The organism is Photorhabdus kleinii, from assembly GCF_025384885.1.
GTDB classification, from domain to species: domain Bacteria; phylum Pseudomonadota; class Gammaproteobacteria; order Enterobacterales; family Enterobacteriaceae; genus Photorhabdus; species Photorhabdus kayaii.
The window spans coordinates 1-84,519 of record NZ_JAJAFY010000016.1; the positions used below are offsets into that span (position 1 = coordinate 1).

General features: G+C 41.3%; 70 protein-coding genes, 6 tRNA genes and 1 riboswitch. Of the genes, 60 read left to right on the plus strand and 16 right to left on the minus strand.

Annotation, left to right across the window (positions count from 1 at the left end; translation table 11 throughout):
- From rtxA to rtxH, 3 genes are all read right to left on the minus strand, one after another.
- Positions 1–3,056 (minus strand): MARTX multifunctional-autoprocessing repeats-in-toxin holotoxin RtxA (rtxA, locus tag LG003_RS10030; RefSeq protein ID WP_262980657.1); only part of this gene is annotated, 3,056 nt, incomplete at its 3' end.
- A gap of 38 nt (positions 3,057–3,094) precedes the next feature.
- Positions 3,095–3,556: an RTX toxin-activating lysine-acyltransferase RtxC gene (gene rtxC / locus LG003_RS10035; RefSeq protein WP_112878106.1), complete on the minus strand. Its 462-nt coding sequence runs from the start codon at positions 3,554–3,556 to the stop codon at positions 3,095–3,097.
- 21 nt (positions 3,557–3,577) lie between these two features.
- Positions 3,578–3,928 (minus strand): protein RtxH, encoded by a 351-nt coding sequence (rtxH, locus tag LG003_RS10040; RefSeq protein WP_112878105.1) that lies wholly within the window; start codon positions 3,926–3,928, stop codon positions 3,578–3,580.
- A gap of 322 nt (positions 3,929–4,250) precedes the next feature.
- On the opposite strand from rtxH, the gene LG003_RS10045 reads away from it, so the two are divergent.
- From LG003_RS10045 to fur, 7 genes are all read left to right on the plus strand, one after another.
- The gene (locus tag LG003_RS10045) at positions 4,251–6,356 is read left to right on the plus strand and encodes a peptidase domain-containing ABC transporter (RefSeq protein WP_112878104.1); all 2,106 of its coding nucleotides are present in this window, start codon (positions 4,251–4,253) and stop codon (positions 6,354–6,356) included.
- A complete protein-coding gene (locus tag LG003_RS10050) occupies positions 6,349–7,704 on the plus strand; it encodes an HlyD family type I secretion periplasmic adaptor subunit (protein WP_112878103.1) in 1,356 nt (451 codons plus the stop codon). Before LG003_RS10045 ends, LG003_RS10050 begins: the two co-directional genes overlap by 8 nt.
- A 2-nt stretch (positions 7,705–7,706) precedes the next feature.
- Positions 7,707–9,851 carry a type I secretion system permease/ATPase gene (locus LG003_RS10055; protein ID WP_262980658.1) on the plus strand — a complete coding sequence of 715 codons (2,145 nt, stop codon included), beginning with the start codon at positions 7,707–7,709 and terminating at the stop codon, positions 9,849–9,851.
- Between the two features lie 187 nt (positions 9,852–10,038).
- Positions 10,039–11,007: a GlxA family transcriptional regulator gene (locus LG003_RS10060; protein ID WP_112878101.1), complete on the plus strand. Its 969-nt coding sequence runs from the start codon at positions 10,039–10,041 to the stop codon at positions 11,005–11,007.
- 138 nt (positions 11,008–11,145) lie between these two features.
- Positions 11,146–11,433 carry a LexA regulated protein gene (gene ybfE / locus LG003_RS10065; RefSeq protein WP_049583800.1) on the plus strand — a complete coding sequence of 96 codons (288 nt, stop codon included), beginning with the start codon at positions 11,146–11,148 and terminating at the stop codon, positions 11,431–11,433.
- Between the two features lie 174 nt (positions 11,434–11,607).
- Positions 11,608–12,138, plus strand: a complete 531-nt coding sequence (fldA, locus tag LG003_RS10070; protein WP_112878100.1) for a flavodoxin FldA — start codon at positions 11,608–11,610, stop codon at positions 12,136–12,138.
- A gap of 366 nt (positions 12,139–12,504) precedes the next feature.
- The gene (fur, locus tag LG003_RS10075) at positions 12,505–12,951 is read left to right on the plus strand and encodes a ferric iron uptake transcriptional regulator (RefSeq protein WP_112878099.1); all 447 of its coding nucleotides are present in this window, start codon (positions 12,505–12,507) and stop codon (positions 12,949–12,951) included.
- Between the two features lie 76 nt (positions 12,952–13,027).
- On the opposite strand, the gene LG003_RS10080 is transcribed toward fur, so the two are convergent.
- The 5 genes from LG003_RS10080 to LG003_RS10100 all read right to left on the minus strand — a co-directional run bounded on the left by LG003_RS10080 (position 13,028) and on the right by LG003_RS10100 (position 21,179).
- Positions 13,028–15,703, minus strand: a complete 2,676-nt coding sequence (locus LG003_RS10080; RefSeq protein ID WP_262980659.1) for a beta-N-acetylhexosaminidase — start codon at positions 15,701–15,703, stop codon at positions 13,028–13,030.
- A gap of 696 nt (positions 15,704–16,399) precedes the next feature.
- A complete protein-coding gene (locus LG003_RS10085) occupies positions 16,400–16,849 on the minus strand; it encodes a cupin domain-containing protein (protein WP_112878097.1) in 450 nt (149 codons plus the stop codon).
- A gap of 566 nt (positions 16,850–17,415) precedes the next feature.
- Entirely contained in the window at positions 17,416–19,083 is a 1,668-nt protein-coding gene (locus LG003_RS10090; protein ID WP_262980660.1) for an FAD-dependent oxidoreductase, read from the minus strand.
- 644 nt (positions 19,084–19,727) lie between these two features.
- Positions 19,728–19,916 (minus strand): hypothetical protein, encoded by a 189-nt coding sequence (locus LG003_RS10095; RefSeq protein ID WP_112878095.1) that lies wholly within the window; start codon positions 19,914–19,916, stop codon positions 19,728–19,730.
- A 495-nt stretch (positions 19,917–20,411) separates the two neighbouring features.
- Positions 20,412–21,179 carry a TenA family transcriptional regulator gene (locus LG003_RS10100; RefSeq protein WP_158537776.1) on the minus strand — a complete coding sequence of 256 codons (768 nt, stop codon included), beginning with the start codon at positions 21,177–21,179 and terminating at the stop codon, positions 20,412–20,414.
- Positions 21,180–21,623: 444 nt separating this feature from the next.
- Here LG003_RS10100 and LG003_RS10105 point away from each other — a divergent pair, with 444 nt between their 5' ends.
- Positions 21,624–22,517 carry a LysR family transcriptional regulator gene (locus tag LG003_RS10105; RefSeq protein ID WP_112878093.1) on the plus strand — a complete coding sequence of 298 codons (894 nt, stop codon included), beginning with the start codon at positions 21,624–21,626 and terminating at the stop codon, positions 22,515–22,517.
- A 211-nt stretch (positions 22,518–22,728) separates the two neighbouring features.
- Here the strand turns inward: LG003_RS10105 and glnS are convergent, their stop codons facing one another.
- Positions 22,729–24,396, minus strand: a complete 1,668-nt coding sequence (gene glnS / locus LG003_RS10110) for a glutamine--tRNA ligase (protein ID WP_262980661.1) — start codon at positions 24,394–24,396, stop codon at positions 22,729–22,731.
- A 1,105-nt stretch (positions 24,397–25,501) separates the two neighbouring features.
- On the opposite strand from glnS, the gene LG003_RS10115 reads away from it, so the two are divergent.
- From LG003_RS10115 to LG003_RS10170, 13 genes are all read left to right on the plus strand, one after another.
- Positions 25,502–25,723 carry a hypothetical protein gene (locus LG003_RS10115; RefSeq protein WP_192881022.1) on the plus strand — a complete coding sequence of 74 codons (222 nt, stop codon included), beginning with the start codon at positions 25,502–25,504 and terminating at the stop codon, positions 25,721–25,723.
- A 413-nt stretch (positions 25,724–26,136) separates the two neighbouring features.
- Positions 26,137–26,580: a hypothetical protein gene (locus tag LG003_RS10120; protein WP_262980662.1), complete on the plus strand. Its 444-nt coding sequence runs from the start codon at positions 26,137–26,139 to the stop codon at positions 26,578–26,580.
- On the plus strand, positions 26,577–26,924 hold the full coding sequence (locus tag LG003_RS23430; protein ID WP_387689716.1) for a glycosyltransferase: 348 nt from the start codon (positions 26,577–26,579) through the stop codon (positions 26,922–26,924). The genes LG003_RS10120 and LG003_RS23430 overlap by 4 nt, the downstream gene beginning before the upstream one ends.
- A gap of 286 nt (positions 26,925–27,210) precedes the next feature.
- A complete protein-coding gene (gene nagE / locus LG003_RS10125; RefSeq protein ID WP_162119966.1) occupies positions 27,211–28,740 on the plus strand; it encodes an N-acetylglucosamine-specific PTS transporter subunit IIBC in 1,530 nt (509 codons plus the stop codon).
- 277 nt (positions 28,741–29,017) lie between these two features.
- Positions 29,018–29,830: a glucosamine-6-phosphate deaminase gene (gene nagB / locus LG003_RS10130; protein WP_262980663.1), complete on the plus strand. Its 813-nt coding sequence runs from the start codon at positions 29,018–29,020 to the stop codon at positions 29,828–29,830.
- An 84-nt stretch (positions 29,831–29,914) separates the two neighbouring features.
- Entirely contained in the window at positions 29,915–31,075 is a 1,161-nt protein-coding gene (gene nagA / locus LG003_RS10135) for an N-acetylglucosamine-6-phosphate deacetylase (protein ID WP_112878088.1), read from the plus strand.
- Positions 31,076–31,090: 15 nt separating this feature from the next.
- The gene (nagC, locus tag LG003_RS10140) at positions 31,091–32,314 is read left to right on the plus strand and encodes a DNA-binding transcriptional regulator NagC (protein ID WP_262980664.1); all 1,224 of its coding nucleotides are present in this window, start codon (positions 31,091–31,093) and stop codon (positions 32,312–32,314) included.
- A gap of 151 nt (positions 32,315–32,465) precedes the next feature.
- Positions 32,466–32,542: transfer RNA gene (locus tag LG003_RS10145), tRNA-Met, on the plus strand.
- A gap of 5 nt (positions 32,543–32,547) precedes the next feature.
- Positions 32,548–32,632, plus strand: a tRNA-Leu gene (locus LG003_RS10150).
- Positions 32,633–32,660: 28 nt separating this feature from the next.
- Positions 32,661–32,735: transfer RNA gene (locus LG003_RS10155), tRNA-Gln, on the plus strand.
- A gap of 52 nt (positions 32,736–32,787) precedes the next feature.
- Positions 32,788–32,862, plus strand: a tRNA-Gln gene (locus LG003_RS10160).
- A 53-nt stretch (positions 32,863–32,915) separates the two neighbouring features.
- A tRNA-Met gene (locus LG003_RS10165) sits at positions 32,916–32,992 on the plus strand.
- A 5-nt stretch (positions 32,993–32,997) separates the two neighbouring features.
- Positions 32,998–33,072: transfer RNA gene (locus tag LG003_RS10170), tRNA-Gln, on the plus strand.
- A 228-nt stretch (positions 33,073–33,300) separates the two neighbouring features.
- On the opposite strand, the gene ubiF is transcribed toward LG003_RS10170, so the two are convergent.
- Positions 33,301–34,482 carry a 3-demethoxyubiquinol 3-hydroxylase gene (ubiF, locus tag LG003_RS10175; RefSeq protein WP_262980678.1) on the minus strand — a complete coding sequence of 394 codons (1,182 nt, stop codon included), beginning with the start codon at positions 34,480–34,482 and terminating at the stop codon, positions 33,301–33,303.
- A gap of 198 nt (positions 34,483–34,680) precedes the next feature.
- On the opposite strand from ubiF, the gene miaB reads away from it, so the two are divergent.
- The 23 genes from miaB to crcB all read left to right on the plus strand — a co-directional run bounded on the left by miaB (position 34,681) and on the right by crcB (position 58,046).
- On the plus strand, positions 34,681–36,111 hold the full coding sequence (gene miaB / locus LG003_RS10180) for a tRNA (N6-isopentenyl adenosine(37)-C2)-methylthiotransferase MiaB (protein WP_262980679.1): 1,431 nt from the start codon (positions 34,681–34,683) through the stop codon (positions 36,109–36,111).
- Positions 36,112–36,198: 87 nt separating this feature from the next.
- Positions 36,199–37,176, plus strand: coding sequence for a PhoH family protein (locus LG003_RS10185; RefSeq protein ID WP_192881024.1), 978 nt, complete (start codon positions 36,199–36,201; stop codon positions 37,174–37,176).
- Complete coding sequence (ybeY, locus tag LG003_RS10190; protein ID WP_112878085.1) at positions 37,173–37,640, plus strand: rRNA maturation RNase YbeY; 468 nt, start codon at positions 37,173–37,175, stop codon at positions 37,638–37,640. Before LG003_RS10185 ends, ybeY begins: the two co-directional genes overlap by 4 nt.
- Before the next feature lie 72 nt (positions 37,641–37,712).
- Positions 37,713–38,594, plus strand: coding sequence for a CNNM family magnesium/cobalt transport protein CorC (gene corC / locus LG003_RS10195; protein ID WP_036776710.1), 882 nt, complete (start codon positions 37,713–37,715; stop codon positions 38,592–38,594).
- Between the two features lie 7 nt (positions 38,595–38,601).
- Complete coding sequence (gene lnt, locus LG003_RS10200; RefSeq protein WP_262980665.1) at positions 38,602–40,131, plus strand: apolipoprotein N-acyltransferase; 1,530 nt, start codon at positions 38,602–38,604, stop codon at positions 40,129–40,131.
- Between the two features lie 598 nt (positions 40,132–40,729).
- Positions 40,730–41,623, plus strand: a complete 894-nt coding sequence (locus LG003_RS10205; RefSeq protein WP_112878083.1) for an amino acid ABC transporter substrate-binding protein — start codon at positions 40,730–40,732, stop codon at positions 41,621–41,623.
- 131 nt (positions 41,624–41,754) lie between these two features.
- A complete protein-coding gene (locus LG003_RS10210; protein WP_112878082.1) occupies positions 41,755–42,495 on the plus strand; it encodes an amino acid ABC transporter permease in 741 nt (246 codons plus the stop codon).
- Positions 42,496–43,170: a glutamate/aspartate ABC transporter permease GltK gene (gltK, locus tag LG003_RS10215; RefSeq protein WP_112878081.1), complete on the plus strand. Its 675-nt coding sequence runs from the start codon at positions 42,496–42,498 to the stop codon at positions 43,168–43,170.
- Complete coding sequence (locus LG003_RS10220; RefSeq protein WP_112878080.1) at positions 43,170–43,895, plus strand: amino acid ABC transporter ATP-binding protein; 726 nt, start codon at positions 43,170–43,172, stop codon at positions 43,893–43,895. Before gltK ends, LG003_RS10220 begins: the two co-directional genes overlap by 1 nt.
- 162 nt (positions 43,896–44,057) lie before the next feature.
- Positions 44,058–46,640, plus strand: a complete 2,583-nt coding sequence (gene leuS, locus LG003_RS10225; RefSeq protein ID WP_262980666.1) for a leucine--tRNA ligase — start codon at positions 44,058–44,060, stop codon at positions 46,638–46,640.
- Between the two features lie 13 nt (positions 46,641–46,653).
- Positions 46,654–47,202: an LPS assembly lipoprotein LptE gene (gene lptE, locus LG003_RS10230; RefSeq protein WP_112878078.1), complete on the plus strand. Its 549-nt coding sequence runs from the start codon at positions 46,654–46,656 to the stop codon at positions 47,200–47,202.
- Positions 47,199–48,239, plus strand: a complete 1,041-nt coding sequence (gene holA, locus LG003_RS10235) for a DNA polymerase III subunit delta (RefSeq protein ID WP_262980667.1) — start codon at positions 47,199–47,201, stop codon at positions 48,237–48,239. The genes lptE and holA overlap by 4 nt, the downstream gene beginning before the upstream one ends.
- Positions 48,223–48,900 carry a nicotinate-nucleotide adenylyltransferase gene (gene nadD, locus LG003_RS10240; RefSeq protein WP_112878076.1) on the plus strand — a complete coding sequence of 226 codons (678 nt, stop codon included), beginning with the start codon at positions 48,223–48,225 and terminating at the stop codon, positions 48,898–48,900. Before holA ends, nadD begins: the two co-directional genes overlap by 17 nt.
- 98 nt (positions 48,901–48,998) lie before the next feature.
- Positions 48,999–49,325: a ribosome silencing factor gene (rsfS, locus tag LG003_RS10245; RefSeq protein WP_191214694.1), complete on the plus strand. Its 327-nt coding sequence runs from the start codon at positions 48,999–49,001 to the stop codon at positions 49,323–49,325.
- A 2-nt stretch (positions 49,326–49,327) separates the two neighbouring features.
- Positions 49,328–49,798: a 23S rRNA (pseudouridine(1915)-N(3))-methyltransferase RlmH gene (gene rlmH, locus LG003_RS10250; RefSeq protein ID WP_112878074.1), complete on the plus strand. Its 471-nt coding sequence runs from the start codon at positions 49,328–49,330 to the stop codon at positions 49,796–49,798.
- A gap of 40 nt (positions 49,799–49,838) precedes the next feature.
- The gene (gene mrdA / locus LG003_RS10255; protein ID WP_262980668.1) at positions 49,839–51,734 is read left to right on the plus strand and encodes a peptidoglycan DD-transpeptidase MrdA; all 1,896 of its coding nucleotides are present in this window, start codon (positions 49,839–49,841) and stop codon (positions 51,732–51,734) included.
- A gap of 8 nt (positions 51,735–51,742) precedes the next feature.
- Positions 51,743–52,855: a peptidoglycan glycosyltransferase MrdB gene (gene mrdB / locus LG003_RS10260; protein WP_112878072.1), complete on the plus strand. Its 1,113-nt coding sequence runs from the start codon at positions 51,743–51,745 to the stop codon at positions 52,853–52,855.
- 13 nt (positions 52,856–52,868) lie between these two features.
- Positions 52,869–53,867, plus strand: coding sequence for an endolytic peptidoglycan transglycosylase RlpA (gene rlpA, locus LG003_RS10265; protein WP_262980669.1), 999 nt, complete (start codon positions 52,869–52,871; stop codon positions 53,865–53,867).
- 161 nt (positions 53,868–54,028) lie between these two features.
- The gene (gene dacA / locus LG003_RS10270) at positions 54,029–55,240 is read left to right on the plus strand and encodes a D-alanyl-D-alanine carboxypeptidase DacA (RefSeq protein WP_112878110.1); all 1,212 of its coding nucleotides are present in this window, start codon (positions 54,029–54,031) and stop codon (positions 55,238–55,240) included.
- A gap of 157 nt (positions 55,241–55,397) precedes the next feature.
- Positions 55,398–55,661 (plus strand): DUF493 family protein YbeD, encoded by a 264-nt coding sequence (gene ybeD, locus LG003_RS10275; protein WP_112878070.1) that lies wholly within the window; start codon positions 55,398–55,400, stop codon positions 55,659–55,661.
- Between the two features lie 131 nt (positions 55,662–55,792).
- The gene (gene lipB / locus LG003_RS10280; protein WP_112878069.1) at positions 55,793–56,434 is read left to right on the plus strand and encodes a lipoyl(octanoyl) transferase LipB; all 642 of its coding nucleotides are present in this window, start codon (positions 55,793–55,795) and stop codon (positions 56,432–56,434) included.
- Positions 56,435–56,544: 110 nt separating this feature from the next.
- Entirely contained in the window at positions 56,545–57,510 is a 966-nt protein-coding gene (gene lipA / locus LG003_RS10285) for a lipoyl synthase (protein ID WP_011145615.1), read from the plus strand.
- A 161-nt stretch (positions 57,511–57,671) separates the two neighbouring features.
- Entirely contained in the window at positions 57,672–58,046 is a 375-nt protein-coding gene (gene crcB, locus LG003_RS10290; protein WP_262980670.1) for a fluoride efflux transporter CrcB, read from the plus strand.
- Positions 58,047–58,133: 87 nt separating this feature from the next.
- Here crcB and cspE read toward each other — a convergent pair whose 3' ends face one another.
- Positions 58,134–58,343 carry a transcription antiterminator/RNA stability regulator CspE gene (gene cspE / locus LG003_RS10295; RefSeq protein WP_146747419.1) on the minus strand — a complete coding sequence of 70 codons (210 nt, stop codon included), beginning with the start codon at positions 58,341–58,343 and terminating at the stop codon, positions 58,134–58,136.
- A 343-nt stretch (positions 58,344–58,686) separates the two neighbouring features.
- A complete protein-coding gene (locus tag LG003_RS10300) occupies positions 58,687–59,148 on the minus strand; it encodes a methylated-DNA--[protein]-cysteine S-methyltransferase (protein WP_011145612.1) in 462 nt (153 codons plus the stop codon).
- A 331-nt stretch (positions 59,149–59,479) separates the two neighbouring features.
- Between LG003_RS10300 and nrdH the strand changes: the two genes are divergently transcribed.
- The 13 genes from nrdH (at position 59,480) to emrB (ending at position 73,612) form a co-directional block, all read left to right on the plus strand.
- Complete coding sequence (gene nrdH, locus LG003_RS10305) at positions 59,480–59,710, plus strand: glutaredoxin-like protein NrdH (RefSeq protein ID WP_262980671.1); 231 nt, start codon at positions 59,480–59,482, stop codon at positions 59,708–59,710.
- A gap of 13 nt (positions 59,711–59,723) precedes the next feature.
- Positions 59,724–60,140 carry a class Ib ribonucleoside-diphosphate reductase assembly flavoprotein NrdI gene (gene nrdI / locus LG003_RS10310; protein WP_162107608.1) on the plus strand — a complete coding sequence of 139 codons (417 nt, stop codon included), beginning with the start codon at positions 59,724–59,726 and terminating at the stop codon, positions 60,138–60,140.
- 2 nt (positions 60,141–60,142) lie between these two features.
- The gene (gene nrdE / locus LG003_RS10315; protein ID WP_262980672.1) at positions 60,143–62,272 is read left to right on the plus strand and encodes a class 1b ribonucleoside-diphosphate reductase subunit alpha; all 2,130 of its coding nucleotides are present in this window, start codon (positions 60,143–60,145) and stop codon (positions 62,270–62,272) included.
- Positions 62,273–62,292: 20 nt separating this feature from the next.
- Complete coding sequence (gene nrdF, locus LG003_RS10320) at positions 62,293–63,252, plus strand: class 1b ribonucleoside-diphosphate reductase subunit beta (protein WP_112878065.1); 960 nt, start codon at positions 62,293–62,295, stop codon at positions 63,250–63,252.
- 593 nt (positions 63,253–63,845) lie between these two features.
- Positions 63,846–65,045, plus strand: coding sequence for a glycine betaine/L-proline ABC transporter ATP-binding protein ProV (gene proV / locus LG003_RS10325; protein WP_262980673.1), 1,200 nt, complete (start codon positions 63,846–63,848; stop codon positions 65,043–65,045).
- Positions 65,038–66,123, plus strand: coding sequence for a glycine betaine/L-proline ABC transporter permease ProW (gene proW / locus LG003_RS10330; RefSeq protein WP_112878063.1), 1,086 nt, complete (start codon positions 65,038–65,040; stop codon positions 66,121–66,123). The genes proV and proW overlap by 8 nt, the downstream gene beginning before the upstream one ends.
- A gap of 69 nt (positions 66,124–66,192) precedes the next feature.
- Positions 66,193–67,191, plus strand: coding sequence for a glycine betaine/L-proline ABC transporter substrate-binding protein ProX (proX, locus tag LG003_RS10335; protein ID WP_112878062.1), 999 nt, complete (start codon positions 66,193–66,195; stop codon positions 67,189–67,191).
- A gap of 378 nt (positions 67,192–67,569) precedes the next feature.
- Entirely contained in the window at positions 67,570–68,760 is a 1,191-nt protein-coding gene (locus LG003_RS10340) for an MFS transporter (RefSeq protein ID WP_262980674.1), read from the plus strand.
- Between the two features lie 125 nt (positions 68,761–68,885).
- On the plus strand, positions 68,886–69,644 hold the full coding sequence (locus LG003_RS10345) for an AzlC family ABC transporter permease (protein WP_112878060.1): 759 nt from the start codon (positions 68,886–68,888) through the stop codon (positions 69,642–69,644).
- Positions 69,641–69,979 carry an L-valine transporter subunit YgaH gene (gene ygaH, locus LG003_RS10350; RefSeq protein WP_112878059.1) on the plus strand — a complete coding sequence of 113 codons (339 nt, stop codon included), beginning with the start codon at positions 69,641–69,643 and terminating at the stop codon, positions 69,977–69,979. Before LG003_RS10345 ends, ygaH begins: the two co-directional genes overlap by 4 nt.
- Before the next feature lie 129 nt (positions 69,980–70,108).
- The gene (gene mprA, locus LG003_RS10355) at positions 70,109–70,636 is read left to right on the plus strand and encodes a transcriptional repressor MprA (RefSeq protein WP_112878058.1); all 528 of its coding nucleotides are present in this window, start codon (positions 70,109–70,111) and stop codon (positions 70,634–70,636) included.
- Between the two features lie 232 nt (positions 70,637–70,868).
- The gene (gene emrA / locus LG003_RS10360; protein ID WP_112878057.1) at positions 70,869–72,053 is read left to right on the plus strand and encodes a multidrug efflux MFS transporter periplasmic adaptor subunit EmrA; all 1,185 of its coding nucleotides are present in this window, start codon (positions 70,869–70,871) and stop codon (positions 72,051–72,053) included.
- A 14-nt stretch (positions 72,054–72,067) separates the two neighbouring features.
- Positions 72,068–73,612, plus strand: a complete 1,545-nt coding sequence (emrB, locus tag LG003_RS10365) for a multidrug efflux MFS transporter permease subunit EmrB (RefSeq protein ID WP_262980675.1) — start codon at positions 72,068–72,070, stop codon at positions 73,610–73,612.
- A gap of 47 nt (positions 73,613–73,659) precedes the next feature.
- Here emrB and LG003_RS10370 read toward each other — a convergent pair whose 3' ends face one another.
- A complete protein-coding gene (locus LG003_RS10370; RefSeq protein ID WP_262980676.1) occupies positions 73,660–74,673 on the minus strand; it encodes a tRNA/rRNA methyltransferase in 1,014 nt (337 codons plus the stop codon).
- Between the two features lie 320 nt (positions 74,674–74,993).
- On the opposite strand from LG003_RS10370, the gene LG003_RS10375 reads away from it, so the two are divergent.
- The 3 genes from LG003_RS10375 (at position 74,994) to LG003_RS10385 (ending at position 81,064) form a co-directional block, all read left to right on the plus strand.
- Positions 74,994–77,636, plus strand: coding sequence for a bifunctional acetate--CoA ligase family protein/GNAT family N-acetyltransferase (locus LG003_RS10375; protein WP_262980677.1), 2,643 nt, complete (start codon positions 74,994–74,996; stop codon positions 77,634–77,636).
- A gap of 154 nt (positions 77,637–77,790) precedes the next feature.
- Entirely contained in the window at positions 77,791–79,146 is a 1,356-nt protein-coding gene (gene pssA / locus LG003_RS10380; RefSeq protein ID WP_167405287.1) for a CDP-diacylglycerol--serine O-phosphatidyltransferase, read from the plus strand.
- A gap of 1,252 nt (positions 79,147–80,398) precedes the next feature.
- Entirely contained in the window at positions 80,399–81,064 is a 666-nt protein-coding gene (locus LG003_RS10385) for a PAS domain-containing protein (RefSeq protein ID WP_112878053.1), read from the plus strand.
- 629 nt (positions 81,065–81,693) lie between these two features.
- On the opposite strand, the gene LG003_RS10390 is transcribed toward LG003_RS10385, so the two are convergent.
- The 3 genes from LG003_RS10390 to LG003_RS10400 form a co-directional block, all read right to left on the minus strand.
- A complete protein-coding gene (locus LG003_RS10390; protein WP_112879064.1) occupies positions 81,694–82,764 on the minus strand; it encodes a magnesium transporter in 1,071 nt (356 codons plus the stop codon).
- 74 nt (positions 82,765–82,838) lie between these two features.
- Positions 82,839–83,010: riboswitch (M-box (ykoK) riboswitch) on the minus strand.
- A 164-nt stretch (positions 83,011–83,174) separates the two neighbouring features.
- Positions 83,175–83,507, minus strand: coding sequence for a DUF6694 family lipoprotein (locus LG003_RS10395; protein ID WP_112879063.1), 333 nt, complete (start codon positions 83,505–83,507; stop codon positions 83,175–83,177).
- Between the two features lie 273 nt (positions 83,508–83,780).
- Positions 83,781–84,071 (minus strand): hypothetical protein, encoded by a 291-nt coding sequence (locus LG003_RS10400; protein ID WP_158537794.1) that lies wholly within the window; start codon positions 84,069–84,071, stop codon positions 83,781–83,783.
- Positions 84,072–84,519: the final 448 nt, after the last annotated feature.

The window sequence follows — 84,519 nt, forward strand, 5'->3', positions numbered from 1 at the left end:
CCCGTTAAACCATCCCCCACATGGGTCATCATATTGGCTTTACCAAACATGGCCGCCAGCGTTGTGCCATTACCGACTTTGGTCATCACGTTCAGTTCGCCGGCAAACAAACCGATACTGGCGCCATCACCCACATGCGAATAGATATTGGCTTTCCCTATCATTAAAGCGGCGGTCAGGTCATTACCGACTTTGGTCAGCACATTGGCCCCGCCAATCAGGGCTGCAAAGGTATTGCCATCCCCGATATGGGTAAAGATATTGGCTTTGCCAATCACCGCCGCCAGGGTCATGCCATTACCCACTTTCGTGGCGATATTGCCCTTTGCCAGCATCAGCGCAACACTGGTGCCATCCCCGATATGAGTGAACACATTGCCTGCGGCTACCATCAAGGCCAGCGCATTACCGTCACCCACTTTGGTAAAGACGTTCACTGCGCCGCCCATTAATGCCCATGCATCTCCTTTGCCGACATGGGTAAACAGGTTGCCCGCGCCAATCATGGCCGCAATTGATGTCCCCTCCCCAACTTTGGTGAAGATGTTCCCTGCCGCAGCCATCACGCCCAGTGTCAAACCGTCACCAACATGAGTCAACACGTTGCCAACGCCAAACAGGATGCCGGTCGTGTCACCCTTTCCGACTTTGGTCAAGATATTCGCGCCACCCAGCATCACGCCCGTGGTATTGCCGTCACCGATATGCGCAAGGACGTTCGCACCACCGCCCATGACCGCCAGCGCATTGCCTTTCCCTTTTTTGGTGAGAATATTGGCGCCGCCCAACGCAATGGCGGTGGTGTTGGCGGTTTCAGTCTCATCACTGAGATGGGTGATAATATTGGCGCCACCGAACATACCGGTAACCAGATCTCCCGCACCGAGCTTAGTTAGTACGTTAGCGCCACCTAAAAGTACAGAAGAGATATCCCCTGCTCCGGCCTGAGTGATGACGTTAAAACCGCCCGCTCCAGACCAGTTCCCATTGCCATTACCTATTTGGGTATGAGTGTTGTACCCGCCCAACATCAACACCCGGCTGTTACCGTTGCCTTTGTGGATCGAGATATTGCCATAAGCCAGAAGATGTGCCAGATATCGCCCATCCCCGACCCGCACAAGAACATTTACCGCACCACCAGCGTAAACATCCATTTTTCCGCTCTGGCCTTGGTGAACCAGAACATTGGCTAAACCCGCACCATGAAATGTCAGGTCGCCCTTTTCACCACTTTTCACAATGACGTTGGCTGCACCCGCACCATCAAAATTCGTATCACCGAATTTTGAACCATGCAAAATGACGTTTGCCACCCCTGCGCCTTTAAAATTAACATTTCCCCGAGTAACATTAGATTTAATAATGTTTCCACCACCCGCACCGTTAAAATTCACGTAACCACTGCTTGTGGATGACTCAACAAGGTCTTGCTGACTATATTCTTCGCTATGTACTAATCGATGAGAAGCATGGTGCACTGTATTGGCACTATATTGAAGCTGGCTTAACGTGTAGCCGGCACCAATGGAGGTATATCCATTATCATAGGAAAACTCTTCATTGGCTAAATTACCCATATGATCGCCTGTTTTGTACCATGCTGTTGCTTTGTATTTCAGTTGCCCTGTATCAGGATCATTGGTCAACTGAACTTCAACCACTTTGGTATATGGCTCCATCACTTTAGCATACACATAAGTATTGGATCGACGATTTGACTTGACTGCGGAAACATCAATTTTGCTACCATCAGAGGAGATCGCATACCCTCCCATTTTGGCATCACCTAGCGAGATATCCTCTGCTTTAACCACCATGCCACCCGCATAGGTTACCCACTGATCTATCAACAGGTTGTCCTCAATAGCACGAATCGCGACGGGTTGATGATGCTCAAAAACCAAACTGGAGAGGCGGTAAGCGCCATTAGCATTTACCGCAACAAATCCATTGCCTGACGAAATGTCTTTCGCAGCAAGATTTTCAAGGTGATTGCCCGCTTTATACCAAGAAGTGGCATGATAACTGAGTCTACCCGTGGTGGGATTATTTTGAAGCTGGACTTTGCTGATTTTAGTGTACATTTCATCAGCAAATGCAAAAAGATAGGTATCCGGTTCGATAGTTGATTTAATACCTATGACCTGTTGAGACTCCTGGATCCAGCTTCCTCCCATCGTTGCCGTCGTCAATACGATTTCTTCGGCTTTAGCAAATTCCAGTGTCTTACCATAGAAATTGCTATTCATGCCTATTCTGGTGATTTCATTGTAAGCACCAGCACCGGAGAAATTAATATTGCCATGCGCGACATCAGAATAGAGTTTGTTATAACCACCCGCACCTTCAAAAGTAATATCACCACGCGTCTGTTCATACCCATCTTTATTTTGGCGTACACGCTCAATTCGATTCGATACCCCCGCACCTCGTAAGATAATATTACCTTCTTTACCTTTACGTATGATGTGATTATCAGCACCTGCTCCATTGAATGTAACGTTACCGCTTTCTACTCGTGAATTGATACTATTTGCAGCGCCTGCGCCATTAAAAGTGACATTTCCCTGTGAATCTTGATAACGGTTAAACCAAGTATGGTCAATGTCATTGTATGCCCCTGCACCGGCAAAATCTAAATTTCCCCGGTTAGTTTCATGCCATAACTTATTGTATCCACCGGCCCCTTTAAAATTTGTATCACCAGACAAACCTTTACGAACCAGTTTATTATAGCCGGCAGCACCTGAATAATTTAAATTTCCCGTTTCACCTGTGTGATTAATAAAAGCCACACCGGCTGCACCCGCAAACGACAGACCACCATCTCCCGTTTTACTAATGCCGGTGTAACCTGAAGCTCCTTTTACCGAAAGGTCGCCATCTGTATGGTATACATCGACTTTAAATGAACCAACAGTAACATCATCATTTCCGCCATAAGCATAAACTTCACCCCCAACACCAATAGCAGTAATACTATTACCATCATTATCGTCGTAGTATTTTCCAGTAAAGAAATACTCTGTACTTCTATTTGATGATTTCCCCATCAAAAATCCCTTTAAGTCATACAAAAATTAAATAAAAATTAAACAAAAAACCACTGCACCTGACGAATACAATGGTTGTTTTGGACATCAAGTTTCCCGCGGACAGTACAAGCTTTCTGACCTTTCCACGGCAAAAAGACACGGCGACGCAAATCCCTGGCAACTTCACGCCCGTGACCAAAAGGAGCAATCATTTCGGGAAAAAATATATGTGGGCCTGAACGCCAATCCGTGTGGGTAAGCTCTCTTTCTCCCGAAAGAATCTCATCTCGATTCTGCTCAGATAAAAAAGCCCAATTACAAAAGGCAATTGGGCGCCCGTGTTCATCTTCGTAATAGCAAAACTGATTCAGCTCAAATGCAGGCAAGATACGCTGTTGCCACTCGGACACTAGGTATCTCCGATGCAGAGGAGAATGCTGACTCAGCAGCATTACTCCTCCAATCATTGCTTGAATTTCTGCGTTATTCAGTTTCACTGGTTGATGTATAATCGCCATCCGCTAATCAACCATGAGATCTTATTTTGTATTTTTAGATAGGCGTTTTTTAGCGTTAGCAGGCTCTTCCGCTATAGATTCCGATACAATTTGCTCTTCAGACACTTGTGGAGCAGGTAAAAACCCTGCTGCAACCAATTTGTCAAATTCAGCCGCCATTCGTGGATCTTCCAACATATTTTTAACCATCGAAACCATATACATAAATCCCGATGCTGGCATATGGATAACTTGCTTTAATTCAAGTTCATTATCATTTTCTGCCATTATCCCATTCGCCATACGATTAGGTTCTTGACCAACGAAATAAAGAGAAAAAATCCCTTTATTATAATTAACACTAGAGATGGTTTGTACGAATTTTTCAGACATATTTTTATTTACCAAAAATAAACAACTTATTAATGAAGTTATACAATGTATACAACAAAGAATACATTTGATTCACGGGTATCTTGAATTTTTATATCTATAAATACATTAAGAGTAAAAAAACCAATGAAATAATATAGAGAAAAAACTCAAAATCAACATTTACACACAAAAAGTCCTTTTACCCCACATATATAGTCCCATTTACCCACATCGATAATAACAATAAATATAAGATAATAAGTAACACTTAAATGCTACACAAAATTAATATAACCATTTGTTTTAATTCTTATTTTGTGAATTTTAAAGATATTTTTTCATGAATAAAATTGAGAGATTAACCATAGCATCATTAAAATTAATATTGATGATATATAATAGAAAAGAAAACATCACTGACATTGATAACTTAAAAAAACCTAATTGTTATTATTCATCTATAAGTAATATAGAGGAAAAATTTAATTTATCGATTTCAAGTAAAAATTCCGTAAGCAAAAAGCACCATAATATACTTCTACCCGCAATCTTGTTTGATAATAATGGCCTACCCTTTGTTTTAGCCAAATCGAATAAAGAGAGCTCACTAATACAGAGGGTTGATAAAGAAAATCCTGAAATATGGTCCGAAGAAAGGCTGATAAAAGAGTGGAATGGAAAATGGATTAAAATAAAACAGAAACAAGCTAAATTTAACATCCGTTGGTTTATTCCAGAATTTCTGGCACAAAAGAAAAATCTATGTGAGATACTGTTATTTTCCTTTGTATTACAAATTCTTGCGTTAATTTCTCCCTTAGTTATTCAAGTGGTAATGGATAAGGTCTTAATCCATCAAGCGCTATCAACACTTGATGTATTAGTCTTTGGCTTAATCATCGCCGGCATCATCGAGGTGATTTTGCGTGGATTACGAGAATACCAATACGCTCACACCGCAAACCGCATTGATATCAAACTGGGATTAAAACTAGTCCGGCATCTGTTCGGGCTACCTTTACTCTTTTTTAAATCCCGCCAAGTGGGAGCTATTGTTACTCGGGTGCGTGAACTGGATACCGTTAGAGAGTTCCTGACCGGCTCAATGTTCACCTTATCTGTCGATGTTCTATTTATGTTTATTTTCATCTACGTGATGAGCCTGTTATCCGGCCTACTAACTTGGGTTTTTCTCGCAACCTTCCCTTGTTATGCCATTTTGGCATGGTGGGTGACGCCTCGTATGGAAAAAGCGGTTGAACAACAATTCACCCATGCAGCAATAAATACCTCTTTTCTGACTGAAACGGTTTCTGGTGCTGAAACCCTGAAAAGTCTGGCGGTAGAGCCTAAATTCGTTCGCCGTTGGGATAGCCAGACTGAGAAGATGGTCGATACTAGTTATGCAGTACAGCAACTGGGTAATCGTTCAAACCATATTGTTATGCTACTGCAAAAAGTTACCATTGTGGCAATTCTCTGGTTAGGTGCATCAGAGGTTTTATCACTGCAAATGACCATCGGTCAGTTGATCGCCTTCAATATGATGGTAAATCACACGGCCCAACCATTAGCCAGATTAGTGGAACTATGGGGACAATTTATCAGAACGCGGGTGGCCGTCGATAAGTTAGGAGATATGTTAAACCTGCCAACCGAGCAACAATCCGGCCAGCAGCAAATCACACTGCAAGGAGCAGTCTCATTTAACCATGTTGTTTTTCGCTATCAACCTGATATTCCACCAACGATTAAAGGATTGACTCTCGATATCAGAGCCGGAGAAACCATTGGTATTATCGGTGCCTCTGGTTCCGGAAAAAGTACATTGGCTCGTTTATTACTCCGCCTTTATACCCCAGAAATAGGCGCAATTACCTTAGATGGAATCCCATTACAAAATATAAATATTGAAACACTCAGACAGCAAGTCGGTGTGGTTCTACAAGAAAATTTCTTATTTAACAAAACGGTATATGAAAATATTGCCCAGTCAAAACCTGACGCCAACCTGGAAGCCGTGATTAAAGCCGCTAAGCTGGCAGGTGCTCATGAATTTATTCTCAAGCTGCCGATGGGATATGACACAACTATCGCAGAAGGCGGACAATCTTTATCCGGCGGTCAACGTCAGCGGCTGGCGATTGCCCGAACTCTCCTGACTAACCCCAAAATTCTCATTCTTGATGAAGCAACCAGTGCGCTTGATGATGAATCACAATCACTCATTCAATCCAATATGGCAGAAATTGCCCAAGGCAGAACGGTTATCACAATCGCACACCGCCTTTCAACTGTACGTCATTGTGATCGCATCATTGTTCTTAAACAGGGGGAAATTCTCGAACAAGGCTCTCATGAACAGCTACTTAACCACGGTAGACAATACCGGAAGCTCTGGCAGTTACAACAAGAATTAAAACAGGAGATGCCTTGTCATGATTAAAGCTTTTAAGAATAAAATTAAAACCTGGTTGCGCCCTTGCCCGCGGCATTATGACTTTTTACCGACACATTTAGCGTTGTCACAACGACCACCGTCGCCTTTTGCCCGCTACACTGCAATAACGCTCAGTATCGGTATTATCATAGCCTTACTCTGGGCCTATCTGGGTAAGTTGGATGTTCAGGCAACCGCAACCGGTCGCCTGATTGTCTCTGGCCGTTCTCAGATAATTCAGGCATACGAACAGAGCCGAGTGACCGCTATCCATGTTCAGAATGGGCAGCGGGTAAAGAAAGACGCCCCACTTCTGACACTCAATACACTCGGTGTTAACCAGGATATCACCCGGTTATTAAAGCAGATCGAATATCAAGCCCACGAAAAAATTCGTTATCAGGCTTTGACAGAAGAGCAGGAACCGACAGAACAGGAACTGTTTCAGGCTTTGCCGGCATCTCAACAAACACAAGTTGCTGACAACTATTCCCGGGAGAAAAGAGAATACGAAGCTGTTGTAACAAATCTGAAAGCAGAGATGAACGTCAATCTCTCTTCTCAACAATCACGAAAAAGCGATATCAATGCGCTCACTAAGCTCCGGCAAAATATCAGCCAGCGTTTAAAAGCACGTCAAACCTTAAGTCAAAAACAAGTGATCAGTAAAGTTGAATATCTTGAACAGGAAAAAGAGTTTCTGGAAACAGAACGCCTGATTGCCCAACAAAATGCGGAGCTTCATGTTCTGCAATCGCAATATATTAGCCTGGAAGAACGCTTAAACAGCCTGAAAACACAAAAAGAACGCGAATGGTTTGATAAAAGAAAACAGGCCGAAGTTCAATTGGTCGTTTTAGAGCAAGAGCTGGCAAAAGCTCAGATACGGGAACAACTTGAAGTCATTCGCTCCCCCGTCACAGGAACAGTTCAACAACTCAGCGTCCATACATTAGGCGCGGTACTGCAACCGGCACAAAACTTAATGGTGATCGTCCCTGATGACAACGTGCAGTTGGCGGAAGTGCAAATTTTAAACAAAGACGCCGGATTTGTTTATCCAGGCCAACTAGTCACCGTTAAGGTAGATGCTTTCCCTTATACACGTTATGGCACGATTGACGGCGAACTGCTGAGTATATCCAGAGATTCAACCACCGATGAACGGTTAGGATTGGTCTTTCCCGCTCAAGTGAGCCTTAAAAGTAATAGCATTGCCATAGACGATACCCAGGTTGAAATTACCCCAGGTATGTCAATCGTCGCTGAAATCAAAACCGACCAACGCCGCGTTATCGATTATCTCTTGAGTCCTATCAGAGAGTATCAATCTGAAGCATTAAGGGAGAAATAATCGTGGACCTATTACCTTCTTCTGCCACTGATTCCAGTAACTACACTCATAATCAGGCGCTAAATTGTATCGTCTATGTGGGGAAACAATTTCATAAGTCAGCTACTGTTGATCAACTTCAGCACAGACTGGGTTTTGATTCTTTATATCTGAATGAGTTACAACTACGCGAAGCCGCAGACGCTATTGGGCTACACAGTAAAATTGAGCAATTAACTGTCAATACTGGGCCAACATTACCCTTACCGGCCTTGATTGAACTGGAACAGCAATGGTGGGTACTGATTGAAGTCAGTAACACCCATATTATTGTTCTCGATCCGGCTACTGAACAAACGAGGTCACTCTCTTTATTTGCTGATAATAAAGAAAATACCTATAAGATCCTGCTAATCGCCGATCAGGAATTAACTAAAAAACATGTCAAATTCGGCCTGAACTGGTTTTATCCCTCCATTTTCCGGCAGAAAAGTCAGATAAGAGATCTGTTTTTGTTTGCCATAGTTCTCCAGTTATTTGCACTGGTCAGTCCGATCTTGTTTGAAAACATCATCGATAAGGTATTAGTAGGACGAAGTTTATCTAGCCTGCATGTATTAGGTATGGCTATGCTCGCTATCGCCCTTGCCGAACCCTTGTATAGCTTTATGCGCAACACCGTGTTTGGGCACATGGCAAGCCAGATAAATTCTGAGCTCTCCGGGCGACTGTATCGTCATCTGGCAGGATTGCCGCTGCAATATTTTAAGCAACGGCAAACAGGGCAGATCATTGCCAGAGTCAGAGAGATGTCTCAAATCCGCCAGTTTCTGACAGGTTCTACCCTGATGCTGTTGCTGGATTTAATTTTCGTCATCATGTTTATTGGCATCATGTTTTATTACGCCTGGATACTAACCTGGATTGTTATTGGCTCACTTTTTGTTTACTTCGTATTCTGGGTAGTCGCCGGGCCGGTTATTCGCCGCAAAGTAGAAGCAGAATATGAAACCGATGCAAATGCAACAAGCTTTCTGACTGAAGCCGTCACTGGGATTGAAACCATCAAAACCACCGCGACTGAAAACCGTTTCTTGCATCAGTGGCAACGTATTCTCAGCCAGCAGTTGACTAAAAGCTTCGCGGCACAGAAAAGCGGTTTAATCGCAGGACAGGGAATCGATTTTGTCCAGAAATTTACCGCCGCGATCCTCCTATGGTGGGGGGTGACAGAAGTCTTACGCGGTGAACTGACTCCGGGGCAACTTATTGCCTTCAATATGCTGGCCGGACACGTCACGCAACCGATCCTCCGGCTCGCACAGGTTTGGCAAGATTTTCAGCATACGTTAATCGCCTTGAAACGTGTGGGGGATATTCTTGATGAGCCAATGGAAAACAGTAAACAGGGATTGGCTTCTGTACCTGAGCTGGAAGGCCAAATTGAATTCAAAAATATTCGCTTCCGCTACCATGACGACACACCAGAAGTTCTGGCGAACCTGTCGTTATTGATAAAATCGGGTCAATTTATTGGTATAACTGGACCGTCCGGTTCAGGTAAAAGTACTCTCACCCGTTTGCTACAAAGGTTGTACGTACCTCAACATGGACAAGTTTTGATTGATGGCATGGATTTGGCTATTGCTGATCCCGTCTCTTTACGCCGTAATATGAGTGTTGTGCTCCAGGAAAGTATCCTGTTTTCTGGCAGTATCACCGATAACATTCGGCTGTGTAAGCCCAACGCAACAGATGCAGAAGTCTATCGTGCCGCTGAGTTAGCCGGGGCCATTGAATTTATTCAATCCTTTCCCCACGGTTTTGCGCATCCAGTTGGGGAAAAAGGAGTAAATCTTTCAGGTGGTCAAAGACAGAGAATCGCATTAGCAAGAGCGCTCCTGGTCAACCCAACTATTCTGATCCTTGATGAAGCCACCTCAGCATTGGACTATGAATCCGAAGCGGCAATCATGGCAAATATGGACGAAATATGCCGTAACAGAACAGTGATCAGTATTGCTCATAGGCTCAATACAATTCGCCACGCGGATAAAATCTGTGTGTTAGATCAGGGGCAAATTATCGAATTTGACTCGCATGACCAATTGCTCCAGCAAGATGGCTTATACGCGCATCTGTGGCATCAACAAGTTGGCGAAAATTAAATGACAATTCAGCCAACTCTTAACAAAGACGGAATAAGTTTTGGCTGAAATTATTTTTTATTTTACTTGTTTGTTCAAAAAAAATAATTCAATGTAATTAACTTATTTAAATTGTTACAATAAGTTATTAAGATGTTAGACAATGAAATATCTTGATACATCTTAATTTTTAAGTTGGAGAATTCTTATGGACAGGAATCCAGTTTCTTTAAGCGTGTTAGTATTTTCAGGAGGATCTCTGACTTCTATTACTGGCCCAATAGAAATTTTAACCACTGCTGCTCGTTTAGCCGGAGCGCCGGAGCCAGAAATCAATATTGTCACACAGGATAATCAGGATGCTGTCGGGATGGGGGGTATTCGGCTAAAACCCAATAAACTCATAGGAGAAATAAAACAAACAGATATTGTCCTGGTGGGTTCAATTGGGGCCCCTTATTACGATTTCGATTTTTGTACTCAAGAAACCTTAGATTGGCTCCAAATGATGGAAGAAAAAAATGTTCCTATCGTCTCCGTTTGTACAGGTTCTTTTGTATTGGCTAAAGCTAATTTACTCAATAACCGCAAAGCCACCACACACTGGCTATTTACCAAATTATTCAAGGACATGTTTCCGCAAGTACAATTACATTCAGAAATAAAAGTCACCAGCGATAACAATATTTTTTGTACTTCTGGCACCTATGAATACAACGATGTCATGATGCATATTATTGAACAGATATATGGTCAAAATACTAGGGAAACCTGTAGTCAGCTCATATTTGGTAATATGGAAGGTCTCCCCTCTCATACTCTCGCAAGTTTTGTACCCTATCGCCAACATTCAGATACATTAATCCACAAACTACAAGACTGGATGCATTCTGCCCCATCAGACAGATTATCAGTTGGCAATTTGGCCGATAAAATTCATCTGTGTGAAAGACAGATGAAGCGGCGCTTTAAGACTGCAACCGGCCAGACACCTATTCAATATATCCAACAGATTCGACTATCTCTGGCGAAATGCCGGTTAGAAAAATCGAATAAGACCATAGAAGAAATCAGCCATGAAGTTGGCTATGAAGATACTCGCTATTTCAGAGAGTTATTCAAGAAACTTAATGGGTTAACACCAATAGAGTACCGTAGAAAATACCAACACCGCTAAAACGGAAACTCAACCACAATCCTTTACAGATAAGCAATGACGCCGCTTTTATCTTTGTCAGGCAGTAGCGATACACTAGAAGCTGGGGTATCATGGCGTGCTATATTTTATGGTATACGCCCTTTACTAATTGAATTTATGGCAAAAGAACAAATGGATCGCACCACTCTGGATTTGTTCGCAAATGAACGCAGACCGGGGCGCCCAAAAACCAACCCACTTTCCAGGGATGAACAACTCAGAGTCAACAAGCGTAACCAACTTCGCCGTGATAAGGTGCGCGGTCTGCGTCGTGTGGAGCTGAAAATAAATGCTGATGCAGTAGATGCGCTTAACTTTCTTGCACAGCAACGCAACATCAGCCGCAGTGAACTCATCGAGCAAATTTTGCTGGCCCAGTTAGCAGAAAGTAACATCACGACTTGATAGCATTGAAGGCACGAAATCACACAAATTTGACAGAATTGTCCTGACTGTTTAGTCAGAATAGGATTTTGTTTTTTTATTAATACAATCAGAGCCTTTTCTACTGATTTTTAACATTTTATACGTATATCTCATACAGAAATACACAAATAAAACAAGAGGTTATATTATCCTATGGCAATTATAGGTATATTTTTTGGCAGCGATACCGGCAACACAGAAAATATTGCCAAAAAGATCCAAAAAATTCTGGGTTCCGACATTGCAGAAGTTCATGATATTGCCAAGAGCAGCAAAGAAGATATCGAACAGTTCGATATTCTGCTGCTCGGCATCCCTACCTGGTACTACGGTGAAGCACAGTGTGACTGGGATGATTTCTTTCCTACTCTGGAAGAGATCGATTTTGAAGGGAAGTTGGTCGCCCTTTTTGGTTGTGGTGATCAAGAAGATTACGCGGAATATTTCTGCGATGCTATGGGAACTATCCGTGACATTATTGAACCCCGCGGCGCCATTATTGTTGGTCATTGGTCAACCGAGGGCTATCACTTCGAAGAATCAAAAGGTCTGGCTGATGATAGCCATTTTATTGGGCTTGCTATTGATGAAGACCGCCAACCAGAATTAACAGAAGAGCGTGTTAATGCCTGGACTAAACAGATCTACGAAGAGCTGAGTTTGTCAGAAATTCTTGCAGGATAGCGGCCTATCCCAGTAAGCGTAATTGGTGCAGGCCATTTCTTATCAATAGTGAACCCACGGTAGGTGAGAAGTGACTCGCTTCACTCGCACCTGTGGGATCGCATTCAAAGGCTATTACTTTTGTCAGAACACTGCTTAAATCCGCTTTTCACTACGAAGAATGGCAAAAAACAGCCTAAGTATGATAAATAGTAAGGTTATTCCTGCGTTTTATAAACGATTATTCTGGCAAAATGTATAATGAAAGTTAAGGTTAACGTGGTTTTCATTTTCATTAGCCATGCCTATAATCATAATCTGATAACTAACTGGTACTTTTTGAAGTATCACTAAGTTCACTTTACTGAGTAACAGGACTGAATCCGCATGACCGACAACAATAAGGCATTAAAAGATGCTGGACTTAAAGTTACACTTCCTCGTCTGAAAATATTGGAAGTGTTACAGGAGCCTGAATACCACCATGTCAGTGCGGAAGATCTCTACAAAAAACTGATTGATAACGGTGAAGAGATTGGACTTGCTACTGTCTACCGCGTGTTGAATCAGTTTGATGATGCCGGTATTGTCACCCGTCATAACTTTGAGGGTGGCAAATCGGTTTTTGAACTCACTCAACAACAACACCACGACCATTTAATCTGCCTGGACTGTGGTAAAGTCATTGAATTCAGTGACAAATATATCGAAAGACGCCAGAAGAACATTGCTGAGCGTTATGGGATTAAGCTTTCAAACCACAGTCTTTATTTATATGGTCACTGCTCTGCCGGTAATTGCCGCGAAGATAGTAGTGCACATGATGAGAAATAATTCACGCCTGAACCGCTAATTTTTTATCTACCTAGAGAGGGGAACCCATCAGGGTTCCCCTCTTACTACAACATTATCATGCCTTTACGTTATCAATTCGACTATAACGTTTACCATCCGGGCTGACAGAACGGATCAACACATCACCCCTCACTCTTGGGCGTTTATGGTTGTTATAAACTTCCCAGTTACGACCGCCATCAGTCGAATACTGGATTACCAATCCAGGCAGAGCAACATTAGCCCGCAAGATACCCCGTTTTACCTTAGCCCCCGGAACCGGCAGACGATAAGCAATACCTGCTTTATCCAGTTTACTAAGTTCACGTTGCCCTATCAGGTTAGCGAATCGAGTCCAGTCGCGATTAAGCGCATCTATATCGACTTTATACGTTTCTCCACGCTTATATACCTGGCCCGGAACATAATCCAGCTCCCAACCGGCCCGGTGCCATGCCCGTTCTGCCAGCGGTAACAAGCGCGGATAAATCATATATTCCATCTGTTCATCAGTCCGAACCGTTTCACTCCATCCTTGACCTGAAAGCCCATAAGCGCCCGGCCACGGTTTATCACTTTTCGCACGGAATGCATTACCATCACGGTCAATGGAAGTTTCAGCATTTTGAGGTATGTTATTGGGTGCAAAACTAAAGATCTTAGCTTCATCGTTAAAACGAGCCGCCCAATAATAGCCACGCTCCTGTGGATGAACTTCATATGGCATATCCAGATAAATATAATCTGGGCTAGATATCACCACTTCATAGCCCTTATTTGCCCAATCATTGACTGAATCAAAGCCGCCATCGTAGAGAGCGTCCCAGAAATTCACCCCAACGCGTTTGGTGGCAAAATCTTTAGCGCTGCCAACATGTTTAAAACCATCCTGCCACGCCTGCATCCTTTCAATGCCATTAGCATTCACAATTTTGCTCACTTCAATTGCGAAGTCGCTGGCAAGATAATCAATGTCTTTCACAACACCCTGTTCTATCAACTTCTGACAAATCTGAGATTTAGCCCACGGTTTATCTTCCGCATTTTTATCAATAATGCCCTTACCCGGTACGATAGGACCATTTTTATCCTGGAATCCGTCTCCCAAACGGATATTCTTCGCTTCATCTCCCCCGAAATGCCAAGTCTCCAATGGTGAGCCCGCTGCTTTATGCATAGCGGCAATTTCACCAATGACTTTCTCAACAAACCGTTTTGAAGAATCCATACATGGGTTCAAATAACTGCGACGATCATAGAGCTGAACCGATGTTGCTCTGGTGGTATCCGTTGGATCGAGCAAACGATATTCATTCGCCCCTTTCACATTCCCCTGAGCGATTAATTTCTTATAGCGGGCTTCCATAGAAACAACGGCGGCCCGAGCATGGGCTGGCATATCAATTTCAGGAATAACGTCGATATAACGGGCTTTGGCATATTTCAAAATATCAATGTAATCTTGACGGCTGAAATATCCGCTACCCATGTTGTTGTTATCGGGGCCTGAACCCAGTTGTGGTAACAAACATTTAGTTTCACTTAAATCATGACACCGCTGGCTGCCAACTTCCGTCAACTCAGGTAATCCAGGAATTTCCAAACGCCAACCTTCATCATCAGACAGATGAATATGGAATTTATTCAGCTTGTAACTTGCCATTTGGTCAAGCAAACGCAGAACAGCCTGTTTACTGTGGAAATTACGCCCTACATCAAGGAGAACCCCGCGATACTCAAAGCGGGGCGCATCTTTTGCCGTCAAAGTAGCAATCTTCCTATCGCCATCAACAGGAATTAATGACAACAGAGATTGAAGACCGTAAAACACTCCTGATTGGTCAAAAGCAACAATTTGTGCCCCATGTTGGGTAACATTTAGACGGTAAGCCCCTTTAACCTGCAAATCACCAGTAAAATCTGAAGAGACAATCTGGGTCGCAACGAGATAGCCACTATTCTCTAATTTAATGCCTTGATCAGTAAAACGTTTTCTGACAAGAATAACTGCCTCGTCATTTAAACCACCTAATTCCAGTCTCACCCCACCAGATAAATCAGCATCCCCGGTAAAAATCTGAACCTCTTTTGGTGTCGGGATAATTTGCCCACGCAACTTTTTTGATCCAACCTTTTTGACCTGCAAATTCTTCATATAACGATTTTCAGGTGTCATCAAAATATTATTATCTGTCTGTGTGCGTTTCCATTGATCACCGGTGAAAGCAGATAAGAATTGACTTAGATCTTCTGTATCTGTACTAACAAGCACTTTAGGTTTCGCATCACCCGACGTTGCATACCAGCGAGGTAGAAAATCAGTGCTGTAAATCTGCCAGTATTCTCCAATAAACGGCAGTTTTACCTGCTCATTAGCTTTAATACCGGTGAATTTTTCGGTCGGTTCCAGTCTATGTAAATCGCCCGTGATACGCGTGACTTTGAACTGTTCATTATCTACGCTCAGGACTTGGCGAATACTGTGGAAATAAATCGCCCAGTCAACAGAGTCAATCGCCTGATTACCATTGGTTAAAGTAATATCCACTCGATTACATTTAGCCCAGTCAGCCCCCAGCATTGCACAGTTAACGCCGTGATCTCCCGCCTGATTATCAACGACCTTATAATTAACTTTTAATTGACTCAGTGCATCAACCACTTGCTGCGCTGTTTGGTAAGCATACACAGAACCCATAAGTCCAACTGTTGCAGTCAGTGCTGCTAATGTATGCAATTTAAATTTCTTCATTATTACCTCTTTCAAACACAAACGTTATGTAAGGTAAGCCGCTGCTCAGAAGCACTAAGAACAGCAGCAACGAGCCATGAGAAGACAATAAACGGCATGATGACGTTGAATTTAATCGCTTTCTCGTTTTGGAAAAAAATACCAATCTTTACGCCATATGTAACCATAAAATTACTGCCAAAAATGTAAATCGATTTATAAAATAAAAAACATTACATTAAGAAATAAAATTAAAATCATCTAATCAACATCTATGAAGATTATTTTTCGCACCACAAATTATCAATAGTGAAAAAAGGATTTTTTGTAAAACATGACAGAGAACACATTAAAAAGGAACGAGATAAAAGTTATATACCTCATTGATATAAAAATATAAAATAATACAAAAACGAAAGAGTAACAATATAAAAAACATACTGAAAAATAGATTGATTAATACAAATACTTTCCAACTAAAATAGATGTAAAACTATTTACCAATGATAATATTTAAAAAAATAAACTACCAATTGTGATTTGTTTTTCTATTATAGAAAACAGTTAAATAACACGAGTTTAACTGAATAAAAAAATATGATGATTGAGATATAATTAATATATAGAAAATACCGGGATATTACTAATACGATTTTATCCCGGTGAAATCATTATCTGTTTTTAAATACAATCTATAAAACCTACACTTACTTAAATTCAAAGCTCTTCACGAACAGCAAGACCTAAGTTTTGCAACATTGGCGCATTCTCACATGCAATATAGAATACTTCATCAATAGCACCACTATTAACATGTTGATGCCATGCCCATACAGGAACATATATCGCATCACCGGCTTTCCATGAAATATGTTGTTCACCAATGAGTGAATACCCCTCCCCATTAACGATATATATTATGGTTTCATAACTATGTCTGTGTTTACGGGTCGATTGTCCAGGTTGTAACCCTCCCAGAGTCATACTGAGAACTTTACTGGGTAAATTAACCATAGCCACTTTATGGCGCCTTTCATTTGAGAAATTCAAATCTTGACTCACTTCAGAGTTCAATACATTTTCATGAATCAATTGAGTAGGCTTATCTTCAATTAATTCTCCGGGAACTTTACCAAAGTCTCCAGATGAGAAAAACGTTTTTTTCACTATAATTACCTCTAATATTGTAGTTTATTGTAAAATTTGTATTTTCTAACTATCTTGAAATAATACTCAACATATTTTATCTTAGTTATCATTTCTGCCTATCTTCTCTAATTATCCTAGCAATACCATGTCATATGTCCGTGATTTCTGACAAACGCACAAGAAGTGCCATCAAAATTACCGATAAGTTTTTTTTATAATATTAACTGCATCATTCTGCGTAATAACAGTGGTGGTTGAACTATATTATCGTTCTATACACCCAACCACCCTTTCCACAAGCACGCTTTTCTTAATGTGCTAACACCAAACCCCGATAATATTTCGATTGTTCGCTGATTTTTTATATGCGCAACAAATGTATTAGTCAACCATCAATGCTTTGTGATGACCATTATATTAGTCCTATATACCCGTTATCTTTCAAGTTGCCTCTTGAAATCCATAGGGTATAGATATTACCAAAAGGGCTGTTACCTGCCATAAAAACATCCGCCTTAACCATCATATTGTGATCCCTGTTTCATTAGCGTTAATATCTTCATCCCAGAAAATCATCCCTTTACTTACCTACCGATAATTTTATCCAATATTGAACCTATGTTGTCAGGAACCCTATCACCTCTCCAGGCAATATATTGGTCAGGACGCACTAAAAGGAGCCTGGTTTGATATAATTGCCAAGCATCATGACCGGGAAGATCAACAATCTTGACCGGAATTTTACGTTGATATGCCTGAGCTAATAATTCAGATATATCTGGAAAATGAGATCCTACCCGAAGCAAACTAAACCCGGAGCCTAAAATATCGAACAGAGATACCCTAGTGCCAGGAATAGGTGTGAGCCATAAGTGCGGCAATCTCCCTCCGGGTACACTACTTGGTTTATAATTAAGCCAATCATCATCCGGTACCGGATCGCTATTAATAATATGAGGAGAACTATCATATCGGGCACCAAGTTCCACTCCGATAGAAGTAAATTGACAGCGAAAATGACTTAGCTCAGTATTAATCTTTTCACGCGCCAGCTCACCCGCATAATCCGCATCTTCCAAATTTGCAGGCACATATAGTGATGCTGTCTGCCGGGTATAAGAACGAGCAACGGCAGTATTTCTCCATGCAATTGGACGACGCTCGCTTTCATAAGAATCCATTAACGCATCACCTGCCCAACCATTTATAGACGCAACAATTTTCCAAGCTAAATTGCTAGCATCGTCGATCCCCGTATGCATGCCAAAACCACCGGTGGGAGCAAATAAGTGAATAGAATCTCCTGCTAAATATACCCTACCCTCAGAATATTTATCAGCAACGAGAGCAACACCGCCTTTCCATATCGTATTGCCAAGGACTAATACCTCAACATCTGTACCTATTCCTGCCTGCGCTATGCGAACGACTTCCAAATCATCAATAACTTTCCCATCCTTACTCTGGGTCACAAATAAAAAATCATCTTCACCGTCCAGGCAGATAAATAACATATTTTCCCTAGGTGAGACAATATTGTACATCCAGGATTTTTTGTCTCGTAATAATCCTCGGTGAATTCCAGGAACACGGATATAACTGGAAACCATTCCACCCGTTAGAAAACCTGCCTTAGCTTCAACGGTTCCTTCGTAAACTATACCAAGTTTAGATCGTACAAAGCTCTGTCCACCATCACACCCAACCATATATGCCGCTTGCCAGACTTCATCAGCATACTTTCCATCAATATGCTCCGCATAAAGTTTTACTTCGTCTTTATATTGGACAAAATCTTTAACGCGCCAGCCATATCTCATTGTGATATTTGGACGACTCTTTGCATGTTGTAGCAGGAACCTTTCAACATACATTTGATTTACACGTATTATTGGTTCTGGAACGGGATCTGTCGAAGCCGCATTTTCGCGCATAGACATTTTCTCCATTTCCGACGGTAACGTAATCCGTGCAAGCTCCCATCCATTAAACTTGGTAAAATATGATACGTCCAAAGGAAACTCTTTTGGCACGCCTAATGACCGAATAGGCTGAGATATACCTACACGACGAAAATGCTCCATAATACGGGCACTATGGGTACTGCCTTTAGGCTGCCACCGGGTCTCTTCCTCCAAATTAAAAATAACCGAACGAACACCATATAAATCCAAGAATAAAGCTAACATTAGGCCAACAGGTCCACCACCAACAATAGCAACGGGTGATACAGAAATATTTTCTGAAGTCAAAATATACTCTCCTTAATAATGATTAATAGCAATAAATATTTCAGACAAAATATATCAATTAAAAAATTTATATATTTGTGAATTATCTCCTTTTCCGCTCTCCTCATATATACCCTATGGATTTCAAGATGCATCGCGACGGCAAGGGAGTGAATCCCCGGGAGCATAGATAACTATGTGACCGGGGTGAGTGAGTGCAGCCAACAAAGAGGCAACTTGAAAGATAACGGGTATAAAACAAAATAGTTATAGCCATGCTCTATACGTCATTCACTAAACACCGTTTCATTTCTCTGGCGGTTAAGCTCCATAACTCTTTTTCCTGAGTAATTGTGATACTTTCTCACTTCTTTAAGGAAGCGCTTATATGTTATATATTTTGGACCGTCAAACCCATGATAAGTTTCCCTTTTAAAAAAGTCACTTTAAAGAATAAATAAACATTAGAGCTCAAAAAAACAACATCAAAAATTTCAATATTTTTTAATATTTCAAATAAATCTCCATATCCAATAGAAATGAATTCATTTACCTTATATCACACTATACTAAACAAGGTATTTTTTATCGTTTAATTAATATAATAATCTGATAATACCCCTATCATGCTGTCATACAATAATAACTCTTACGCCGTAGCCTAATTACAAAAAAGAGGTATCTAAATTCTTAGTAAAAATACCGGTGGACTGAAAGTGAGTTGGTGGGAACACATCTTTGTAAATGTTAAAGAACCACTCCATACGTTCAAACTCAGAGACATCGGGAGATTCAGCAAGAATCAATCTTTTTACAGCTTCGATAACAATATTTTCATAAAAACCTCCATTCACAATATTTTACCTTCGCCATAATCAACTCTAATTACTGAATATATAATTAACAATTTTTAAAATCCCATCTGGAAGTTCTTTATTTCTTTCATATTTATCGAGAATTTTAGGAGAAATATCCCTTAACTTAGGTTTCAGAACCTTACCTATTGCCCTTGAGGAAATTTGACCAAAGCTATTCACAACAACGACATATTCTCTAATATAGTATTTCTTCTCGGCCTTTTCCAATATTAGCTGAATAATTTGTTGTCCAACAATATTTACATCTATATTTAATTATCCATTCAATAGAATCGATAATTACTAATTTCGTTTTTTATTTTTTACATTATACGAATTCAATCCAATAATTATTACATAATATATGATTACGATAGTTTGTATTACTTATTTTACCCAAAATATATCCATCAACACTTTATGCTGATATCTCATCACCAGAAACCATATCAAGTACTTTTACTGTACATGCCATTATGTACGCAAAGTATCTCAATCACACTCGGATAAAAGCATCGTTACATCTGTATTTATCCTGATATTGTTTTGATATAGCTCATTAAGCATTGCAATGCGAAAACGCACCATTTCTTCACCAACCGCAATAACATCCCCCCTTCGGTAAGGTTTCTCTTCAATCATTCGATCAATAATTTTTCTCATCGCAATCGCATGATCTTCATCCTCTTCAACATGGATTCTAAAGAAATGTAATGCATCATTAGGCGCCTTTATTAATTGCAAAGCGTCTAAAATTGGGCCATAAACCAGAGGTACGATCGCTTCAGCACCTAAACACAGTGCCGCAAGCCCTCTCAGAGAATCATCACTGCGGCAGTGGCGAAACATGGCATCAATCAGTTGTTGAGTACTGTTAAGAATTGGGTCACTTTTAGGAACAGCATTAATAGCCGCCATCGCTTTTTTATATAACTCTGCATGAGATATCTTTGCTGCATCGGTTCCTGTTAGCTCTTCCAACAGATTATGAGAAAGCAGCATAAAATCTTTTTGATCTGCTAAACCTCCCATCAATGAACACAGATAACGGGTGAAATATTGTGAATAGTAATGGTGCTGGATCATAAACTTTCTTAATAAATTCTGCTCCACCTGACCAGAGCGGCAAGCGACCAAAAATACATTCGAATTGAGCTCCTCCAATAACACCTTAGAGAAAACGTCTTCCCATAGTGGAGATAAAAAGTAACCGGTTTCTTCTTTTTTAAGCTCATTTTGAGTATTGATAGTGAGTTCCATAATAAACCCTTTTAGTAACATTCAACCGATGAAATAGATGATATACAAGCTCTTCTCAAGCCAAAAATATTAGTTCTATGTTTATGCAATCCTATCAATCTCTTAACAGAAATTGCTGTAAAGCCGTAGATAAGTTAGTGACCCAACTCAATTCTACTGTGCTGACATTATGTACTGTATTCAAAGGGATAAACGCAGCAACAAGACAAGTAGTCAGGACAAGTGAAATTTTATTTACACTCGATCCCGTATCTATTTTGGTTCTCATGACCATTTCAATTTTCAGCCTTGAATCTGTGTGGTTTCCCGCTATATAGCAGCTAAAGCAAGATAAATTTTATTTCATACTACAGATTCGCTAATAGTGGATAAATAGACCTACAATCACTTCTGAAGTGACTTTCTTGTCACCAATAGCAACTTAAAAAAGCCCAGGAGGCCCAAGTGAATAATCTGAGTGGATTCATAATCTTCATTCATGTCGCCAAAGCTCGTAGCTTTGCAACCGCAGCCAGACAACTCGGACTCTCTCCTTCGTCCGTTAGCAAAAGCATATCCCGGTTAGAAGAGAAATTAGGTGTACGTCTGCTCCAACGCAGCACCCGAAGTGTCAGTTTGACGACTGAAGGCACACTGTTCCTTGAGCGCTGCAAACGTATCCTGGACGAGATTTCCACTGCGGAAAATGAACTATTAAGCTCCATCTCTGCCCCTCAAGGACGCCTGCGAGTGAGTTTGCCATTGCTCAGTAACCTGATGTTACCCGTATTATCTGCTTTTGCGACTTGTTACCCACAGATAGAACTAGAGCTGGATTTTAGTGATCGATTAGTTGATGTTATCGATGAAGGCTTCGATGCCGTGGTTCGCACTGGGGAACTCAACGATTCACGACTGATGAATAAACGTATAGGGTCTAGCCGTTTCGTCTATGTTGGTGCTCCAAGCTACTTTGCACAACATGGCAAGCCAGCACACCCCGGAGAGTTATTACACCACGCCTGCTTGATACATCGTTTTCCCACTACCGGCCTTTTAGAGAAATGGCCGCTGTGCTCAGGAAGATCCGAAATAGACATACATCTTCAGGCAAAGATAACCAGCAATCATGTCGAAACACTGCTACACATGGCGATTCAAGGCCACGGCATAGCCTGTTTGCCTGATTTTACCGTTAAACAAGCATTAGCTAGCGGTACATTGTTAACAATCTTGGATAAGTGGGCGGGTACTTCAAGCACCTTCCGTGTTCTCTGGCCATCTAACCGTTGGGTACTACCTAAAGTCAGAGCTTTTGTCGATTTCATGGCAGATAATTTATTCCCAAAAGAAAAATAAAATATTTATCAATAAATTGATTACATAAGTACTTAAACATGAAAATGCCCATAAATGACGTAATTAATCTCTTTGACTTTATTCTGTAATTCTGACATCTCGTTTATCTATGACTCAATCTTCTCCAGGAATGACAAATTCAGCCATAAAAAAACTGCACCTCAATGCTGGATTAAGTGTCCAACTTGTGAGGTACAGTTTATTATTTCAATTAATCCTGAGAAATTTTTTCCCAGGTATCACGCAGGCCAACGGTACGGTTAAATACCAACTTTTCTGCACTGGAATGACAACTATCAGCACAGAAATAACCTTCACGCTCAAACTGATAAGTTTGCTCTGAATTAGCATCAGCTAAACTTGGCTCAACAAAGCCCTGACGGATCACCAATGACTCTGAGTTAATTGTCGCCAGAAAATCATCCTCTACACCTGGATTCGGCACGCTGAACAGACGATCATACAGACGGAATTCAGCAGAAACCGCATGAACCGCACTGACCCAATGAATAACACCTTTCACTTTCCGGCCATCCGCTGGATCTTTATTCAACGTTTGCTCATCGTAGCTGCAATAGATTGTCGTGATATTATCGTCAGCATCTTTCTCAACGCGCTCCGCTTTAATGATATAAGCGTTACGCAGACGAACTTCTTTACCCAATACCAAACGCTTATATTGACGGTTCGCTTCTTCACGAAAATCTGCCCGGTCAATATAGATCTCACGACTAAATGGCACTTCACGGCTACCCATCTCCGGTTTGTTCGGATGATTAGGCATACTCAAAATCTGCTCCCCTTCTGGCATGTTTTCGATCACTAATCTAACCGGATCAAGAACAGCCATTGCGCGAGGGGCATTTTCATTCAGATCATCACGGATACAAGATTCCAATGCTGCCATTTCCACATTATTAACCTGCTTGGTGACACCAATACGACGACAGAATTCACGAATAGACGCGGCAGTATAACCACGACGACGCAAGCCTGAGATCGTTGGCATGCGTGGGTCATCCCAACCTTCAACAATCTTATCTGCCACCAGCAGATTCAGCTTACGCTTAGACATAACCGTATATTCAAGGTTCAAGCGCGAGAATTCATATTGGCGTGGACGACAGTCAATGGTGATGTTTTCCAGTACCCAGTCGTACAGGCGGCGGTTATCCTGGAACTCCAGCGTGCACAGCGAATGTGTAATACCTTCAAGCGCATCAGAAATACAGTGAGTAAAATCGTACATTGGGTAGATGCACCATTTGTTACCACACTGATGATGTTCTGCAAATTTAATCCGGTACAAAACCGGATCACGCATCACAATAAAAGGGGATGCCATATCAATTTTAGCACGCAGACAAGCTTTACCTTCGTCAAATTCACCGGCACGCATTTTTTCGAACAACACCAAGTTTTCTTCAATATTGCGGTCACGATATGGGCTATTTTTACCCGGTTCTTTTAACGTGCCACGATATTCACGGATCTCTTCCGGACTCAATTCATCAACATAAGCCAGACCTTTGTTGATCAATTCAATAGCATACTGATACAGCGTATCGAAATAATTAGAAGAGTAGCGAATATCGCCGCTCCACTCAAAACCTAACCACTGAACATCATTTTTAATAGAATCGACGTATTCAACATCTTCCTTAACTGGGTTGGTATCATCAAAACGCAGATTACACTGCCCCTGATAGTCCTTTGCAACACCGAAGTTCAAACAGATAGATTTTGCATGACCAATATGCAGATAACCATTGGGTTCAGGCGGGAAACGAGTATGTACCGATGTATGTTTACCAGTTGCCAAATCTTCGTCAATTATCTGACGAATAAAGTTTGTCGGGCGGGCGTCTGCCTCACTCATTGTTTTATACCTCAATAATGCCAAAAACGCGTCACGTAACCGCCTATAATCCAACAAGCAGTGCCGAGAAACAACCGTTTGTTCATGTAAAATGGCGATTCAGTGCAAAGTTGGAGCGAAAAAACGATGACGAGTTTTTAAAAGGGACTGTTTTAATAATTTTTTACTAGAAAATAAGACTGATACCTAGCAACCAGCTAATGGGTCTATGTTTCAACAATATTATATATATCCGTCATCTTTCAAGTTGCCTCTTTGTTGGCTGCGCTCACTCACCCCGGTCACATAGTTATCTATGCTCCCGGGGACTCGCTCCCTTGCCGTCGCGATGCATCTTGAAATCTATAGGGTATATAACAATGAATTACAAAAAATCACTCTTCTATCGAAAAAACACTCAACAGTGACGCATATCGACAATACAGCAAACTTTATTATGAAATAATCAATGAAACTATCACCAATCAATATTTCATTCAACCATAACAAATATTACTGAATAATAACCATCCAATTTTAAAGAATAAATAATTGGCACTATACCTATTAATAATAACTGTTTGATAAAATCAAAATAAGTCTATAATTTAAATTTCTAAATTATCTATTAATTGATGCTTTTACTCTGTAAATATAAAAAAATAATTATATATATCAAATTTATTATCGAAAGACTATTAATGACGCTCTAAATTTAAATTTTACAAAAAAAATAAAAAATAACAATGAGTTAATTTCAAAATCAATTCGATAATTCAGGAATTTCACTACCGGACTTTATCTAAATCACACTGCTATTCTAGTGGGTATTTATTTAAACATAAATTTACAATCAGACCAATAAAATAAACTAAAGCATAATAAAGGGTTACGTCACATACACGCATTTTAATGTTTAAACCACCGTAAATAAACAATAAAATACTTTGCAATTTATTATTAAGGTAATAATATTATTAAGCATCTTAGTAATAAAATTATCCGGGTACAATACGATACACTTAATCAATTCTAATCATTCTAAATATTAAATTAAAAAATTAACATGTAAAAATAACACCAAATAATTTCACGCACTTAATAAAATATCCCAAGGGAAATAAAAATGACGAATATAACATCAGGCAACAAAATAACCCCAGCAGTAATAGTCATTAATGGCAACTACATATCAAATGATTATCGTTCTGGTTTTAAAGTTGGAGCGACATCATTCACACTAAAAGTTGCTGATTATTTTATAAAAAGGGACTTACTTTCTGGCTTTATACCCTATGGATTTCAAGATGCATCGCGACGGCAAGGGAGTGAATCCCCGGGAGCATAGGTAACTATGTGACTGGGGTGAGCGAGTGCAGCCAACAAAGAGGCAACTTGAAAGATAACGGGTATATATTCTACAAAAGAGATGAATCATTAATTTTACCTAAAATAACTGAAGATATAATTGAAGGTATAAAATGTATAAATATCTTTTTTAATTTCTCTATGAAAAGCAAAGATGTAAAAAACATGCTATAAAAATGTATTTCAATATTATCAATTAAAAATGATCAAATAATCCCTGCAATAGTTTATTATCAAACAGATACATTATTATCTTATCATCCTCCCCATATACCTTGTTGTATAACACATCATGGCCCTTTTGTAGAAGACTTTCAACAACACTATTCTCTGGAAGAGACATATGATGCTTTTGAAAATAAAGCTAAAGCCCAACACCTTAATATTCAACAAATGAAAGGCATTGAAACATTAATTAATAAAAAATATTTTATTTTCCAACATTCAAAATTACAAGGCAATTTCTTACTCAAAAAAGGAATAAACCCAGACAATATTAAAAATATTATTCCACCTATTTCCATAGAAGAAATCACTGAATTAAAAATAGAAAATAAATATATTAATGATTTTATCAAAACCAATAAAAATGAATTATTGTTGTTTACTGCGGTCGCCAGATTAGATTATTTTAAAAATATAGATCTATTAATCAATTCAGCAATTATTTTACTAAACAAAGGTATTCCCGTTAAAATTTTCATTGCAGGTGATGAAGAGAGCAAAAATATCAGAAGGAATAAATTAATATCGAGGGTCCCCCCAGATATCAGGAACAATTTTTTATATCACATAAATTATCCCAAACAGAACTATTCAGTATTTTTAATAAAATAAAAAATAAATCTATTTTTGTATGCACATCACGCTATGAAACCCTTGGCATTACACCATTAGAAGCTGCATTAAATGGCGTATGCACAATCGTACCCAACTTAAACTTAATTGAAGCAGCTTCTTATTTTCCTTCAGAATACAAATTTACATATAATATCGATTCTCTTAATGAAAAGATAATATCAATATACGAAAAAGATCTATTTACCTCTAATCAGCAGTTACAATATATAAGCTCTTTAATTTCAAAAGCATGTTTTGAAGATAGTATGGGCAAAGCCTGGGAAGAAGTTTCAATAAGTTATATGGCAAACAAAAACCCCGTTTCTGAGTGTCTCTCATAACGCTTCAACTATTTACCAAATCAATGGGCACATACAGGTGCCCATTTACAAAACTCCTGACAACATCTTCCCGCAATTAAATCATTAAGTTAATTCAGTTAAAAATTTGAACCCGTTTACTACAGATGACTCAATTTATGCAATTTTAAACAATATCGCTACAGTGATCACAATTACTCACTTATGTGTAGCTTTTTATTATTTTTCGACTAAAAATAAGTTGTATTGCTGTTGTTAATAGCGAGCTATTTTTTCAATAAAATTTCCTACAACTAAGGTAAGCATTATGGGTATATTCAATTATTTGCAGCGATTGGGAAAAGCATTAATGCTTCCCATTGCCACGCTTCCCGTAGCCGCGCTTTTGCTACGTTTCGGCCAACCCGACGTATTTAATATTCCTTTCATCGCCAGCGCTGGCGGTGGTATTTTTGAAAACCTCCCTCTGCTATTTGCATTAGGTATCGCGATAGGCTTAGCAAAAGATAATGCTGGCGCTGCCGCGCTGGCCGGTGTCGTCGGTTTTTTAGTACTCACTAAAGCCACGTCAGTCATAGACTCGACTATCAATATGTCTTTTTTCGCAGGTATTATCGCAGGTATTGTTGCCGGTCATTGTTATAACCGTTTTTCAAATACACGTCTGCCAGAGTTTCTTGCTTTCTTCGCAGGTAAGCGATTAGTCCCTATCATGACCGGCATTATTTGTCTGTTCATTGCATGGATATGTGGCTATGTATGGCCATATGTCCAGCACGGTATTGATACTTTCAGCCTTTTAGTATCAAAGAGCGGCATGGCCGGATGGTTTACTTATGGTGTGCTTAACCGCTCTCTCATTCCATTTGGTTTGCACTATATCCTGCATTCTGTTTTCTGGTTTAGTCTGGGTGACTGTCTGAAAATTACTTATGACTTAGCCAGTTCTGTACATAATATCTGCCTGGCTCCAGATGTTGTCCGTTCTCTGACCATCGGCGCAGCGGTTCCAGGTATTGATGGCTCTACTATTACCCAAATAGCCACCGATATGAGCCGCGGCGACTTGAACCGTTTCTTCGCCGGTGATCCACATGCCGGAATCTATATGGCCTGGGCTTATCCCATCTTTATGGGCGGTTTGCCCGGTGCTGCGCTGGCAATGTATCTTGCAGCACCAAAGGAACGTCGTCCTCAGATTGGCGGGATGCTATTATCCGTCGCTTTGACAACATTCTTAACCGGTATCACTGAACCAATAGAATTCTCATTCCTATTCTTGGCTCCAGCTTTATATGTTCTGCATGCAATATTGGCTGGTGTTAGCATGGTTATCGTCAATTCATTGGGTATTCTGCATGGCTTTGGATTCTCTGCCGGATTAATTGACCTTGTATTGAGCTGGGGTCTGGCAACCAAGCCGTGGTTGTTAATCCCATTAATCGCCTTGTTCTTTATGCTGTATTTTGTTTGCTTCACCCTCATGATTCGTATTTTCAACTTACGTACGCCAGGCCGCGAAATTGGAGAAACAACTCAAGCGACTTCCGCCTCCCAAGACAACGAAACAATTCAACATTACATTACCGCTCTTGGTGGTGCACAAAATATTCATACCGTAGATGCCTGTATTACCCGTCTTCGCTTGACCGTTGAAGACAACACACAATTGGATGAACACCGGTTAAAACAATTAGGTGCAAAAGGCGTCCTGAAAATAGGTAAACAGAGTGTTCAAGTGGTATTGGGACCCCAGGCAGAAAGTATTGCCGGGCAGATACGTACTCAACTACCCTCAGATAGACCAGACAAAAGGTCGCCAAATAAAAGATCGTAGTTAAAGACACCTCGAACTTAAAAGGGAACTCATCTCTCGTTCCCTTTTATTTTTCTTGCAAAAATAAGATGACTTAATAAGTGACAAAAACAGTAAAATCTATCATTTCTTCTATTAATTTTCTGGCTATTTTTTGCATCTTATTTTAAGATGAAAAATATCTTTGAAGTACAGCATATCTCTGCTTATAAAAATGATTTAATATTCACGCGATAAAAAGATTAGTTAATCAACTAATTTATCCAACTGCTATAATTTCTTGTTTTAAGAGGCAATTATGAGGCTGATCCCCCTAGCGAATGCAAGTGACGTTGGTAAATGGTCCGCACACTATATCGTTAGCAAAATCAATACATTTAACCCCACCGCCGAGCACCCTTTTATTTTGGGGTTGCCAACTGGCAGTACACCACTGGCAACTTATAACGAATTAATTGCTCTACATAAAGCAGGGAAAGTCAGCTTTAGACATGTCGTGACATTCAATATGGATGAATATGTCGGTATCGCCGAAAATCATCCACAAAGCTATCACCATTTTATGCACCAAAATTTCCTTGATCATATTGATATTCCAAAGGAAAATATCAACCTGCTCAATGGTAATGCTTCTGATGTCGAAACAGAATGTCAACGTTATGAAGACAAAATTAAATCTTACGGTCAGATTCATCTATTTATGGGGGGAGTCGGTAATGACGGTCATATTGCTTTCAATGAACCCGCATCATCCCTGACTTCCCGTACACGCATTAAAACACTTACCGTAGAAACCCGCACGGCTAACTCCCGCTTCTTCGATAATGATATTAATCAGGTGCCTAAATACGCCCTGACCGTAGGTGTAGGCACGTTAATGGATGCAGAAGAAATTATGATCCTTGCAACGGGTCTAAATAAGGCCCAAGCCATTCAGGCGGCAATTGAAGGCAATGTTAACCATATGTGGACAATAAGCTGTCTGCAAATGCATCCTAAATCCATCATTGTCTGTGACGAACCGGCAACAATGGAATTGAAGGTAAAAACAGTCAAATACTTCCATCAACTGGAAGCAGATATTATCAACGAATTCGCCAGCAAAAAATAAGAATCTACGCAGCCTGATGCCTCTCTCAGGCTGATTACCGTCATTATCTTCAATCATCATCTCCCGATCCCATAGGAGGCTAAGATGTATGCTTTAACCAACTGCATTATATATACCGGTCACAACAGACTAGATGAGCATGCCGTTATAATTGCAGACGGCTTAATCAACAGTGTTTGCTCAATACAAAATTTGCCAAAAGATATTGTCACACGCGATATGAATGGTGCAATACTTTGCCCCGGCTTTATTGATTTGCAAGTTAATGGCTGTGGTGGTGTTCAGTTCAACGATCAGTTGGAAAACATCTCAGAAAAAACACTGAATATCATGCAAAGAACCAATGAACGCTCTGGCTGCACCAGCTATTTGCCAACTCTGATTACCAGCACAGACGAATTGATGATGGCCTCTGTTGAGGTAATGCGCACTTATCTTAAACATAATCAGCATCAGGCCTTAGGTTTGCATCTGGAAGGACCTTATCTCAACCCAGCAAAGAAAGGCACTCATAATCCAGAGCTTATCCGTAAGCCTACATCTGAAATGATAAATTTCCTGTGCGATAACGCTGATGTCATCACTAAGTTGACCCTCGCACCGGAAATGGTTGAGCAAAAATATATTCAGCAGTTGGTAGAAGCCGGTATTGTTGTTTCTGCCGGCCATTCAAATGCCAGTTATGAAGAGGCCCAACAGGGATTCCAAAACGGAATTACTATCTCAACCCACCTTTATAATGCCATGCCTGCTATTTCGGGACGCCAACCCGGCTTGATTGGCGCTATCTTTGATACACCTGAAATCTATGCTGGAATCATCGCTGATGGTTTGCACGTTTCATGGCCAAATATTCGTAATACTAAGCGTTTGAAAAATGATAAATTAATTTTGGTAACGGATGCGACGGTCCCAGCAGGACTTGATCCTGCCATCAGTAAAATGGAACATTTCACCTTTGCGGGTAAGGTCATATACTATCGCAACGGATTATGTGTTGACCAAAACGGCGTTCTAAGTGGCTCCTCTCTCACTATGATAGATGCTGTTAAAAATAGCGTTGAACATGTTGGTATTGCACTGGATGAAGCACTGAGGATGGCAACTCTTTACCCTGCCCGCGCAATTGGTGTCGATAAATATCTTGGCACTGTTGAAACCGGGAAAATCGCTAACCTCATTGTTTTCAGTCACGACTTTGAAATTCGCAAGACCATCGTTAACGGAAAAGAAACTGAACTTTGACGGACTAAATAGCTGATGAGTTATAACAACACACAAAAACAAATTGGTAATATTGACCTTGTAAAGCAACTTAACGGAGCCGTGGTATATCGGCTGATTGATCAACAAGGACCAATCTCTCGCATTCAAATTGCTGAACAAAGTCAACTTGCGCCAGCTAGTGTGACTAAAATTACTCGCCAGTTACTTGAACGCGGCTTGATTAAAGAAGTCGATCAACAAGCCTCTACCGGAGGCCGCCGCGCCATTTCCATCGTTACAGAAAATCGTCACTTCCATACTGTTGGTGTCCGCCTTGGCCGCCATGATGCTACTCTTGCTCTTTATGATATGAGTGGCAAGGCATTGGTTGAAGAACATTATCCACTGCCTGAAGCGACTCAGCAAAAAATTGAAAACCAGCTTATCAACGCAATAGAAAATTTTATCCTGCAAAATCAACACAGAATCTGTGAACTGATCGCCATTTCAGTTATCCTGCCCGGATTAGTTGACCCAGATACCGGCATCATCCGTTATATGCCTCATATCAAAGTAACCAACTGGACTCTGGTCGATAACCTGAAAAAACATTTCAACATTAGCTGTTTTGTTGGTCATGATATCCGCAGCTTGGCATTGGCTGAACACTATTTCGGCGCCACCCGTGATTGTGAAGACTCGATACTGGTACGTATCCATCGGGGTACCGGTGCCGGGGTGATTATCAATAGCCAGATACTGCTCAATAATAGAGGAAACTTAGGTGAAATTGGTCATATTCAAATTGATCCACTCGGTGAACGTTGTCACTGTGGCAATTTTGGCTGCCTGGAAACTATCGCCGCTAACTCAGCGATAGAAGCACGAGTTCAGCATCAATTAAAGCAAGGTTTTCCAAGCCAGCTAACATTAAATAACTGCAATATCAGAGCTATCTGCCAAGCCGCTAATCAAAATGATCCATTAGCATCTGAGGTAATAAAAAGTGTCGGCCATTACCTCGGCAAAACTATCTCTATCGCGATTAATTTATTTAATCCACAGAAAGTTGTTCTGGCGGGAGAAATTACTGAAGCTCAGAAAGTACTCTTACCCGCTATTCAAAGTTGTATCAACTCTCAGGTCCTGAAAGAATTTCGTCAAGATCTGCCGATCGTTATTTCTGAATTAGTCCACTGCTCTGCTATTGGCGCCTTCGCTCTGACTAAACGTGCTATGCTTAATGGCGTTCTGTTACAACACTTACTCGAAGGGTAATGTTATTTTTTGTTGATTTTGTCATCAAAATGCTTATATGCCAAACAAACAAGCGACTTTAAACAGATTTCGAGAAAAAAGCAGTTGACGCATTTAGCTGATATACGCATAATGCGCCCCGCAACGCCGATGAAGGTAATGCAAAAAAGATGGCTACGTAGCTCAGCTGGTTAGAGCACAGCACTCATAATGCTGGGGTCACAGGTTCGATTCCCGTCGTAGCCACCATCTTTGCGGGAGTGGCGAAATTGGTAGACGCACCAGATTTAGGTTCTGGCGCCGCAAGGTGTGCGAGTTCAAGTCTCGCCTCCCGCACCATTCATTCATCGAGTTGTCGTTACTCAGATGGGGTATCGCCAAGCGGTAAGGCACCAGGTTTTGATCCTGGCATACCCAGGTTCGAATCCTGGTACCCCAGCCATAGTTCTGATAACACAATTCTGACAACATGTTGTACAGTGACCACTTTCAGTTGGGGTATCGCCAAGCGGTAAGGCACCAGGTTTTGATCCTGGCATACCCAGGTTCGAATCCTGGTACCCCAGCCATTGACTGGATGTCGTTCACTGGTATTTTTAATAAATTTTCTCACATCAAAAAAGGCTACGTAGCTCAGCTGGTTAGAGCACAGCACTCATAATGCTGGGGTCACAGGTTCGATTCCCGTCGTAGCCACCATTTATTGGGGTATCGCCAAGCGGTAAGGCACCGGATTCTGATTCCGGCATTCCCAGGTTCGAATCCTGGTACCCCAGCCATATTTATCAATATGTTACGTGAAATGACGTGTTGAAAAAATATACAGAAAGAATAGAAAAAGAATATACAGGTAGAATATCTTTTGATGTACAAGCGTGATTTTTTACTTTCCAGCCCACCCTATCTTTTCCTTCTGGTTTGCCAATTGCTGCCTATTAAAGAAAAAAAACTGCCCACGCCATAAATAATTTACGACGTGCTTGTAATCTTCACTACCAGTCTATACGCTACAATCCCAACGCATACTTAAGCACCGCTTTTTTCATTACGCTAGCCCGTTGAGCTGCCATCAGCGCCAGATTACGAGCAACTTTCAGCCCTGGTAATTCATTACTGAACACGGTGTAAAATAGATCCATTCCAGCTTGCATCATTAGGTTATCCGGCATTCTGCGGCGCTGATAACGCATCAATACTTCCAATGAATCCCACTGCTCTGTTAATTCTCTCGCCTTCACCAAAACATCAAGCAGAGTATTCACATCCCGATAACCAAGATTTACTCCTTGCCCAGCCAGTGGATTAATGGTGTGAGCTGCATCACCCAACAATACTAATCCTTCACGCACATAACTGTTAGCATGATGACGAATCAAAGGAAATGAACCGGCGGCAACGGGAGTCACTTTACCTAACCGTACAGGAAATGCCTGGAAAATCTCCTGTTCAAGTTGAGCCATTGACATTGCCTGTAATTGTCGTATGCGTGCCGGTTTGTCGTACCACACCAGCGAAGCCCATTGATCAAACAGTGGAAGAAGCGCTCTCGGGCCAGAAGGAAAAAACTGCTGCCAGGTAATATCCTGCTGTGGCTGTTCTGTTTTTACCGTGATCAACATACAAGACTGTCTGTACTGCCAGCCACGACTGCCAATTCCTGCCATTTGCCGAACCTGAGAACGAGCACCATCAGCCCCAACAATCAAGCGAGCTGTCATTTCTGTTCCGTCAGCCAGAGTCACCAACCATCCCATTTTCTGCCACTGCATTGATTGCAATACTGCCGGGCATAGCAAAATCAGATTGGGATATTTTTCAAACTGCTGCCACAGAGCCAGTTGCAAGATACGGTTTTCAACCATATAGCCCAACTCAGGCAGCCCTAAACTTTGTGCATCAAACACCAAATTAGAATCATTCTGTTCCCAAGTCTCTAATGTACGATACGGCGCACTGCGCATCTGTAATACCGCATCCCATGCGCCGAGTTGTTTGAACAAATCTACAGAAGCACAACTAATTGCTGATACGCGTACATCAGGCTGACTCTGTGTATCATAAGATTGTGGTGGTTGATGATCTAATAAAGCGACTTTCCAACCTTCCTGTGCCAACCCCAATGCTGTTGCAGCACCGATCATGCCAGCACCGACCACCACTACATCAAAAATCTGTTGTGAATTATTCATATCAGCCATGCTATTAACCCATTGATTAGTACAGTGTACCGAATTTTTAATTCTCCGGTAGAGAATATCCTGTTTAACAGTCTGGTCACTGCTCCTGCAAATGACTACAATATCCGACAACTTTATGCCTAATACACAATTGCTTTTGCCGTGTAATAACACTTTTCAGCGCGGTAGAAAGCTCGGATGCACAAGAAAATGTCGACGATAAAAAAACTGTATATTAAAACTTGGGGCTGTCAGATGAATGAATATGATTCATCTAAAATGGCCGACCTGCTGGAAAGTACTCACGGTTATCAGTTAACCGATGTCGCCGAAGAAGCAGACATTTTGCTATTGAATACCTGTTCAATCCGCGAAAAAGCACAGGAAAAGGTTTTCCATCAATTAGGCCGCTGGAAAAACCTAAAAGATACTAATCCCGATATCATCATTGGAGTCGGTGGCTGTGTAGCCTCTCAGGAAGGGGATTTCATCCGTCAGCGCGCTCAATGTGTAGATATTATTTTCGGGCCGCAAACATTGCACCGTTTACCTGAAATGATCAACCAAGTGAAAGGCACTCGCAGCCCGGTTGTTGATATCAGCTTCCCGGAAATCGAGAAATTCGACCGCCTTCCTGAACCACGTGCTGAAGGCCCATCTGCCTTCGTTTCTATTATGGAAGGTTGCAACAAATACTGTACTTTCTGTGTCGTACCTTATACCCGCGGAGAAGAAGTTAGCCGCCCATGCGATGATGTTCTGTTTGAAATCGCTCAACTTGCCGCTCAGGGCGTACGTGAAGTCAACCTTCTCGGTCAGAACGTGAACGCTTATCGTGGCGCCACTTATGATGGTGATATCTGCTCTTTCGCCGAGTTAATTCGTTTGGTCGCGGCTATAGATGGTATTGACCGTATTCGCTTTACGACTAGCCACCCAATTGAGTTTACAGACGATATTATCGCTGTTTACGAAGATACACCGGAATTGGTTAGCTTCCTACATCTACCGGTGCAAAGTGGCTCGGACCGTATTCTAACGTTGATGAAACGTGCCCACACAGCCCTTGAGTATAAAAGCATTATCCGCAAACTGCGTAAAGCACGTTCTGATATCTTGATAAGCTCTGACTTCATTATCGGATTCCCAGGTGAAACCCAAGATGACTTCGAGAAAACCATGAAACTGATCGCTGATGTCAATTTCGACATGAGCTACAGCTTCATCTATTCTGCTCGTCCGGGAACGCCGGCAGCCGATCTGCCTGATGACGTTAGCGAAGAAGAGAAAAAACAGCGCCTTTACCTGTTACAACAACGTATCAACCAACAAGCCATGAGCTACAGCCGTGCTATGTTGAGCAGTGTACAACGTATTCTGGTTGAAGGAACTTCCCGTAAGAATGTGATGGAACTTTCTGGCCGTACCGAAAACAATCGGGTTGTCAACTTTGAAGGCCAGCCTGATATGATTGGCAAATTCGTTGATGTTGAAATTGTTGATGTCTACGCCAACTCACTACGCGGTAAAGTTATCCGTACCGAAGATCAAATGGATCTTCGTACACACGAATCACCTGAGTCCGTTATAGCCCGTACCCGTAAAGAAGATGAAATCGGGGTCGGCACTTATCAGCCATAAATATAGAGATAATCAGTGATTCAACAAATTCATTCACAAATAGCAACTCAGGAAATTTTCCTCGAACCCGCCGACAATCAGCGCCTAATGAGCCTATGTGGTCCGTTTGACGACAATTTGAAGCAGCTTGAACGTCGGCTAGGTATTGAAATTAACCGTCGTGATAACCGTTTTAAACTGATGGGCAAACCGTTGTACGTTAGCACAGCTACCAATATCCTACGGCATTTATATACGGAAACTTCCCCTGTCCGTGGTGTGATCCCTGATATCAAGCCAGAACAGATTCATCTGGCAATTACCGAGAGCCGGGTTCTGGAGCAAACTGCCGAGAGCATACCCGAATACGGTAAATCCGTTAATATTCGCACCAAACGCGGCATGGTGAAACCACGCACGCCCAATCAGGCGCAGTATATTGCCAATATTCTTAGCCACGATATTACGTTCGGGATTGGTCCTGCTGGCACAGGAAAAACTTACCTGGCCGTTGCTGCTGCGGTTGATGCACTGGAACGACAAGAGATTCGCCGTATCCTGCTAACCCGTCCGGCCGTCGAAGCAGGCGAAAAATTGGGTTTCCTACCGGGTGACCTGAGCCAAAAAGTGGATCCGTACTTGCGCCCACTCTACGACGCTTTGTTTGAAATGCTCGGTTTTGAAAAAGTTGAGAAGCTGATCGAACGTAACGTTATTGAAGTTGCTCCATTAGCTTATATGCGAGGACGAACCCTGAACGACGCTTTTATTATTCTGGATGAGAGCCAGAATACAACCATCGAACAGATGAAGATGTTCCTGACTCGTATCGGCTTCAACTCCAAAGCGGTTGTTACCGGTGACGTTACGCAGATTGACCTGCCTCGTGGGCAGAAATCCGGTCTACGCCATGCCATTGAAGTTCTATCAGGCGTCGGCGAGCTGAGTTTCAACTTTTTCCACAGTGATGATGTTGTCCGCCATCCGGTGGTTGCCAAAGTTGTCATTGCCTATGAAGAGTGGGAAGCAACCGAGCAAAAACGCAAACAGGCACTCAGTGAACAACGCAAGCAGGAAGCACAATGAGTTCAGTAATACTTGATTTACAAATTGCCTGTGAACATTCACAAGGTCTTCCTGAAGAAACCCTGTTCCAGCACTGGCTGGACGGGGTTTTACCTCAATTTCAATCTGAAAGCGAAGTCACTATCCGCATTGTTGATAAGGCAGAAAGCCACGATTTAAATCTGACCTACCGTGGTAAAGATAATCCAACAAATGTGTTATCTTTCCCATTTGAAGCACCGCCAGAGGTTGATTTACCCTTGCTTGGCGATTTAATTATTTGTCGTCAGGTCGTTGAAAAAGAAGCGGAGGAGCAACAAAAAACAATAGAGGAACATTGGGCACATATGGTTGTCCACGGCTGCCTACATTTGCTGGGCTATGACCATATCGAAGATGATGAAGCTGAAGAAATGGAATCTTTGGAAACAGAAATTATGCAAAAGTTAGGTTATGTTGACCCCTATCTTGCAGAAAAAGAGTAACCATTCGTACCATTTTTATGCTAAAAAATACCAACAATAACTTATTTAATGGGAAATTTTCATTAAAACGCCATGAGCGACGACCATCCTTCAAGTAACGATAACCCTGGCCCTAAGAAAGGGTTTTTCACTCTTCTTCTTAACCAGCTTTTTCACGGTGAGCCAAAAAGCCGTGATGAACTGGTGGAATTGATCCGTGACTCTGAACAAAACGATCTGATTGATCCTGATACCCGTGATATGCTCGAAGGGGTAATGGATATTTCCGATCAGCGTGTCCGGGATATCATGATCCCCCGTTCTCAAATCGTTACCTTAAAACGTAATCAAACCCTGGACGAATGTCTGGATGTGATTATTGATTCGGCTCACTCTCGTTTCCCTGTGATCAGTGAAGACAAAGATCATATTGAAGGGATTTTAATGGCAAAAGACTTATTGCCATTTATGCGCACCGATGCCCCACCATTCAGCATAGATAAGGTTCTGCGTCAGGCTGTCGTTGTACCTGAAAGTAAACGGGTTGACCGCATGCTGAAAGAGTTCCGTTCTCAACGTTATCATATGGCAATTGTCATTGATGAGTTTGGTGGTGTTTCGGGCTTGGTCACTATCGAAGATATTCTCGAACTGATCGTCGGTGAAATTGAAGACGAATACGATGAAGAAGAAGATGTCGATATTCGTGCCTTGAGCCGTCATACCTATACGGTACGAGCGCTAACTCAGATTGAAGACTTTAATGAAGCCTTTAGCACCCAATTCAGTGACGAAGAAGTGGATACTATTGGCGGTCTGGTGATGCAGGCATTCGGTCATTTACCCGCCAGAGGAGAGTCCGTCGATATCAACGGTTATCTCTTTAAAGTTGCTATGGCCGATAGCCGAAGGATTATTCAGGTTTATGTTACGATACCGGACGATGCGCCAATACCTAACCTCGAAGAAGAATAAAATCTGAATGAACAAAGCTTCATTATTAAATTGCCAGCGGCTGCGCGCCTTACTGGCACTGTTTTTTGGAGCCAGTGGAACACTGGCTTTTTCGCCTTTTGACTTCTGGCCTGCCGCTATTATTTCCCTGTTTGGACTACAACTTCTGACTTTGAACAGAACACCCCGACAAGCGGCATTTATTGCTTTTTGTTGGGGATTTGGTCTATTCGGCAGTGGTACCAACTGGGTGTATGTCAGTATTGCTAATTTCGGTGGCATGCCAACCGCGGTCAATATTCTGCTGGTCATATTACTTGCCGCCTATCTCTCGCTCTATCCTGCTTTATTCGCTGGCTTACTCAATCGTCTCTTCGCAAAAACAAACGGGGTAAGGCTGGCTGTAGCAGCACCTGCATTATGGCAACTCACCGAATTCCTGCGAGGCTGGATTCTAACCGGTTTCCCCTGGCTACAATTCGGCTATAGCCAATTAGATGGTCCAATGAAAGCCATTGCACCAATTTTGGGTGTTGAGGCCATCACTTTCCTGTTAATGGCTGTCAGCGGGTTATTCGTTCTGGCCGTCATACATCGGAAAATAGCCGCTGGTATTATCGCTGCCGCCATTCTGCTATTACCGTGGTCAATACGCCATTATCAGTGGTACAGCCTACTACCTGAAAAAACTGTTGATGTCGCGCTGGTTCAGGGAAATATTCCACAGTCCCTGAAATGGGACCCCAAAATGCTCAGCGAAACGATGGACATCTACATGAGCAACAGCCTGCCATACATTGGCAAAACACCGATAATCATCTGGCCGGAATCTGCTATTCCTTCATTGGAAAGTTATCAACGCCACTTTCTAACAAAATTGGATGAGCTGTTACGCAATCAACACACCAGCCTTATTACCGGTATTGTCGATGAAAGAGCCGTTGGCAACAGTGATAAGATCTATAACAGCGTGATTGTCCTCGGCGATAAAAAGCCTTATCAATATCCGGCTGCTATTCGCTACGATAAATATCATCTGGTACCATTTGGTGAATTTGTTCCACTGGAATCGCTACTCCGCCCTCTGGCGCCATTCTTCAACTTACCTATGTCTTCATTCAGCCGTGGCAACTACATTCAACCACAGCTTTCTGTTGCAGGATATAACCTGACCACCGCTATTTGTTATGAAATTATACTGGGTGAGCTGGTTCGTGCGAATTTCAAACCGGATACTGAATTCTTACTCACTATTTCCAATGATGCTTGGTTTGGTGGTTCAATTGGCCCCTGGCAACATTTCCAAATGGCACGCATGCGTTCCCTCGAGTTAGGACGCCCATTACTACGGAGTACCAATAACGGTATTACAGCCGTTATCAGCCCAGACGGAGACGTGCAAGCAGCACTCCCACAATTTACCCGTAATGTTTTGGCAGCTAAAGTGACACCAGCAACCGGGATAACACCCTATGCTCGCTGGGGTAACTGGCCGGTATGGATAATTACCGTATTGTTCGCCCTGTTTGCCTTAACGTATAACCGCCGTAAATCTTAATTCGAATATCCATCTTGATTCGAATATCCATCTTGATTCGAATATCCATCTTGATTCGAATATCTATATAGCCAAAAGGGAGCAAAACTGCTCCCTTGAGATTGTCGATTTAACATTATTAATCGGCCCTATCAACCTATGGAATCGTCTGGCAATGGGAATGAAATATACCTTGCCCAATTCTGCCATTGACCCATGCTAACCCTCAATAACTGATATCACTCTATGTTATACAAATAACCTACTTAAACAACTTACTGGTATCAATTTTACCCTTCTTTATTATTTTGGCATGCTAATTGCTGTTATCTCTATGAATGAAAAGGAAAATAGCTGTTTCACTAACCAAAAATGGGAAAACGCACTAAAAAAATGATAATCACTCACCTTTATTGTGCAAGATAAACAACATTGTTCATTTATAGTGCGAGACAGCTCCCGAAATAGAAACAATTCATTTTCATTTCCTAACCCTTTTGTACTATTTTTTAACACTATATATACATATAACAGCAAATGATCCTCGATTAAAAACAAATCACAGAGAGACTTTTGCAAACACAACATCGCAACGATAACCACATTAAAGGAGTTGTATATGCGTATGCGTAACCTAGTATTAACCATGATGTTACTTGGCATGGCGGGGGCTGTTCAGGCCGAAGAATTAACGGGAACACTGAAAAAGGTTAAAGATGATGGAGTGATCATTGTGGGACATCGTGAATCCTCCGTACCTTTTGCTTACTACGATAACCATCAAAAAGTCGTCGGCTACTCTCAGGATTATTCTAATCTGATTGTTGAAGCAGTGAAGAAGAAACTGGACATGCCAAATCTGCAAGTAAAATTGATACCCGTGACTTCGCAAAATCGCATCCCATTGCTACAAAATGGAACTTATGATTTCGAATGCGGTTCCACTTCCAATAACCTTGAACGTCAGAAACAAGTCACTTTCTCTAACAGCATCTTTATTATTACGACGCGTTTGCTGACTAAAAAAGGTTCCGGTATAAAAGATTTCCCAGATTTGGCAGGTAAAAATGTCGTTGTCTCAGCAGGTACGACTTCTGAAATATTGCTGAATAAACTGAACGATGAGAAAAACATGAAAATGCGCATCATCAGTGCAAAAGATCATGGTGACTCATTCCGTACTTTGGAATCTGGCCGTGCAATCGCCTTTATGGTGGATGATGCACTACTAGCAGGTGAACGCGCCAAAGCGAAAAAACCTGATCAGTGGGAAATTGTTGGTACACCTCAGTCTAGAGAAGCCTATGGTTGTATATCACGCAAAGACGATCTTCAATTCAAGAAGCTGATCGATGAGACCATTGTTCAAGCGCAAACCTCCGGAGAGGCAGAGAAATCATTTGAGCGCTGGTTCAAACACCCCATTCCACCCAAGAACTTGAATTTGAATTTCTCTTTATCTGATGAAATGAAAGCACTATTTAAATCGCCAAATGATAAGGCACTTGACTAGAAATATAATTAAAAAAATGACTATTTGATTGGCGTCACAGGGTGCGAGGTGGTCGTTCCCTACCTCGCTTTTTTCTCAGCCAATCAATCGTTTTCAGGGGATCAAGCTACACCCTAACAGGGAGTATTATTATGTCAATCGATTGGAATTGGGGCATCTTTTTGCAAGCTGCCCCTTTCGGCAATACGACTTATCTAGGCTGGTTGATAGCTGGATTTCAGGTGACGATTGCCTTGTCTATCTGCGCCTGGATTATCGCTTTCATTGTCGGCTCACTGTTCGGCATCTTACGCACTGTTCCCAATAAAATATTATCTGGGATAGGTACCTGTTATGTTGAGCTCTTTCGTAACGTACCACTGATAGTTCAATTTTTTATCTGGTATCTGGTTGTACCTGAACTACTACCAGAAAAAATCGGTCTGTGGTTTAAAACTGAACTGGACCCTAATATCCAATTTTTTCTCTCATCCACTGTCTGTTTAGGTCTTTTCACTGCTGCTCGGATATGTGAGCAGGTTCGTGCCGCCATACAATCACTACCACGCGGTCAAAAAGCGGCAGGGCTGGCAATGGGGCTAACTCTGCCACAAACCTATCGCTATGTCCTATTACCCAATGCCTATCGAGTGATTATTCCACCCATGACATCAGAAATAATGAATCTGGTGAAAAACTCCGCTATTGCCTCCACTATTGGTCTGGTAGATATGGCAGCACAAGCAGGTAAGTTACTTGATTACTCAGCACATGCTTATGAAACATTTACGGCGATTACATTAGCTTATATCGGAATCAATCTGGTGATTATGCTTGCCATGCACTTGCTTGAGAAAAAAGTGCGTTTACCGGGTAATATTGGAGGTCAATAAATGTACGAGTTTGACTGGAGTTCGATTATCCCCAGTATCCCATTTCTGCTACAAGGCTTAGTCATTACCGCAAAAATCACGATTATTGCTGTTGTTGTCGGTATTCTCTGGGGAACCGTGCTAGCCGTTATGCGGCTCTCTTCGGTAAAAATACTGAGCTGGTTTGCCACTTTATATGTCAATCTGTTCCGTTCTGTACCACTAGTTATGGTACTGTTATGGTTCTACCTGATTGTGCCTAGTCTAGTGCAAAATGTTCTGGGGATTTCTCCGAAAACAGATATTCGTTTAATTTCAGCTATGGTTGCATTCGCCTTTTTCGAAGCGGCTTACTATTCAGAAATTATACGGGCGGGAATTCAGAGTATCTCCCGCGGGCAATCTTCGGCAGCACTGGCATTGGGTATGACACCAATGCAAAGTATGAGACTGGTTATCCTGCCTCAAGCATTCCGTGCGATGACCCCGCTGTTACTGACTCAGGGTATCGTACTGTTTCAAGACACCTCATTGGTGTATGTGCTCAGTCTAGCGGACTTTTTCCGTACTGCGGCAAATATCGGTGAGCGTGATGGCACTCAGGTCGAAATGATCCTATTTGCTGGTTTGGTTTATTTTATTATTAGTATTGCCGCATCTATGCTGGTTAACTATTTGAAGAAAAGGACTGTTTGATGATCTCCCTGAAAAATGTATCCAAGTGGTATGGCCAATTTCAGGTTCTCTCCGACTGCTCAACTGAAGTTAAAAAAGGTGAAGTCGTTGTGGTCTGTGGCCCATCTGGCTCAGGCAAATCCACCCTGATAAAAACGGTCAATGGCCTGGAATCCATCCAACAGGGTGAAATTCTGGTTAATGACATTAAAGTTAATGATAAAAACACCCATCTGGCACAACTACGCTCTAAAGTCGGCATGGTGTTCCAACATTTTGAGCTGTTCCCCCATCTCTCCATCATTGAGAATTTAACTCTAGCGCAGATTAAAGTGCTTAATCGCAATAAAAAAGCGGCGGAAGAAAAGGGGTTGAAATTACTTGAACGCGTTGGACTTGCCAGTCAAGCGAATAAATTCCCGTCTCAACTTTCCGGTGGTCAACAGCAACGTGTAGCAATCGCCCGAGCCCTTTGTATGGACCCGATTGCCATGCTATTTGACGAACCTACTTCCGCACTCGACCCTGAAATGATCAATGAAGTGCTCGATGTCATGGTTAAACTGGCAGATGAAGGGATGACCATGATGGTTGTTACTCACGAAATGGGTTTCGCTCGTAAAGTAGCCAACCGAGTTATCTTTATGGATGAAGGCAGAATTGTTGAAGATAGCAAAAAAGAAGATTTCTTTGCGAATCCAAAATCAGATCGCGCCAAAGAATTTCTCGCTAAAATTCTTCACTAACCTCATTTCATCCCCGGTGGTGGCTCCCGTCGCCATCGGATTTTCCCTCAGAACCTCTGTTTCTTATATATCAAATCAGATATGCTATGCCGACCTCATATTTTACCAACTAAATGATTGCTACAAACGTAGCTTTTTACTCACCATAGGATCATCGGTGCCATGCGAGAACAATACCGTCCAGAAGATATAGAGCCGCAAGTTCAGCTTCACTGGCAAGAGAAGCAAACTTTCAAAGTGACAGAAGACAACAGCAAAGAGAAATATTACTGCCTGTCCATGCTACCTTACCCTTCTGGTCGACTACACATGGGCCATGTACGTAACTACACTATTGGCGATGTTATCTCCCGCTATCAGCGTATGCTTGGCAAAAACGTTCTGCAACCTATCGGTTGGGACGCGTTTGGCCTGCCTGCGGAAGGTGCCGCGGTCAAAAACAATACCGCACCTGCTCCGTGGACCTATGCCAACATCGAATATATGAAAGGTCAATTGAAAACACTGGGCTTCGGTTACGACTGGGATCGTGAAGTCACAACCTGTACCCCGGAATATTACCGTTGGGAACAGTGGTTCTTCACCAAATTGTATGAAAAGGGCTTGGTTTATAAAAAAACCTCCGCAGTTAACTGGTGTCCCCACGATCTGACTGTTCTGGCTAATGAACAAGTGGTCGATGGCTGTTGCTGGCGTTGTGATAGCAAAGTTGAACGTAAAAAAATTCCGCAATGGTTTATCAAGATCACTGATTATGCCGAAGAGTTGTTAAATGATCTGGATACGCTGGAAGAGTGGCCTGAACAAGTCAAAACCATGCAACGCAACTGGATTGGTCGTTCTGAAGGGGTAGAAATCACTTTTGATGTGGCTGATAGTCAGGAGAAGCTGACCGTTTATACCACTCGTCCTGATACGTTCCTGGGTGCCACTTATGTTGCGGTTGCCGCAGGTCATCCTCTGGCAAAACAAGCAGCAGAAAATAACCCTGAACTGGTTACTTTCATTGATGAGTGCCGTAATACCAAAGTTGCAGAAGCAGATATGGCAACAATGGAGAAGAAAGGCATAGCAACCGGTATGTTTGCTATTCATCCATTGACCAAAGAAAAAGTGGCAATCTGGGTTGCAAACTTCGTCCTGATGGAATACGGCACCGGTGCTGTCATGGCAGTGCCTGGTCACGATCAACGCGACTGGGAATTTGCGACAAAATATAACCTGCCAATAAAAGCCGTTATTCTGGATAGCGAAGGCAATGAACCAAACGTCCATGAAGCGCCTGTAACAGATAAGAATATCCTGTTTAATTCCGGTGAATTTAGCGGCCTGAATCACGAAGATGGTTTCAATGCTATTGCTGATAAACTGGTGGAAATGGGCGTAGGTAAACGTAAAGTCAACTATCGTCTGCGTGACTGGGGAGTTTCTCGTCAACGTTATTGGGGCGCTCCTATTCCAATGGCAACGCTGGAAGATGGCACAGTTGTTCCGGTTCCAGCAGCTCAACTGCCAGTTATTCTGCCAGAAGATGTCAAAATGGACGGCATCACCAGCCCAATTAAAGCTGATCCTGAGTGGGCGAAAACCACTATCAACGGCCAACCAGCACTACGTGAAACAGATACCTTCGATACTTTTATGGAGTCTTCTTGGTACTACTCTCGCTACACCTGTCCAGATTATGACAAGGGCCTGCTCAATCCAGCAGCAGCTAACTATTGGCTGCCAGTTGACCAATACATCGGTGGTATCGAACATGCTATCATGCATCTGATGTATTTCCGCTTCTTCCATAAACTGATGCGTGATGCTGGCCTGGTCAATTCCAATGAACCCGCTAAGCGCCTGTTATGCCAAGGCATGGTTCTGGCCGATGCTTTTTATTACCTCGGCAAAGATGGTGAAAAAATCTGGGTTTCCCCAGCTGATACTATTGTTGAGCGTGATGATAAAAGCCGTATCATTAAAGCGATGGATAAAGAAGGCCATGAACTGGTTTATACCGGCATGAGCAAAATGTCTAAATCCAAAAACAACGGTATTGACCCACAATTGATGGTAGAAAAATATGGTGCTGATACCGTTCGCCTATTTATGATGTTCGCGGCTCCACCAGAGCTGACGCTAGAATGGCAAGAATCCAGTGTTGAAGGGGCAAATCGCTTCCTGAAACGTGTATGGCGCCTAGTTTATGAACATAGCAGCAAAGGGGCAACGCAACCGCTAAACATCACAAACCTGACAATGGAACAAAAAGATCTATTCCGAGATCTGCACAAAACCATTGCTAAAGTCACAGATGATGTCGGTCGCCGCCAGGCATTCAATACTGCTATCGCTGCCGTAATGGAATTGATGAATAAACTGGCCCGCGCACCACAGGAAACTGAGCAGGATCGCGCTCTGATGCAGGAGGCTCTGTTGGCGGTTGTCCGTATGTTGTCACCAATAACTCCTCATGCTTGCTTTATTATGTGGCAAGCTCTGGGTGGTGAAGGTGATATTGATACGGCTGATTGGCCACAAGCTGATGAACAAGCAATGGTTGACGATACCAAGTTAGTCGTCATTCAAGTTAACGGTAAAGTGCGTGGTCGTGTTACTGTGCCAGCCGATGCAGCTAAAGAATATGTTCATGATATGGCAGCAAAAGAGTACGGTGTGACGAAATACCTTGAAGACGTCACTATTCGCAAAGTCATTTATGTACCAGGCAAACTACTGAATCTGGTCGTCGGCTAATAAAGGAGGCAATGTGCGACATCGTATTTTAACGTTGTTGCTGGGGTTGGCGGTGCTGGTCACCGCTGGCTGCGGTTTTCATCTGCGCGGCACCACTCAGGTGCCACCGGAACTCAAAAAGCTGCAATTAACAAGCGGTGACCCATACGGGCCACTGGCCCGTTCCGTTCGCCAACAGCTTCGTCTGAATAATGTCACTATCCTTGAGGATGGTAGCGCTGATGTTCCTGTTTTGAAGTTAATTAACTCTTCTGAAAATAAAGATACTGTCTCTATTTTCCAAGATGGTAAGGCGGCTGAACGCCAATTGACACTGAATGTCGATGCTCAGGTTATTATGCCAGACGGTAGCGTATACCCGCTGCGATCCAGGGTTGACCGCTCTTTTTTCGACAACCCATTAGAGGCCCTGGCGAAAGATGCTGAAAACGAGATAATCAATCAGGAAATGCGTGAACAAGCTGCTCGCCGGTTAGTTCGCCAGTTATTGACCGTTCACAACGCAGAAAAGCAGAAAGCCAGAGAAAAACAGGTGGGACAGCAAGCTGCGCAAGCACAATGATCAAACTCTATCCCGAACAATTGATTTCGCAGCTCAATGAGGGGCTGCGAAACTGTTATCTAATATGGGGTAATGAACCCCTACTATTACAGGAAAGCCAGGATCATATTCGCAAGGCTGCTGAAAAACACGCTTTCACTGAACACTTCACCTATACACTGGATAATCACACCGAGTGGGATGAGATATTCAATATTTGTCAGTCATTAAGTCTGTTTGCTAGCCGTCAAACACTCACTTTACTACTGCCGGAAAATGGCCCCAATGCAACCATAACCGAACAACTGGTGAAACTGGCTGGACTACTTCATCCAGATATACTGCTAATACTACGTGGTTTGAAATTGACCAAGGCTCAGGAGAACAGTAACTGGTTCAAAATACTAGGAAAAAACGGTGTTTATGTCAGTTGTCAGTCCCCCGAACAGAACCGTCTGCCGCAATGGGTTGCACACCGGGCCAAAGCCATGAAATTGGCACTGGAAGAACAAGCCAATCAACTACTGTGTTATTGTTATGAAGGAAATTTACTGGCGTTAGCTCAGGCACTTGAGCGACTTTCCCTGCTATACCCAGACGGTAAACTGACCTTACATCGTGTCGAAAATGCGGTGAATGACGCGGCTCACTTTACACCTTATCACTGGGTAGACTCGCTATTATCAGGTAAAGCAAAACGAGCCTGGCATATTCTGAAACAGTTAAAACAGGAAGATTACGAAGCTGTTATTCTATTACGTACCGTACAGCGTGAATTACTGTTGCTACTCACGCTGAAACGTCAAAGTACCACAACCCCGATGAAAACACTGTTAGATCAGCATCGGGTATGGCAAAACCGCCGTCCATTACTGACAAGCGCACTGCAACGTCTCACTCAACATGATTTGCAGCAAGCAATTCATTTACTTGTACAGATGGAACGCCAGATCAAACAGGATTACGGCCAGTCTATTTGGTCAGATTTAGAAACGCTTTCTATGCTGTTATGTGGAAAAACCTTACCTGAGAGCTTTTTTAATGCCTCATGCCATTGATTCTACTTGCCCGAAACAACCCGTTATTAAAGCATTATTTGGTGGAACATTCGATCCCATCCATTACGGGCACTTACAACCAGTTGAAACCCTGGCATATCAAACTGGCCTGAATCAAGTGATTTTACTACCAAATCACGTTCCCCCACACCGCCCACAACCGGAAGCCACTGCACAACAGCGGCTTGAAATGGTACAACTGGCAGTACAGGATAGCCCACTGTTTACCGTCGATAAGCGTGAACTGGAGCGCACTATCCCCTCTTACACAATTGATACGCTAGAGTCATTCCGTCAGGAACTTGGTAACAAACAACCACTAGCATTTATAATCGGCCAAGATGCTTTGTTATCACTGCACACTTGGCATCGTTGGCAAGAATTATTGAGTTTCTGCCATCTGCTGGTTTGTGCTCGCCCCGGTTATCAAACCCAGTTTTCTACAACCGAAATGCAACACTGGCTTACAGAACATCAAATCTGCGATCCAAACCAGCTTGGCAGTAAACCTAACGGTTATATCTATCTGGCAGATACACCTCTGCTGCCGATCTCAGCAACAGACATCCGTCAACGCCACCAGCAAGGGTTAAGTTGTGACGATTTACTCCCCCTTTCAGTACAAAAGTATATAGATTCACAGGGGTTATATCGCCAATAGCGGAATCTGCCTCGATTAGTCGCTTAGTTGACTTACCCTTAAGTGACCTGACATGCTATTATTCCGCACTATTTAATCAATTGTGATAAAAAATAAGGATGAGCCTTTTGCAAGGTAAAGAACTCCAACAGTTTGTTATTGATAAGCTTGAAAACTCCAAAGCACAGGATATTGTTTCCCTTGATGTCCAAGGGAAATCAAGTATTACCGATTGCATGATTGTCTGCACCGGAACTTCCAACCGCCATCTGATGTCTGTCGCAGATAATCTGGTTGATGACTGTCGCGCAAGCGGCCTGATCCCACTTGGCGTTGAAGGACAAGGCGTATCTGACTGGATTGTCGTAGACCTCGGTGAAGTTATCGTACATGTCATGCAAGAAGAGAGCCGCCGCATGTACGAACTCGAAAAGCTTTGGAGCTGAGTTTGAAGCTGCAATTAATTGCTGTAGGTACAAAAATGCCGGACTGGATACAGGCCGGCTTTACAGATTATTTGCGTCGTTTTCCCAAAGACATGCCATTTGATCTGATAGAAATCCCGGCTGGCAAACGGGGGAAAAATGCGGATATTAAACGCATTCTGGAAAAAGAAGGCGAACAAATGCTAGCCACTGTCAGCAAAGGCAGCCGTATTGTCACCCTGGACATTCCGGGTTCCCGCTGGGAAACGCCTCAATTGGCGCAACAGCTTGAACATTGGAAACGGGATGGTAGAGATGTCAGTTTGTTGATAGGTGGGCCAGAAGGTCTCGCTCCGGCATGTAAAGCTGCCGCAGAACAAAGCTGGTCACTGTCACCGCTAACCTTACCCCATCCTCTGGTCCGAGTTTTGGTTGCGGAAAGCCTGTACCGGGCATGGAGTATTACGACCAATCATCCCTATCATCGGGAATAATTTGGTTATCAACGGATAAAAGCGAATTTCTGGCAATGGGATGAAGAATAAACGTACCCCTTTTCGTGATTATACGGCTGAATCAGCCCTATTTGCTCGCCGCGCATTAGTGGCATTTATTATCATCCTGGTACTGACTGGTATCCTGATTGCCAATCTTTACCATTTACAAATCACCCGCCACGAAGACTATCAAACCCGTTCAAACGAAAACCGTATTAAACTGGTTCCAATTGCGCCAAGCCGCGGGATCATTTATGACCGCAACGGTACGCCATTGGCACTTAATCGAACTATCTATCAGTTAGAAATCATACCTGAAAAGGTAGAACACCTTGAGCAAACGCTGAATGATTTACGTAATGTTATCGATCTGACTGACGAAGATATTGCCAACTTTGAAAAAGAGCGTAAACGCTCGCGCCGCTTTACCTCTATTCCATTGAAAACTTCACTTGATCATATTCAAGTAGCACGCTTTGCCGTTAACCAATATCGTTTCCCTGGTTTTGAAATAAAAGGCTACCAACGCCGCTTCTATCCTTATGGTTCAGCACTGACACATATCATCGGCTATGTTGCTAAAATTAATGATAAAGATGTAGAACGATTGGATAAAGAAGGTATTTTACCTAATTACGCCGCTACCCATGATATCGGCAAACTGGGTATTGAACGCTATTATGAAACTGTTTTACACGGCAAAACGGGTTATGAAGAAGTCGAAGTGAATAACCGAGGCCGGGTGATACGCCAATTACATGAACAACCACCACAGGCCGGACAAGATATTTACCTCACTATCGATCTCGAATTGCAGATTTACATTGAGAAACTCCTCACAACCAGCCGTGCTGCGGTCGTTGTCAGTGATCCACGTAATGGGGAAATCCTGGCACTGGTATCTAACCCAAGCTATGATCCAAACCTATTCGTAAACGGTATCTCCAATAAGAACTACCAGGAGCTATTAAACAATCCTGATAGGCCGCTTATTAATCGTGCTACTCAAGGAATCTATCCTCCAGCTTCGACAGTGAAACCTTTTATTACCGTTGCAGCACTAAGTACAGGCGTTATCAATAAAAATACCACCATTTTTGATCCGGGTTGGTGGCAATTACCGGGTTCAGAAAAACGCTACCGTGACTGGAAACGTTGGGGACACGGTAGTCTCAATGCACATAGAGCCATTGTAGAATCGGCGGATACTTTCTTCTATCAAGTTGCCTATGATATGGGAATTGATCATCTATCTGAATGGATGACCAAGTTTGGCTATGGCGAATATACTGGAATCGACCTAGCCGAAGAACGCACCGGTATCATGCCTACCCGCGAATGGAAACAAAGAAAATATAAAAAACCTTGGTATCAAGGAGATACCATTCCTGTGGGTATCGGCCAGGGATATTGGACAGCAACCCCCATTCAAATGGTAAAAGCGCTGATAACCTTAATTAACGACGGTAATGTAAAAACACCACATCTTCTGCTAAGCAAGAAGCTGAAAGGTGAGATGATCCCTTATCAACAAATAGAAAATATTCAGATCGGTGATATCCATTCAGGATATTGGGAATTGGCAAAAAGCGGCATGTACGGTGTTGCTAACCTGCCAAACGGTACCGGCCACAAAAGTTTTATCGGTACGCCTTATAAAGCAGCGATCAAATCGGGAACAGCACAGGTCTACAGTTATGAAACCTACAATGCCAGTAAAATTGCTGAGCATTTACGGGATCATAAGCTGATGATCGCTTTCGCTCCTTATGAAAATCCGACAGTAGCCCTTTCCATTATTTTAGAGAATGGTGGTGCAGGCCCAGCAGTGGGAACTCTTGTTCGCCAAATCCTCGACCATGTACTATTAGGGGATAACAACACAACATTGCCGAATGCTGTCCCTACACCTCCCGGAACAGAAAGTGACTGATTAACACCATGACAGAAAACCAAAAAAGGGTTCCTCTCTGGACCAGATTACATATCGACCTACCATTACTCCTGTGCATTTTGGCATTGCTGATATACAGCGCTTTTGTTATGTGGAGTGCCAGTGGTCAAGATATGGGTATGATGGAGCGCAAAATTAGCCAAATTGGTGCTGGGCTGGTTGTCATGCTCATCATGGCGCAAATTCCACCAAGAGTTTATGAAAGCTGGGCGCCCCATCTCTATATTGTTTGTGTCATTTTACTGATTTTTGTCGATGCTTTCGGGCAAATAAGTAAAGGTGCCCAACGCTGGCTGGATTTAGGAATCATCCGCTTCCAACCTTCTGAAATTGCCAAAATAGCCGTACCACTGATGATCGCACGCTTTATGAACCGCGATTTATGTCCCCCATCACTGAAAAATACGACTATCGCTCTGATGCTTATTTTTCTGCCTACTTTACTGGTTGCCGCTCAGCCAGACTTGGGGACTTCAATTCTGATCGCGGCTTCTGGCCTGTTTGTCTTGTTCCTTTCGGGCATGAGTTGGCGGTTGATCGGTATCGCAGCTCTACTGTTAACCAGCTTTATCCCCATCTTGTGGTTCTTCCTGATGCATGGCTATCAGCGCGATCGCGTCATGATGCTACTTGATCCAGAAAGCGATCCACTAGGTAAGGGTTACCATATTATTCAATCAAAAATCGCGATTGGCTCCGGTGGTTTATCAGGTAAAGGCTGGCTATTAGGAACACAATCTCAATTGGAATTTCTGCCAGAACGTCATACAGATTTCATATTTGCCGTACTGTCAGAAGAACTTGGTTTGATTGGCGTACTACTGTTATTAACATTATATATGTTATTAATTACTCGTGGGCTGGTTATCGCAACCAGAGCACAGAACACTTTTGGCCGGGTTATGGTTGGCGGCCTAATGTTAATTCTATTTGTTTATATCTTCGTCAATATCGGCATGGTGAGTGGTGTCCTGCCTGTAGTGGGCGTTCCTTTGCCATTTGTCAGTTATGGCGGCTCTGCGTTAATCGTCTTAATGGCGGGTTTCGGCATTATCATGTCGATTCACACACACAGAAAATTGTTGTCCAAAAGTTTATAGAGAAGAGGTTTCAATGCGTCAACACTGGCTTATATTCGGCATGATTGCAGCCCTGCTATCTGGCTGTACTACTCCTGACAAACAAAAACCTGCCCCGTTACCCGTAGTACCAACGCAGGATGTTCTGGGTGCAGAACCTCGTTATGAACCTTATCATCCTAGCGCCAATGATGATTATCAGATGAACGGACATACTTATCACATTGTGCAAGCCCCCTCTCAGTTTAGTGAGACAGGTTATGCTAGTTGGTACGGTGAAGAATCTAGCGGCAAAATGACCGCAATTGGTGAACGTTTTAATCCTTATGCTCTGACAGCCGCCCATCCTACCCTGCCAATTCCAAGTTATGTCCGTGTGACCAATTTGAGCAATGGCCGCATGATGATTGTTAGAGTCAATGACCGTGGTCCTTATAAACCAGGGCGAATTATCGATCTATCGAAGGCTTCCGCTGAACGGTTAAACCTAACTCAAAGTACCAAAGTTAAGGTTGATTTTATTGAGGTTGCCCAGGACGGTTCTGTATCCGGTCCCGGTACCATTGGCAGCCAGATAGTTAAACAGAGTTATGCTCTACCGGATAGACCAACGCTGACAACCAGTCCATTAGGAACACCAACAATGGAGAATATCCCTGATCAGACTAGCAGCCAGCCCTTAACAAATCAGCCGATGAAACTGACGATACAACCGGAAGCGACTGAACAACTCCCCACAATGAAGCTGCAACCACCTAAGCCTGTTACAAACAGTACTTCAATAGTCACAACGCCAACAGCCGCCTCAGCAAATGGTTTTATAGTTCAAGTTGGTGCTGTTAGCAGTGAGCAACGAGCAAAAAAGTGGCAACAAACACTGGCGCAACGCTTTAATGTTCAAGGCCGCGTAACTCAATATAATAACGTTTATCGTGTACAGTTAGGGCCATTCAACAATCGCCAGCAAGCTGCCGATTTACAACAAAAACTGGCTGACCAAATACAGCAATCTTCTTTTATCGTCAGTCCTTAATCGTTCTCTTACTGATATCTCACTTTGATTCAGATATCAGTAAGAGGAGTAAAAAAATGTAAACCTGAGTCTTGTCAAAATTTGGCAATGTCAGTATTTTTTTCATTTGCTATGATGTGGCTCGATATCAATCTTTTCTCACGGATGTTGTCAAACTAACCATGAAATATACAACCACTTCTCGTTTTATAAAAAGCACCACCTTGGGTATTGCGCTGGCAATAAGTGCTTCTGCCTTTGCCAATGGGAATGATGTCAACCTGAAAACGATGATCCCAGGAGTGCCTCAGATTGATGCGGAAGCTTATATCCTTATCGACTATAACTCAGGCAAAGTGCTGGCTGAGATGAATGCAGATGCACGCCGTGATCCTGCCAGTCTGACAAAAATGATGACCAGCTATGTTATTGGTCAAGCAATCAAATCAGGCAAAATCCACCCAAATGATATGGTCACTGTTGGTACTGACGCATGGGCAACCGGTAATCCGGTATTTAAAGGCTCTTCCCTGATGTTCCTCAAGCCAGGCGATCAGGTCTCGGTTTCTATGTTATCCCGCGGTATAAACTTGCAATCCGGTAACGATGCCTGTGTTGCAATGGCAGATTATGTTGCCGGTAGCCAAGAATCTTTCGTTAATTTAATGAATGGTTATGTGAAATCGCTTGGATTAAAGAATACGAATTTCAAAACCGCTCATGGCCTGGATGCAGAAGGTCAATACAGCTCTGCCCGTGATATGGCATTGATTGGTCAAGCGCTGATCCGTGATGTTCCTGAAGAATACACCATCTATAAAGAGAAAGAGTTTACCTACAACAATATCCGCCAGACAAACCGTAATGGCTTATTGTGGGATAAGAGCCTGAATGTCGATGGTATTAAAACCGGTCACACTAGCGCAGCGGGCTATAACCTAGTCGCTTCTGCAACGGAAGGCGATATGCGCCTGATTTCTGCGGTATTAGGAGGCCACACTTATAAAGGCCGTGAAACAGAAAGTAAGAAACTGCTGACCTGGGGTTTCCGTTTCTTTGAAACTGTTGCTCCTCTGAAAGCAAGCAAAGAATTCGCCTCTGAACCAGTCTGGTTTGGAGATAACGATAGGGTTCAATTAGGTGTTGATAAAGATGTTTATCTGACTATTCCCCGTGGTCGTCTGAAAGATCTGAAAGCCAGCTATGTCATGAATAATAGTGAATTACATGCACCACTGGCGAAAAATCAAGTCGTAGGTACTATCAACTTTCAACTTGATGGCAAAACTATTGAACAGCAGCCTTTAGTCGTCATGAATGAAGTAAAAGAAGGCAGCATCTTCGGCCGCTTTATCGATTACATCAAGCTACTATTTCATCATTGGTTTGGCTAATTCTTGAGATAATTAAGCGATAAACAGAGTCCATCAAAGCGAATCGGACTACCGCCCAATCGCAATAAGCATCTCCGCGTTTTAAAGCGGAGGAAAGTATCAAATTTTACAGAAGAAACTGACCGTGCGTATCGCGGAAAGCAAAACAGGAGCGCCCATGAAAACGAAATTAAATGAACTGCTTGAGTTCCCTTGTTCATTCACTTACAAAGTGATGGGCTTGGCGGAGTCTGAGCTAGTCAATCAGGTCGTTGAAGTGGTTCAACGTCATGCGCCGGGCGATTACTCTCCACAAGTGAAGCCAAGCAGCAAAGGTAACTACCACTCAGTGTCCATTACTATCAATGCGACTCATATTGAACAAGTAGAAACGCTGTATGAAGAATTAGGTAACCTTGAATTGGTACGGGTAGTATTGTAATACACACTAGAGAAATCCCCTATAATTTCACAGGGGATTCTTTATCTATCAGGAATACTACAGTTTCAGGCGCACTAAACTGGTGAGAAGCTCTTCTGAGGGTTATACTGACCAAATCTTATAGCTATCAAATGAAGTTTCAATTGCAACATAAAACGATTTTCTTACGTCAATTAGGAATACAACCCTACGAGCCGATTTCTGATGCAATGCACTTGTTTACTGAGCAGCGAGATACTAATACACCTGATGAAATCTGGCTGGTACAGCATCCAAAAGTCTTTACTCAAGGACAAGCAGGTAAAGCTGAGCATTTGCTGTCCCTCGGTGATATTCCGGTTATTCAATCCGATCGTGGTGGACAAGTCACCTATCATGGCCCTGGTCAGCAGGTTATGTATGTCATGATTGACATTAAACGCGCCAAAATTGGTGTACGGCAACTGGTTACGGCGATAGAGGATACTGTCATTAAAACCCTTGCTCACTTTGGTGTGAAAGCCCATGCCCGCCCGGATGCCCCTGGTGTCTACGTCAATGAAGCAAAAATTTGCTCTCTTGGATTACGGATACGTAAAGGTTGTTCTTTCCACGGACTAGCCCTCAATATCGCAATGGATTTAGAACCCTTCCTGCGTATTAACCCTTGTGGCTATGCCGGCATGAAAATGATTCAACTCAGTGACTTAGTTCCTGGAATTACTGTTGAACAAGTACAACCTGTTTTAGTAGAGAAATTTTGCCAGCAGTTAGGATTTAAACTGAACAGTTAAAGATGCTATAATTTTTTAACATTTTTCAAAAATTTTTTAATTATTTATCATACAGTAGACTGAATGATAAATCTCAACCTGATGAATTTAACACTGGAACCAGCACGATTATGAGTAAACCAATTCAGATGGAACGCGGAGTTAAGTACCGCGACGCAGACAAAATGGCGCTGATCCCTGTCAAAACAGTGATGACCGAACGTACAGAAATCTTGCGTAAACCTGAGTGGATGAAAATCAAACTTCCTGCGGATTCCAGCCGCATTCAGGGCATCAAATCTGCCATGCGCAAAAATGGTCTGCATTCCGTTTGTGAAGAAGCGTCTTGCCCTAACCTGGCAGAATGCTTCAATCACGGTACAGCAACCTTTATGATCCTTGGCGCAATTTGCACCCGCCGTTGCCCTTTCTGTGATGTTGCGCACGGCCGCCCAATGGCACCTGACACCAATGAACCCGTAAAACTGGCACAAACCATTAAAGACATGGCACTGCGCTACGTTGTCATCACCTCCGTTGACCGTGATGATCTACGTGACGGTGGTGCTCAGCACTTTGCTGACTGCATCTCTGCTATTCGTGAAAAAAATCCATCCATTAAGATTGAAACCTTAGTTCCTGACTTCCGTGGACGTATGGATCGTGCACTTGAAATACTGACAGCGACACCGCCCGATGTCTTTAACCATAATCTGGAAAACGTACCCCGGGTTTACCGTCAGGTGCGCCCTGGTGCAAACTATGAGTGGTCATTAAAATTACTTGAAAAGTTCAAAGAAGCCCATCCTGATATTCCAACCAAATCGGGTCTGATGGTCGGTCTTGGTGAAACCAACGAAGAAATTCTTGATGTTATGCGTGATCTGCGCCGCCACGGTGTGACTATGCTGACTCTGGGACAATATCTACAACCTAGTCGTCATCATTTACCGGTACAGCGCTACGTCAGCCCACAGGAATTTGATGAAATGAAAGAAGAAGCGTTAGCTATGGGGTTCACCCATGCCGCCTGTGGTCCATTTGTCCGTTCTTCTTATCATGCTGACTTACAAGCCAAAGGTGAAGAGGTCAAATAACCCAGTATCTTAGTGCCTATCCAAATAGGCGTAATTGTTGCAGGCCGTTTGAACACGGACAGCGCGGAAAAACCGGAGCGTACACGTAGTACGTGAGGATTTTGAGCACTGCCCAGGTTCAAAATGGCAAATAAAATAGCCCTATTGGATAGGCAGTTATTATGACTAATATTATTCTGGCTGTATTTATCGGAGGTGGCTTAGGCAGCGTATTACGTTGGTTTATCAGCCTCCGTCTTAATAATATTTCTTCTAATATCGCGATTGGCACCCTTACCGTTAACTGTATTGGTGCATTAATTATCGGACTAGGGTTAGCCTATTTTAATAAATCTACACATCTTGATCCGGCTTGGAAATTGATGTTGACCACCGGTTTTTGCGGAGGTTTAACAACCTTTTCTACATTCTCTGTTGAAGTTGCTTATTTGTTACTGGACGGGAAACTAGGATGGGCACTGGGAACAGTTTTGCTTAATCTTTTTGGATCATTACTGATGACCATATTAGCTTTCGTATTGATGCATGAACTTTAAATTAAAATTACCTACATATCATACAGGCCTCATACAAGCCAAAAAAAACCCGTTGTAATAACGGGTTTTCGAAATATGGAGTTAAAATCAGATAGCGACAACGTTTGCAGCAGATGGACCTTTAGCGCCGTCAGTGATTTCAAACTCTACTTTTTGACCTTCTGCCAAAGTTTTAAATCCGTTACTCTGAATAGCAGAGAAATGCACGAATACGTCTTTACTACCATCTTCTGGAGTGATAAACCCGAATCCTTTAGATTCATTAAACCACTTAACGTTACCTTTAATTTTTGACATCAAACTTACCTTTAACGTGAAAATTAAGACACAAAATCTGCGTCGCATACAGTACAACAAATAAGTTGGCTCACTGTCTACAACCAAGATCACGAAAAGCATAATAAAATACGATAGATCTTATCTTTATTTAGTTTTACTACTAAATAATACACATATATACCCTATGGATTTCAAGATGCATCGCGGCGGCAAGGGAGCGAATCCCCGGAAGCATAGATAACTATGTGACCGGGGTGAGTGAGTGCAGCCAACAAAGAGGCAACTTGAAAGATGACGGGTATATAAATATCTATAATCCTCCCTGGTCTTTTATCACACAAGTTATCTAATAAACAAATGACTAGGTTTTTTCATGTTCTAATAGCCAGCTTTTAATATTCAGGCCACCGGTATATCCCACCAATTTACCATCATGTCCAATAACACGATGACAAGGCACAATTAATGAGATCGGATTACGAGAATTAGCCATTCCTACCGCACGACAATAATTAACTGAACCTAATGCTAATGAAAGTTGCTTATAACTCCACACTTCTCCAAACGGGATCTTACATAACTGTAACCATACACGCTGCTGGAATTCAGTTCCTGCCGGGTTGAGTGGAACGGAAAACTCAGTTCGCTTACCCGCAAAATATCCCCGTAACTCTTTCACGCACTGCTTAGTAATATCATTTTTCACTTCAGGCGCTGTTTTTTCATCAACAAAATATAGACTGGTCACTCCCTTATCATCCGCAGTGATATGAATATACGGTTTAGGAAATCCTTTGGGTGTATCAAAATAGTGATGATACATAACCACCTCCATTGAAAAAAATATCAATCATTATAGAGATTAGAGTAAATCGTCTTTTCGACAAATTGCAATGATGAATTCAGTTGCTCCCTTACCACCGACTAGAAAACTTAAACTTGTCTGAAGGCGAAAAGCCTGCCAACAAACAGAGAATAACCCACATCGTAATTTTAATGATAGTTACTCGATGTAAAATTAACACTATATATGGTGTGGTTGAAATAAAATTTCACTATATATAGTATGATTCAAGTTCTGGCCTTTAGGTAAATTATTACTCATGAACCAAATTTTGCCATTACATGCCCACAAACTGACAAAGGAGTCGTTAATGAGCATTACCATTTATAGCAAACCGGACTGTGTACAATGCAGCGCAACCTATCAGGCGCTAAGCCGAAGAAATATTCCTTATCAGATTGTCTATTTAACCGAAAACCCGCAGGCTTTAGCGACTATCCGTGCTATGGGCTACCAGCAAATTCCTGTGGTTGTAGCAGGTACACAGCATTGGTCAGGATTTCGTCCAGATAAAATCAACGCATTAACCGAGAATTTATAGGTTTATTATGAATATAAATCCGCTGATCTATTTCTCCAGTTCATCCAGTAATAGCCATAGATTTGTTCAGAAACTGGAAATACCAGCCTTTCGTATTCCAATAAATCAATCAGACAGCCCATTAAACGTAACTTCTCCTTACATTTTACTGACCCCCAGTTACGGTGGTGGCAGTACTAAAGGTGCTGTTCCACCACAAGTGATCCGATTTCTCAATATCGCCGAAAACCGGGCATTCATCCGGGGAGTCATCGCGGCCGGGAATACCAACTTTGGCGAAGCTTACGGCATCGCTGGGCGGATAATTTCAGAGAAATGCCGGATACCCCTCCTATACCGTTTTGAACTGTTGGGTACTGAAGAAGATGTACAACGAGTACGCCAAGGTATTCAAAGGTTCTGGCAACATGATTCATTAGAGAATATGTAATTATGACTTTTCAAATTAATGCACAACAGGATTATCATGCTTTAAATGCCTTGCTCAATCTATACGATAGTGAAGAAAAGATTCAATTTGACAAAGACAAACTGGCTATTCATTATTATTTTCGCCAGCATGTAAATCCAAACATACTATTTTTCCATAGCCTAAAAGAGAAACTGGATTTCCTCCAACAAGAGGGATATTACGAAACAAACGTGCTGGAGCAATACGATTTTACTTTTATTAAAAAGCTCTTTCAGCAAGCCTATAGCAAAAAATTCCGCTTTCAAACCTTTCTGGGCGCATTCAAATATTACACCAGTTATACTCTGAAAACCTTCGATAATAAACGTTATCTAGAACGCTATGAAGATCGGATATGCATGGTAGCACTGACCCTAGCCCAAGGCGATCAAGTGCTGGCTTGTCGTCTAGTGGATGAGATGATCAGTGGCCGTTTTCAACCAGCAACGCCAACTTTTCTTAATTGCGGTAAGAAACAGCGAGGAGAATTGGTTTCCTGTTTCCTGCTACGCATTGAAGATAATATGGAATCCATCGGACGTTCAGTTAATTCAGCCTTACAGCTTTCAAAACGTGGCGGAGGGGTCGCATTCTTACTCAGTAATCTACGGGAAACAGGTGCACCGATAAAAATGATTCAAAATCAATCATCAGGTGTTATCCCAGTGATGAAAATGCTGGAAGATGCGTTTTCATACGCCAATCAACTCGGTGCACGCCAAGGTGCAGGGGCCGTTTATCTCCATGCTCATCATCCCGATATTCTTCGTTTTCTGGATACAAAACGGGAAAATACCGACGAAAAAATCCGTATAAAAACACTCTCTATTGGCGTCGTTATTCCTGATATCACTTTTAAGCTGGCTAAACATAATGAAGATATGTATCTATTCTCCCCTTATGATATTCAGCGGATTTATGGTGTGCCAATGTCCGAAATTAGCATGACAGAAAAATATACTGAAATGGTAAATAACCAACAAATTCAGAAATCAAAAATCAATGCTCGTGAATTTTTCATGACGTTAGCTGAGCTTCAATTCGAATCTGGTTATCCCTATATTATGTATGAAGACACGGTGAATAATGCTAATCCGATTAAAGGTCGGATTAATATGAGTAATTTATGTTCCGAAATTTTACAGGTTAACAGTGCCAGCGAATATGAAGAGGATTTAAGTTACCACCATATTGGGAAAGATATTAGTTGTAATCTGGGATCAATGAATATTGCTCATACAATGGATTCACCTGATTTTACCCTCTCTATTGAAACAGCTATCCGTGCTTTAACCGCGGTATCAGATATGAGCCATATCCGTTCAGTTCCTTCTATCGAAAAAGGAAATCAGGATTCCCATGCCATTGGTTTGGGGCAAATGAATCTTCACGGCTATCTGGCAAGAGAAAAAATTCATTATGGTTCTGAAGAGGGAATAGATTTCACCAATATCTATTTCTATATCGTCACTTATCACGCTCTGCGTACTTCCAATCAGATCGCCATTGAACGCAATAGCTACTTTAAAGGCTTTAAAGATTCTCGTTATGCCAGTGGTGAATTTTTCAATAAATATACAGAAAGAGCATGGCAACCTCAGACAAAAAAGGTCTCTCAATTGTTTGAACAAGCAGGAATAACCATTCCTAATCAACAAGACTGGCTTGAATTAAAAGCCTCAATTATGACTCATGGTATTTACAATCAAAATCTCCAAGCTATTGCTCCTACAGGTTCTATTTCATATATCAACAATTCAACCTCAAGCATTCACCCGATTGTATCCCGTATTGAGATCCGTAAAGATGGCAAAACAGGACGGGTATATTATCCAGCGCCATTTATGACGAATAATAATCTTGAATATTACCAAGATGCTTACGAAATAGGACCGGAAAAGATTATTGATACTTATGCTACAGCCACTCAACACGTCGACCAAGGATTATCCATGACACTTTTCTTCAAAGACGATGCCTCTACCCGTGATATTAACAAAGCCCAAATTTATGCCTGGCGTAAAGGAATTAAAACACTTTATTACATCCGTCTGAAACAAACTGCTCTGGAAGGTACGGAAGTACAAGATTGTGTTTCATGCTCACTATAAAATAATTCTGGAAATGTATTATGATCAGTAATCCTATACGCGCAATTAACTGGAATCGAATTGAAGATGACAAAGATCTAGAAGTTTGGAACCGACTGACAACTAATTTTTGGTTACCGGAAAAAATCCCATTATCCAATGATATTCCTTCATGGAATACACTGACGACAGAAGAAAAAAAGCTGACTATCCGGGTATTCACCGGGCTGACACTACTGGACACAATTCAGAACACTGTTGGTGCTCCAGCGTTAATGGAAGATGCCCTGACACCCCACGAAGAAGCAGTTATGTCCAACATTAGTTTCATGGAAGCTGTTCATGCACGTTCTTATAGCTCCATTTTTTCAACATTATGCCTAACAACTGATGTGGATGATGCCTATCGCTGGAGTGAAAAGAATTTTTCATTACAGAATAAAGCCAAAATTATACTAAATTATTATAGTTATCATCATCCATTAAAGAAAAAAATCGCCAGTGTTTTTCTAGAATCATTTTTATTCTATTCAGGTTTCTATTTACCTATGTATTGGTCAAGTCGAGGAATATTAACAAATACAGCCGATTTAATCCGACTTATTATCCGAGATGAAGCCATTCACGGTTATTATATTGGATATAAATTTCAACAATCATTAAAAAAATATTCAACATTAGAGCAAAAAGAGATTAAAGAATTCACTTTTTCATTATTATTAGAATTATACGAAAATGAAATCAAATATACAGAAGAACTTTATGATATTGTTGGCTGGAGTGAAGATGTTAAAAAATTCTTGCATTATAATGCCAATAAAGCATTAATGAATCTTGGCTATGAAACCTTATTTCCGCCAGAAATGACAAATGTCAGCCCTACAATCCTCTCTGCATTATCACCGAATGCCAATGAAAACCATGATTTCTTTTCTGGTTCAGGTTCATCATATGTTATCGGTAAAGCAGTGAATACTGAGGATGAGGATTGGAATTTCTAAAGAGAATGATTTTATTTTATATAGAATACTTCAAAATAACCATAATACTCTAATATTTTAAAAACCAATATTATTAATCCTGTTTTTCTAACGATAAAATGCCATAAAATCCTTATATTTTTATGGCGTTTTTTCATGACTATTGCCATTTCTATGGATATTTTTTGCCATAAACAGCCGTTCATCTCATGCTAAACGGCAAAAAACATTAATATAGCTAATTAATTGTAAATAAAATTTCATTCCAATAAGATATAATCAACATTATAAACTAATAACCGATTCTATTTACAACATGGTGAATAATTTATTTGATGATTAAATAAAAAAATACATTAATAACAGCAACATAAATATGATTCATCCTTTTAATAACAGCATGAATTTAGCAAAATTAACTGCTAATAACAATGAAATAACTACAAATATATCTAATTTAAGTCATTCAATATCACTATTTTTACATTAATTATCATTAACATAGGGTTGTCAGGCTCTCTCAGTATGTTAGGGTATATATATTCAAAGAATCATGCAGAGATGAGTGATGCTTAACACCATTAAATAACCATTGAAAGGAAAGTAACTATTTCATGGCAATTAAACTTGAAGTTAAAAACCTCTATAAGATATTTGGCGATCATTCAGAATATGCTTTCAAATTACTGAATTCAGGTTTGAGCAAAGATCAGATATTTGAAAAGACAGGTATGACTGTTGGTATACAAAATGTCAATCTGACTATTGAAGAAGGCGAAGTATTTGTCATCATGGGATTATCTGGCTCCGGCAAATCCACAATGGTACGCCTTCTCAATCGTCTGATAAAACCGACTCGCGGCCAGGTTTTAATTGATGGTGAAGATATTTCTGAGATTTCAACAACAGCGTTAAGAGAAATTCGCCGTAACAAAATCAGTATGGTTTTCCAATCATTTGCACTGATGCCGCATTTAAACGTACTGGAAAACAGCGCCTTTGGTATGGAACTTGCTGGAATCACCAAACAAGAACGCAATAAAAAAGCGTTGGATGCACTAAAACAGGTAAACCTGGAAAACTATGCACAATCTTATCCAGATGAACTCTCAGGCGGGATGCGTCAGCGTGTAGGGCTTGCCAGAGCATTAGCTAATAACCCAGATATTTTGCTAATGGACGAAGCATTTTCTGCCCTTGATCCATTAATTCGTACAGAAATGCAAGATGAACTGTTAAGCCTGCAAGGCAATCAGCCACGGACTATCGTCTTTATCTCTCATGATTTGGATGAGGCAATGCGTATCGGAGACCGGATTGCCATTATGCAAGACGGTGTTGTTGTGCAGGTCGGGACACCTGATGAAATCTTGAATAATCCAGCGAATAACTATGTGAAAACTTTCTTTCGTGGCGTAGATATCAGCCATGTATTCAGTGCTAAAGACATTGCCCGTCGCCGTCCTGACTCTCTGCTTCATATTGCACCCGGTTTTGGTCCTCTTTCTGCATTGAAAGTCCTCGATGACGAAAACAGAAACTATGGTTACCTGATCGAACGTGGACAAAAATTCGCCGGTATCGTTTCCGTAAATTCATTGGAAAAAGCATTACGGGAAAAAAAACCTATCGAACACGCCATATTGGCGGAACCAACCTCCGTTGCCGCAGATATGCCCCTCAATGAGCTGATTGCTGTTGTAGCACAATCACCTTGTGCAGTTCCGGTTGTTGGAAATAATGACAAATATATCGGCGTTATTTCCAAAGGGATGCTATTGCAGGCATTAGATAAGGAGACACCAAATGAGTAATCAAAACGAACATCAAACTCAGCCTGTACAGAATTCTGAGGATACCTCCCCCAGCCCTGCTGACAATACAGATCCCTGGAGCAACGAAACCAGTGCTGACAATTCAACAGGTTCTGACTGGCTGGATGCACCCGAAATTACGGTACAGCCTGAACATTTCAATATCATGGACCCATTCCAGCACCCACTTATCCCCTTAGACTCATGGGTAACCCATGCTATTGATTGGATTGTGCTAAATTTTCGTCCCGCATTTCAGGGAATACGCGTCCCCATTGATTTTGTTCTCAGTGGCTTTGAACAATGTCTGACTTCAATACCTGCGCCCATTGCCATCCTATTTTTTGCCCTGATTGCCTGGCAGTTATCAGGCATTGGTATGGGTATTACTGCTCTAATTTCTCTGGTAATTATTGGTGCAATTGGTGCATGGCCGGAATCGATGGTCACTCTATCACTGGCTCTGACATCGCTATTGTTCTGCATTATCGTTGGTTTACCACTCGGTATATGGCTGGCACACAGCAAGAGAGCCGCGAAAATTATCCAACCTCTGCTTGATGCTATGCAAACCACACCAGCATTCGTCTATCTGGTTCCGATTGTCATGCTGTTTGGCATCGGTAACGTGCCTGGAGTTATCGTCACCATTATCTTTGCTCTACCCCCAATTGTCCGTCTGACAATTTTAGGCATCAAACAGGTTCCAGCAGATCTGATAGAAGCAGCCGAATCTTTCGGCGCCAGCCCTCGTCAGATGCTGTTTAAAGTTCAATTACCACTGGCTATGCCAACCATTATGGCCGGTGTCAACCAAACCCTGATGCTAGCCCTATCAATGGTCGTTATTGCATCAATGATTGCCGTTGGTGGTTTAGGCCAAATGGTTTTGCGAGGTATTGGGCGTCTCGATATGGGGCTTGCTACAGTAGGTGGGGTCGGGATTGTTATTCTTGCGATTCTCCTTGACCGCCTAACACAGTCTCTTGGTTGCAGCAACCGGGCTAAAGGCGTAAATCGCTGGTATGCCACTGGCCCAATTGGATTAATTACCCGTTTATTTAGCCAAAAAGCATAACCTTCCAAAACACCTATCAAACCACAATTGTTTGATAAACACATGATGACTGCAACAGGAGGAAAAACCATGCGCAAAATAGTTATCTGGGCTATATCCCTATCATCACTGATAAGTTCTCAATTATTCGCTGTCGAATTACCGGGTAAAGGTATCAGTGTACAACCCATACAAAGCACCCTTAGCGAAGAAACATTCCAGACGTTGATCGTCAGTAAAGCATTGGAAAAACTTGGTTATGATATCAAACCCATCAAAGAAGTGGACTACAACGTCGCCTATTCCTCTATTGCTTCTGGTGACGCAACCTTTATGGCCGTAAGTTGGGAACCACTGCACAACACCCAATATCAGGCAGCAGGTGGGAATGCCAAATTTTACCGTGTTGGTAACTACGTAGAAAATGCAGCACAAGGCTACTTGATCGATAAAAAAACAGCGGAAAAATACAACATCACGAATATTGCTCAATTAAAAGATCCGAAAATAGCCAAATTATTTGATACCAACGATAACGGTAAAGCTGATTTAACTGGCTGTAATCCCGGTTGGGGCTGTGAAATCGCCATTAATCATCACCTTAAAGCCTATGGTTTAAACAATAGCGTTGAGCATAATCAAGGTAACTATGCGGCCATGATGGCAGATACTATTACCCGCTATAAAGAAGGCAAACCCATCTTATATTACACATGGACACCTTATTGGGTTAGTGACGTGCTGAAACCAGGTAAAGATGTTGTCTGGCTGCAAGTTCCTTTCTCCGCTATGCCTAATGATGAGAAAATAGAAACGAAATTGCCAAATGGCGCTAATTATGGTTTCCCACCAAGTATTATGCATATTGCTGCCAATAAAAAATGGGCAGAAGACAACCCAACCGCCGCTAAGTTATTTTCTATCATGAAAATGCCTCTTGCAGATATCAATGCCCAAAACTTGCGGATGCATAATGGTGAGGCATCACAAGCGGATATTGAACGTCACGCCAACGGTTGGATTAAGGCTCATCAGAAATTGTTTGATAGTTGGGTTAAAACTGCCGTTGAAGCCGCCGGGAAAAAGTAATATTTAAAGCATCACAGTGAATTGATATAAGACAATTCACTGTTTTTTTACTACTATTTTTTTCTTACTCAAAATTCTTATTAAATTTATATTTCAACAATTTTGTAGTGAATTTTGCCATATTATGGCAAATAGGAAGGATTAATATCGTTTTCACATTTCCATTCTCAGTTCGATTTGATAGTTAAATCACAAGGTTAAAACTACCTAACGCAATAAATACTCAATAGAGTTTCTTTAGCTACCATTCTCGCGGCTTTACCATTGAACCTGAATAAAAATTCATTACAATGCAAAAAGTTTAGCTCGTGACTACAGACCTTTAACGAGCTGTCCATTCACTCCTAACCTGCCGTTTAACTATAAGAAAATACATTTATGGAAGAAAATATTTCCCACACGCCATTAAGTCCAGCTTTAATTGCTCTGATAGCAATTGCCACAGGTCTGGTTGTCGCCAGCAACTACTATGCACAGCCTCTACTCGACACTATTGCGTTACAATTTAATCTGACCGTCAACGAAGCGGGGTTTATTGTCACCACAGCTCAATTAAGCTATGCCGTTGGCTTGATATTCCTTGTGCCACTAGGTGATATGTTCGAACGACGCAGTTTAATTGTCTCAATGACAATATTAGCCACTGTTGGCTTACTGATTACCGCCATGTCACAGAACATCTGGCAAATGTTACTGGGAACGGCAATGACGGGCTTATTTTCAGTGGTTGCTCAAATACTGGTCCCACTGGCCGCAACACTTGCTCTTCCCCATCAACGAGGAAAAGCTGTCGGTACGATTATGAGCGGTTTACTGCTTGGAATATTACTAGCAAGAACCATCTCAGGAACAATGGCGACTCTTGGCGGCTGGAGAACTGTTTTTTGGGTTGCCAGTGTTTTATTGGTGATTCTTTCTCTGACGCTGTGGCGCTACCTGCCCCGTTATAAACAAGTAACCAATCTCAATTACTTCCAATTACTTGGCTCTATTGTAAACCTTATCACTACAAGCCCGCTTCTAAGAGTACGCGCCATACTGGGTGCGCTAACATTTGCCAATTTCAGCCTGCTATGGACATCAATGGCATTCCTGCTCTCAGCACCTCCTTTTAACTATTCTGAAGGAGTCATCGGCTTATTTGGATTAGTCGGTGCCGCCGGAGCATTGATGGCAACCCAAACCGGGCAACTCGTTGATAAAGGAAAAGGTCCTCTGACCACCAGCATTTCTCTGGTGCTATTACTTCTTTCATGGATACCGATCGGCTTAGTCAAAGAATCACTAATTGGCTTTATAATTGGTGTTTTTCTCCTTGATATTGCGATTCAAGGTGTTCACGTTACAAATCAAAGTACGATATACCGCATCATGCCAGAAGCGAGAAATCGACTCACCGCCGCTTATATGACCAGCTATTTTATTGGTGGAGCCCTTGGCTCTCTGGTTTCAGGCTATGCTTACAAACATTCAGGTTGGTATGGCGTTGCCACCGCTGGCATGGCTATCTGTATAATAAGCCTAATCGTGTGGTTTTTAGGCAAAAAGCACGAACCAAAGACGCTGTAAGAAACAGGTCACGGTAAAAGAACGTTAAAATAAAAACATTTATGAAACATTTGTTAAGGATGATATTTTCTATTTAGTTCCCTTTTGTTAATGTTACATAACATTTATATAACCAGATAGATTTTATGCCTGTTTCTGATACATCACCGCCCTTAATCAGTAAAAAATCTTCTTTTACTGAAGGAATAATAGACAGTTTACCCATTGTTATCGGCTACATTCCCGTAGCTTTTGCTTTTGGCCTCAATGCCGTTAAGCTTGGCTTCAACCCAATAGAAGCCATTTTCTTTTCATGCATCATCTACGCCGGTGCAAGTCAGTTCGTCATCACAGCTTTACTGAGTGCAGGCACATCACTATGGATTTCTGCTCTAACAATCATGGCAATGGATGTTCGCCATATTCTTTATGGTCCATCTTTAAGGCACCGTATCAAAGATAAGTTAACGGAGAAAAAAACCGTTATCTGGGCTTTCGGCCTGACAGATGAAGTTTTTGCCGCCGCTACTGCAAAACTCATTAAGAACCAACGGAGCTGGAGTGAAAACTGGATGGTTGCTATTGCGCTCTGTTCCTGGCTGGCTTGGGTTGCAGGTACAACTGCTGGGGCATTTCTTGGTAACGGTTATTTGGAATCTTATCCTGCTGTAGAAGCTGCCATGATTTTCATGTTACCAGCACTGTTTCTCAGTTTTCTTCTTGCTTCTTGTCGAAAGCAAAATAGTTATTGTGTTGCAACCGCACTAACCGGAGCACTTTTAGGAATTACATTTTTCTCAATTCCAGTTGCTATTCTGGCAGGTATTGTCGGTGGTTGTATCGCGGCACTGTTACAACCACAAAACAATTGCAATGACTCTTCTGAACAAAAGGAAACACCATGATTGATAGCAAGATTTTGCTCATTGGACTATTTGTTGGGTTAGCTAACTTCTCATTTCGCTATCTGCCACTACGATTTGGGAAAGCACGCCAATCTGCCGGCAGGAAAGGTGGAAAAACAAGCATTATTCTTGACAGTATTGGTATTGCATCCATTTGTTCTTTACTCATCGTATCAGGTGTACCTGATGTGATGAGAGAGAATCAAAAACTACTTCCTACCCTCATAGGTTGTCTGACCATCTGTTTAGTCTTTTACAAAACAAAGCAAATTATACTCGCAACGCTATTTGGTGCGCTACTTTTTGGACTAACATTCAAAATATTTATGAATTAGGTATCAATATCAAAAGAAATATGATGATAACAAATAACTACAATTGCTAAATTTATCTTTTAATATACCATTTGGATGTTTGATAACAAAAGTTATCTTACCAGTTGAAACTAATAAGGTATCTAAATAATGGAAAGTTCGTTTACGCCTACCGAAGAATTACTGAATATTCGTGCAGCACAGCAAGCCAAATTAAATAAAGATATCCCTTATCAAGAGATCCTGTTGACTAGGTTATCAATGCACGTCCAAAGTAAATTGCTTGAAAACCGTAACAATATGCTGAAAGCTCAAGGTATCAATGAAACTTTGTTCATGGCCCTGATGATCCTTGATACTAAAGAAAGCCACAGCATCCAACCATCAGAATTAAGTGCCGCATTAGGTTCTTCCCGTACTAACGCCACGCGTATTGCTGATGAATTAGAAAAGCAGGAGTGGATTGAAAGAAAGGAAAGTCATAACGACCGCCGTTGCCTTCATCTTCATCTGACAGAACAAGGTACAAAATTTTTAAATAATTTGCTTCCACCTCAACATGAGTGCTTGAGAAGACTTTGGTCATGCCTTGACCAGGAGGAACAAAAACAGTTAGAAAAGTTAATGAGAAAATTACTGGTCAGACTTGATACAATGGGCGATTGTATCAAAAAATAGCTTGTTGTTTAATCGATCAATTTTTATCCAAACAATACTTTCCTGGTTCAATTGTTCGAAAAAATTTTCCTGTTAGCCAAAGATGATATTTTCTGCAAAAAGCTAACTATTATTCTTCGATAACATTGGATCCTGTGTCATTCATCTTTCCAGTAGTGATGCTATACCACTACTGGAAAGTGATCTAAAAATAGTATTACTAGAAGATAAACAATAAGCATGGGGATTTACTATGAGTGCAGATGAGGCAATAGAAGTACAAGCGGCACAAGATCCAACCAGTAGCAAAAAAAGGCAACGCAATCGTGCCTTAGTGTTACTAACCCTTATTTTTACCCTGCTCGGTGTTGCCTACTTTTTCTATTGGTTTCTCATTTCACGCCACCATCAAGAAACAGATAACGCCTATGTTACAGGTAATCAAGTTCAGATCATGTCGCAAGTTGCTGGCACTGTAATCACAGTTAACTTTGATAATACTGACTTTGTGAAAAGCGGTAGTATATTGGTACAACTCGATCCCCGTGATGCAGAATTAGCATTAGAAAAAGCAAAAACAACATTAGCTAACAGCGTTCGCCAGACTCATCAACAGATAGTTAACAGCAAACAATATCAGGCTAACATCGCTCTACGCAGATCAGAATTAACTAAAGTTCAAAATGATCTTAGCCGTCGTGAAATACTTAGCGCTCAAAAAGTCATAGGTAAAGAAGAGCTACAACATGCACAGGAAGCTGTCGCCAGCGCCCGAGCTGCTCTAGATATTGCAATTGAACAATACAACGCTAATCAAGCAATTGTCCTGGATACACCTTTAGAGAAGCAACCTGCCATTGAACAAGCTGCAACGGAAGTCCGTAATGCCTGGCTGGCGTTACAACGCACAAAAATAGTCAGCCCAATCGATGGTTATGTCTCACGCCGTAGTGTACAAGTTGGTGCACAAATCAATAAAAATACTCCACTGATGGCGATAATTTCGGCAAACGATATGTGGATTGAAGCCAACTTCAAGGAGACACAAATTTCTGGTATGCGTATTGGTCAACCCGTGGAAATCACCAGCGATTTCTATGGTGGAAACAGAGTATTTAGCGGCAAAGTCACTGGCCTTGATATGGGTACCGGCAGCGCTTTCTCTTTATTACCCGCTCAGAACGCCAGTGGTAATTGGATTAAGGTTGTACAACGTTTACCCGTCCGCATTGAGCTTAATCCTGGGCAACTAGAAAAATACCCATTACGCATCGGCCTCTCGACTAAAGTCAGAGTAGATACTACGAATCCTGATGGACCCGTTCTGTCTGATAGAACACGCACTAAATCAGCTTATCACACCACTGCTCTGACAATAGATATGTCCCCTGCCAATAAAATAGTTAATGACATTACTAATAGTAATGCTGGAAAATAATACCGGAGGCCAAGGTGACGAGACGACAGCCGCTTACAGGTGCCAAACTTGCATGGATGACCATTGCGTTATCCTTGGCAACGTTCATGCAAGTGTTAGATTCTACCATTGCTAACGTAGCGATACCCACGATTTCAGGTAATTTAGGATCATCAAATTCTCAAGGGATCTGGGTAATTACCTCTTTCGGCGTTGCCAATGCGATTTCTATCCCGATTACTGGATGGCTGGCAAAACGCATCGGCGAAGTTAAGTTATTCATCTGGTCAACCGCTCTATTTTCCATAGCTTCTTGGTTATGCGGTATTTCCAACAGTCTTGGTATGCTAATCTTCTTCCGGGTTATTCAAGGATTAGTTGCTGGTCCTCTTATTCCCCTTTCACAAAGTCTACTCCTGAACAATTATCCACCAGCGAAAGGAAATATGGCGCTGGCATTATGGTCAATCACGATTATCATCGCGCCAATTTTCGGCCCTATTTTGGGTGGCTACATCAGTGATAACTACCATTGGGGATGGATTTTCTTTATCAACGTTCCTGTTGGTATAGCGATTATTCTGATTGCTATGCAAACGCTGAAAGGGCGTGAAACCCAAACAGAGATCAAACCTATCGACACAATAGGACTCATATTGTTAGTGGTCGGCGTTGGTTGTTTACAAATTATGCTAGATCAGGGGAAAGAGCTGGACTGGTTTAATTCTACAGAAATTATCGTTTTGACAGTTATCGCAATCATCTCATTAGCATTTCTTGTGGTATGGGAACTGACCGACAATAGCCCAATTATTGACCTATCACTGTTTAAAGAGCGCAATTTTACCATTGGTTGCTTTTGTTTGAGCTTAGCTTATATGCTCTATTTCGGCACAATTGTGTTATTACCTCAGTTATTACAGGAAGTGTTCGGTTATACAGCAACCTGGTCAGGTCTTGCATCAGCACCGGTAGGATTGTTGCCACTAATAATTTCGCCACTGATTGGTAAATTCGGCAATAAAGCAGATATGCGCTACATAGTGACATTCAGTTTTGTTGTTTATGCCATCTGTTATTACTGGCGTGCATATACATTCGAACCAGGCATGGATTTTGCCGCAGTCGCATGGCCTCAGTTTATCCAGGGGTTTGCTATTGCCTGTTTCTTTATGCCACTCACAACCATTACCCTTTCCGGCTTGCCAGCAGAGCGAGTGGCATCTGCATCCAGTTTATCGAATTTTATTCGAACACTGGCGGGTTCAATAGGCACATCACTAACGACAACCATGTGGACCCAACGCGAGTCAATACATCATTCCCATTTTACTGAGCATATCAATCCTTATAGTCCCGATACTCAACGAATCTATCAACAATTATCGGAATTAGGCATGAATAACCAGCAAATTTCTGCTTATCTAGCAAAAGAAATTACCCATCAAGGACTCATAATCTCAGCGAATGAAATTTTTTGGCTTTCAGCCGGAGTATTCCTGATTTTGATTATGCTCGTCTGGCTAGCCAGGCCACCATTTACCCAAGGAAGTAAAGAAGGCATGAGCGGAGTCCACTAAATCTTAAATGGCAAAACCGGGAGCACTCCAGCTCCCGCTTTTCCTAATCAAGCTTTATTCTGTCGCCACCATTCAGCTAACAGAATGCCAGTTGCAACAGAAACGTTCAGACTTTCAACCAAACCCGTACCACCAACGAACAAACTCATATCACCATGTTTCCAAGCACTGTCACTCAAACCATCACGTTCTTGACCAAGTACCAGAACCATTTTTTCCGGTAATTCAGCTTTCGCTAAATCGGTACTACCCTTATGGCTGGATGTCGTTACAATGGTGTAACCCGCTTGACGAAAGTCATTCAGTGTAGTGCTCAAGCTATCAGCATCAATACCTTTAATATGCTCAGCACCACCTTCTGCTGTACGGATAGCCGCACCCGACTCCAGCAAGGCCACATCTTGCAAAATCACCCCTTGTACACCGAAATGTGCACAACTTCGCATAATTGCGCCAAGGTTGTGAGGATTACCCACATCTTCAAGAGCCAAAACACAATCTTTTACTGGAGCATCTTTCAAGTAGGTCTCTGTATCCAAACCGTTGCGTTTCTTAATCAGAAAACAAACACCACCATGATGTTCAGTACCTGACACTTTTGTCAGTTCAGCCTCATCCACAACATGATAGGCTTTACGGTTAGCAGCCATCCATTTTAGCGCATTACGGAAACGTGGTGTCACTGACTCAACGAACCATGCACGAACTATCGCTTCAGAACGATTTTTAAACATCGCCTGGCAAGCATTTTCGCCATAAATCCGAGTTTCTTCCATTCGCTGACGACGGAGCTGTTCAGGATCAATCTGGCTTTTCCCACTGATACCACCATGCACTGACGTTACAGAATCACTCTCAGGGCGTGACACTGTTTTCCAAGGCGATCTTTCACGCTCATTGGCACGCGGAGAACGGGATGTTCGCTCATTGTCCCGACGACGCTGACCTTGATCGCGTCCTTTGCCAGATGGACGTTTATTATTGCGGCTGTCATTATCGCCCTCACTGCGGACATACATCACTTTGACTTTGCCATTTTTACCACTGTATGAATCGTTCATTCGTTTCTCCAACTGCTTTATGGCGCGAAGATTACCTGATGTGCGCATCTTAAGCTACCTCTGACAACTATAATCCATTAAAATGCGCCCTTAATTTTCCTGCTCTCGGCGAGACATGCTGTACTTGCCATGGAGGGTACAGTCAGGCTACCTATTGAAACAGCCCCTACCGAAGATATTCAAACTACAGCTTGGTACTATTTTGCAACAAACTGGCAATTTAATTGCTTCTCAGCAACTGCATCCGATAGCGTAAATCACAGCAACAATTTGCGAAATCCGCTACAGTTATCGACTAACCACAAATAAGGAGCCTCCTGATGAGCCAGCGCGGACTTGAAGCTTTATTACGCCCTAAATCCATTGCTGTAATTGGTGCCTCAGAAAAACCAGAACGAGCGGGTTCAGTTATGATGCGTAACTTGCTTGCAGGAGGCTTTGCTGGACCAATACTACCGATTACACCCAATAGCCGTTCTGTTCAAGGGGTTTTAGCTTACCCTTCAATAGATAAATTACCGATCACACCAGATTTGGCTGTTATTTGTACTCATCACCGCCGTAATTTGCAATGTTTAGAACAACTGGGGCAGTTAGGTTGCAAAACGGTGATTATCCTTTCTTCACCAACGTCCCAATTCGCTGAACTAAAGCAGTACTGCCAGCGCTATAGTATCCGACTACTTGGGCCAAACAGTTTAGGAGTATTAGCCCCCTGGCAAGGGCTGAATGCCAGCTTTTCTCCGGTTCCAATACTCAAAGGGAAATTAGCCTTTATTTCTCAATCGGCGGCAGTCTCAAATACGATTCTTGATTGGGCAAAACACCGGGGAGTCGGATTTTCCTACTTTATAGCGTTAGGTGACAGTGTAGATATCGATATTGATCATCTGCTTGATTTTCTGGCTCGTGACAGTAAAACCAGCGCTATCCTGCTCTATCTAGAGCATATTCATGATGCCCGTCGCTTTCTTTCAGCATCTAGAAGTGCTTCCCGCAATAAACCTATTTTGGTGGTTAAAAGCGGCCGTACTAAGCGGGCACAGAAATTACTTGGTGAACAACAAAATCTGGATGCGGCTTATGATGCAGCAATTCAGCGAGCAGGGTTATTACGCGTGCAAGATACACATGAAATGTTTTCTGCTGTAGAAACGTTAAGCCATATGTCACCTTTACGGGGAGAACGGCTATTTATCGTCAGCAATGGTGCTGCTCCAGCCGCAATGGCACTGGATGCGTTATTCCGCCGTAACGGTAAGCTCGCAATATTAGGTGAAGAGACAACGAAGGCATTAAAAACACAACTACCAGAAACTATCTCCCTACATAACCCGCTAGATTTAAAAGATGACTCCACGGTGGAACGTTATATCGCTGCGTTAAAACCGTTACTAGATAGCCACGACCATGATGCTCTGTTACTTATTCACTCTCCTAGCGCAATTGCTCCCGGTATTCAAACCGCAACCAAAGTCATTGAAACAATCCGTAAACACCCACGGGGAAAATGGCTAACTCTCTTTACCAATTGGTGCGGTGAATATTCTTCACAAGAAGCCCGCCGTCTGTTCAACGAAGCAGGTATTCCAACTTATCGCACCCCTGAAGGCGCGATTACTGCTTTCATGCACATGGTTGAATATCGCCGCAATCAGAAACAATTAACAGAAACACCCGCACTACCAACAAACATCACAGCTAACACAGCACGTGCCCATCAGTGCATACAACAGGCTCTGGAACAGGGAAATTCTCGTCTGGATACTCATGAAGTTCAACCTATTCTGGAGGCTTATGGTCTCAATACATTGCCAACATGGATTGCTCACAACAGTGATGAAGCAGTCAATATTGCCCAACAGATCGGTTATCCTGTTGCGTTGAAATTACGCTCACCAGATATCCCGCATAAATCAGAAGTTCAGGGAGTGATGCTCTATTTGCGAAATGCAAATGAGGTCAAGGCTTCTGCTCAAGCGATTATCGAACGTGTCAATCAGAATTTCCCACACGCAAGAATTCAAGGACTATTAGTTCAGAGCATGGCAAACCGTGCTGATGCACAAGAGCTACGAATTGCGGTCGAACAAGATGAAGTATTTGGCCCACTGATTATGTTAGGTGAAGGAGGTATTGAGTGGTCACAGGAAACACAAGCAGCCGTTGCGCTGCCACCTCTTAATATGGCGTTAGCGCGATATCTGGTTATTCAGGCGATTAAAAGTAGAAAAATTAAGCTCAGGGGAGCTCCTCAATCATTAGACGTACTGGCACTCAGCCGACTGTTAGTTCAGGTATCTAATTTGTTACTTGATTGCCCGCAAATTGTACGGCTAGATATTCATCCATTACTGGCTTCTGGCGATGAATTCACATTATTAGATGTTTCAATGGAATTATCTTCGATAGACGGTGATCCACGAACTAGATTAGCTATCCGTCCATATCCAAGCGAATTAGAAGAAACTATAAAACTCAAAGGGGGCGCAGAATGCCTGCTACGTCCGATTCTGCCAGAAGATGAACCGTTGCTGAAAGATTTTATCGGCCAGGTTACGAAAGAAGATCTCTATTACCGCTACTTTAGTGAAATCAGCGAATTCACACACGATGATCTGGCAAATATGACTCAGATTGATTACGACCGTGAAATGGCATTTGTTGCCGTACGACATCCTAAAACGACCCCAGAAATTATCGGGGTTACTCGTGCCATAGCTGACCCTGATAATGTCGAAGCAGAATTTGCTGTGCTAGTGCGTTCTGACTTAAAAGGGATCACCCTTGGATATCAACTTATGACAAAACTGATTAACTATACACGAGAACATGGCATAAGCCGCCTCAACGCCATCACCATGCCAGAAAACCGTACTATGATAAAACTGGCTAAAAAACTAGGATTTACCATAGATGTTCAATTTGAGGATAGCATTGTAAACTTATCCCTCGAACTCTGAATCAACTACGTGATGAACCGCACAGACTTGAATCATTAGGCATTAGATCGTTAAATCATGCTCACAATTAGCCAGACTAATGGTATTATCGCCAGATCATTTGATTCATTGCTTTACATATAGCCATCCAACATAAGAGAAAAAGCGCACTGTGATGTTGTCTAAATTCAAACAAGCTAAACATCAACAACACCTTGCACAACTGCCTAAGCTACCTCAGTCAGTTGCTGATGTTAAAACACTTTATCAACCTGAAGTGTTCCGCAGCACCCTGCTGGAAAAAATTGCTAACGCTGAAAAACATATTTATATCATCTCCCTCTATCTGGAAAATGATGATGCAGGGAAAGATATCCTTAATGCACTTTATACAGCTAAACAACAACGCCCGGACTTGGACATTAAAGTGCTCGTTGACTGGCATCGAGCACAACGTGGACGAATTGGTGCGGCTGCAATGGTAACGAATGCCGATTGGTATTGTTCTATGGCAGAAGCTTATCCTGATGTGAAAATTCCAGTACTAGGTGTACCTGTAAATACCCGCGAAGCACTAGGTGTTTTACATTTAAAAGGTTTTATCTTTGACGATACTGTGGTTTATAGCGGAGCAAGCATTAATGATGTTTATCTCCACCAACATGATAAATATCGTTATGATCGCTACCACTTGCTTCACAATGCAAAACTTGCAGAAGCAATGAAACACTTTGTTGATAATTACATTATCGCTACAGGAGCCGTACAGAAACTGGATTGTAAAAACCGTCCTCGTATTCCTGAAATTAAAAATTTGATCCGTCAATTACGTTTTTCTCTGCGGCACACTACCTATAAAATAAATAATCAGGCAACGAATGACGAACTATCTGTCACTCCCCTTGCCGGTCTGGGAAAGAAGAATCTACTAAATAAAACCATTAGTCATCTGATCGCCAGCACAGAACAAAAGCTGATTATTTGCACTCCGTATTTTAATCTTCCAGCCATCATTGTCCGACGGATTGTTCATCTACTTCGTAAAGGTAAACATGTGGAAATTATTGTTGGCGATAAAACTGCCAACGATTTTTATATTCCACCGGAAGAACCATTTAAAATTATCGGTGCATTGCCCTATTTATATGAAATTAATCTGCGCCGTTTCATCAGTAGACTACAGCGTTATGTTGACAACAATCAACTGACTATCAGGTTATGGAAAGATGGTGATAATAGCTACCACCTAAAAGGTGTGTGGGTGGACAATCAATGGCAATTGATTACAGGAAATAATCTTAATCCTCGTGCCTGGGGACTCGATTTAGAAAATGCCATTCTTATCCACGATCCTCATAAAGAAATGCAGGAGCAACGTACAAAAGAACTACACTGTATCCGTACTTATACTACGGTTGTCAGTGATTATCAGGAATTGGACAGCATCCAGCTTTACCCAGTCAAAGTACGTAAACTTATCCGCCGCTTACGTCGCATCCGGGTAGACAAATTGATTAGTCGTATTCTGTAATTGAATCGATAAAGCAAATTATCTTTTCTAAATCAAATCTCCTGATATTGAATAATCGCGGGAGATTTTTACCATCGAACTTTAATTTGATAAATCTCAACTTTGTTTAAATAATAATAATATTCAAAAGTACGTAAATCTAGATTTAGAGATTAAAAAAATATAAAACAACCAATTCTGTTAATACTCTATTTTCAACAAAAAATTAATCGAATTACAATCCTCAAATATTCTATTTTGAAATGTTATTTCTCTGCTTGGAATATCTTATTAATCATATACCGATTTAAAGTTTAATATATATAATTCCTTTTCCAAACTTCATTCATTTATAGAGCGAGTATGAGTAGGACTAAAATAATGAAACTTGTTTTCGATACTGATATATTCACTAATTCTAACGGGAATAGCCATCAGATAAAATCCCGGAATAGATTAAGTAAATAAGCACCCAAAACCGCCTCATTTTCAGATGCTTTCTCAATTAAAAATAGAGCCAGTATTAATGAACATTCATAAATCATAAATCATAAATCATAAATAACTAATTGGCGACTGGGAAAATGATACGATAATTGTAAAAGATAAAAATGAAGATAAAGTAAGTGGAACGCGTATGAAATACTCAGGTTTATCTAAAATACTGTAAATTTAAGGTTATGATTAAGTAACTAGTCCTATTTAAACATTACGCTTAATTTTCCTATAATAAAAAATCATATTAAAACAGGTAAATATTCAATATAGAAGATTATTTAGCGGATCTGTTTTTCATCGCTGTTCTTTAATATGGCCTGCTGAATATTTAGATAAAAATAAATTGATAAACTGGAAAAATTATTCCACAACGATAATATCGTAATAATATATTATTAACTATATAAAATATCATTGAGAACATAAAATGCACTTTATATCAAATATCACTCTACAATTCATTAATATGTGGAAAAAATCACAAACCGTGGGGCGTAAAGAATGGTTATCCGTATTTTATTTACGATAATTTAGCAACAAAATAATTTACTCATAATATTGAAAAATTATTTAATCGGAGAAAGTCTTACAATCATGAACTTCCTTGGAATGGATCTGAATTAAATAATAAACAACAATTCGATCTGCTTAAAACAGTAAAAAACTAGAAAATTCTTATGAAAAAAGTCAATTTTATTGCTATATTATCCCAGAAAACACGAGGGAATCCAAAAGTAGAATGTTTATTTAATCTTCAAATTATGAAGGAGATTTTATGAAGAACTGTACGATATCGCCTCAGATTATCAATACAATGGAAATAAGTAATGAACCTTGGGGAATAAAAGATAGTTCTTCATGTTTTATTTATGGTAATAAAGCATTAAGTTCTATCAAAAATTTCTCACAATCATTTGATTACAGTGGGCTTTATGATCATGAACTCCCTTGGGGCGGCGCTGAATTTGCAAAGGAATATATTCATCATGATCAAAAAGTAATGAAAAAAGGGCAAAATATATGCTCACTTGAAACACATGTATTTGGTAAAGAGCAAATTCTATTATCTTATTTCTGTGAAAAGATGCCTTTTTATCACGAAGATGGAAGTTGTATAGGCATTATATATCATTGCTGGAAGGCGAAGGACTATTCATTAACCTGTCTGTATCAATATCATAATAAACTTCCCTCATCCATTTTACTCCAACCACCGACAGATCTTTTTACTGAGCGTGAATCGGATATTATTTTCCTTTTCTTACAGAAATACACAATAAATCAAATTGGAATAATATTGAATCTTGATTCTAGTGTAATTGAAAACCATACGGCCAGGATATATCATAAAATAAATATTAACTCCACTCTTCAATTAGAAGAATATTGTCGAGTCAATAATCTTTATCACTATATACCTGAGAAATTTTTATTAACTTAAAGGGCTTCTTTTACGGACGAAGTTAGCCTTATACCCTATTGATTCGCGACGGCAAGGGAGTGAATCCCCGGGAGCATAGATAACTATGTGACCGGGGTGAGCGAGTGCAGCCAACAAAGAGGCAACTTGAAAGATAACGGGTATATAACGCGCGTCACTGATTATGCCTGGGGTAAAATAGAATTTTATTAAAACCTCAAGCATATTCAATATAACAAAAACACCTATTTTATCACCACAAGTAAATTTTAAATTAAAAATAAACCATTTGAAAACACATCGAAATAATATCGATTAATTACAAATTAAATAAATCAATTCATTAAAACAGAAAATAACTCAATTTATTTAACCAAATTATTTTAAATATATATTTTACCATATTAAATCCGTTCATTTTATTTATATTGACTGATAATTAAACCCAACATTAAATATATAAAAACATTAAGTTAATTTAAATAAAATCCTATTTACACTCCTAATAAAAAGATATTAAAAAATTCTTTCATCTAACAATATAAACAGAAAACCAAGAATTTTTAATTACCATTACAGATAAAAACACAGATAAAACTCCTTTTAAATCAATAAGATGCCCAATAAATATGGGCATCTTATTGGTAATTTTAAACGAGTTCTGTCATCACTAATTTCGCTATTTCGAAATAGATAATCAGCCCTGTACCATCAATAAACGTGGCAATAAAAGGAGCGGATACAACAGCCGGATCAATAGATAGCCTTTTCAATACCATTGGAATAATGGAAGAAACAATGGCACTCCAGAGGGTGATTGCAATGATGGCCAAACTAACAGCAATCGTCACTTCAATACCGACACCTAATACCCAGGCACGGATAAGCGCGGCAAAACCTATCGTTATTGCAACTAAAAATGAAGTGGAAATCTCTTTACGTAACACAGCCCATAGATTACGCAAACTCACTTCCCCCAATGCCATTGCTCTGACCAAAGTTGAGGTAATTTGCGTCCCGCTGTTGCCCCCCGTTCCTATTAATAACGGAATGAAAAATGCGAGAGAAATTACCGCTTCCAATTGATCTTCAAATGCTTTAAGCACAGCACCGGTATAAGCTTCTGCAACGAATAGCAATAATAACCACCCGACACGCTTACGCCATAATGTTATTGGGCTGGTACTAAGATAAGGCTGCTCCAGAGGTAAAGTTGCCCCCTGCAAATGAGCATCCAACGTATTTTCATCTTCAACCAACTCAGCAATATCCTGCGATCGTAGTACCCCAACCAATTTGCCAAAATGAGTAACCGGGACACTATCCATACCACTGTGATTTATCAAATTATAAACATCATGACGCGACTGTTCCGGTGATACGGAAAAATAGCTTTGCCTCATAATATCTGACACAAATAAATCATCGGCTACAGTTAATAACACTTTCACCGGTAATATGCCATTAAGATAGCCTTCAGCATCAATAACATATAAGTAAGTTGGGATCTGCTCACCTTCAAGCTGATCAATCAAATGACTTTTTACCGACAAAACAGAATCAGCAACAGATACAGAAATGAAACATTGGCTCATATATGCGCTGACCGTTGTCTCTTCATTTTTCAATCGATGTTTCCGCTGCTGATCAGCATTTATTTCATTAATAGAATGATTAGCAATCGCTAATGCATCCATTTTTTCATGGGATGTGATTTTCATGATGTTGGTCCCTATTACTGTTGTGAACTTCAAACAGCACTCACATAGGGGCGAAACCAGATGAGAGAATACAACGACTATCTCTACGTCTCGGTTTTAGCACTATACAACGTATCCTGAATTATCAGAAAGTTACATGGGGATATACCTTGGTTCGATATATCCTGTCCTAATCTTGGGCGTCTCTCGACGTCGTCAGATCAGCAACCTGTGTTTGTATAGGAGCCTCGCCTAACGAGATACTGCACTTAGAATGCGGCGCACATTGTAAACAAAAGTCGTAATAACTCAAAATTGAAAGTTAGTTTGTTTAATTTTCATTTAAGTTTCATTTAAGTTTATGATGATAATAAAAAAACGGCATAAATTTCCACCCCTTGCCGTTTAATAAGAATAATCCTATGAAGGAGTTATTCATTTTTTGATCTCTTAGACTCAATTTTTTCAACTTCAGCAATCAATTGGTCAGCCGTTTTACCATCCAGCAATTTATAAAACTTTTGTTTCGATTCTTTCATGTCACTATTAGAACCTGATTTAACCAAATCATTAAAATCGATACTATTAAACATAGCCGATTGAATTGATTCATCAAACTTCACTTTTTTATCATCTGGTAGCCTATCTCTTACTTTTTCAATGGATGCTTTCAACGCGATTTCATTAGAAGCATCCATTTTAGGTTGGCTATCACAGCCAGCTAATACGCATCCTAACAAACAAATTACTAACAATCTTTTCATATTCATCCCCACAGAATATTAGACAAGGGAATAATAACAGAAGCAGAAACAATAAACCGTTTATACCCATTATCTTTCAAGTTGCCTCTTTGTTGGCTGCACTCGCTCACCCCGGTCACATAGTTTGCTATGCTCCCGGGGATTCACTCCCTTGCCGTCTCGATGCATCTTGAAATCCATAGGGTATATAATTAGCCAAATTGATAAAAAATAGCAAATAAAATGAAATTTCTCATCATGTTATTCCAGAATAATTATCTTTATGGTTAGCAGCTACGATGCCAAAATACGATCATTTGTTATTTCTTCAACAACATAAAAAACGACTTTCTGCCAAATCGACCAAATGCTTAAAACACCCGACCAACCGACAACATGACAGATCCAGATACGACCACAGTAACTGCCGATATTCAGACCAATAATGTAGTTGGAACCATCACAATTAGATGAGATCATACTTGCGTTTATCGCCTCGCTTAACCATTTAAAAACCAGCACCGAAAATAAAGGAGAAATAATGGCAATCATCCACTGCACTGCAAAATATATTCTGACTGCCATATTGATATTACTGCCTGTCTTTACGCAAGCAAAAGTCATTACAGTCAAGGACGTTGCTGGCCGGAAGGTTAATTTAGCGTCGAAAAAGCGGGTATCCCGGTTATCTTTGCTAAATTCCTGCATCCGAAATTATTTGAAGATATCGATCCACAAGCTGACAGCCTATACCTGCATAAAACTTTTACCTCCCTTGATGGTAACGGGGTATTCTAGGTTACAGCAAAATAATATTGCTTTTCAATCCGTTGGTATATTCCAACGGATATTTAATCGCACCCTTTGCTTATAATTTCCGTTCGTTAATATACCTAATATTTTATATAACATGCTAATAGACATCTATTATTTTGTAATCTACTATAGTTGATGTCAAAAAAAATATAAAACATGACAAGATAAATTCGGTTAAGTAATAAATATAAAACACAAATATATTCACATAATGAAA

Excerpts from the sequence above, each read along its gene's own strand:
- rtxC (WP_112878106.1), bottom strand. The coding sequence starts at position 3,556 with ATGGCGATTATACATCAACCAGTGAAACTGAATAACGCAGAAATTCAA.
- rtxH (WP_112878105.1), bottom strand. The coding sequence starts at position 3,928 with ATGTCTGAAAAATTCGTACAAACCATCTCTAGTGTTAATTATAATAAA.
- LG003_RS10045 (WP_112878104.1), top strand. The coding sequence starts at position 4,251 with ATGAATAAAATTGAGAGATTAACCATAGCATCATTAAAATTAATATTG.
- LG003_RS10050 (WP_112878103.1), top strand. The coding sequence starts at position 6,349 with ATGATTAAAGCTTTTAAGAATAAAATTAAAACCTGGTTGCGCCCTTGC.
- LG003_RS10060 (WP_112878101.1), top strand. The coding sequence starts at position 10,039 with ATGGACAGGAATCCAGTTTCTTTAAGCGTGTTAGTATTTTCAGGAGGA.
- ybfE (WP_049583800.1), top strand. The coding sequence starts at position 11,146 with ATGGCAAAAGAACAAATGGATCGCACCACTCTGGATTTGTTCGCAAAT.
- fldA (WP_112878100.1), top strand. The coding sequence starts at position 11,608 with ATGGCAATTATAGGTATATTTTTTGGCAGCGATACCGGCAACACAGAA.
- fur (WP_112878099.1), top strand. The coding sequence starts at position 12,505 with ATGACCGACAACAATAAGGCATTAAAAGATGCTGGACTTAAAGTTACA.
- LG003_RS10080 (WP_262980659.1), bottom strand. The coding sequence starts at position 15,703 with ATGAAGAAATTTAAATTGCATACATTAGCAGCACTGACTGCAACAGTT.
- LG003_RS10100 (WP_158537776.1), bottom strand. The coding sequence starts at position 21,179 with ATGGAACTCACTATCAATACTCAAAATGAGCTTAAAAAAGAAGAAACC.
- glnS (WP_262980661.1), bottom strand. The coding sequence starts at position 24,396 with ATGAGTGAGGCAGACGCCCGCCCGACAAACTTTATTCGTCAGATAATT.
- LG003_RS10115 (WP_192881022.1), top strand. The coding sequence starts at position 25,502 with ATGACGAATATAACATCAGGCAACAAAATAACCCCAGCAGTAATAGTC.
- LG003_RS10120 (WP_262980662.1), top strand. The coding sequence starts at position 26,137 with ATGAAAGGCATTGAAACATTAATTAATAAAAAATATTTTATTTTCCAA.
- nagE (WP_162119966.1), top strand. The coding sequence starts at position 27,211 with ATGGGTATATTCAATTATTTGCAGCGATTGGGAAAAGCATTAATGCTT.
- nagB (WP_262980663.1), top strand. The coding sequence starts at position 29,018 with ATGAGGCTGATCCCCCTAGCGAATGCAAGTGACGTTGGTAAATGGTCC.
- nagA (WP_112878088.1), top strand. The coding sequence starts at position 29,915 with ATGTATGCTTTAACCAACTGCATTATATATACCGGTCACAACAGACTA.
- nagC (WP_262980664.1), top strand. The coding sequence starts at position 31,091 with ATGAGTTATAACAACACACAAAAACAAATTGGTAATATTGACCTTGTA.
- ubiF (WP_262980678.1), bottom strand. The coding sequence starts at position 34,482 with ATGAATAATTCACAACAGATTTTTGATGTAGTGGTGGTCGGTGCTGGC.
- miaB (WP_262980679.1), top strand. The coding sequence starts at position 34,681 with ATGTCGACGATAAAAAAACTGTATATTAAAACTTGGGGCTGTCAGATG.
- LG003_RS10185 (WP_192881024.1), top strand. The coding sequence starts at position 36,199 with ATGAGCCTATGTGGTCCGTTTGACGACAATTTGAAGCAGCTTGAACGT.
- ybeY (WP_112878085.1), top strand. The coding sequence starts at position 37,173 with ATGAGTTCAGTAATACTTGATTTACAAATTGCCTGTGAACATTCACAA.
- corC (WP_036776710.1), top strand. The coding sequence starts at position 37,713 with ATGAGCGACGACCATCCTTCAAGTAACGATAACCCTGGCCCTAAGAAA.
- lnt (WP_262980665.1), top strand. The coding sequence starts at position 38,602 with ATGAACAAAGCTTCATTATTAAATTGCCAGCGGCTGCGCGCCTTACTG.
- LG003_RS10205 (WP_112878083.1), top strand. The coding sequence starts at position 40,730 with ATGCGTATGCGTAACCTAGTATTAACCATGATGTTACTTGGCATGGCG.
- LG003_RS10210 (WP_112878082.1), top strand. The coding sequence starts at position 41,755 with ATGTCAATCGATTGGAATTGGGGCATCTTTTTGCAAGCTGCCCCTTTC.
- gltK (WP_112878081.1), top strand. The coding sequence starts at position 42,496 with ATGTACGAGTTTGACTGGAGTTCGATTATCCCCAGTATCCCATTTCTG.
- LG003_RS10220 (WP_112878080.1), top strand. The coding sequence starts at position 43,170 with ATGATCTCCCTGAAAAATGTATCCAAGTGGTATGGCCAATTTCAGGTT.
- leuS (WP_262980666.1), top strand. The coding sequence starts at position 44,058 with ATGCGAGAACAATACCGTCCAGAAGATATAGAGCCGCAAGTTCAGCTT.
- holA (WP_262980667.1), top strand. The coding sequence starts at position 47,199 with ATGATCAAACTCTATCCCGAACAATTGATTTCGCAGCTCAATGAGGGG.
- nadD (WP_112878076.1), top strand. The coding sequence starts at position 48,223 with ATGCCTCATGCCATTGATTCTACTTGCCCGAAACAACCCGTTATTAAA.
- rsfS (WP_191214694.1), top strand. The coding sequence starts at position 48,999 with ATGAGCCTTTTGCAAGGTAAAGAACTCCAACAGTTTGTTATTGATAAG.
- mrdA (WP_262980668.1), top strand. The coding sequence starts at position 49,839 with ATGAAGAATAAACGTACCCCTTTTCGTGATTATACGGCTGAATCAGCC.
- mrdB (WP_112878072.1), top strand. The coding sequence starts at position 51,743 with ATGACAGAAAACCAAAAAAGGGTTCCTCTCTGGACCAGATTACATATC.
- rlpA (WP_262980669.1), top strand. The coding sequence starts at position 52,869 with ATGCGTCAACACTGGCTTATATTCGGCATGATTGCAGCCCTGCTATCT.
- dacA (WP_112878110.1), top strand. The coding sequence starts at position 54,029 with ATGAAATATACAACCACTTCTCGTTTTATAAAAAGCACCACCTTGGGT.
- ybeD (WP_112878070.1), top strand. The coding sequence starts at position 55,398 with ATGAAAACGAAATTAAATGAACTGCTTGAGTTCCCTTGTTCATTCACT.
- lipB (WP_112878069.1), top strand. The coding sequence starts at position 55,793 with ATGAAGTTTCAATTGCAACATAAAACGATTTTCTTACGTCAATTAGGA.
- lipA (WP_011145615.1), top strand. The coding sequence starts at position 56,545 with ATGAGTAAACCAATTCAGATGGAACGCGGAGTTAAGTACCGCGACGCA.
- crcB (WP_262980670.1), top strand. The coding sequence starts at position 57,672 with ATGACTAATATTATTCTGGCTGTATTTATCGGAGGTGGCTTAGGCAGC.
- cspE (WP_146747419.1), bottom strand. The coding sequence starts at position 58,343 with ATGTCAAAAATTAAAGGTAACGTTAAGTGGTTTAATGAATCTAAAGGA.
- LG003_RS10300 (WP_011145612.1), bottom strand. The coding sequence starts at position 59,148 with ATGTATCATCACTATTTTGATACACCCAAAGGATTTCCTAAACCGTAT.
- nrdH (WP_262980671.1), top strand. The coding sequence starts at position 59,480 with ATGAGCATTACCATTTATAGCAAACCGGACTGTGTACAATGCAGCGCA.
- nrdE (WP_262980672.1), top strand. The coding sequence starts at position 60,143 with ATGACTTTTCAAATTAATGCACAACAGGATTATCATGCTTTAAATGCC.
- nrdF (WP_112878065.1), top strand. The coding sequence starts at position 62,293 with ATGATCAGTAATCCTATACGCGCAATTAACTGGAATCGAATTGAAGAT.
- proV (WP_262980673.1), top strand. The coding sequence starts at position 63,846 with ATGGCAATTAAACTTGAAGTTAAAAACCTCTATAAGATATTTGGCGAT.
- proW (WP_112878063.1), top strand. The coding sequence starts at position 65,038 with ATGAGTAATCAAAACGAACATCAAACTCAGCCTGTACAGAATTCTGAG.
- proX (WP_112878062.1), top strand. The coding sequence starts at position 66,193 with ATGCGCAAAATAGTTATCTGGGCTATATCCCTATCATCACTGATAAGT.
- LG003_RS10340 (WP_262980674.1), top strand. The coding sequence starts at position 67,570 with ATGGAAGAAAATATTTCCCACACGCCATTAAGTCCAGCTTTAATTGCT.
- LG003_RS10345 (WP_112878060.1), top strand. The coding sequence starts at position 68,886 with ATGCCTGTTTCTGATACATCACCGCCCTTAATCAGTAAAAAATCTTCT.
- ygaH (WP_112878059.1), top strand. The coding sequence starts at position 69,641 with ATGATTGATAGCAAGATTTTGCTCATTGGACTATTTGTTGGGTTAGCT.
- mprA (WP_112878058.1), top strand. The coding sequence starts at position 70,109 with ATGGAAAGTTCGTTTACGCCTACCGAAGAATTACTGAATATTCGTGCA.
- emrA (WP_112878057.1), top strand. The coding sequence starts at position 70,869 with ATGAGTGCAGATGAGGCAATAGAAGTACAAGCGGCACAAGATCCAACC.
- LG003_RS10370 (WP_262980676.1), bottom strand. The coding sequence starts at position 74,673 with ATGAACGATTCATACAGTGGTAAAAATGGCAAAGTCAAAGTGATGTAT.
- LG003_RS10375 (WP_262980677.1), top strand. The coding sequence starts at position 74,994 with ATGAGCCAGCGCGGACTTGAAGCTTTATTACGCCCTAAATCCATTGCT.
- pssA (WP_167405287.1), top strand. The coding sequence starts at position 77,791 with ATGTTGTCTAAATTCAAACAAGCTAAACATCAACAACACCTTGCACAA.
- LG003_RS10385 (WP_112878053.1), top strand. The coding sequence starts at position 80,399 with ATGAAGAACTGTACGATATCGCCTCAGATTATCAATACAATGGAAATA.
- LG003_RS10390 (WP_112879064.1), bottom strand. The coding sequence starts at position 82,764 with ATGAAAATCACATCCCATGAAAAAATGGATGCATTAGCGATTGCTAAT.
- LG003_RS10395 (WP_112879063.1), bottom strand. The coding sequence starts at position 83,507 with ATGAAAAGATTGTTAGTAATTTGTTTGTTAGGATGCGTATTAGCTGGC.
- LG003_RS10400 (WP_158537794.1), bottom strand. The coding sequence starts at position 84,071 with ATGGCAGTCAGAATATATTTTGCAGTGCAGTGGATGATTGCCATTATT.